This is a genomic window from Candidatus Eisenbacteria bacterium, assembly GCA_035577985.1.
Taxonomy (GTDB): Bacteria; Desulfobacterota; Binatia; order DP-6; family DP-6; genus DATJZY01.
The window spans coordinates 1-115,343 of the sequence record DATJZY010000061.1; the positions used below are offsets into that span (position 1 = coordinate 1).

Consider the following 115,343-nt stretch of genomic DNA (forward strand, 5'->3'; position numbering starts at 1 on the left):
CCGCGCGCGCGCGAGCGCCAGCCACGGTCGGGCGGTCAGCTCGACCAGGAGCACGAACAGAAGCGCCACCGACAGGGCCGCCAGCACCTTGGCCGCGATCGACGCGATCCACTGCGCACGCATCATGGGCGCTTCAGTCGCGGGCAGCAGCCGGTCCGCAGCCCACACGATGGGCAGGACCAGGAGAGAAGTGCCCACCGGGTAGCGATTGTACGGCCGGCCATCCAGCAGGACGACGCCGTAGAAGGTGGGATCGATCGCGGTGCCGAACTCGGAGAGATCGAGGTCGCCGTCGTGGAGGAGGCTCAAGCTCGTCGGCACGATCAGCAGCGGGTCGGACGCGTTGGAGAGCGCCGGCGCGCTCGCGAGCCGGTAGAGGGCGCCGGTCGACACGAAGAGCACGAGCGCGGCGAGCGCGACGCGCCACCGCGTGCGTGCTCGCCGATCGCTTCCCGTCTCGTCGGTCACGGCGCCGTTGTATCGCGGGAGCCGTCGCGACGGGTCAAGCGTCGCGACGCGGCTTGTCGAGGTATGGCAACGCGGATAGAAGACCACGGTCCGGATCCTGCTCGAAGCGAAGGGGTGATGAGGCACGACGTCTCGCGGCGCACGTTCCTGATCGACGCGTCGCGCGCGATGCTGGCGCTCTGCGGCGCCTCGTTGCTGGGTATCGACACGGCGCTGGGGGATCCCGGGTCCTCGGGGATCGACGCGTGGCTCTCCCGCGTCCAGCGGTTGAGCGCCGGTGTGAAGCAGGGTGCGATCACGTCGCGCGTCTGGCGGCGGCGCCTCCAGCGCGTCACGGGACGCGTGCCGCTGGCCGACGTCCTTCGGGCGACGCACTTCGACAGCGTCGTCAAGTCGGTCGATCTGTTCGAGGGTGACGAGCCGCAGGAGCATCTCTCGCTCGTCCCGTCTCCGGGGCTCGAGGGATTCGCCTTCTCCGCGATCGTCTCGCACATCCGGCAGGGCTACGCCGTCGTGCCGCACGGCCATCACAACATGGTGAGCATGCATCTGATCCTCCAGGGCAGCGTTCACCTCCGGCAGTACGACCGCCTGCACGACGAGCCGATGCACCTCGTGCTCCGGCCCACGGTCGATCGCCTCTGCTCCCCCGGCGACACCTCGGCCATCTCCGCCGATCGTGGCAACGTGCACTGGTTTCGCGGCCTGACCGACTCCTTCGCGCTCATCATCGCCGCCTACGATCTCGACCCGATGGCGGAAGCAGCGGGGCGCGACTACGTCGATCCGCTGGCCGGCGAGGAACAACCCGGCGGGTCGATCCGGGTCCCGCGCGTCACGGAAGGGGAAGCGCGCCGGCGCTACCTCGCCTTCTGACCGCCATGACGACCCTCGACGATTGGCGCGCGGCGGGGAGGTGCTTCTCGCACGGTGGTCACGCGATCTTCCATCGTGTGACCGGCGACCCGGCCGCGCGTCCCGCCCTCGTGTGCATCCACGGCTTCCCGACTGCGTCGTGGGACTGGCATCTCGTCTGGGACGCCCTCTGCGAGCGCTTCGCGTGCGTCGTCGCCCTCGACATGCTGGGCTTCGGGTTCTCGGCGAAGCCCCATCCGCACGCGTACTCGATGGCCGAGCAGGCGGACGTCCACGAGGCGCTGCTCGCGCGACTCGGCATCCGTCGCGTGCACATCCTCGCGCACGACTACGGGGACACCGTGACCCAGGAGCTACTGGCCCGACACGAGGAGCGCCGCGCGCGTGGTGACGATGCGCTGGTCGTCGAGTCGGCGTGTCTGCTGAACGGCGGCCTCTTTCCGGAGACACACCGCGCGACACGGGTGCAGAAGCTGCTCGCGGGCCCCCTCGGCGCGGCGCTCGCGCGCCTGTCGAGCGAGAGCTCGTTCGGACGCAATCTCGCCGGCGTCTTCGGCCCGCGAACGAAGCCCAGCGCGCAGGATCTGCACGACTTCTGGCGCCTCACGGCCGAGAACGACGGCGCGCGCATCGCCCACGAGCTCATCGGCTACATGGAGGAGCGGCGCCGGAATCGTGAACGCTGGGTCGGGGTGCTGCAGACGACGGGGGTTCCGCTGCGCGTGATCGACGGTCCCGAGGATCCCGTCTCCGGGGCGCACATGGTGGATCGCTATCGGGAGCTGGTCCCGAATCCCGACGTCGTCCTGTTGCCGGGGATCGGCCACTACCCGCAGGTCGAGGATCCGGCGGGGCTCACGCGGGCGTTCCTCGAGTTCCACGACCGGCTTGGAACGCCGGGCAGGACCGGCTCCTAGTTAGCGGCCGCGATGACCGTGGTAGCCGGCCGGACGAGCGCCCGCGTAGCCACCGTATGGCCGATAGCCCGCCCGCGGGTAATAGGGCCGCCCGCCATAGTGCCCGCCGTAGTGCCCGCCGTAGTACCGCGGGTACGACCGCCCATAGAAGTACGAGCCGTAGATGTAGGGTCCGCTGTAGCCGTATCCGTATCCGTAGTAGGGGGCCGGATAGTAGGCGGGACCGTAGTAGACCGGCGGCACGTAGGCGACAGGCGGCGGGTAGTACGCCGGAGCCGCATACGGGTAGGGGTTGCCGAAGAAGAACCCGAACCCCGGGAGCCCGATTGCCACGGAGACGTTGTTGGCGTGGGCCGGAGCCGGCGCGGCCAGCACCACCGCCGCCAGCATCCCGATTCCAATGAGTGCGCTGCGCATCACCGATTCCTCCAGTGCCCCAAACACCACAGACGAGCAATAGGTTGCGCGCGAAATCTTCGGGGGACCCCCCGCGCGCGATCCGTGGCGAATGCTTCGGCGCCGGTCCGGGAGGGGGGAGGGCCTGGACGATCGGGCGTCGACGGGACATTCTGGGGCATGTCGGGCGGGCAAGGGGGGCTGTGCTTGCGACTTGGTGCAGACCCTGTCGTGCTGGAGCGGATGGCAAAGCCCGCGATCGTGGCCGCCCTCCTGGTGATCGGCCTCGCGATCCCGGCAGCGGCGGCCAATCCGTGCAAGGTCGCGTGCAAAAGCACCAAGAAGACCTGCATCGCGGCCGCGAACGGGGCGTTCGCGACCGCCAGGACGACCTGCGCGGCCCTCCCGACACCGCCCGAGCGCAGCACCTGCATGAAGGCGGCTCGCACCGACAGGGCGGGGGCGAAGAAGTCGTGCAAGCAGGCGTTCAAGGCGTGCGCCGCCGCATGTGGCAGCGGGGGCGGCGGCGGGGGGTCGGGTAACTGCAACGCGTCCGGCGCGAGCGACTGGCTCGCAGCCGTGAACCTCTACCGCAGCAACGCCGGGCTGCCGGCGGTCACCGAAGACCCGGCCCTCTCCGACGGCGACATGAAGCATGCGCAGTACACCGTGCGGAACGACGTGCTCGCCCACACCGAGGACCCGTCCAAACCGGCCTACACGCCCGAGGGCGCGACCGCGGCGAGCAAGAGCAACGTCGCCGCGTCGTCGACGGGCACGCTGTCCGAAACGGGACCGATCGACCTGTGGATGCGCGGCCCGTACCACGCCATCGGCATTCTCGATCCGCGCCTCGCGACGGTCGGCTTCGGTATCGCGCACGATTCCTCAGGCAACATCCAGAGCGCGGCTGCGCTCGACGTGCTCTCGGGACGCACCGGCCCCGACTCGACACCGTATCCGATCGTTTTCCCGGGCGACGGCTCGCAAGTGACGCTCGATCGCTACGACGGCACCGAGCTGCCGGACCCGCTGGCCGGCTGCGCCGGCTACAGCGCGCCGACGGGGCTTCCCCTCATCGTCCAGCTCCCCCACGGCGTGACGCCGACCGTGACGGCGTCGTCGTTCATGCGCGACGGCGCCGCCGTCGACCACTGCATCCTCCTCCCCAGCCCGGGCGACTCCCTCGACAATCGAAACGCGGTCGTCCTGATTCCGAAGGACGTCCTGCGGAAGGGCTCGGCCTACCAGGCGTCGCTCACGGCCGGCGGGCAGACGATCACCTGGTCGTTCACGCTCGCCTGCAAGTAGATCGGGATCAGCGCAGGAGCTGCCCCGGGGCCGGCGCACCGACGACCCAGTCGCGCGGCCAGCCGGCGGGCGTGCCGCCGTACCAGTATCCGTCGATCTCCTTCCACTTCTCGTCGGACTTGGCGAGCTCCGGGTTCACCAGGATCGCGTGCTGGTAGCCCTGCTCGATGTAGCTGAGCAGCGAGGCCGGCATCCCGTTCGCGCGGAGATCCTTCTCTTGCTGGGTCGTCAGGCGATAGATCGTCCCCGACCCGTCGATCTTGCCGAAGATCACGCCGAGGGGCGTTCCCATCTGGAGGAGGTTGTTGAGCTGCGGGACGGTGAGGAACTGCGGCGTCGGGCCGCCGGCCGCCGTTTTCCCCGAGGGTCCAGCTGCGCATCCCGCGGCGAACGCCGTGACGGCGAGTAGCGCGATCAGGAGACGCCCAGTTCTCAGCGACGACGCGTGCGCCATGATCCCCCCTTTTGTGTGACCGATGCCGGGTCCATGTAGTCGACCGTATTCTTGCTGTCGAGGGGTCGGGTCGGCCGTTCGGCACGCCGCCCAGCCTTGACGGACCGAACGCGACCGTCCTAGACGTGCACGCCTCGTGGCCGGCGCGCAGATCACGTCCAGCGCTCGTGTCATCGGCCACTGGGCGGCATGAGCGAGGTCGTCGCCGACGCCGGTGCCGCGGAGCTCGGTCGCATGGGGTGGCTGCGCGCGGCCGTGCTGGGAGCCGACGACGGCATCGTCTCGACCGCATCGCTGCTCGTGGGCATGGCCGCTGCGGGCGCCTCGTCACGAGCGCTGCTGACGGCGGGATTCGCCGGGCTGGTTGCGGGCGCTGCGTCGATGGCGGCGGGGGAGTACGTCTCGGTCAGCTCGCAGCGCGACCTCGAGGACGCCTTGATCGCGCGCCAGCGCGAAGAGCTGCAGAACCATCCGCACGTGGAGCTCGTCGAGCTCGCGGCGACCATCCAGGATCACGGCGTCGACGCGACGCTGGCCCGCCGCGTCGCCGGCCAGCTGATCACCGCCGATCCCGTCGGGGCCGTCGCGCGCGTCCGCTACGGGCTCACCGAGACGAACCGGGCGAACCCGCTCCAGGCGGCGTTGGCATCGGCCGCGTCGTTCGCGGCGGGTGCGATCGTTCCGCTGGGCGCTGCCTTCGCGGACGACGGGTGGCGCATGACGCTCGTGGTCGGTCTCGCGATGCTCGCGCTCGTCGTCTGCGGCGCCCTCGGCGCGCAAGCGGGAGGGGCATCGCGCGTGCGTGCCGCGCTGCGCGTGGTCGTGGGCGGGGGGCTCGCGATGGCGATCTCGGCTGGCGCGGGCCGGCTCGTCGGCATCTCGCTCTGATCGACGAAGGTCGAGGATCCGACGCGCGGAGCGTAGGGATCTGCGGCGGCGTGAACGTCTTGCGTCATCGCGCGCGGTGGGTGGATAGTCCCCGCCGGGGTCTCCATCGTGAAGAGCCTGATCCTGGTCGCAGCCATCGTTCTCGCCGCGGTACCGGCGCGCGCCGTGGACCCGACGGTCGAGGTCAATTTCGACGACTCGTACTGCGCGGTCCGGCCTTATCCCTTCCAGCTGGAGGAGACGATCCCGGCGACGCTTCGATACCTCATCGACGTCGGCAACGGCCGCAAGGCGTACTACTACGGCTGCGCGCAGTGGGACGGGTTCCTCTTCGGTCCGGCAGGCTTCGAGCAGGGTTTCATCGGGTACGGCGGTGTCATCGGCTTCGGCGAGGTAGGGCCCGGCTACATTCGGGCGTATGGCGAGGCATTGGCCGGCATCTCGCCCCATGCCTATCGCCCGCCCGGGTTCATCATGGCCAACAACCCCTACTATGCGACGGCCGCCCACATCGGAGGTGCGGCATTCGTCGACATGGTGACTCCGCCGCCGACCACTGCGGCTACCAACGCCGGCGACGCCTCGACGCTGAACTTCCGGCTCCGCCTCCGCTGCAACGAGACCTCCAACTACTTGACCCTCTACACCGACACGACCATCGCCGCGTTCTTCTTCACACCCGACGGATACGCGCAGAACCCGAAGTTCGGCTACTTCGACTCGCAGGTGAACCACACGGACGTCGTGCACGGGACGCTCCACTATCCGTGCCCCTTCGACATCCCGAAGACGGTCAACGTCAAGGTCGGCGAACCCATCGTGGTCCGGATGTCCATCGGCATCCTCGCCTCGGGCGGCGTCGTCTCGTACCTCTACGGTGGCGACTGGGATCAGTGGTCGGATGCGCTCAACACGGCGACCATGGAGATCACCGACACCGATGGCCATGCGGTCACGGGTGCGAGCGGGCACGTCTACGAGGCGCTCACGCTGCCGACCTACACGACGACAAGCACGTCGACGTCGACGTCGACCACGCTTCCGCCCGGACCCGACACCTGTGGCGATGGCGAGGTCGACGCCGGCGAGGACTGCGACTGTCCCGTGACGGACGACGAGATGTTGAAGGGCCTGGGCTGCACCGGGTCGTCCGTCATCCCGCCGCAGCAGCCGGCCTGCGTCCTCTGCCGCCAGTGTCACCTCCTGAACGTGCTCTGCGTCGACGCCTCGGTGACGACGACGAGCACGACCACGATCGCCGGCACGACGCTCGCGCCCGGCGCGACCACCACGACCACGCTCGACCCGGGCGCGGCGTGCACGGGCCTCACCGGAATTCCCCGCGCCGCGTGTCTGCTCGAGACGGCACTCGCAGCGCCGCTCTGCGGCGCCGAGACGATCCCGCCGAAGGTGGACAAGCAGCTTCGCGGCAGGCTCGTCACGGCGAAGACGCTGTTCGGGAATGCGTCCGGGAAATCGGGCAAGGCGCTCACGAAGCTGATGAAGCGCGCGCGGCGCTCTCTCGATGCGAGCGCGGCGAAGGCGACGAAGGCGGCGGGCGCGAAGAGCCCGAAGAAGAAGATCTCGACCGCGTGCGCGGCGACGATCGGGTCGATCGTCGGGGACGTCAAGGCAGAATTGCCTCCTGCGTCGTGACGCACCGGTTGCCTACCACGGCTGCGCTTCGTTAGGAGTGGACGACCGTGGCACGCCTCGCTCGCGCGCTCGCCGCCGTCGTCCTCGTCTGGGCGCTCCTCGCCTACGTCGTCCTGCCGGCGCTCTGGGAGCACCACGAGCACAATCCCGCCCTGGCCACGGCGCCCTACGTCACGCGGACGGGCGACGACATCCCCGGCGATCCCATCAACGTGGCGCTGATCGGCACGCAGACCGAGCTGATCTCGGCCATGGGAGCGGCGGGGTGGCACCCCGCCGACCCGATCACGCTACGCTCGAGCGTCGGGATCATCGAGAGCGTGCTCCTCGATCGCCGCGATCCCGACGCGCCCGTCAGCAACCTCTATCTCTTCGGCCGGCGCCAGGACCTCGCCTTCGAGCTGCCCGTCGGCACGAGCGCCCGCGAGCGCCATCACGTGCGTTTCTGGCGCGACGACGACATCAAGAGCGAGCGCCCGGTCTGGCTCGGCTCCGCGACCTTCGATCGTAGCGTCGGCCTCTCCCACCTGACGGGGCAGGTGACGCACCACATCGGCCCCGACATCGACGCGGAACGCGACGGTCTCCTCGCCGGGCTCGCCGCCGCGGGAAGGTTGGTCACGACCTACGAGGTCAGCGGCATCGGTCCCACGCTGAACGGACGCAACGGCGAGGGCGACCGCTACGTCACCGACGGCGAGATCGGGGTAGGGGTCCTGCGAGCCGTCGGCGACGCGGCATCGGCGCCGCCCGAGCGCCTCCCGAGCCCGGCCGCGGTCCAGGTGAAGAACCGCCTATGGGCCTGGCTGCGGACGCTCTTCGCCCGCTGACGCGTCAGTCGCAGCCTTCGAACTCCTGGAGCGGACGACCGCTCGGGACCGACGCCGGGATCTGGCGGCAGAAGTCGTCGACGCGCTCGTCGAAGAGCGCGTCGCGCACGAAGTCGACGAGCTCGTGGACCTCGTCCTTCGTTAGGAGGAGCGTCCGCCGCAGGCGCGCATCGATGCCGGCCGCGAGCATCGGCTCGGTTGGCCCCAGGTGGAGATCGGAAGGCACGCTGTTGCGTGCCGGGTCGTAGCGGCGGAGCGAGGTCCTCACGTCGAGGTGATGGCGGATCGCCGCTTCCAGCGTGTGGAAGGCGCCGTTGTGGAAGAACGCGGGCGCCTTCCTCAGATTGCGCAGTGGCGCGGTACGGAACATGTAGCGCACGGCCGGATCGCCCTCGGTCTGCTCGAAGCCGAAGTCCTCGTTCTCGCCCGGGCCGTCGAAGATCGTGTCCCCGGTGCCGACGCCGAACACGGGCGCGAGCTGCGGTCCTCCGATCCGGTGCGCCTGGAAGTCGCTGAACATCTCGTTCGACGGTCCGGCGACGGCGTGGCACGCGACGCACTTGGCTTTGCCGAAGAAGAGGAGTGCGCCGCGCTTCTGCTTCGCCGTCATCGCGCCCGTCTCCCCTCGGGCGAAGCGATCGAGCGGTGCATCGGCGGCGGTGAGGCTCGTCTGGAACTCGGCGATCGCGCGGCGCCGCATGTCGATCGTGATCGCACCGGGCGCGAGCGGTGCGCCGCCGCCGAACACGTCGCCGAACTTCTCGAGGTACGTGGGGATCGCGTTGAGACGCGCGTCGACGGCGGCCTGGATGGGGAAGTTGTGGAAGCCGGTCGCGTCAGGGGCGGGCAGGGTCTCGCCGAGACCGTCGTCGAACTGGAAGTGGCGCGGACCGAATGGTCCGGGATTCGCGGCGATGCCGTGGAACCCAGCCATCTCGACCAGCTCGGTCGACGGGAGCGAGCCCTGCGCCGCGAGGAGCGTCGGGACGCCCGTGACGATTCCCTCCGGCGGTGGGAAGCGGAAGCCGAGCGACGGATCGAAGGGATCGCCGGAGAGGGCGACGAACCGCGGTGTCCACATGAGCGCCGGATAGAAGGCCGTGTTCGCGATCATCGGCGAGCGCCGCTGATTGCGCGGGCCCGTCCGATGCGGCCCCACGACGCCGTTGCTCTGGACGCCGATGGCCATGGGCTGCGAGTCGCCGAATCCGAAGGCGGGCGCGTGGCAGCCGGCGCACGAGTTGTCGTCGTGCAGGCCGAGGATCTTGTCGAAGAAGAGGAGCCGTCCCAGATCCGCCAGCTTCGGATCGATCGGCCGGCCGAGGCGCGTCTCGAGGCTTTCCTGGATGCGCCCCGTGAAGCCGGCACGCTCGAGAGTCGTGGCGAGCAAGCGGTCGAGGTCCAGATCGTCGATCGCACGTGCGCCGCTGGCGTGGCCCACCAGCGCGACGACGAGCGGCAGGAGCACGTATCGGATGAAGCGGAAACGACGTGACATGGCTGGGGCGCGGCGGTCCGGGGGACCGTCGCACGGCTACCCACCGCCGTCAACGAAAATGTCGCCGAGGGCCGCGGAAGATTTCCCCGGCGAACAGCCCGTCGCCGCTACTGCGGACCTTTGCAGGTGCCGCGCTGCACGAGCTCGACGGTGTAGCGCTGCACGACGTCGCTCTGCCGCTCGTAGTCCTTGGCGCCGTACTTCTTGGCCGTCTCGCGCACGGTGCAGTCGCACAGGCGCCGGAACGCGTCGATCTGCGGCTCGAGCTGCTTGCGGAGCTCGGGCGTCATCTGGCGCTTCGGATCGATGCCCTGGTCGCGCTTGGTGTTTTCCCACGCTCCGTCGACGAGCGCATCGGTGCAGGCGCCGACGGCGTCGCGGATCGTGTTCGGCGTCCAGCCGTCCTTGTAGGTGTCGGACGCGAGCGCCGCCGACGCCGCCGCGAGCAGAAGAAGGACAAGGGCGCGACGCATGTGCGGCGTCTATCACGCCGCTCGACGACGTTGCGAGGGGTGGTGTACGAGTGGGTCCGCATGCCAACGCGTCCCCGAACTGCGAAGCGGAAGCGGTCGGCGCCGAAAGTCTCCCGCCACCCGAGAAAGCTGCCGAAGAGCAAGGCGGAGGCGGCTGCGATCGAGCGCCTGCGCGCGATCTGCCTCGCGCTGCCGGAGGCGACCGAGAAGATCGCATGGGGCGAGGCGACGTGGCGCGCGGGCAAGATCTTCGCGCAGATGGATACGCACCACCACGGCGCCGATCACGTCGCGGTGTGGCTGCCGGCGCGCCCCGGTGTGCAGGAGGGCCTCGTCGAGGAGGACCCGGAGCAGTTCTTCCGGCCGCCCTACGTGGGGCATCTCGGCTGGATCGGTATTCGCATCGATCGCAAGCCGGACTGGCGCATCATCGCGGGGCTGGTCGCCGACGCGTATCGCGAGGTGGCACCACCGCGCCTGGTTGCGCTGCTCGATGCGGATCGAAGCAAGCAGCCGCGTGGCTGGCGCGCCGGGTGGCTCGACGGCCGATCGTGAAGCGCCCCCGCATGAAGACCCCGACCCTCGAGTGGTCGCGGCAGCGCGGCTCGCTGCTGTTGCTGCTGCTCGGGCTCGCGGCCATCGGTGCCGCCGTCGCGATCGTCCTCGGGCGGGCGCCGGGACCGCTCCCGTCGATCACGATCACGGCCGGATCGCTGGCGACGACGCGTGCCGCCATGGCGCGCACGCTCGTCGCCGCGCTCGCGGCGCGCGGGCTGCATGCGCGTCTCGTCGAGACGTCGACGGCCGTCGAGGCGCTCGAGAAGGTCGACGGGGGCATCATCGACTTCGCGCTGGTCGCCGACTTCAGCAGTACGACGGGTCTCGAACACGTCCGCGAGGTGGCGCCGCTGTACGTGGAGGCGCTCCACCTGCTCGTGAAGAGCGAGCTGGCCGACGCGGCGAGCCGGAGCCTCGCCGCCCTGCGCGGTCACACGGTGGACATCGGGCCCGTCGAGGCTGCGAACGCGAAGCTTTCTCTGGCCGTTCTCGCCTTCGCCGGCATCACCCCCACGGACGCCCCGGACGGGAAGGGGTACGTCGCCCGCCACCTCGACCGCGACGAACTGCTCGTGCTCGCCGAGCGCGGCGATCCCGCCGTGTTGCCCGACGCCGTCACGCATCTCGGAACCGTGCCGTCGAAGATCGCGATCGACCTCGTGCGCGACGGTGGATATCGACTGGTGGCACTGCCGTTCGCGGAGGCGTTCCGACTGAACTCGCTCATCGCCGACGATGGTGGCAAGGACGACCTCGGCGGCGTCCAGCGCCAGCATCTCGTCGACACGGTGATTCCTGCCTTCATGTACGAGATCGATCCACCCATTCCCGCCGAGCCGCTGCACACCCTCGGTGCGCGGCTCCTCCTCACCGCGAACGACGCCGTATCGCCCGCCGTCGTCGAGCTCGTCCTCGACACGCTCTTCGGAACGCGGATCGCCCGCGTGGCGTACCCGCCGCTCGACCGCTCGGTGTTCGCAGTGGCGCCGCTTCTCGACCGCCACGCGGGGACGCTCGCGTACATCCGGCGCGACCAGCCGTTCGTCACCCAGGAGACCGTGAACAGCCTCAGCAACTACGTGAGCGTCATCGGACCGCTGGCGGGTGGGACGCTCTTTTTCTGGCAATGGGTCCGGCAGCGCGCGCAGAGGTCGCGCGACCGCATGTTCGGGTCCTATCTCCTGCGGACGGCCGACATCGAACGCCGGGTGTCCTCGCTCGAGCTGGCGGCGACACTCGAGCTCGAGCCGCTCGCCGCCCTCCAGCGCGAGGTGCTCGAGCTGAAGGCCGACGCGCTCCAGCGCTTCGCCGCGGGCGACCTCGGCAGCCAGACCGCCCTCACCGATCTGCTCATGCCGCTGAACGCCGTCCGCGACCACATCGGCGAGCTCATCCTGCACGTCCGCGAGAACCTCGAGCAACAGGCCGAAGCCGAGGGACGCTCGGCGACGGCTCTCTGGAAGGACGCGATCAAGCCGGACGAGCCGACCTGAGGGGATCTAGCTCACGCGCCGCTGCGCCGCGGGCTCGATCCGCGTGACGCGCATCGCGACGCCGCCGCGCGGTCGCAATGTGAGATGTGGCTCGGGCTCGACGATCGCGGCTGGATCGGCGAGCGTCAGCCGATAGCGCTGGAGCGTCATCGCGGCGATGAGCTGCGCTTCCATCAGCGCGAAGGCCTCGCCGATGCAGAGGCGCGGCCCGCCGCTGAACGGAAAGTACGCGAAGCGCGGCCGATTGCGCTCGACGCCAGGGCGGAAGCGCTCAGGGTCGTATCGCTCGGGATCGGGCCAGAAGTCTGGATGGCGATGCGTGACCCACGGCGAGAGGTTCACGAGCGCGCCGGCCGGGATGTCGTAGCCGCCGATCTCGTCGGGGCCGATCGTCTGGCGGCCGATGCCCCACACGGGCGGGTAGAGACGCATCGCCTCCTCGACCACCATGCGCGCCATCGGAAGCCGCGGCAGATCCGCGAGCGTCGGCGCGCGATCGCCCAGCACGGAGAGCACCTCGGCGCGCGCCTGCTCGGCGATCTCGGGATGCCGGGCGAGGAGATACCAGGTCCAGGAGAGCGCGACGGCGGTCGTCTCGTGACCGGCGAGCAGGAACGTCATCACCTCGTCGCGGAGCTGGCGGCGGCTCATGGTCTCGCCGGTCTCCTCGTCGCGCGCCGCCATCAGCATGCCGAGGAGATCGGCGCCCTGGTGCCGCGCGCGGCGTCGACCGTCGATGATGTCGTAGACGACGGCGTCGAGCGTGGCGATCGCGCGACGGAACGCGCGATTGCGCGCCGACGGCCACCAGATGGGCGACACCACGTACGACATCGCCCGGTGCGCGGTGACTTCGAGAGCGACGGCCAGCGCGCGTCCCGCTTCGCGGGCCTCGCCCGAGAGGTCGCGTCCGAAGAGCGTCTCGCCCACGACGGTCAGCGTGAGCGCGTTCATCTCGGCGAGGATGTCGAGCGTCTCGCCGCGCCGAGCCGGCGTCACCCACCGTTCCAGGCGCTCGGCGGTGCAGCGCACCATGGTCGCGGCGAAGCCGGCGATGCGCTCGCGATGGAACGACGGCTGTGCGAGCCGCCGCTGGCGGCGCCAGAAGTCGCCCTCGCTCGTGAACAGCCCTTCGCCGATCAGCACCTTCACGCGGCCGATGACGGGCCCCTTCACGTAGTTCTGGTTGTTGTCCTGCAGGACGTGCTTCACCGCGTCGGGATGGTGCAGGAGGTAGATGCGGATGGGGCCCAGGCCGAGGCAGACGACGTCCCCGTACTCGCGCGCGAGCGCCGCGACGAAGGCGAGCGGGTCGCGGCGCATGACGCGCTCGGCGCCGAACGGCGTCCAGTACGACGGACCCGGCGGCCGGCGCTCGCTCCCCATCGCATCGAGTGTGTCAGCGGCCCGCTCGGCTCTCAAGCCGGGCGTCGTGCCCGAGGCATCGCGCCACCTGCATCGCGCTGAATCCGGCGTCCACGCGAGACGTCTCATCGACGGAGGGGAGAGAACGGAGACTGAAATGTCGAGGCGCATCGGGACGGTCGTGGTCGCAACCCTCGTCGCCGCCTGGATGGGTCTCGTCGCACCAGGAGCGGCGGGCGCCGCTGCGTCCGCGGGTCGGAGCGACCGGCATCACCGCGGGTCGTTCGACGACGGCCTCTCGGACTCCGACCTCTTCGCGCGACTCGACGCCAACCGCAACGGCAGCGTCAGCTGGGCGGAGTGGCGGCAGTTCGACACGGCCCCCGAGGCGCGGGCGGACTTCGAAGCGCTCGACACCGATCGTGACGAGCGGATCAATCGCGACGAATGGGCGTCGAACGTCGGTCGCACCCGCGTCGTCGTCCACCTGTTCACGTATCTCGACGCGCAGCGCGAGGAGCCCGCAGGGGCGAACGACGCCGACCGGACGCCGACGTCGGCGATCGTGTCGCTGACGTTCTGATGCGCCGGTGAGCCAGCGTCGGCGCGCGCGGACGAAGAGCAGTGGTCGCGGCCGTGGTGCAACCCGCCCCTCCTGTGTTACCGAACGCGGCGGTCCGCCATGTCGGAGCTCCGCATCGGACGCCCCACCGTCACCGCCGGCGGTGCCGGGCCGAGGACGACGACCGATGTCACCCTCGGGCCGTCGTCCCATCGCCTCTGGTACGAAGCCTCGACCGGCCCGATCGCGAGCGGATGCGAGCCGTTCGTCGCCGCGACGTTCGTGCCCGCACTCCGGGCCGCCACGAACGTGCGCCCCGCGCTGCCGATCTCGGGCCGCCTGCTGGCGAGCCTGCCGGACGTCGCGGACGTCCTGTGTGCGTGGGATCCCCTGTTCCGGCGCGTCGCGGTCGACGCCGAAGCCGCGCCCGTGGCGGCGACGGGCGACGATCGCGGCATCGGGTGCTTCTTCTCGTGCGGGGTCGATTCGTTCGACAGCGTACTGTCGCATCGCGACGAGATCACGGCGCTCGTCTTCGTGTACGCCTACGAGCCGCGGCTCCTCGATCCCGAGACCCGTGCGGCGCACATCCGGGTCGTCCGCAGCGCCGCCGCCGAGCTCGGGAAGCCCCTCATCGAGATCGACACCAACGTCTGGAGCTTCGCGGACTCCCACGTGTCGTTCCACCTGCACTACATCAGCTCGTTTCTCGCGAGCGTGGCGCTCCTGCTCGCGCCGCGGCTCCACAAGATCTACATCCCGTCGACCTGGAGCTACACGTCGCTCTTTCCGTGGGGGTCGCACCCGCTGCTCGACCCGCTCTGGAGCAGCGACGACATCGAGATCGTCCACGACGGCCTGGCGCGAATGCGGCCGCAGAAGGTGGCGCGCATTGCCGCGTCCGACACGGCGCTCCGCCACCTGCGCGTGTGCTACGCGAGCACCAAGCCCACCCTCAACTGCGGGCGCTGCGAGAAGTGCCTCCGCACCATGGCGGCGCTGCGCATGGCGGGCGCGCTCGGGCGGTGCACGACCTTCGACGTGCCGTTCGACGTCGACGCGCTTGCCGCGGTCTCCCCGGGGCCGGAGCTGCTGTACGCCTACCGCAACCTGCTGCGCCATCTGCACGCGACGGCCGACGACCCGCCGCTCGAGGCCGCGATCCGGCAGGTGATCGCCACGGGCGGCGAGGCGCCCGTCCTGGTCGAAGACCGCGCCCGCTACCTCGAGTATCAATGGAACCGCAACCGGGCCGCGCTCGCCGACGCGACCGCGCGGGCCGACGCCGCCGAAGCGCGCGCCGCCGAGCTCGAGCACCGCTTCGGCACGCTGCACCACCGCCTCGTCGAGCAGATCGACGCAGGTCTCCGGCGCTGGCCGCGCCTGCGGGCCGCCGTGCGCCGCATGGCGCTCCTCTTCGCGTCGCGCACGAAGCGGATCCAGTAGGGGTTCGCCGGCGCCCACGTGTGCCGTGTCGTGCGACGGCGCTGTGTCACTGTGTCAGCGTGCGTCGTGGCCCCTGCTGCGGCAGGTGCTCGCCCGCCCGCCAGGTCCCACGGAACCCGCACGTTTCCGCGTGGGGCGCACCGGTACGCAGCTTGCTCCCCGTCCTCTGCGCTCCGCACGCGCGGCGCGATCAGGAGCCGACGATGCGAAACCCACTCACCCACGCAGCCGCCATGCTGGCGATCGCCCTCGCCGTCGCCGGATCGTCACCGGCGAGCGCGGCCTACTGTGGGTGCGACAAACCGCCACCGGCCGCGAACGTCGCGGTGCGCCCGGACTTCAGCTACCCGGGCGCGGAGATCATCCTCTTCTCCCAGAGCTTCGAGCTCGGGAGCCGGTACACCGTCAACTTCTATCGGTTCCGCCGTCTGGGCGCGCTGCTGCGGCCGCGGCTCGACGCCAGCGCCTCCGCCACTGCCATCCGCGCCCGCGATCAGGGCGACTTCAATCCCCTCAACCCGGCGAATCCGCTCCCGCTCCGCACGCAGCTCCGCGTGAAGCTCCCGAAGAGGCTCCACTACGGGCCGTCGCGGATCGAGGTCGTGGATCCGCGCCGCCCCGGCGCGCCCGTCCTCACGATCAGCCAGGACGAGTTCACGGTCATCGGCAAGCCGATCGTGCTCTCGGAGACGATGTCGGACGTGGACGTCCCGTACACGACGGCCATGAGCCACGACGGCCACATCTTCTTCGCGTTCGACGTGCATCAGGTCCGCAACGAGACGCTCGTCGACGTACGCATGACCGAGGTGCTGCTGCCCCTCTTCGCGAGCGGCGTGACCGGCTGGAACATCCAGGGCTTCAACGTCGGCTCGCTCCGTGACGTTCCGGACGAGGCGAAGTTCGGCTGGCGCCTGTTCGACGCCAACGACGAGGACGCGTCGAACACCGGGAACGCGAGCCGCATCCGCTACTGGCGTCACGAGTTCAACACCTGGGAGAACGCCCACCACACCGGCGGCACGAAGGTGCAGGTCCCCGATGACGTCGACCACGACTACTGGCACGAGGACGGGACGCCGCACTTCGACCACGACCACATCGTGATCGCCGTCGACGTGAGCGAGCTCGATCCGGCACGCCTCCTGCGCGGCACGCGTCTCAACGCGATCCGCCTGCGCATCTCGACCATGCGCACGCCGAACCCGTACGCCACCGACCCGAACCCGACGAGCGGGAACTCGGGACCGGGCAGCCCGAACTCCGGACCCGGCAGCTCGAACTCGGGGCCGGGCTCGCCGAACAGCGGATCGCCCACCACGACCACGCCGACCGCCGGGACCGCAGACCGGTCGGACGGCGGGCTGATCCCGTCGATTCTCGATCCGATTCTCTGAAACCGGGGAGGGCAGGGGGGATGGCCCGCAAGCGCAGCACCGCCGCCGCCGACGCACGCACCGTCCTGGTCGTCGACGACCAGCCCGATACGCTCGATTCGGTCCGCCTGCTCCTCGAGCGTGAAGGCCACCGCGTTCTCACCGCCGCGAGCGGGCCCGAGTCGCTCGAGCTCCTCGGCGTCGAGCGCGTCCACGTGGCGCTCGTCGACTACCTGATGCCCCGCATGACGGGCGAGGAGCTGGTCGGCCACATCCGCGGGCTCGACCCGAGCATCCAGGTGATCCTGCAGACGGGCTACGCCGGCGAGAAGCCGCCGCGCGAGATGATGCGCCGGCTCGACATCCAGGGGTATCACGACAAGGCCGAGGGCCCCGAAAAGCTGCTCCTCTGGGTCGACGTCGCGATGAAGGCGCACGCGCAGCTGGAGAACGTGACGCGCGTCGAGCGCCTCAAGTCGGATCTTCTCACCAACGTCTCGCACGAGCTGCGCACCCCGCTCAACATCATGCTCGGCTACAGCGAGATGCTGATCGACGGAGCGTGCGGGCCGCAGACGCCGCAGTCGATCGAAGTGCTCGAGCGCATGCGCCGCAGCGCCGAGGCGCTGCGCGACATCGTGAACGACTGCCTCGACATGTCGCGGCTCGCGGCGGGCGAGATCGCCGTCCAGCTCGGGCGCGTGAGCCTGGAGAGCCTGCGCGAGGACGTCGAGCGCGCGGCGACCGGCCTTCTGCAAGATCGTCCAGTGTCGCTGCGCTGGGAGCTCGCCGGCGTGCCGGCGGTCGTGGCCGAGCGGTCGAAGCTCCGCATCGTCCTCTTCAACCTGCTCGTCACTGCGGCCAAGGCCACGTGCAACGAGGTCGCGATCCTGGCCGAGGAGTGCGGCGATCGCGTGCTCGTAGCGGTACAGGACGACGGTCCCGGCGCGGGCGAGCGGCCGCAGGACACCACCTTCGAGCCCTTCGTCCACGAGCCGACGACGGGCAAGGGTGGCTCGGGGCTCGGTCTCTCGATTGCGCGCGAGCTGGCGCTGCTCATGGGCGGCGACATCGAGGTCGCGAGCGCCCCGGGCGCCGGCCGCGTGTTCACCCTCAGCCTACAACGCGCGGCGCTCGCCGAGTCATGATCGTCTTCGCCGCGGCGGTGCTGTCCGCGGTCCTCTACGCGGCAGCCGTTCCTCCCTGGTCGCTGGATGTCCTGGCGCCGGTGGCGCTCGTGCCTCTGCTGCTCGCGCTCCGCGGCCGGCGCATGCTCGCCGGGTTCGGCGTCGGACTCGTGTTCGGGCTCACCTTCGCGGCCGCAACGACCTGGTGGGTGCCCGGCATGCTCGAGCGGTTCTTTCTCCTTTCGGAGACGTCGGCGGTGCTGGGAGCGGGCGGCATCTACCTCGCGGTGGCTGGACTGCCGTTCGCGCTCTTCGGCTACGGCGCGACGCGACTCCTCGTCGAGGGACGCCGCCCGCTCGCCTACGCCGGCATCCCGGCGCTCTGGGTCGCGGTCGAGCTGGCTCGCGCCAACGCCTTTACGGGCCTACCGTGGGAGCTGCTCGGTCACGCGTTCTATCGCCGGCTCGCGCTGATCCAGGTCGCGGAGCTGACGGGCGTCTATGGTTTGTCGTTTCTGTGCGCATGGACGGCGCTCGCCACGGCCGACTTGCTGCGACCGCTCGGTGCCGGCCGGCGTCCGGCGATCACCGCGCTCACCGTCGCGGGGCTCCTGTGGCTCGGGCTCGCGGGCTACGGCGCGTGGCGTCTCGCGGCGTTCTCGACGCCGCACGGGACGTCGATGCCGGTGGCGCTCGTGCAGGCGAACCGCGGCCCGGCGCGCCAGCCGTCGCGACTGCGGCGCACGGAGACGCTCGAGGCCTATCTGCGCCTGACGCGCAGCGGTCTCGCCGGACGCCGCCCCGAGCTGATCGTCTGGCCCGAGAACACTGCGAGCTTCTACCTCGACCGCGACGCGGAGCCGCTCGGCGCGCTGCGCTCGCTGTCCGACGAGACGGGTAGCGTCATCCTCGTCGGCGGCCCTCGCCAGGACGATGCGGCGGGCACGATGCACAACGCGGCCTACGCGATCGGTCGCGACGGCGTCCTCGGCAGCTACGACAAGATGCGCCTCGTGCCGTTCGCGGAGTACGCACCGGCGGGTCTCGATGCGCTCGCGGGTCCCACCGCGACGTTCGCGCCGGGGTTCGAAGCCATCCCGGTGCCCCACCCGCGGGGTCCGCTCGGCGTCCTCATCTGCTACGAAGTGCTCCACGCCGACGTGGCACGCGAGCTGGTCCGCCGCGGGGCGGAGCTCCTGGTCAACATCTCGAACGACGCCTGGGCCGATCCGGACGGCGCCGCCGAGGCGACGCAGACCTTTTCGATGGCCGTCTTCCGCGCGGTCGAGACGCGGCGGTGGGTGCTGCGCGCCGCCACCACCGGGATCTCGGGGTTCATCGCGCCGACCGGTCTCGTCGGCCCCGTGCTCGGCGCCGGCGTGGCGGACGTCCTGCCCGCCGACGTCACGCCGCTCTCCGGCGTCACGCCGTACGTCGTGGTCGGCGACCTCTTCGCCGAGGCGTGCGTGCTCGCGGCGCTGGTGGCCACACGCGCCGGACGGAGGCTCGCGTGACGCGACCCGACCGGCAAAGCGGGCGCCGCCCGTGGCACTGGGCGGTAGCGATGACCCTCGGGCTCGCGATCCTCGCCATCGCCGCCGCCGTGTCGATCGACGCCGTCGGCTGGTGGGGTCGGACGTTCCCCGGCTTCCTCGTCCTGCCGAACCGGCTGGTGCCGGTGGCGTCGCTTCCCGGATGGCCCACGCAGACGTCCGAGGCGCTCTTCCTGGCCGAGGTCGTCGCCGTCGACGGGCGCGCCGTGTCGGCCAACGGCGAGGTCTACGCCGACGTGGCTGCGCGACCGGCGGGCTCGCCCGTCGCGTACACGTTCCGTCGCGACGGCCGGACGTGGACCAGCACGATCGAGTCGCTCCCGTTCAGCGGCGGCGACGTGCTGCTGCTCTTCGGCGCCTTCGTCCTGAACGGGCTCGTCTTCGGGTTGATCGGCATCGCCGTGTGGCTCCTGCGACCCGATCTGCCGGCGTCTCGCGGTCTGCTCGCATTCGGGCTCACGACGGCGACCTTCATGCTCTCGGCGGCGGGCGTCTACGGCTCGACGCCCGGCATCCTGCGCATCCACATGGCCGCGGAGGCGTTCTTCCCGGCCGCGCTCGCGCATCTGGCGTTCGTCTTCCCTGCTCGTCGCGGCCAGGCGTGGCGGAGCTGGGCAATCGGGCTCGGCTGGGTGGTGTCGGCGGCCCTCGCGGTCGCGTCGCAGCTCGTGCTCTTCGACCTCCCGCAATCGCTGCGGCTCGGGAACCTCTGCTACCTGTACATCGGCCTCGTGGGCGTCGTGTTCGCCGCCCGCATGGCCGTCGCCTACCGCCGCGGCTCCGCGCTCGAGCGCAACAAGATCCGGGTCGTGATCCTGGCCGCCCTGCCGGGGGTCGTGTTTCCGGCCGTGCTGGTCGCGCTCTCCGGCGTCACGCGCGGCGCCCTGCCGGTGAACGCGGCCGCGTTCACGACCTTCCTCTTCCCGCTCGGCCTCGGCTACGCGACGCTCCGCCACGACCTGTTCGAGATCGACGCGGTGGTGCGGCGCCTGGTCCACTACACGATCCTCACGGCCCTCACGACCCTCCTCTGCCTGTTCATCATCGCCCTCACGACGGGCCTGCTGCGCGAGGCGGCGACGTCGCCGCTGCTTCCGCTCCACTTCGCGCTCGCCGTCGTGCTCCTGCTGATGCCGCTACGCGACCGCGTGCAGCGCGTGGTGGACCGCGTCTGTTTCCGGCCGACGTACAACGCGCGTCGCGTCCTGGAAGACACGAGCGCGGCGCTCGGCTCGGCGCTCGACGTCGAGGTGATCGCCGCGGTCGTGCTCGCGCGCACCGACGACGCCTTGAACGTCGAAGCCGCCGCCCTCTACCTCGCCGCCACCGACGGGAGCTATCGCGTCGCCGGCGGGCAGGGCGCACCGTGGGGCGAGGCGGCACCGGTCGCCCCCGAGGCGCCGATCGTGCGGCAGCTCGCGTCCGGCACCGTCGTGACCTGGTATGCCGATCCGGACGCCGTCGGCGGCGCGATTCCGCTCGGGACGCACGGTGCCGAGATCGTCGTCCCGATGCTGTTCGGGGACCGGCTGATCGGCTTCCTCGCCCTCGGCCCGCGGCGCTCGGGGAAGTACTACACCGCCGACGACGCGCAGTTCCTGCGCATGCTCGCGAACCAGACCGCGCTCTCGATCCGGCACGCCGAGGCGTACCAGGCGCTGCACGCGCTGACGCTGACGCTGGAGCAGAAGGTGGTCGAGCGAACCGCGGAGCTGGGACAGGCGAACACCGAGCTGCACGACTCGCTCGCGCGTCTCGGCGACGCCTACCGCGAGCTCGAGCAGAGCCAGGAGAACCTCGTGCGGGCGGAGAAGATGGCGACCCTCGGCCGCCTCGCCGCCGGCGTCGCGCACGAGGTCAGCACGCCGCTCGGCGCGACGCTGTCGAGCCTCAAGGTGGCGCGCGAGCTCATCGGCGAATATCGCGACGCGATCGGCGACACCTCGGTCACGCCGGCGGACCACCGCGAGATCGCGGGCGAGCTCGACGCCGTCGCGCAACGTGCGGAGCAATGGACGCAGAAGGCGGCGCAGTTCATCCTGGCCGTGAAGGCCCACACGCGCGGCTACGCCGCGGCCCCGACGTCGACGTTCGACGTCGGACAGGTGGTGCGCGACACCGAGGTTCTGCTGCGCCACGAGGTCCAGACCGCGGGCTGCGGCCTGCGCGTGTCGGGGGCGGCGAGCCTGCCACGCCTCCAGGGTGATCCGACCAAGCTCGGACAGGTGCTGACGAACCTCGTCAGCAACGGCGTCGACGCCTTCGAGGACGCGGGCCGGACGGGCGACATCGAGATCACGCTGGGCGTGGAAGCGAGCACGATCGTCGTCGCGGTGCGCGACCGTGGCTGTGGCATCGCACTCGAGCATCGCGCGCGCGTCTTCGAAGAGATGTTCACGACCAAGCCGCCCGGTCGCGGCACGGGTCTCGGGCTCGCCATCGTGCGCGACCTCGTGATGAACCACTTCGGCGGGACGGTCGAATTCGACTCCGTGCCCGGCGAGGGGACGACGTTCACGCTGCGCCTGCCGGCCGTGAGCGCCGAGGCGGACGCGGGCATCCGCCGCCCTGCGGCGTAGCGCGGCACCGGCGCCCCGATTGCGAGGGCCGCGACGGGCTGCCCACGCCGATCACCTCCGCACGGCGAAAGCCAGCACGACGAACGCGAGCGAGACCCACCCGACCCAGTCACCCCAGCGCGCGTAGACCGTCTCGCCCTCGAGCACCCGCACGGTGCCGCGCAACGTCGCCCGCGCGAGGAGATCGGTCCGGGCCACCGTACGGCCGTTCGGATCGACGATCGCGCTGACGCCGCTGTTCGTCGCCCGCACGAGGAAGCGCCGGTGCTCGACGGCGCGCAGGCGCGCCAGCGCCAGGTGGATCCACGGCTCCTGCGAATCGCCGAACCACGCGTCGTTCGCGAGCGCCACCAGGACGTGCGGCCGTGACGTGCGGACCATCCGGCGGACGAAGTCCGGCCGCGCGACCTCGTAGCAGATCGGCGTCGCGAGCCGCCACGATCCCAGGTGGAGCGCGGGCGTGTCGGTCGATGCGTCGAACGCCTGCACGTGCGGGAAGAGGCGCGCGAGGCCGGGCACGAGCCCCGCCATCGGCACGTACTCCGCGAACGGGATCAAGAGGTTCTTGTCGTAGACGTCGCGGATCATCCCGTCGGCGCCGACGAGCAGGGCCGAGTTGGTCGCGAGCCGCCGCCCGTCCTCCTCGCGAACCGAGCTGCCACCGAAGAGCAGCGGCACGGCGAGGTCCTGCAGCACGGGACGGCCCGACAGCGGCAGCGGCCGCCGCAGGCCGCGCACGTAGGCCGTCTCCGGCCACACGACGAGATCGACCGGACCCGCCGCGAGCAGCTCGCGCGTGAGGATCACGTGGGCCTCGTGCGTGCGCACGCTCTGCGTGCGCTTCTCCATGACGCCGAGGTTCGGCTGGACGAGCCCGACGGTGAAGGCGGGTGCCGCGGCCGCCGCGCGCTCGACGTCGGCGGTGCGCACGACTCCATAGCCGAAAACGGCGAACGCGGTCGCGACGGCGGCGAGCCACGTGCCGAGCGGCCGGGACCGGCGCCCGCGCCACCAGGCCCAGGTCTCGAAGCACGCCACGTTCGCGCCGCCCGCGAGCGCCGTCAGGAGAAGCGGCCCCCCGAGGTCGGCGGTCTGGACGAAGAGCGGCACGGGCATCAGCGCGGTGCCCGCGTTCACCGGAAAGAGCGCCGGTTGCAGCCACTCGAGCACGACGAGCGACGGCACGCCGGCCGTCGCGACCGACCACCCGCGCCGGCGGATCGCGCGGAACGCGGCCGCGTAGACGGCGAAGCCGGCCGCGAACCAGAGGCCGTACGCGAGCCAGAGCGCCGCGCCGGCCGTGCGGCTGCCTTCGAGGAAGGCGTCGACGAGGTACCATAGCCACGAGAAGCCGCCCGCGTACGCCGCGAGCCCGAAGACGAGGCCGAGGACGAGCGTGCGGCCGAGGCCCTCGTGCGCGACGGCGTCGAGCCCGCACCACAGCGGCACGAGGAAGACGAAGATACAGGGCCAGACGCCCCAGCCGATGTAGCCGAGGAAGTAGAGAACGCCACCCGCGACGGCGGCGACGATCGGCGTGGCGCGCATTCGGCGTCAGGGCGGCCCCGCGCGCAGACAGGGCTCGACGCCGGGCACGCTGCGCTCGCGCGCGGTACGGCCCTCCTGGTCGCGCAGCGTCGCGTCCGCGCCGTGCTCGAGGAGGAGCGTGGCCGTCGCCCCGAAGCCCTTCGCACACGCGACGATGAGCGGCGTGTCGCCGAACTGGTCGCGGACGTTCACGTCGGCCCCCGAGGCGAGGAGGAACGTCATCACGTCGGCGTGATCGCCGAGCACCGCATGGAAGAGGGGCGTGCGCTGCTGGCCGTCGCGGGCGTTCACGGCGGCGCCGCCCTCGACGAGGTAGCGGACCAGATCCAGCCGCCCGCCCTCGGCCGCGAAGCCGAGCGCCGTGCGACCGCCGACGTCGGGGTCGTCGAGGGGGGCACCCTTCTCGTGGAGCCATTGTACGAGCGCGAGGTCGCCGGCGTCCTTGGTGGCGAGCAGGACGCACCCGCGCTGCAGGTCGTCCTTCGCCTGGACGCTGGCGCCGAGCTCGAGGGCGCGCTCCAGCGTCGGGCGATCGCCGCGGCGGACGGCGTCGAGCAGGCGCTGGTCGATCGTGAAGGGCTGGGCCTTCCGGGGCTCGTCCATGCCCAGCGGACGGTGTGGCGCCGCCGGCGCCTGTAATGTCGTGGGCGGCGTGCGCGCCGGCGGCGCCACCGGCTCTCCGCCGCACGCGCCGGCGAGCGTGAGCGCGAGCAGCGCACGCGAGACGGACGCGGACGAGCGGATGCGCAATGATCTCATGCCGGCCGCGACGGGGGCATCGCCCCCGTTTCGGCCGGCGGCGCGTCGACTGGTCAGGCGCCGGCGAGCGCGTCGTTGATGAGCGGGCCGACGATCTGCATGCCCGGATCCTCGTCGTTGTAGTAGTTCTCGGGCTCGACGATCCGGCGCTGCTGGTTGCTGTTGATCCACCCGGCCAGGAACGTCTCGAACGGCGTGAAGCCGCTCGGGCACTTCCACGATTGCGTCCACGGCCACTCGAGCACCTCGTACCAGTACTTCTTGCGCACGGTCGGGCACGCGTGACTGCCGATGAAGGTGATGATCGAGACGCAGTGGCTGTCGTTGATCGGACGCTCCCACGGCACGTGGTAGCTCCAATTGGAGTACGCCTTGATCTGGTTGATGAGGTTCGTCTGGTCGGTGCGCCAGCGCGACAGCACCTGGGCCTTGGTGATGCCCGGGAAGAACCGCTCGTACGAGAAGCGCGAGAAGTTGTAGTCGCTCGAGTAGCCCGCGTACGCCATCTGGTCGCCCGGGAACTGCGTCGCCACGACGCCGTTGATGCTGCCGAAGTTGCTCTGGTTGAACGACGCCGGAAGCTGGTTGTAGAGCGACTGCAGGTTCCACGCGGTCTTGATGGTCTGGTGGAGCTGGTAGGAGCTGTAGCTCGAGTTCGGTGCCGGGAAGATCGGTCCGGAATCGTCGAGGAGATAGCCCTTGGTGGGATTGAGGGTTCGCCGCACCTGGTAGTAGCCCGCCGCGCTCGCGACGCCGCCGGCGCTGAAGCCGGTGACCAGGAGCTTGTTGATGGTCGGGAAGCGCGTGTGCAGGAAGTTCATCGCCGCCACCGTGTTGTTGTAGCCCACGTGGCGGAACACGATCGGCGGGTTCTGGCCCGTCGGATCGGTGTACGTGACGACGTTGTTGCCGACGTGCGTGTCGCCCGTGCAGTACGGCATGTAGACGACGTCCCAGCCGTTGGTGACGATCGGGTTCTTCGGCCGGCCCGGGATGCCCGGATCGGCGCCGTTCACGATCGGCGAGACGTACTGCGGCTCGAACGACGTGATGTAGTCGGCCGGGATGCCGTTCGGGTGCGCGGCCCCGAGGATGCCCGCCTGCCCGCTGCAGCTCGGGTAGTCCCAGCACGCTCCGCCGCCCTCGAACGAGATGACCATGTTGTTCGACGTCGGCGAGTCGTAGTACCAGAAGCGATACTGCGAGCCGTCGCTGCAGAACGTTCCCGGCAGCTCGACGCGCACCCAGGCGTAGGTGTTCCCGCCGTCGACCACGTCCTCGATGCCGATCGCCGCCGCGCCGCGCGGCAGCGTTGCCACGGCCAGGGCGATCGCCAGCAGCCCGGCCTTCCAACCTCGGACACCACGCCGATCGTTCATTCGTCGCACCCCCTCGAGGCTCACGCCTCGCGCGATGAATCGGTTTCGGGCCCGCTATCACGATCGCGTGCCGCTGATCAATGGAAATCTGCCGGGGGATCGGGCGGCACGGGCTGCCCGAACGCCTTCTGTTGCTCGAGCCAGTCGCGCCGCGCCGCCTCGTGGGCCTCCCGGCGCTCGTGCGCCTCCACGATCTGGCGCGGAATCTCCTCCAGGCGCGCCAGGTGCATCTCGATGGCGAGCTTGAGCAGTGCCACGTCGCGCTGCGGCAAGCGCTCGCCGTAGTCGTTCAACAGGAGGGTCGCCAGCTCGACGTAGTCGGACGAGAGCTTGTAGCGGTGGGCGTAGTAGGCATCGACCTCTCCCGCGGTCGCGGTGTTCGAGAGGACCTTCCCGTACTCGACGTTCCAGCGCTCGCGCTCGGCCTCGCGCGCCTCGAGGATGGCGGGATCCTTCGTGGGAACGGCCATTTTCCAGTAGATGTTGTCCGGCAGCTCGGCCTGTAGCGCGTTCAGGTCGACCGACGCCCACATGCGGGCCTGCGGATCGTCGAGCGGCGACGGCTCCTGCGGCTCGGCGGGTTCGTCCGGTCGCCGCGAAGGCGCATCGGCGCGGGCCGGGGGCTCCGCCGCCGCGGGCGCGTCGAATCGCGTGGGGCGCGTCGCCGTCCGCCCGCGAACGCGACTGCGAACCACGACGACGGCGATGAACGCCACCATCAACAGCGCCAGGCCGACGCCGAACCACGCCCGAGCGTGCATGGCGCGGGCTGTACCGCACGGCGGTCGCGCGGTTCAAGCGCTGACGAGCGTCCGGAAAGCGAACAGGCCGGCGGGAGTCCCCGCCGGCCTGCGTCTCGAATTTCGAAGCCGTCGGCTAGTGCGCCTGGCCCGGGTGGATCTGGAAGTCGGGGTAGCCGTGCGCGCCCATCTCTGGACCGTCGAGCCCCTCGAGCTCCGTCTCCGCGCTCACGCGAATCGGCGTGATCAAGTTGCTCACCTTGAACCAGACGTACGCCATGACGAAGCCGAACACGGCCAGCACGATGCAGTCGATGCTCTGCATGATGAACTGGGAGAAGTCGCCGTAGAGGAGCCCGCGCACCCCGTCCGAGCCGTACATCTTCACCATCTCCTCGCGCACGACACCGTTCCAACCCGCGCCGTACTCGCCGGTGGCGAAGATACCGACCGACAGCACACCCCAGAGGCCATTCGTGCCGTGTACGGAGATGGCGCCCACGACGTCGTCGACTCCGACCCTCTCGAAGAAAAACACACTGAAGACGACCAGAAGGCCGGCGATGAATCCGATGATGGCCGCACCCACCGGATTGACGAACGCGCACGGGGCCGTGATGGCGACCAGCCCTGCGAGCATGCCGTTGCAGAGCATCGACGGGTCCGGCTTCAGGCCCTTGAAGCTCAACGCGACATGCGCGCCGATCGCAGCGGTGATGCTCGCGAGCAACGTGTTCACGACGATGAAGCTGATGCGAAGATCCGTGCCGGCGAGCGTCGATCCAGGGTTGAAGCCGAACCACCCGAACGCGAGGATGAACGTGCCGAGGACCACCATCGGGACGTTGTGGCCTGGAAGAGCGTGCGGCTTGCCCTTCGAGTCGTACTTGCCGATGCGCGGGCCTAGGACCATTCCGCCGGCGAGCCCTATGATTCCGCCCATCCCGTGCACTACCCCCGATCCCGCGAAGTCCACCGCGCCGTGCCCGAGCCCCCAGTTGATGCCGCCCTGAGCGAGCCACCCGCCGCCCCACAGCCAGTTCGCGTAGATGCAGTATGGCAGCGCAACCCAGAGGCCGTAGATCAAGAAGTTCTTCCACGCCCAGCGCTCCGCCATGACACCGGTGGGGATCGTGGCGGTCGTGTCCATGAACACCATCATGAAGAAGAAGAGGACCATGACCGCCGTGTCGTTGACCGCGCTGGTGAGGAAGAAACCCTTCGTGCCGAAGAGACCGTACGTGAACACGCTGTTCGTGCCGTCCCCGCCGAGCCCCACGCCGCTGTTCAACACCGACAGGCCGGGGCCGAGCGAGGGATACCACCCTGGCGGTACGGGGCCGTTCCACCAGTTGCCCCAGCCGAGCGCGAAGCCGTAGGCCCAGAAGGCGATGCAACCGAGCGGGTAGATCATGAAGTTCATCGCCGAGGTGTGGGCTGCGTTCTTCGCGCGGCAGAGGCCCGTCTCGACGAACATGAAGCCGGCCTGCATGAACATGACGAGGAAGCCGGTGACCAGCGCCCAGACGTAGTTGATCGCGAAGAGGTTGTGCACGACGCGATCGTAGACGTCGCCGAGGGCGAGGCCGCTCGGCACGTCACCCTTGCCGTCGCCGGCAGGCGTCGCCCAGACACCTGATGCCGCCCCCGTCGGGTCGGGCCAGGTCGGCTTTTCGGCGTCGGCGTTCGTCGCCGTGAAGTACGCCGGCAGCGACGGGGCGTCCTCCGCCCGCGCCACGCTCGCCAGCGCCGGCGCGAGCACCGACGCGAGCAGCAACACTCCGCACGTTCGCTTTGCGAGTTCCATCATGATGAAGACACCCCCTAGTCTCTGCACGTGAGCTGGATTCAGACGGCGTTGCCGCCGCGTTCGCCGGTCCGGATGCGGAGCGCCTCGTCGATGGGAAGGACGAAGATCTTCCCGTCGCCGATGCTGCCCGTCCGTGCGGCCTTCTCGATCACCTCGGTCACCTGGGCGACCTTCGCTTCGTCGAGCACGATCTCGACCTTCACCTTGGGCAGGAAGTCGACGACGTACTCTGCGCCCCGGTAGAGCTCGGTGTGACCCTTCTGGCGGCCGAAGCCCTTCACCTCGGTCACGGTGAGACCCTGCACGCCGGCCTTGGCCAGCGCGTCCTTCACGTCGTCGAGCTTGAAGGGTTTGATGATCGCTTCGATCTTCTTCATCGCGTCACCTCTCCGCCGCCCGGGAGAGCAACGGGGGTGCCAACCTTCGCGGGGTGGAGCGCGATGCCCCCGGCGGTGGGATTCCCACGCCGGGCGGTCGTGGCCGCGCGCGATTTCGGTGCTTCACGCGCGGAGGGGTGCACAAGGAACGGGCGCCCGCGCCCATCCGCTAGGCACTCCGATCCCGGGCCAACCGGCTGGGCTGAGGCCGCGATCCGCTTGACCCGCTCGGCGCGTCGTCGGGGCGGCAGACGGCGCCGCGAAGCTTCTTCGTGTCGGCCAGGACTGAGTCTCCGGCCGCGACCGGGGTCGCGCGCAGGTTCCCGTCGAGCTTCCTTCGCGCCGCGAGGCCGGCGAGGTCGTGGGCGTACGCGATCAGCGCCCGGGTGCTCTGCACAAGACGTCGGCGTGTCTTGCGCAGATCGGAGGTTGCACGGAACGCGCCCGCCCCGTCGTGGTCGCTCAGCTCGACGGCGAGCGTTCGCTCATTTGGGCGAGCGTCGCGACGGCTTCTCCTGGCGAGAGCGGCCTCAACGGAGGTCGTAGTCGCCCGGCCCCGGCGTGCGGGTCCAGGCCCAGTAGTCGACGAGCCGCCAGGGCGAGGTCGTCAGCACGCGGCCACGGGCGTTCTTGTACCAGCTCCCGGTGCCTGCGTGGGACCACACCATCGTGTCGTGGCGTGCGTCGAAACGCGCGGCGTACGCGTCGTGGACGTCGCGCCGGCACTCCATGGCCGAGAACCCTCCGCGCAGCAGCGTCGCCAGGCAGCCGATCACGTAACGGACCTGGCACTCGGAGTGGAAGATGATGCTGCCGGCGTGCGCGAGATTGGTTCCGGGTCCGTACAGACAGAAGAGATTCGGGAAGTCCGGGACGGTGATGCCGAGGTAGGCGCGCGGCTCGTCGCCCCATACCTCGCGCAGCGTGGCACCGCTGCGCCCGGCGATCTCCATCGGCCACAGGAATCGGTTCGCGTGGAAGCCGGTCGCGTAGATGATCGCGTCGACGACGTGCTCCGCGCCGTCCGCGCAGCGCACGCCGCGGGACGTGATCTCCGCGATCGGCTCTACGACGAGGTCGACGTTGTCGCGCTTCAGCGTCGCGAGCCAGGTTCCGTCGTCCTGCAGCATGCGCTTCACGAACGGCGGGTAGCGCGGCACGACCTTGGCGAGCAGCTCCGGGTCGTCGCCGATCTGCTCGGCCATGTACTGCGTGAAGAACTCGCGCATGGCGTCGTTCATGGCGTTGACCGACCGCTCGGGGTGCGGCCACTCGGGGTCGACGACGAGCGACGGCATCAAACCGTCCGAGCCGGGCCAGAAGAGCAGGAAGCGATACCAGCGCGCATAGTACGGCACGTGCCGCAGGAGCCACTTCTTCGCATCGCCGATCTTCGCGTGGTAGCGCGGGTTCGGCACCATCCACGGCGGCGAGCGCTGGAAGACGATGAGGCGGCGCGCCGTCTTGGCGATCTCGGGCGCGAGCTGGAAGGCGCTCGCGCCCGTGCCGATCACCGCGACGCGCTTGCCGGCGAGGTCGTGCTGGTGCTGCCACTCGGCCGAATGGAACGCGGGACCGGCGAACGACTCGCGTCCGGGAATGTCGGGGAGGCGAGGGCGGTTGAGGGCCCCGACGGCGCTGACGATCGCGTTGGCGAGGAGCGTCTCCTCCCGGCCCCGGGATCGGATCCGCAGCTCCCACCGGGCCTCGGCGTCGTTCCAGCGCGCCGCGAGGACCTCGGTGCCGAAGCGGATGCGCGCCCGCACACCGTAGCGATCGGCGCACCGCTCGAAGTAGTCGCGCAGCTCGTTTCGCTGCGAGAAGAACTCCGGCCAGTCGTGGTTCGGCTCGAACGAGTAGCAATAGAAGTGGTTGGCGACGTCGACGCGGCACCCCGGATAGCTGTTCTCGAGCCAGGTGCCGCCGACTCCCTCGTTCTTCTCCAGCACGACGTATGGGATCCGGGCCTGCTCGAGCCGGATCGCGGCCAGCAGGCCCGACATGCCGGCGCCGATGACGACGACGCGCAAGCGCTCACGGCGCTCCGCCGGCACACCGTCCCAAGCGACGCCGCGGGCGTCGGCGCCATCGAGCGCCATCTCCTCCAGGAACATCGGGACGTACTCGTCGGGAACCTCTTCGCCGACCATGAAGCTCATCATGCTGCGAATGGTCGCCGGTGACGGAGGTGGCGGCAGCGTGCCGCCGCGATCGCGATGGGCGCGCAGCGCCGCGAGCGCCATCGACCGCACGGCGGCCCGGTCGGCGTCGGACAGCCCCCCGTCGACGTCGCCCGGCATCGTGCGTTGCGGCCGGATCGGTCCGTCCAGGATCGACGCGTCGCCGGTCAGGTGGACGATCGACATGAGCAGCGTCGGTACGCTCGCGTGCTCGAGCGCGGCGGCGAGGAACGCGTCGTCCTCGGTGATGGGGGCATCGGCGAGCGGTCGATTCATCCCAGGCGCGCCAGGGGCCTACCAAATCCGGCGGGAGAGAGGGAACGGGTGCCGCCCCGCAAGGGGTGTGCGCGTGACGGACCGACGCTTTTGCGACGGTCGGCCCTGCTTTCGCAAGCGTCGGAGCACACTTTTGATCGGCAAGTCCCTTGCAAGGCACGCCGCCATGCCTCGCAGCGGCCGTGCCGCCCGCATCGCGACCCTCGCGCTCGCCCTGGGGCTCTGGCTCCCGGGCGTGGTGTCCGCCGCGTCGACGTGTCTGCACGACTGCCGGGCCGATGCGAAGACCTGCCGGGCGGAGGAGCTGGGCGACGTGCGCGCGTGCGGGAAGCGCGCCCGCGAATGCCGGAAGGCCTGCCGCGTCCGCTTGAAGCGCGGCTTCGCGAACGCGACCGCCTCGGTGTGCGGCAACGGGATCGTCGAGGCCGGCGAGACGTGCGACGGCGGCGTCTGCTGCAGCTCGACCTGCCAGCTGATGCCGGTGGGGACGGTCTGCGGCGACAAGACCGGCAACGACTGCACGCTGCCCGACACCTGCAACGCGACGGGCGTTTGCGCGCCGAACGACATGGCTGCGGGCACGATCGCGCCGACCTTCTGCGCCGACAACAACCCGTGCACCGCCGACCAGTGCAACGGAACCGGCGGGTGCCAGCATCCGCTCCTGCCGTCCGGAACGCTCTGCGGCAGCATCGTCGGCAACGACTGCACGTTGCCCGACCGCTGCAACGCGACCGGCCAGTGCCTCACCAACGACATGGTCGCCGGCACGGTCGCTCCGACGCTCTGCAACGACGGCAACCCCTGCACGCGCGACCTCTGCAACGGCACCGGCGGATGCCAGAACCCGTTCTCGGCGCCCGGCACGCTGTGCGGCGACATGCGCTCGGACGACTGCAACGGGCCCGACCAATGCAGCGGCACGGGGACCTGCCTCGCCAACAACACCCCGCAGGGAACGATCGCGCCGACCCTGTGCGGGGACGCCAACCCCTGCACGGCCGACCAGTGCAACGGCGCCGGCGGCTGCCAGCATCCGCTGCAGCCCGTCGGCTTCTTCTGCGGCAGCACGGTCGGCAACGACTGCACGCTGCCCGACACCTGCAACAGCACGGGCGCGTGCCTGGCGAACAACATGCCGGCGGGCATGATCGCGCCGACGCTGTGCTACGACGGCAACGGTTGCACGCGCGACGTGTGCGACGGCAGCGGCGGCTGCATGCATCCGCCGGAGCCCACGACCATGCGGTGCGACGACGGCGACGCCTGCGGGCCCGACACCTGCAACGGCGCGGGCGGCTGCTCCGAGACCGTCACCACGTGCGGCGACGGCATCGCGAACTGCGGCGAGCAGTGCGATCGCAACGACCACGGGACGTGCGGTGCCACCTCCGGCTGCACGGCGAGCTGCACCTGCTGCCCGAATCTCACCCTGACGATGGTCTCGATGAGCGGCTCGTGCGGCCGCATCAACAACGACCAGAGCGGTACCGGTCGTGACCTGCGTCCCTTCGCGCTCACCGATGCGTTCCTGCACTGCAACACGATGTACCTGGGCGGCGGATCGTCGCGCGCCGATCTGATCCCGCTGCCGGCCGGCGTGTCGTCCGTCTTCCACGTGACGAGCTGCGGCACGCAGACCGCCATGCCACTCGGTGCGTCGACGGCGGCCGAGACCGGCGACGTGGGTCGCTGTACCGCGCCCGGCTGCAGCTTCGGCGCGCCGGTGCCGATGCAGAACACGCTGCGCTCGAACCTGAACGGCTGCTACGTGACGACGATCGCACCGTCGCCGGCGGTGTCCGGCACCCTCAACGCGACCACCGGTGCGCTCGACGTGACCCTGCCGCTTCGCGTCGCCGTGTACCTGAACGGCGACCTCGACTCCGGCACCCCCGGCGTCCAGGAATGCCCGATCTGCTCGAGCGGCGTGTGCCGAGGCGGCCCCAACAACGGCCACTCGTGCACGGTCGACAGCTCGACCGGGACGTCGGTCGACTGCCCGCCGCCCGGAACGCCGGCGGCCACGCTCAGCGTGACGCTCACGCACCAGACGACGAGCACCTCCACGGTGGCCGACTCGCGCGGCGCGTTCTGCCTGCCGTCGCCGGCCCAGGGTCTGCTGGGGCAAGCGACGCGCGGCGCCTTCCGCGGCCGCACGGGGACCGCCCGCTACATCGAGGTCCGTGGCTCGACCTTCGGCGATCTGCGCGACGGCCAGCCGCACACTGGCATCGCCGGCGGGACCGCCTGCGTGTCCGGAACGGGCAACTCGACGGTGGACTCGGGCATGAACCTGCCCGGGCCCGCGGGGCTGTCGATGGGCCTGCAGGCGCAGCTCCGGTGACGTCGCTCGCCGCGTTGAGCTGAACGCCGCGGGCCGGCACACTCCGCGTCGTCGTGGACCTGCGACGCACGATCGACGACGGCCCCATGAGCCCGTTCCAGATCGCGGCCATCGCGATCTGCCTGGTCGTCAACATGCTCGACGGGTTCGACGTGCTCGCGATCGCGTTCACGGCGCCCGCGATCGCACGCGACTGGTCGGTTCCGGACGATGCGCTGGGGCTCCTCTTCAGCGCGGGCCTGGCCGGCATGATGGCCGGCTCCCTCTTCATCGCCCCGTTCGCCGACCGCATCGGCCGGCGGCCCGTGATCGTCGTCTGCCTGGTCGTCCTCAGCGCGGGCATGTGCGCGTCGGCCGCCGCCGCCGACGTCAGGCAGCTCGCCGCGATGCGCGCGCTCACGGGCCTCGGCATCGGCGGCGCGCTCGCGAGCCTCAACACGATCGTCGCCGAATACTCCCCGCTGCGCTGGCGCGACTTCGCGGTGAGCCTCCTGCAGACCGGCTACCCGATCGGGGCCACCATCGGCGGATCGATCGCGGTGGGCCTCCTCGCGTCGTATGGCTGGCGGGCCGTATTCGTCGCAGGCGGGCTCGCGTCGACGATGCTCGTCCCGGTCGTGCTGTGGCGGTTGCCCGAGTCGTTCGACTACCTCGTCACCCGCCGTCCCGACGGCGCGCTCGAGCGCACCAACGCGCTGCTCGCTCGAATGGGCCGCCCCGCGCTCGACGCGCTGCCGGCCGCGGACGCGCGCACGACGCCGTCGTTGCGCGCGCAGGTGGAAGAGCTGTTCTCGCCGGAGCACCGCACGACGACGATCCTGCTCTGGGTGGCGTTCTTCATGGTGATGGCGAGCTTCTACTTCGCGCTCACCTGGACGCCGCAGATCCTGGTCGCCTCCGGCCTGTCGGTCGGGCGCGGCGTGTCGGGAGGCGTCCTCATGAACGTCGGCGGCATCGTCGGCGCCGGGCTCCTCGGCTGGGCGTCGGCGCAGCTCGGCTTGCGCCGCCTCGTCTCGATCTACATGGCCGCGTGCACGGTCGCGTTCGTGCTGTTCGCCGCGCTCGCGGGGAGCCTGCCGGCGCGGCTCGCCGCCGCCGCGATGATCGGATTCTTCATCTTCGGGTCGATGGTCGGGCTCTACGCCATGGCGCCGCGGCTCTACGCGCCGCAGGTTCGGACCACGGCGATCGGCTGGGCGATCGGGATCGGTCGCGGCGGCGCCGTGCTGGGTCCGTACGTGGCCGGGCTGCTGCTCGCGAGCGGCTGGGAGCGATCCGCGTGCTACGTCCTGTTCGCGGTGCCGCCGCTCCTCTCCCTGGCCGCGGTACGATCGCTGCCCGCCTGGCGGACGTGATATCGCGGTCGCGGTCAAATTCCCGACACCGAGTACCTTGGCACCGCATGCGCCGGACCTGGCCCGGGGTTTGCCCATTCCGCCCGCGACGCATGAACGCCACGGTGCAGCCGCTCGCGGAGGGTCTCCACCAGCTGAGGCTCGAGGGTCGCAGCGCAAACCCGCACTGGGTCCTGTCGCCGTTCTCGGGGCTCTCCCGCGAAGGGGTTTCGATCGTCGCGGGACGCGCGACGCGCGGCGACCAGCGTCACTGGCGTGCCGAGTTCGATCTCGATTTTGCCGGCACGGAGACGCCGCCGGCGCGCCTCGACTACGAGTCCATGACCCGGCAGCCCGTGGAGGCCACGGTGGCCGAGGCGCCGCAGCTCTCCCGCTGGGTGATCGCGCGCACGAGCGACGGCAGCCTCGAGCTCACCGTCGAAGGTTCCGACCAGATCGGCTTCCTGGGTCGCCTGCTGGCCAAGCTCTCCGGCGTCGGGCTCTTTCCGGTGGCGATCGAGATCAACACGGTCGCCGGCCGGATCCGGGATCGCTTCGTGCTGCGTGGCATCGGCGGCGCGTCGCCGAGCGCGACCGTCGAGCGCGTGCTCGCGACGATCCTCGATCGAGCGCTCCCGGCCTGAGCGTACTCACAGCGGGGCCAGCGCCCCCGGAAGGCGCGCGAGCCGCCGCAGGGCGCTGCGCGCCGCGAAGTAGCCGCACATGCCGTGGACGCCGCCGCCGGGCGGCGTCGAGGCCGAGCAGATGAAGACGCGCGGGTTCGGCGTCGAGTACGGGTCGAGCCGCGCCACCGGGCGCGTGAAGAACTGCGCCAGGTCGGCGACGCCTCCCGTGATCGCGCCGCCGACGTAGTTGGGGTTGTCGCGCTCGAGATCCGCGGTGCGCAGGACGTGGCGCGCGAGGATGCGATCGCGGAAGCCGGGTGCGAAGCGCTCGACCTGCCGCTCGACGACCGGGGTCAGATCCGCGGTGGATCCGGGCGGCACGTGACAGTAGGCGTACCCCGTGTGCTGGCCTGACGGAGCGCGCGAGGCGTCGAACTGGCTCTGCTGGACGACCAGGACGAAGGGCCGCTCCGGATGCTCGCCGCGCCACACGGCGGCCTCGGCGGCGGCGATCTCGCCGAGCGTGCCGCCGAGGTGCACCGTCGACGCGTCGAGGCAGCGCGGGTCCCGCCAGGGGATGGGGCCGTCGAGCGCCCAGTCGAGCTTGAAGACGCCCGGGCCATAGCGGTAGCGCCGCAGGCGCGCCACGTACGACGCCGGCAGGATCGGCTCGCACACGTCCGCCACCTGCGAAGGGCTCGTGTCGAAGAGGACGGCGCGCGCGGGTGGCAGATCGGCGCGCGATCGCACGCAGCGTCCGGTCTCTATCCGGCCGCCGAGCGCACGGAAGTACGACGCGAGCGCGGCGGCGATCGCCTGCGAGCCGCCGGCGGCGACCGGCCAGTCCTCGACGTGCCCGGTCAGCGCGAAGATCGTGCCGACCGCCGCGGTGAGCGGTCGCTCGAGCGGCAGGATCGAATGCGCCGCGCACCCGGCGAGCAGGGCGCGGGCCCGCTCGCCCCGGAAGCGGGCGCGGAACGCCGAGGTCGCGGGCAGCAGGCCCGGGAGCCCGAAGCGGGCGAGCCGGAGCGGATGTTGCGGGACGCGCAGCGGCGCGAGAAGATCGGCGAGCAGCTCGTGCGGCGCGCGCAGGAACGGCGCGAAGAACGTCTCGTAGGCGCGGGCGTCGGAGCCGAGGTCGCTCGCGGTCTCGCCGAGCGATCGCCGCAGCAGCACGGCCGGCTCGCCGTCGAGCGGATGCGCGACGGACGCGGGCGGATGGATCCACCGGAGGCCGTGCTCGGCGAGCGGCACGCCGCGGAACCACGGTGACAGCACCGCCATCGGATGACACCCGGAGCACACGTCGTGCGCGAACCCCGGCAGCGTCAGCGCCGCGGTCCGGGTGCCGCCACCGATCTCGTCGCGCGCCTCGAGGATCCGGACGGAGGCTCCCGCTCGCGCGAGCTCGATCGCGGCGGCGAACCCGTTCGGGCCCGAGCCGACGATGACGGCGTCGTCCACGGAGGTCAGCTCTCCCCGTAGTCCCAGGGCTTGCGCGTGGCGAGGTCCGACAGCTCCGCGTCGCCCTCCTCGAGGATGCCCCGCTTCGCGTCCACGATCCGCCAGTGCAGCGTCGAGCCGAGGATCGGCTGCGCCTCGACGCAGATGACGCGCAGGTCGCCGTCCTCGAAGCCGCACTGCGCCTGCACGGCGGCGACGAGGCGCTGGTCGGCGAGATGCCCCTCACCGAAGTTCCAGCCGACGACCGACGCCGCGACGACCTCGCCGTCGACGTAGGTGTAGTCGCGGAAGGGGCGTCCGCCGATCGCCTTCGGCAGCAGCATGCCGAGGATGCGGCCCTGCAGGTGCAGGGTGCGGAAGGCGAGCAGCGCGGAATCGGCGAGCACGGCCTGGTCGGCGCCGAGGAAGCGCTCCTGCTGCTCGCGCAGCAACGGCGCGGCGCGCTTGAGCCCCTGGAGTTTCTTGTAGCCGTGGTTGCGGAACAGCCACGCGTTCCACGCCCAGTTGCCGGCGTAGTAGCGCATCGACACCAGGAACGAGACGCGCGACGGCGCGAGGTTGCCGACCAGCGGCAGCACCAGCAGCGCGACCACGAGGTAGAGCGCGAGCGGCCCCGATCCGACCGAGAAGAGGCTCACCTCCGGGTGACCGACGAACAGGAAGAAGGCGGCGTAGATGCTGAGGACGTTCCACTCGAACACGGCCGCGATGGGCAGATTGCTGAGGATGAACCCGTGCAGCAGGAGCGCGAAGCCGATCCCGAGGTAGAGGAGCGGCCCCGCGTGCGTGACGAAGACGAGCGTCAGCGGCGTCGCGAACTCGAGGAACGTGCCCGCGTGCGCCATCGCCTTGGCGAGCCGCGATGGCCGGAGGTCGTCGGGGTACGAGACGAACAGGCGCCGGCGCAGCGCGCCGCTCTTCAGGAGCGGGTTGTTCGCGGTCATGATCGGGACGACGTACCCGAATGCCACCGTGAGCTTGGAGACGCCCGCCCAGAACCAGATCGCGAGCTGCACCCACTTGCACGCGGCGATCCAGGTGCCCGCGGCGAGGAAGCACACGATCATCGCGAAGTGGTGCTCGACGCGCGCGGCGAGGAAGATCGTCTTGTCGCCGAGGCCGCACAGCGGCAGCAGCACGACGATCGGAAGGAGGTGCGCGGCGGTGACCTCCGGCTGCACGAGCGAGCGGGCGAGCGCGGCGACGAGGGCGGCATAGAGGACCACGTCGAGCCCGGTGCGGGTCGTCCCGCCGAAGACGGGCAGATTCGGAAACGGCGCGAGCTTGGTCGTGCCGGGGCGCAGGAAGTGCAGCCATGCCGTGAACGGTGGCCAGATGCGGAGCCCGAGCGGCCCGCTCATGCAGCCGAAGCCCATCACCTCGACGAGGCTCGCCCAGAGGAACGCCTTCTGGAACGCGGTCGGTTCGAAGATCCACGTCGTGAAGCCGGACACGGTGCCGAGCCCCGGCGTGAAGCGGCAGAAGAACATCCACCCAGCGACGAAGAGCGCGAGCTTCACCGCGTGGAAGACGTAGACCGGCGGCGGATACCCGAGGCCCGTGAGCACGTAGGCGTTGGTGGCGATGCGGACGCGTTCGGTGAAGTCCTTCCGTTCCCATTCGGCGGGATCGAGCGGCGCGCCGGCCTCGGGGGCGCTCGCGACCTCGGGCATCAGCCCGCGCCTCCGAACTTCCGGAAGTCGGCGCTCCACCAGCGCTCCGGCCGAAGGCGGACGAGGACCTCGCTCGTGGTGCCGTCCGGATACACCGACGCGAGGTACGCCTCGCCCATCTTCGGGCCGAGGTAGCGCAGCGCCATCTCGCGCGTATCGCGCTCGAAATCGACGACGTCGATGGTGGTCGGCCCCTCGACGCTCACGTAGAGATATGGCGGCCTCTCGGTCTGCACGCAGAGGCTCGCCCGGCCGGCGCGCCTCACAAGCCGCTCCTTTCGGGAGTCGCATCCGGTCGCGAAGCGCACCTCGCCGCCCGGCGCGTAGCGATACCACACGGGGACCGTGAGCGGGCCGCGGCCCTCTTCGGCGATGCTGACGATGGCCACGTGCGTCCCGGCGAGGAACGCCTCGCGCTCGGCGCGGCTCATGGCAAGCGACATCGGAGACCCTCCCTGTGGCCGGCACATATAGCCGAGCGTCGCGCCGCGAAGAACCGGCCGTCGGCCCCGCGTCCAGCGCGACGGACACGACGTCCACCACGCTGGACGGTCCCGCGAGCCGTTGCTGGCCCGGTCGGGCAACGTCCGTGGCACACCCGTTGCTCGGCGAGCCCGCATGGCCACGACCACGTTTCGAGGGCAGGCGAAGAGGCTGGCGAAGGGCGACTTCGAGGCCGCGGCGGCGCGCCTGTTCTGCGACGTGGCGGCCGTCCGCTCCGTCGCCGAGGTCGAGTCCGGCGGGCGCTCGGGGTTCCTTCCCGACAAGCGACCGAAGATCCTCTTCGAGTCGCGGCTGTTCCACGAGCTGACGCGCGGCATCTACGACGCGAACGCGGACATCTCGACCCCGACCTGGGTGCGCAACTACAAAGGTGGCGGCGGGGAGTACACGCGGCTCGCCAAGGCCATCCGCCTCGACCGCACGGCCGCGTTGAAGGCGACCAGCTGGGGCATGTTCCAGATCCTCGGCACGAACCATCGGGCATGCGGCTTCCTCGACGTCGAGTCGTACGTCGACGCGCAGCTCGTCTCGGAGGGCGCGCACCTGCAGGCGTTCGTCGGCTTCGTGGTCACGAACAAGCTCGACGACGAGCTACGCGACCGGCGCTGGGCGGATTTCGCGCGCGGCTACAACGGACCCGGCTACCGGCAGAACCACTACGACGAGAAGATCGCGGCCGCGTACGCCAAGTACACCGCCGGCTGGATGGCCCCCTCGACCGAGGATCTGCAGCGTGCCCTCAACCGCAACGGCGCCTCGCTCGTCGTCGACGGCGTCACCGGTCCGGCGACGCGGGAGGCGATCCGCGACTTCCAGCGCCGCCACGGTCTCGCCGTCGACGGGCTCGCCGGACCCAAGACCCTCGCGGCGCTCGGGCTGTCGGAGACACACGACGCCGTCGAGGTCTCGCGGGTCGTGAACGCATGAACCTCTGCCCAGTGGCCCCCTGACCCGCGCGGTGCTCTTGACGGGCGCTGCAGCCTGGCCGTAAAGCCGGGCCGGCAGCGAGGCAGGGAGAACCGCGCGCGTGGCGTCCGACATCCCAGGCATCGATCCGCGCGGAACGTCGGGTCCGCGCCGCGTCATGGTCGGGACGGATCGCTCGGAGGCCGCCGAGCGGGCGGTCCGGTGGGCGGCCGACTTCGCCCAGCGCTACGGCGCCGCGCTGCACGTGGTCCAGGTGATCGTGCCGCATCATCCCGCCGACACCGACCCGGGAGCGGCCGAGCGCACGCAGGCCGTCGCCGACGACCTCGTCCGTCACGCGCGGCGGATTGCCGGCGATCGCGGGCGCGGTCGGGTGGTCGTCGACGAGGATCCGGCGATGGCGATCGTGCGTGCGGCCGCCGAGGACGCGATCGACGTCCTCGTGGTCGGCAATGCCGGGATGGTGGGGCGCAAGGAGTTCCTGCTCGGGAACGTGCCCAACCGGATCAGCCACAACGCCCGCTGCACGGTGATCATCGTCAACAGCTTTGCGTCGGGCGAGACCGCGCCGGCGCTGGCGACCATGCCGCTGGCGCCCGACGCAGAGCCGCAGCCGCATCTCGTCGCCCGGGGCGCGACCATCGCGGCGGTGTTCGCCAAGCACGGGTTGCGCGAGCTGTTCGGGCGTCCGGACGAGGAGGGCACCCTCGGGCGGCGCCGGCAGGCGAAGCGCCTGCGCACCGCGCTCGCGGAGCTCGGCCCCACCTTCGCAAAGCTCGGGCAGATCCTCTCGACGCGACCCGACCTGCTGCCGCCCGAGTTCGTCGACGAGCTCGCCCAGCTCCAGGATCACGTCCCGCCGCTCACCGAAGAGCAGGTGGTCCGCGTGATGGAGCAGGACCTCGGCGTGCCATGGGAAGACGTATTCGAGACGATCGAACCGAAGCCCCTCGCCGCGGGGACGATCGCCCAGGTGCACCGGGCGTCGCTCGCGAGCGGCGAGAAGGTGGTGGTGAAAGTCCAGCGTCCCGACGCGAAGGACCTGATCGAGCAGGATCTCGCGCTGCTCCAGGTCTTCGCGAACGCCGTCGGCACGCGGCAGGGAGTGCTCGACCTGCGCGTCGTCTTCGAGCACCTGTCGACGTCGCTCCATCGCGAGCTCGACTTCAAGCTGGAAGCGCGGAATGGGGAGCGGCTGCGCGCCGCCATCGCGGACTTCCCGCGCCTCGCCGTCCCGCGCATCCACGCCGACCTGTCGACGACGCGGCTCCTGGTGATGGGGGACGTCGGCGGCGCACCCGCGACGGCGGTTCCGTCCGGTCCGCTCCGCAAGGAGACGGCGAGGCAGCTCCTCGAGTCCTTCTACAAGCAGATCCTCGTCGACGGCTTCTTCCACGCCGACCCCCACCCCGGAAATCTCATGTGGCAACCCTCGGAGGAGCGACTCTACTTCCTCGACCTCGGCATGGTCGGCGAGGTCGACGCGGACATGCGGGAGCTGATGATGCTCCTCCTGCTGGCGCTCTGGCAGGGCGATGCCGCGTTCATCACGGATCTCAGCGTCATGCTCTCCGGCGTCGCCGGCCGCGGCGACCTCGACGCCGACGCGTTCACGCGCGAGATCCGGGCGCTGGTCGAGACGTGTCGCGGCGCGTCCCTCAAGGACATCCGGTTGGGGCCGCTGCTCCAGGGCATGGCGGAGGTCTCGTTCCGCCACGGCGTGCCGCTGCCCGCGTCGCTCACGCTCACGGCGAAGACCCTGGCGCAGATGCAGATGGTCGCGGCGCAGCTCGATCCCGACGCCGATCCGTTCGAGGTCGCGGGGCGTTACCTCATGCGATCGATGCTGCAGGGGATGGGCGCGACGACCGATCCCAAGGCCCTCTTCTACCAGGCCCAGAAGCTCCGCGTCCGCGCGCTCCGCCTCTTCGATGCGCTGGAACGCCTGGCGGGCGTGCGTCCCGGCCAGCGACTCGAGGTGGCCTTCCGCTCGGAGTCCCTCGAAGCGACCGTGCGGCGCATCGGGCGGCGTCTCGCCCTGGTCGTCGCGGCGGGCTTCGCGCTCCTCGCGAGTGGGCTCACGGCGACCGCGGAGCGCAGCCCCGCGTGGATTCCCGTCGCGTTCGGCGTCGCGGCCGGTGTCCTGCTGGCGGCGCTCGTCGTGGATCTCACCAGGAGGACCGGATGACCAGGGTGATCGTCGTCGGGGGAGGCGTGGGCGGGCTCACCGTGGCGCACGAGCTCGCCGAGCGCGGCTTCGAGGTGCACGTCTACGACGCGCGCGAGGCCTGGGGCGGCAAGGCACGCTCGCAGCCGGTCGCCGGCACGGGAACGCACGGTCGGCGCGACCTTCCGGGCGAGCACGGCTTCCGGTTCTATCCGCGCTTCTACCGCCACGTGATCGACACCATGGCGCGCACGCCGATCCCAGGCGCTGCCGGGCGCACCGTCGACAGCCGGCTGCGTCCGTGTGCCGAGGCGGCGGTCGCCATGGTCGACGACGACACGTTGTCGCGGTTTCGTCGCCGCAGCGTCGCGCGACCCTACGAGCTGCTGGAAGCGCTGCAGCTCTTCTTTCAGGACTTCGCCTTCGACACCCCCGACGTCGGGATGTTCGGCCTGAAGCTGATGCAATTCGCGACCTCGTGCGACGAGAGGCGGCTCGGCCAGTACGAGCAGATGTCGTGGTGGGACTACCTCGAGGGCGAGCGGTACTCCGACCGGTTCCGAAGCCTCTTGAAGGCGGGCCCGCGCCTGCTGGTCGCGATGGACAGCAAGCAGGGCAACGCGCGCGTGAACGGGACCATCACGATCCAGCTCGTGCTCGACTTCGCGAGCGGCGGCGCCGACAACGACCGCACCATGGGCGGGCCCACGACCGAGATGTGGATCGACCCGTGGACGGCGCACCTGCGCAGCCTCGGCGTCCAGTTCCATCCGGGCGAAACGTGCACCGGGCTCGGCGTCGCGGATGGGCGGATCGCCGGCGCCCGCTTCGCGAGCGGCGCCGTCGCGACGGGCGATCATTACGTGCTCGCCGTTCCGATCGAGGCGGCGCACGCGCTCATGTCGGCCGACCTCGCTGCCCTCGACCCCCAGTGCGAACGCCTGCGAACGGCCGACGTCGACCGGCTCGTCTCGTGGATGGTGGGGATGCAGTTCTACCTCTACGAGGACGTGCCGCTCGTGCGCGGCCACGTCGCCTTCCCGAATTCGCGCTGGTCGCTCACCGCCATCTCGCAGCCGCAGTTCTGGCGGGAGACGGTGGGGCTCTTCCGGCGCCACTACGGCGACGGCGAGGTCGGCGGGCTCCTGTCGGTCGACATCTCCGACTGGGGGACGGAGGGCATGTTCGTGGGCAAGACGGCGCGGGAGTGCACACCGGACGAGATCAAGACCGAGGTGTGGGGCCAGCTGAAGGCGGCACTCAACGGCCGCGGCCCGGATCAGCAGTTGCTGACCGACGATCTCCTGCACTCCTGGCACCTGGACTCGGATCTCGACTATTCGAACGGGGTGCCGCCGAGGAATTCGTCGCGCCTTCTGATCCATCCGCCCGGCGCGTGGGCGCTGCGTCCGGAGGCGGCGAGCGCGGTCCCGAACCTCTGCTTCGCGTCGGATTACGTGCGCACGCACACCGACCTCGCCTCGATGGAGGGTGCGTGCGAAGCCGGCCGGCGCGCTGCGAATGCCATCCTGGATCGCGCGGCATCGACGGCGTCGCGCGCCGGCGTCTGGCCGCTCGAGGAGCCGCGCGAGTTCGACGAGTGGAAGCGTCTCGACGCCCGGCTCTACGCCGAAGGGAAACCGCACTGCTTCGAGGCGGCCGGCCTGCGGCGCGCGTTCGACGCCGCCGACCTCTTCCGCCGCTTCACCGCGTCGACCGGGATCGCGCGCCTGGAGGACTTCCTCGGCGAGTTCAAGCTGACGCACGTCGTCGACGGCCTGCTGTCGCGGCTGGGGATCGGGAAGTAGGCCGGCTCTGGCGACGATCCGCGGCCTGGGCTAGGACTCGTGGGTCCGCCTCGGCCACGAACCGCTCTCGCGAAGGAGATTCCCATGAAGGACTGTCGCCAATTCTACATCGACGGCAAGTGGGTCGCGCCCACCAAGCCGCACGACGCCCAGGTGGTGAACCCGGCCACCGAGGAGCCCATTGCCACCATCTCGCTCGGCTCGGAGGCCGACGTCGACAAGGCCGTCACGGCCGCCCGGCGCGCGTTCGAGACCTACTCCGAGACGAGCGTCCAGGAGCGGCTCGAGCTCCTGCAGCGCATCATCGCCGTCTACCAGTCGAAGTACGACGAGATGGTCGAGACGATCTCGCAGGAGATGGGCGCCCCGCTGTGGCTGTCGCGTGCCGCACAGGCCGCGGCCGGCATGGGGCACTTCTTCGAGATGACGAAGGTGCTCTCCACCTTCCAGTTCGAGGAGCAGAAGGGTTCGACGCTGATGCGGAAGGAGCCGATCGGCGTCTGCGGTCTCATCACGCCGTGGAACTGGCCGGTGAACCAGATCGCGTGCAAGGTGGCCCCGGCCCTCGCGGCCGGCTGCACGATGGTGCTGAAGCCGAGCGAGATCGCGCCGCTCTCGGGTTACCTGTTCGCGCAGATCCTGGACGAGGCCGGCGTGCCCGCCGGCGTCTTCAACCTGGTGAACGGCGACGGCCCGACCGTCGGCCACGCCATCGCGTCGCACCCCGGCGTCGACATGGTGTCGTTCACCGGCTCGACGCGCGCGGGCGTGGCGGTCGCGACGGCGGCCGCGCCGACCGTGAAGCGCGTGACGCAGGAGCTCGGCGGCAAGTCCGCCAACATCATCCTCGACGACGCGGACATCGCGGCGGTGGTCGCGGCAGGCGTGCAGAGCTGCGTGCTGAACACGGGCCAGTCCTGCAACGCCCCGACGCGCATGCTGGTGCCGCGGGCGAAGATGGCCGCGGCGGTGGCGGCGGCCAAGGCCGCGGCCGAAGCGGTCAAGGTGGGCGATCCCTTCACCGAGGGAACCACCATCGGTCCGATCGCGAACAAGACCCAGTTCGCGAAGGTCCAGACGCTCATCAAGAAGGGCATCCAGGAGGGCGCGCAGCTCGTCGCCGGCGGGCCCGACCGGCCGGAAGGTCTCAGCAAGGGCTACTTCGTCCGGCCCACCGTGTTCGCCAACGTCCGCAACGACATGACGATCGCGCGCGAGGAGATCTTCGGACCGGTCCTGTCGATCATCCCGTACGACAGCGAGGACGAGGCTGTGCGCATCGCGAACGACACGCCGTACGGTCTCTCGGGCTACGTTCAGTCGGGCGACGTCGAGCGCGCGCGGCGCGTCGCCAAGCGCCTGCGCTCCGGCAACGTGCATGTGAACGGCGCGCAGCCGGACTTCGGCGCCGCGTTCGGCGGCTACAAGCAGTCCGGTAACGGCCGCGAATGGGGCGAGGCCGGGCTGCAGGAGTTCCTCGAGCTGAAGTCGGTCTTCGGCTACGCCGCCGGCTGATCGTGCGCGCGGGGGGGAGCGCCAGACGATGGTCGCGCCTGGCGCTCCTCGCCGGTCTCACGATCGCGTGCGGCCGCGATCCGCGTCCCGACGTCGTCCTCGTCATCCTCGACACCGTCCGCGCGGATCACCTGTCGCCCTACGGCTACGACCGCGAGACCTCGCCGCGCCTGGCGGAGCTCGCGCGCGACGCCGTCGTCTACCGCAACGCGATCGCACCCGGCACCTGGACCGCGCCGAGCCACGCCTCGCTGTTCACGGGTCTCATGCCCGCGGCGCACGGCGTGCACCACGGCAAGACGGCGGCGGGGCAGGGCGTCTACGCGCTCGATCCGGAAGCACCGACGCTGACGTCGCGCCTGCGCGAGGCGGGGTATCGCACGGCGGCCTTCGTCGGGAACGAGGGCTTCCTCGACCCCGCCTTCGGCTTCGCGCGCGACTTCGATCGCGTCCCGGCGCCGTCGCCGCGTTACCAGGGGCCGCTCGTCTTTCCCGAGGCGGAGCAGCGGCTCGCCGAGCGGCTGCGCGCGCTCGGCTACGCGCGCTAGCGCCGCCTCAGAAGAGCTCCTCGAACCACTTCTGCCGATCGCTGCCGCTGCAGGTGGCCTGATGCACGTCGCCGCCGCTGCCCGTGCTCTCGAGGCTCACGCACTTGCCGCTCTCGTCGTTCGTGATGACCCAGGGATCGGTCGGCCAGAAGCGATCGCGCGTGAAGGTCTGGTTCTTGCCGCCGTGGCAGGGGAACTGCTGGAGGTCCTTGCCGTTTGCGTGACTGCCGCCCGGGACGTCGACGCAGAGCGCGCTGCGCTCGTTGATGAGCATCTCGCGGCCCGTGCGCGGGTGGCGGTAGAAGTACCAGCGCTGCCGCGTGCTGCCCGTGCAGCCGCGGATCTCGATCTTGGCGCCCGACGACCGGCTGCCGTTGTCGACGGCCATGCACTTGTCGGCGAGCTTGTTGCGGAGCTTCGACTTCAGCGTGAACAGGCCCTCGTGGTTCGTGATGAGCATCGTCACTCCGGCGATGTCGCCCGTCGACAGCGCGGTGCGCTGCGCGGTGAACGTCGAGCCGTCGAGCTTGGTCATGACGGCCTCGCCATCGTCCGAGAAGTCGAACGAGCTGTAGAGCATGATCGAGTTGAAATCGAAGCCGTTCCGATCGACGCCGTCCCAGCCGTACTTCTCGAAGTTGTGCTCGTCGTCCTCGGCGACGTGCGAGAGGTGCACGTCGATGTGGTCGTCGCGATCGTTGCGCGTCTGCTCGTGGAAGAGGCCGGCCGCGTGGCCGATCTCGTGGATGACGTTGCCGCGGCTGCAGGCGCCGTCGTCGAGACGGATGTTCTGCTTGCCGCCCTGCTTGCCGACCTTCGAGTCGCACACGTTGCTCTTCGGGATGAAGCGCACGTAGTCGCTCTCGCCGTCGCGCGCACGCAGGCGCACGATGGTGTGGGTGTTCCAGTGATCGATGGCCGAGTTGATCCGGTCCTTCATGACGCTCGAGAAGTCGTCCGAAATCTCGAACGGGATCACGTTGTTCGACCAGCCGAACGATCCCCCGTGCTGCGTCCCGCTCCGCACGCCGAAGCGGCTGCGCAGCGCGTGGTCCTTGGCGATCACCTCCTCGACGGTGCCGAGCTGGATGTCGCCCTCGACGATCGCGACGCCGTCGACGACCTCGTAGGTCACCTCGCGCTGGCGGTCGCCCAGCTCCACGAGCGCAGTGCCGATCGTGCCACGCGGTCGCTTGAGCACCTCGGTGCCCGAACCGCCGCCGTCGTCGCAGCCGGTCTTTGCGAGCGAGGAGCCGTAGGTCGCGAGCGCCTTCGCCTCGCACGCCGCGAAGGTGTCGGGATCGCGCAGGCGGTCGGTTCGCCGCACGCACGCCTCGCGCGCCGCTCTGAGCTTCAGCTCGATTGCGGTCTCCTGCGCATCCGACGTGCACGCGCCGTGCGACGGCGTCGCAATCGCCAGCGCGCTCGCGAGGGCCGCTCCGAGCAGCAGGCACTCGTAGTACGGGATCACATAGGTCGTCGCCCTGGTCATGGTGGTCCTCCTGTCGTCGGAGCGCGGGGCTCCCGACGGCGACTACGCGCGACCAGGGGCGGCGGATGCAGCGGTCGTCAGACGACTTGGGCGCCGCGCGTTACGAGCAGCTGGTCGAGCCCGCGGAACGGGCCGCGCTGGTGCCAGCGCAGGACGGCGCCGGGGGCGAGCCCGAGGCCCGGCCATCGCCGCGTCACCGCGGCGAGCATGGCTCCGGCCTCGGCGCGTGCGAGCGATGCGCCCAGGCAGTAGTGTGCGCCGAATGCGAAGGACAGGGCGGGCTGCCCGCCTCGACCCGGGCGGAACTCGTTCGGTCGCTCGAAGGTGCCCGGGTCGCGGTTCGCCGCCGACAGGAAGACGAGCAGCGGCTCCCATGCACCAATGTCGACGCCCCCGATCGTGACGGGCTCGAGCGCGATGCGGACGACGAACAACGTCGGGGTCTCGTAGCGCAGGAACTCCTCGACGACGTCGGGCACGCTCCAGCGGCCGGCGACGACGTGCGCGAAGCGCGTTCTTTCGGAGAGGAGCACCGACATGCCGTTGGTGAAGAGATCGCGCGTCGTGCGATGGCCGGCCGAGTACAGCGTCGCCGCCAGGGAGAGCAGCTCGCGGCGATCGAGGCGCTGCCCATCCTCTTCGGCGGCGAGGAGCGCCGAGATGAGGTCGGCGCCCGGCCGGCGACGCCGTTCGTCGAGGAGCGCGGCCAGGTAGGCATGGAAGTCCTCGGCCGCGGCGATGGCGCGCTCACGGTCGGCGGGGGCGACCTGCAGGCCGAGAAGCGGCGCGACGGCGTCGCTCCAGGCGGTCAGCTTGTCGCGGTCGGTGGCGGGCACCCCCAGCAGCTCCGAGATGACGAGCGACGGGAGCTGGTGCGCGAAGGCGTGCAGCAGATCGAGACGTTCGCGGTCGGCGAGGGCGTCGAGCAGGCGCTCGGCCGTAGCCGCGATCCACGGGACCAGATCGGTGATGCGCCGGGGCGTGAACGCCTTCGAGACGAGGCTCCGTACGCGCTGGTGATCCGACGGCTCGAGGAAGTTGAGCCGCCGGCTCATCTCGTCGCGCGCCGCCCCTGGCGGAAGCCCGTCCATGTAGCGCTGGCCGATCGGCCCCGAGCCGCAGGCGCGATGCGAGAGGACCTCGAGCGCGGGGTCGTACCCGGTGACGGCCCAGAACCCGCTCTCGAGGCGGCAGACGGGACCGCTCTCGCGCAGGCGCTCGAGGAGCGGGTACGGGTCCTGGGCCTCGGCGAGCGCGCTCGGATCGAAGGCGACCGACACGCGCGCCATATAGGCGGGCGACGGTCGCGATGCCACCTTCACACCTTGCGTCGCGCGCGGTTCCGGGACTAGTCCCGCGGCATGGACATCACCGGTACCAAGGCGCTCGTCACCGGCGCGAACGGCGGGCTCGGCCAGGCCATCGCTCGCGCGCTGCGCGCCGCCGGCGCGGACGTCGTCCTGAGCGGACGGCGCGCCGACGCCCTGCGGCCGCTCGCCACGGCGATCGGCGCGCGGGTCGTGGTCGCCGACCTCGTCGACCGCGCGAGCGTCGTGCGGTGCATGGAGGAGGCCGGACCGATCGACGTGCTGGTCGCGAACGCCGGGCTGCCGGCGAGCGGGCCACTCCTCGGCTTCGATCCCGAGGAGATCGACCGCGCGCTCGACGTGAACCTGCGCGCGCCGATCATGATGGCGCGCCACGCCGCGGCGGGAATGCGCGCGCGGGGCCGCGGGCAGATCGTGTTCATCTCGTCGATCTCGGGCAAGGTCGCCGGACCCGGGACGAGCATCTACTCGGCGACCAAGTTCGGTCTGCGGGGATTCTCACTCGGCTTGCGCGAGGACCTCCACGGCACCGGCGTCGGGGTCACGACCATCTTCCCCGGGTTCATCCGCGACGCCGGGATGTTCGCGGACACCAAGGTCGTGCTGCCGCGCGGCGCCGGCACGCGCACGCCCGACGACGTCGCGCACGCCGTGCTGCGCGCGATCCGCGCCGATCCGGCGGAGATCACCGTCGCCGCCATCGAGCAGTCCTTCGGCGCGCTGCTCGCCGGCGTCAGCCAGCCGCTGGTGGCGTCGCTCCAGCGGATGCTCGGTGGAGAGAAGGTCGCGAAGGAGATCGCCGCCGCGCAGGCGCACAAACGCTAGCGCGGCGGCGTCTGCGGTCTGCTCTAGCCGATGAAGAACGCGTTCAGCTTGTTGCCGTCGAGGTCGCGGAAGTATCCGGCGTAGAACCCGGGTCCGCGCGGTCCCGGTGCGCCCTCGTCCTTGCCGCCGAGAGCGAGCGCCTTCTTGTGGATCGCGTCGACCTGCGCTTTGCTGCTCGCGGCGAGCGCGACCATCACGCCGTTGCCCACCGTGGCGGGTTTTCCGTCGAAGGGTTTGATGATGGCGACCATGGGAGTATTGGGCGCCGTCGCCCAGGCGATGAAGGTCTCCATCTCCATGGCGCGCTTCGCGCCCAGCTCGGCGAGGAGTGCATCGTAGAACCTCGCAGCACGTGCGAGGTCGTTCGTTCCGACGGTCGTGTAACCGATCATGGGTCCTCCGGGTTGTGGGATGGTGGGCTTCGTCGCTCGCGATAGATGCGGCCACCTGCCGACGCAAGGGCCCGCCCCCTCCGTGTGGAGGATCTGGATCGACGCAGCGTTTTCTTCTATGGCCGCTTCTGTGCTGGATCGACTCGCGACGAGCGAGCGAAGCCGATGAGGACCTGTCGCATGAGAACTCCTGGTTGGCAGCGTCTGGTAGCGCGAACCGTACTCGTGACCTTCACGACCTGTCTCGTCGCGTGTGGGGGTGGACAGGCCGAGGCGCCGGCAACCACCACGACGCTGGCACAGGCGCCCACCACGATCCCGCCGCCTCCGACGACGCTCCCCGCGCCGCCGCCTCCCCCTCCCCCAGCGCCGCCACCGACGTTGCCGGCGCAGGCGCCGGAGAAGCTCGGCAAGCAGGAGCTGCGCGACCTCGTCGCCCCGGTCGCCCTATACCCGGACGTGGTGCTCGCATCGTTGCTCCCGGCGACCACGAATCCCAACCAAGTGCACGAGGCGGCCCAGTGGGTGGGCCAGGCGCAGACCGTCGACAACGTTCCCGAGGACCGCGGCTGGGACGGCAGCGTCGTCGGACTGCTGCAGTTCCCCGACGTCGTTCGCTGGCTCGACAACAATCCGGCGTGGACCGACCAGATGGGTCAGGCCGTGACGTACCAGCAGGCGGACGTGCTGAATGCGATCCAGGACTATCGCCGCGAGGTGCAGAACGTCGGCAACCTGAAGTCGAACCAGTACCAGAGCGTCCGCACCGTCGGCGACGACATCCGGATCGAGCCGGCGCAGCCCACGGTCGTCTACGTGCCGTCGTACGATCCCGCGCTCGCCGTCCAGCCGCAGCCCGTTCAGCCGGCGTACGGCGTCAATCCGTGGATCGCGTTCGGCGGCGGCGTGCTCGTAGGCGCGCTCGGGGCGTGGGCGCTCTATTCGATCTTCGACGACGACGATCACGACCACTACTACTACGGTGGGCGCGGCATCCGGCGGTACAACAACTACTACTACAACCGCGGCCGGCGCCCCGGCACCGTCGACTGGCAGCCGCGGCCGTATCCCTACCGCGGGCGCCCGCAGGGCTGGCAGCACACGCAGCGCCTGCAGTACTCCCAGCAGCCCGGTCGCAAAGGCGGAGCGCTGCGTCCGCCGATGAACGCGCCGGGCACGCAGGCGCCGCGGCCCGCGGAGGTGCGGCGCGAGATGCGCCAGGAGCGGCAGCAGCAGCAGTTGGAGAACCGGCAGCAGCGGCAGCAACAGAAGCTCGAGAACCAGCAGCAGCGCCGCGAGCAGAAGCAGGAGAACCGGCAGCAGCGCCAGACGCAGCAACAGGAACGCCGGCAGCAGCAACAGCAACACCAGCAGGAGCAACAGCAGCGACGGCAGGAGCAGCGCCAGCAGCAGCAGGACCAGCGCCAGCAACGCCAGCAGCAGCAACAACAGTGGCGCCAGGAGCAGCGCCAGCAACAGCAGCAGCTCCAACAGCAGCGGCAGGAGCGCCGGCAAGAGCAACACCAGCAGGAGCAGCAGCAGCGCCAGCAACGCCAGCAGATGCAGCAGGAGCAGCGCCAGGAGCGCCAGCAGCAGGGGGGCGGCGGTGGTCAGGGTGGTGGCGGTCAGGGGCAGCAGCAGAACAAGAAGAAGAAGCAGCAGCAGCAGAACTGAGGGGAGGACGGTTCATGACTCCGCGATCGATCACGACGTCGTTCATCGCCGCGCTCGCCTGTTCCCTGGTGGTTGCGTGCGAGCCGGCGTACCAGCCGGCTCCCTACGTGCCGCCGCCCCCGAGGGCGCTCACCGTCACGGCGCAACGCAAGCAGAGCCAGGCGCAGCAGGACCGCGACACCGCGTCGTGCCAGTCGATGGCGTCCGCCCAGGCGACGTCGAGCGACACCTGGGCGCAGATCTTCACCGCCTGCATGGGCGGGCGCGGCTACTTGGTGCAGTGATCGCTAGCGGCCGAGCACGAAGCTGATCACGCCGCCCGGCCCCGCGGGCCCGAACAGCGTGAAGCCGTAGCCCCACAGGACACGGCCGTTCACGATCGACGGGCCGCATCCGGTCCGCGCCGGAGCGGTGTACGTCCACAGCCGCGCGCCGGTGCGCGTGTCGAGTGCCGCCATCGTCGCGGCGTCGGTGCCGACGAACGCCACGCCGCGCGCGGCGCCGACCGGCGCGAAGATCTTGCCGGGAAAATCCTCCGCCTCCCAGAGGACGGCACCCGTGGCCGGATCGAGAGCGAACACCTTGGCGACGTTGGTGGGCGCGTTCGTCGCCGGATTACCGACGTTCGAGACGACGACGAGCTTGCCGTCGACGAGGGCTCCCGAGCCGATCTCGCCGCCGAAGACGCTGCCGGGCGTCAGCACCGTCTCCCAGGCGATCTCCCCGGTGTCGCGGTCGAGCGCGTGATACACGCCGGCCTTGTCGCCCGCGCCGACCAGCGACCGTCCCTTGGTGCGCCACAGGTTCGGCGACGCGCCGACGTCGGCGTCCTTGCCCTGGGGATTACCCGCGCTGAAGACGTCCGGGCGGGTGAACTGTCGCGACCACGTGAGCTTGCCGGTCTTGTAGTCGATCGCGAGGATCGAATCGGCGAGCGGCGCCGTCGGCTCGGCATAGGTGTTGCCGCTGCCCACGTAGAGAAGGCCGCGCCTGCGATCGACGGCGGGCGTCGACCAGACCCCGACTCCGGCTCCGGCCGTCGGATCGGCGGGCGTCGTGTACAGGCGCCACATCTCGGCGCCCGTCTCGGCAACGTACGCCCCGATCGAGCCGCGGAAGGTGTACTCCGCCTTCGGGATCGTGACTTCGAAGCTGGCGACGCCCTGGAAGACGAGCCCGTCGACGACCACCGGTGATGCGTTGATCTGTGCGAACGGATGCTCGTTCGTCACCACCTTCCACTCGACGGCACCGGTCGCACGGTCGAGACGGTAGAGAGTCGCGCCGCTCGAGGCGTAGACGGCTGCGCCGTCGATCGCCGGCGCGCCGACGATGAACCCGCCGATCTGGGTGTGCCAGATCTCGCGTCCCGTCGCGGCGTCGGCTGCCCACACGGTGCCCTTCCAGTCACCGAAGTAGGCGGTACGCCCGGAGACGGTGGGCGTTCCCGACACGCCGACGAGCCCGTCCTTCGACCAGCTCGGCGTGAGGCGCGTGACCGTCTTGCGAGTGATCCGCTTCTCGCGCGCCGCGAAGCGCGTGTTCGACAGATCGTGGCCGTACACGGCCCAGTCCTTGGGCTTCGTCCCCGGAGCCGCTGCGCTGGGCGCCGCCATCACGCACGCGGCCACGAGCAGAACGGTGATCAGACGCGTCCGCATCGCGTCACTAGAGCAGAGGGCGCGCGGCGCCGTCCAGAGCGCTCTAGCGGCACGTCGTGGTCACGAGGAGGCCGAGATCGATCGCGTTCGCCATCGCCGCATAGCCGGCGGCGCTCGGGTGGAGGTGATCGCCGCTGTCGAACTCCGGTGCCAGGCGGTCGGGGTCCGTCGGATCGCGCAGCACGGCGTGGAAGTCGACCATGGCGTCGGCGGCGCCGCCGGTCCGGATCCAGTCGTTGATCTCGTTGCGCGCCGCGATCGCGCCGGGCGTGCCGTGCAAGGCGAGCGCGAAGCCCTTGCACGGCGGCAGCGTGCCCAGGATCACGCGGAGCCCGGCGCTACGCATGCGATCGATCACCGTGCGCAGGCCGTCGATCACCTGCGCGGCGCCGGGCGGCGGCGGGACCCCGATGTCGTTCGTGCCTTCCATGAGGAGCACGACGCTCGCCCCGGCTTGATCGAGCACGTCGCGGTCGAGACGATCGAGCAGCTTCGGTCCGAACGTGGGTGCCGCCGCGTCGCGCAACACCTGGTTCCCGCTGATGCCCTCGATCTGCACGCCGAGTCGCGTTCCGGCCGCCGCGAGGCGACGCGCCAGGACGTCGGGGTAGCGGAGGTTCTGGTCGGTCGGGCTTCGGAGCCCGTCCGTGATCGAATCGCCGAGCGCGACGAGCGCGCCCACGCGGCGCGGCGCACGCACCTCGACGTCGGTGAGGAACGGCCAGATCGCGAGCGTCTTGGTGAAGGCCGTGCCCACCTCGGCAGTCGTGTGGTCGCCGCCGCCCACGGGCGAGACGTACGACGTCTGGAGGGCCGTCGCGTGCTGGGTCGACGGTGCGCTCGCCCCCTGCACGTGGAGGCTCACGGCGAGGTCCTGGAACGCCTCGAACCGCAGCCGCACGGGGTCGCTCGTCACCTCGGTACCGGGTGCAATCGTGACCGATCGCTTGCGGCCGAAGCGCAACCTCCGTCGCGTCTGCGGCACGAGCTCCGCCCCGGAGGCGCGCCGCGCGATGGTGCCGCCGCCGAAGGTGACGGATTGCGATCCGAAGCGGTTCGAGAGCCGCACGCGCACACGCGTGCCGCCGAGCGTCGGGTTCACGACTAGGCGCAGCGTCTGGTCCATGAACGAGGGACCGAGCGCGTCCGACGGGCTCGTCGCCCACACGCCGACCCAATGCGCGCCGCGGCACGCGGCGCCGTGGACTCGGGAGGCGCCGCCGACGACGAGCGTCGTCGCGAGCGCGATGGCGTTCAGAGCACGTCGTGGACGCAAGCCGGACATCGTTCCCCCCGGGCGGTGTTCACGGTTCCTTCACCGCCGCACGGGGACGCGTCAAGGTCTAGCTCACAGCGACCCGCGGAGGGTATCGAGCTCGGAGCGGATGAGGGCCGATGCGCTTCGCAGGGTGTCGCGCGTCGCCTGCGGAATGATCTTGCGCGCGCTCCGCGACGCGAGCTTGTGCTCGAACGATCCGAGGGTCTTCGCGGTCTTCTTGGCCTGGGTCTTTGCCACCTTGCCGGCGCCGGCGGACGCCGCCTTCTGCGCCTGCTTCTTCGCCTTGGCGAGTGCATTCGCCAGGCCGTTCTTCAGGCGGCCGAGATCGCTCGCGCTCTGCACGTCGGCGGCGAGCTCGTCGATCAGGCAGAGGATCGACTCGAAGGTCGGCGCCTGGGGACATCCGGTCGGGAGCGTCGTGGTCGTCGGGGGCGCGGTCGTCGTCGTGGTCGAGATCGCGGGCACGTCGGCCGGGGCGCCCGTGCCGAAGCGCGTCGTCGTGACGTAGTCGACGTGCTCGCCCGGGCCGAGCGAGAACTGGTTCGCGAGCGCGATGCCCGCGTCGTAGTCGTGACCGGCGTCGACGAACTCGTCGGCGTCGGCGCCGTCGTCGAACACGACGTCGCCGAGCGACATGTCGGCCGCGATGCGGGCGGGGAACGCAGGCCAGACGTTCACCTCGTAGCGGCCGCTGGTCGGGATCGTTCCGCCGGTGGCGGTGATGCCAACGAAGTTGACGCTCGTCGCTGGATCGGATGCCGTGTCGGTCTCGAAGACGTACTCGGTCGGGCCGGCGAAGATGTGGCCGCCGCCGTCTGGCGTGCCGTTCGCGAACTTGAGGTCGCCTTCGTAGTAGCGAACGAGATCGAAGCTGACGGTGCCGGGACCCGGGTTCGTGATCGTGTAGGTCTGGATCAACACGCTGCCGGAGCGCACGCTCATGTCGATGGCGTCGACGAGCTGCTGCTCGAGGGTGAACTGGAGGCCCGCGTACGTGAAGCTGCTGCTCGCCGTCGTGGCGGTGCTGGCGGAGAACCCGGGATCGGTGAGGTGGCCCGACTCTCCCGTCGTTCCGACGAGGCCACTGGTGAGGAACTTGCTCATGCCGGACATCCGGAAATAGACGGCCGACTCCCAGCTCGTCGAGCTGGGTCCCGTCGCTCCGAGCGGATCGAAGACGGCGTCGTTGGTGCCCGTGCCGGCCACCTCGTAGCCGAAGGACCCGAACCCGTCGACGCCGACGCTCACCTGTCCGTCACCGGGCGCGGTCGCCAGCGTGAGCGCGGGCGCGGGTCGGGCGGCGAGAAGAAGGGCCGCGAGCGTGAGCGCGATCGTCGGGGCGTGCCGCATGCGACGACTGATACGGCCGCCCGGATCGCACCGTCAAGGCGTTTCCGCTCGGGTTCCGTGAGCACACGCTGCGGGCTATGGTCCGGCGCTCACGAGAGGAGGAGCCCATGACCCACGACGATGCGATCCGCCTGTTCGCCAAGACCTTGAAGAACGTCGAGCAGTGGATGGACAAGGCCACTGCATTCGCCAAGGCCAGGTCCTTCGACGTCGACGTCCTCGCGAACGCGCGGCTCGCGCCCGACGCGTTCTCGTTCGCGCGCCAGATCCAGGCGGGGTGCGATCAGGCGAAGTACGCCGCCGCGTACCTGGGCGGCAAGGAGGCGCCGTCCCACCCCGACACCGAGCAGACCTTCGCCGAGCTGCGCGAGCGGATCCGGAAGTGCGTTGCGTTCCTCGACACCGTCCAGGCGAAGGACCTCGCCGGCGCGGGGGATCGGAAGGTGGCGCCGCCGTGGCTCGGCGGGAAGTGGCTCCGCGGCGACGACTACCTCATGCACGTCGCGGTGCCGAACTTCTTCTTCCACGCCACCATGGCCTACGCGATCCTGCGCCACAACGGCGTCGAGCTCGGCAAGATGGACTACGTCGGCTCGCTCCCGGCGCGCGACGGCTGAGCCTCCGGTCCGCCGACGCGCACGAGGCGCGCGGTGAACGCGGGGCCGTATCGCCACACGAGGTGATCACCCTCGCGTCGCCGCGTGACCTCGATGCCCGGCATGCCGACAGGACGCAGCACGTGGACGCCGTCCTCGAACGTGGCGGCGACTTGGATGCGCATGCCGCCGCGCGCGGCCGAGACGTCGTTGACGCCGTGCTCGGGGGTGCCATCGCAGCGCATGTCGTGGATGACGCCGGCGGCGGTCACGACCACACGGTTGCCGCACTGCTCGATCCGCTCCACGTGCCGATACACGGGGTGATCGGCCGGCGCGGGCTCGCCGTTCACGTCGACGGCGACGACCTTCCAGAGGCCACGGAGGTCGGGCGCGCCGTCCGCGAGCGGCTCGTCGCATCCGGCGAGGATCGGGGGCGGAAACTCCGTCCACCCGCCGGGGGGCGTGTACGCGACCGCGATGTCGTCCGCGCGCATCAGCCGACCCCGTCAGAGGGGCAGATCCCCCGTCGCCCGTCGCGTGCTGCCGTCGCGCGTGTAGGCGGCGATGGTTCGCTGGGCGATGCGCATCTGGTGCACCTCGTCGGCGCCGTCGGCGAACCGCGCCCAACGTGCGTGCTGGTACATGTGCGCGAGCGGAGTGTCGGTCGAGTACCCCAGCGCGCCGTGCACCTGGATCGACCGGTCGATGATCCGCCCGAGCGCGTTCGCCACGAAGTGCTTCGCCATCGACACCTCGGAGACGAAGTCGAGCTTCTTGTCGATCCGGTAGGCGGCGTGCAGCACCATGAGCTTCGCCTGATAGAGGTCCATCGTCGAGTCGGCGATCATCCACTGGATGCCCTGCTTCTCGGCCAGGAGCGATCCGTGGGCGAAGCGCTTGAGCGAGCGGTCGACCATCATGTCGAGCGCCGTCTCCGCCTGCGCGATCCAGCGCATGCAGTGCGCGAGACGTGCCGGGCCCAGGCGATACTGGCCGAGGCGATGCCCCTGGCCGCGGCCGCCGAGCATGTTGCGGGCCGGCACGCGGAGATTCTCAATGCGGATCTCGGAGTGTCCGGTCGCGCCGTGCATGGTCTCGACCTCGCGCACGCGGTCCCATCCCTCGGACGGGATGTCGACGATGAACCCCGTGTTGGCCGCCTGCGGCGTTTCGGGATCGTCCTCGGTGCGCGCGATCAGGATCGCGAAGCTCGCGCGTCGCGCGTTGGAGATGAACCACTTGTGCCCGTTGATGACCCAGTCGTCGCCGTCCAGGCGCGCGCGCGTCTGGATGAGCGTCGGGTCGGAGCCCGCGACCTCGGGCTCGGTCATGGCGAAGCAGCTCATCACCGTGCCGTCGCAGAGCGGGCGGAGGTACTTCTCCTTCTGCTCGTCGGTCGCCCAGTGGAGCAGCGTGTGCATGTTCCCTTCGTCGGGCGCCTGGCAGTTCAGCACCCACGGGCCGTACGACGCCTTCGCCGCCTCGGCCTGGACCATCGCCAGCTCGACGTGCCCGAGCCCCATCCCGCCGTACTCGTGCGGCATGTGCGGCAGCCACAGGCCGGCGGCGTGCGCCTCCTTGCGCATGCCGATGAGGATGCGGAGGTAGTCGGCGCGCTCGATCTTGTCGGGGGTCGAGAGCTTCGCCTCGCCGGGCTTCACCACCTTCTCGATGAAGTCGCGGACGCGCAGGCGGATCTGCTCGAGCTCGGGTGTCAGCGTGAAGTCGATTGCCATGGGAATCAATTGACCAGAACCCGAAGGCGTCGAGCAAGCCCGGAGGAACCGCGGCCGCTCACGCGTTCGAGACGACGAACCCGATCGCCTCGCGCCCCTGGGTCATCGGGGCGCGATCGCGGGCGTTGAAGTAGAGGTACCAGCGGCCGGCGGCTTCATCGCGCCGGACGTCGCACGCGTAGACGAAGCGCGCGCGCCAGCCGTGCGTCGGCGCGACGATGGGGGTTTCGTGCGCGTAGCGCCAGCCGAGGCCATCGGCCGACGTCAGGATCGAGATTGCCGAGCTGCTCGCGCCGGACGCGCCCGACGCGATCGTGTTCTGGAGGCCGACGAACCCGTCGGCGAACCGGAGCACCTTCATGGCCCCGGCGCCGAGGTTGCAGCGCGGATCGTCGCCACGTGGCGAGAGCAGCGGCGTGGGATGCGGCAACCATGGGCCGGCGAGGCTGCCGGCGCGTGCGACGCCGATGTGGAGCGGCTCGTCGAATCCGCAGTCGGGAACGCGCACCAGGGACGCGCTGTAGTAGAGCGCCCAGCCGTCACCGTCGCGCAGGACACACGGATTGCCGACCGCCTCGCCGAGACCGGTCGCTCGATGCCAGGGGAGCGTGGGACGCAGCACGACGGTCGGACGGCTCCAGCGCACGAGGTCGTCCGAGCTGCGCTGTTCGATCCTGGAGCGCCAACCGACCCCGGGGACCCAGAGGAATGGCAGACGGAACGGCGGGTAGCGTTCGTAGAAGAGATGATACGCGCGCCCGTCGCGCAGCAGGAAGGGCCGCATCGCGTGGCGAACGACGAGGCGCGGGCGCGACCACCGGATGCCGTCGCTCGACGTGAAGGCATGCAGACCCCAGATGGAATGCGCGAGCAGGTGCCAGCGTCCGTCCGGGGTGTCCTGCGGCAGCAGGAACGTCGGGTCGGCGATGATCGGCGACGCGAACGGCGGACGAATCACGGGATCCTCGCGCGTCGCGGACCACGAGAGCCGTACGAAGTCGTCGACCGTCACCAGTTGTTCGCCGCCGGATGATTTCACTACCACCGGCGAGCGTCGAAGGCACCGGTGCGCCTCCCGTCTGGGCTAGCCTCATGGTGCCCAGAAAAATGTCTTGACGCATGCGTTTCACGGACAGTAGCTTCCGCACGCAGAACCGACTCTCAGCAGGAGGTGAGACGTCATGGGCGGTCGCGTATTCGTCGGGATCCTGTTGCTGCTCGCTTCGATCGTCGCCCGCAAGGCGGCGGCCGCTACGACCTGCGGCTTCGACGTCGTCGCCCGGACGATGCTCCTGCAGGCCGATTGCACGACCGACGCCACGATCGGCGTTCCGGACGGATTCACCCTCGACGGCCGCGGTCATACGATCACGGCCCTCGATCCGCCGGTCGATCACTATCGCGGCGCGATCCTGCAGAACGCCGCCGGGGCGACCCGTGTGAACGTCCGCAACGTCGTCCTCACCGCTTCGGGGATCGCGGACGTCTGCGACACCGGCGACGACAAGCTGCGGGGCATCGCACTGCTCGATTGCGGCGGGATGGTCTCCAACGTGCGCATCGTCGGTCTGAAGCAGACGTCCCCGACGGCGTGCAGCGAGGGGAGCGGCATCATCGTCAACACGGCGCCGTTCGACGGCACGCATCCGGCGACGAAGGTCGTGAAGATCTCGAACGTGCGCGTGAGCGACTTCCAGTTTGTCGGCCTGCAGGCGCAGGGCGACGTCTCGGTGCGTATCGAGGCCAATACGGTGGAGGGAACGAACGAGCCCGGCATCCCAGCGGCGGGCCAGTTCGGCATGCTCCTCGGTCGCGGTGCGATCACTACGGTGCGCGGCAACGTCGTCCGGCAGGACGCGAGCACCACGAACCTGAACACCCTCGGGATCTTCGCCTTCGAGGTGAACGACAACGTCATCGACCAGAACCGCATCGAGGGAGCGCCCGCGGGCGTGTTCGTGGAGTCGTATTGTCAGAACACGCCCTCGGCGAACCGCAACCGCATCTCCGCGAACACGATCCGGGTGACGAACGAGGGCATCATCCTGGTCGCGCGCGACGCCATCGGCATCAGCACGTGCGACGCGCACGTCGATCAGAATCTCGTAGCCCAGAATACGATCAAGGCCATCCCCGGCGGCGGCACGGCTCCCGACGGCGTCTTCGTCGGTGCGCAAGACTTCGGCGGGCCGTTCGTGCCCACGGCGGACGCGAACACGATCAAGCGGAACACGATCACGGGGTTCGGCGTCGGGATCTTCCAGAACGGCGACACCAACACCGTCATCCAGGGCAACGTGGTCCAGCCCTAACGCCGCTCGCTTCGACGCAGTGCCGGCGACGCCCTGAGCGCCGGCGGTCCCCGCGTCAGGTGATTCCACGCCGAACGGCGGCGTGAAGACCGTGGACACGCTGGCGCCCCCGGCGAACGCGGCGGTCGCCACCTCGAGCATGAGAACCGGGACGGTCGCGGTAGCGACCATCGCGGTTCTCGAGCCAACGGACGAGGCGCTTGCTCCCTGTGCGGCTAGCTGTCCACCGCTCATGGTTCCGCTGCATGACCCACGACGATCGTGCCGCTTCGCGCGCTTCGCAGAACTGTCGCGTGCGCCGAGCGTCACGGACTCCCGGGGAGCAGGGTGGATCCACGGTATGATGCGGAACTTCCTACTTCCCAGGACGCAATCGGACGACAACTGTCATGCCACATCTATATTGGCCTATTTCGTCTTGACAGGCGTCATGCTCGCGGGGTACGCAGCGCTAATCTGCGAGACGGACGGACCTTTTCCCGAGGAGGAAGTCACATGAGCCGCAGCACGTCCTTGTGGGCCATCCCCGTGTCTGTTCTGGCCGCGCGGAGACACGCCGTGGCGCGGTTCGTCCTCGGCCCCGCTCTGATCGCACTCGTGATCGGCCTCCCGTCTCGGGGCGGCGCGGCGACGCTCACCGACACCACGGTGGCCGACTTCACGACCCCACCCGCCTCGGGCTGCTACGTCGCCGAGACCACGAACGGCGAGGTGTTGCTGCCGCCCGCGGCGGGGACCGAGTTCTCGGGGACCGGTCTGGATGCGGGCTGGGCCAGCTTCCCGTGGTGCAACTGCTCCTTCCGCGGCAGCGGATGTCCGGCCGCGCCGACGGTGACTGGCGGTAGCCTCACACTCGACAGCACCGCCGTGGCGACGACTCCCGGGCCCGGCTTCGGACCGGGGCGCTCGCTCGAATTCGTCGCAACCTTCCGCGCGGAGCCCTTCCAGCACATAGGCTTCGGGGCGCCCGGCGATCCGGACTTCCCGAACTGTGGCTCCGGACTGTACAGCTCGCCGCCCTGGGCGATGTTCAGCACCAAGAACGACGGGGCGCAGGTTCGGGCCCGCATCGCCAACGGCAGCGGGACCGCCGACATCGACGTCGGCTTCGCGTGCGCGGGCGGGACCTGCCTAGGCGCTCCCCACCGCTACCGCATCGACTGGGCCGTGGGCGGCGACACGACGTTCTTCATCGACGGGATCCCAGTCCATCACGAGACTGCACTGACCCTGGCGGCGGCCATGCGGCCCGCCGCGAGCGATCTGAACAACGGCCTCGACCTGACGGTCGACTGGATGCGGCTCACGGAGAACGACGCGTCGTGTACCTTCGAGTCGCAGGTCCTGGATGGTGGTGCGAGCGGTGACGACTGGACGACACTGATCGGCACGACGGACCTTCCGACCACCTGCAATGCCGGCTCGCGGGCAGGATTCGTATGCTCGACCGACGACACGTTCAGCGGGAACGGGGACTGCACGGGCAGCGGCGCGCCGTATCTCTGTTGCACCGGCCTCGGGACTGGCACCTGCGGTCCGACCGGATGCCCGGGAGCCACGTGCCCGAACTGCTGTGTCACGGGAACGGACGTGAGCTTCGAGACGCGGACCGGGAACAGTCCGGCCGCGGTCGCGGCAGCGACGTACGCAGCGGTGTCGGGCGGGCTGATCGCGAGCCCGAACGGGCGCTACTTGCAGTACCGGGCATCGCTCAGCACCACCAGTCCACACGTGACGCCCGAGGTGCAGCAGGTCGACGTCGGCTACAACCCCTGCACGCCCACCGGGCCCGAGGTCTGTGACGGGATCGACAACGACTGCAACGGCCAGGTCGACGACGGCAATCCGGGTGGCGGCGTCTCGTGCAACACCGGCGTGCCCGGCGTGTGTGCGGCCGGCATCACGCAGTGCCAGAGTCCGACGCTCGTGTGCGTGCAGCAGAACTTCCCCACTGCCGAGACCTGCAACGGCCTCGACGACGACTGCGACGGCTCGACCGACGAAGGTGATCCGGGCTCGGGCGCGGCGTGCAGCACCGGGCAACCGGGCATCTGCTCGGCGGGCGTGGAGCACTGCGTGAGCGGCAGCCTCACGTGCGTGGCGAACAACTCCCCCACGGCCGAGACCTGCAACGGCCTCGACGACGACTGTGACGGCGCGACGGACGACGGAAATCCCGGCGGTGGCGGCGGCTGCAGCACCGGGCTGCCGGGCATCTGCGCGCCGGGCATCCTCATGTGTCAGAGCGGCAGCGTCCAATGCGTGGAGATCAATCCGCCCGGCGTCGAGACCTGCAACTTCCTCGACGACGACTGCGACGGCCAGGTCGACGAGCCCTACGTGGACCTCGGGAGTGCGTGCACGGTCGGCGTGGGCGCCTGCGCCAGCAACGGCGTGAAGGTATGCCGCGCCGATCACACGGGCACCGTGTGCAACGCCACACCGGGGAGCCCATCGGCGGAGGTCTGTGACGGCATCGACAACGACTGCGACGGCCAGACCGACGAGGGCGATCCCGGCTCGGGCGGCGCCTGCACGACCGGGCAACCGGGCATCTGCTCGGCCGGCACGCTCCACTGTCAGAGCGGCGCACTCGCCTGCGTCGCCAACAACTCGCCCACCGTCGAGAGCTGCAACGGCCTCGACGACAACTGCAACGGCCAGACCGACGAGGCGTTCGCCGATCTCGGGACCGCATGCTCGGTCGGCGTCGGCGCCTGCGCGCACACGGGCGTGAAGGTCTGTCGCGCCGACCACACCGGCACGACGTGCAACGCCGTCGCCGGCAGCCCGTCGACGGAGATCTGTGACGGGATCGACAACGACTGCGACGGCCAGACCGACGAAGGCGATCCCGGCTCGGGCGGCCCGTGCACGACCGGGCAGGCGGGGATCTGCGCGCCGGGCATCTTCCACTGCCAGGGCGGCAGTCTCACCTGCGTGGCGAACAACTCGCCGACGGTCGAGAGCTGCAACGGCCTCGACGACAACTGCAATGGTCCGGTGGACGAGCCGTTCACCGATCTCGGCAGCCCGTGCACGGTCGGCGTCGGCGCCTGTGCTCGCACGGGGAACAAGGTGTGCCGCCCAGACGGGACGGGAACCCAGTGCGACACCGTTCCGGGCAGCCCGTCGGCCGAGGTCTGCGACGGGGTCGACAATGACTGCGACGGGCAGATCGACGAGGGCAATCCGGGCTCGGGCGGCGCATGTACCACCGGACAGCAGGGCGTCTGCAGCCCGGGCACGTTCCAGTGCCAGGGCGGTGGCCTCGTGTGCGTGCGCAACAGCCAGCCGACCACGGAAGTCTGCAACGGCGTGGACGACGATTGCGACGGCGTCACCGACGACGGCGATCCGGGCGGTGGTGCGGCCTGCAGCACGGGGCTCCCCGGCGGATGCGATCCGGGCACGCGGCATTGCATCGGCGGCCAGATCGTCTGCCAGCCGAACATGTCCTCCATGCCGGAGCTCTGCAACAACGTCGACGACGACTGCGACGGCCAGGTCGACGAGGGCAATCCCGGCGGCGGCGGTGCGTGCAGCACGGGTCTGCTGGGCGCCTGCGCGGCGGGAACCCAGCAGTGCCAGAACGGCGGCTACGTCTGCGTCCCGAACGCGGCGCCCACGGCCGAGCTCTGCCTCGGGGGCGTCGACGAGGACTGCGACGGGCAGATCGACGAGATCGGCGACTGCGTGCTCTGCCCGGCGGGGGCCACCGTCTCGAGCTCGGTCATGACCAAGGTCACCAAGGTGCGCCTCAGCGCGAGCGCGGACCGCGACAAGGTGCAGACGACCGGCACCATGATTCTTCCGGTGCCGTTCTCGATCGCGCCGGACGTCCAGGACGTCACGGTGCGCATCACCGACGGTGTCGGCTACTACTATCAGACCACCATTCCCGCAGGGCACTTCCTGCGCTCCGGCAGCGGCCGGCGCTTCAGCTTCTCCGATCCGACCATGCAGTTCGGCGGCATCCGCAAGGCGAAGTTCACGCTGCGGGGCGACGGCGTGACGGTCAAATACTCGTTCAAGTCGCAGGGGCTGAACGAGCCGCCGTTCAACGCGGGCACGGGAGCGGCGACGATCCAGATCGGCCAGATCTGCTTCGGCGACCCGACCGACGCGTGTCTCGTCTACTCGACCGGCTCGGCGAGCTGCCGCTAGCGTAAGGAGGACGTCATGCGAGCGCGGGGGTGTGGCACGAAGGCTCGCGCGCTGGTCTGCGCCTCGTTTCTCACGATCGGCATCGCCCGAGCCGCGCAGGCGGCGCCCTGCGATTCCCCCGCGAACGCCATCGTCGCCGAGAACTGCCTGCCGGGGAATCCCTCCACCGAGTGGGACGTGTTCGGCGCCGGCGACTCCGACATCGTCGGCTTCGCGACCGACATCAGCGTCAACCGCGGCGGCACGGTCGTCTTCAAGATCGACACCGACGCCACCGACTACCGGATCGACATCTACCGGCTCGGCTACTACGGCGGCCTCGGCGCGCGCCACGTCGCGACGGTGCAGCCGTCGGTTGCACTGCCGCAGAACCAGCCGGCGTGTCTCGAGGACGTCGCCACGGGCCTCGTCGACTGCGGCAACTGGGCGCCGTCGGCGTCGTGGGCGGTGCCGGCGAACGCGACCTCGGGCATCTACCTCGCGAAGCTCGTGCGCGAGGACGCGACGGCCGGCGAGAGCCACATCGCGTTCGTCGTTCGCGACGACGCCGGCGGGTCGGCCATCCTGTTCCAGACCTCCGACACCACCTGGCAGGCCTACAACCAGTATGGCGGCAACAGCCTCTACGTCGGCTCGCCCGCCGGGCGCGCCTACAAAGTGAGCTACAACCGGCCCTTCACGACTCGCGGCCCGACGCCGGAGGATTGGATCTTCAACGCCGAGTACCCGATGATCCGCTGGCTCGAATCGAACGGGTACGACGTCAGCTACACGACCGGCGTCGACTCCGCCCGGCGCGGCGCCGAGATCCTCGAGCACGACGTCCTCATGACCGTCGGGCACGACGAGTACTGGTCGAACGACCAGCGGGCGAACGTCGAGGCGGCGCGCGACGCCGGCGTGCACCTCGCGTTCTTCACCGGCAACGAGACCTTCTGGAAGACGCGGTGGGAGAACAGCATCGACGGCTCGGGCACGTCCTACCGCACGCTCGTCACCTACAAGGAGACGCACGCGAACGCCAAGATCGATCCGCTGCCGAACGTCTGGACGGGGACGTGGCGCGATCCGCGCTTCAGCCCGCCGGCCGACGGCGGACGGCCGGAGAACGGGCTCACCGGCAACATCTTCACCGTCAACTGCTGCTCGTACGCGATGACCGTGCCCGCCGCCGACGGCAAGATGCGCTTCTGGCGCAGCACGACCGTCGCGACACTCGGTGTCGGCCAGACGGCGACGCTCGGTCCCGAGATGGTCGGCTACGAGTGGGACGAGGATCTCGACAACGGGTTCCGTCCGGCCGGGCTCGTGCGCATGTCGACCACGACCGTGAACGTGCCGCAGCGGATACTGGACTTCGGCTCGAACTACGGTCCCGGCATCGCGACCCATCACCTCGTCATGCGCCGAACGGCGGCCGGGGGCATCGTGTTCGGCGCAGGCACGGTGCAATGGTCGTGGGGCCTCGACGCGGAGCACGATCGCGGCAGCGATCCGGCCGACGTGCGCGTGCAGCAGGCGACGATGAACCTCTTCGCCGACATGGGCGTGCAGCCGGCGACACGACAGCCCGGGCTCGTGGCGGCGGTTGCCTCCACCGACACGACGCCGCCGTCGACGACGATCACGGCGCCCGCGAACGGCACGCTCGTCCCGGGCGGAACGACCGTCGCAGTGAACGGCACGGCAGTCGACGCCGGCGGCGGCGTCGTGGGCGGCGTCGAGGTATCCGTCGACGGGGGCGCCACGTGGCATCCGGCCGGGGGACGCGAGACGTGGAGCTATTCCTGGGTCGTGCCGATCCAGTCGGGACCGGCGACGCTGCTCGCGCGCGCCGTCGACGACAGCGGCAACCTCGGGGCGACGAGCGCGCCGATCGCCGTCACCATCGGCGGGCTCCCGGATCCGAACCAGGGCCCCGGCGGTCCGATCCTCGTCGTCACGCGCGCCGCCGATCCCTTCGGTCGCTACTACGCCGAGATCCTGCGTGCCGAGGGCCTGAACCAGTTCGCGGTCGCCGACATCACGACGGTGACGTCGACCACGCTCGCGGCGTACGACGTCGTGGTCCTCGCCTCGATGTCGCTCACCGCGGCCCAGGTGACGATGTTCACGAGCTGGGTCACGGCGGGCGGCAACCTGATCGCCATGCGTCCCGATGGGCAGCTCGCCTCGCTGCTCGGCTTGACGTCGTCCGGCACGACGCTCTCGGACGCCTATCTGCTCGTGAACACGGCGTCCGGTCCCGGAGTGGGGATCGTGAACCAGACGATCCAGTTCCACGGCGCGGCCGACCGCTACACGACGAGCGGCGCCACAGCGGTCGCAACGCTGTATTCGACGGTCTCGACCGCGACGACGAGCCCCGCCGTCTCGTTGCGTAGCGTCGGCACGATGGGCGGACAAGCGGCCGCCTTCACCTACGACCTCGCGCGCTCGGTCGTCTACACGCGGCAGGGCAATCCGGCGTGGGCCGGCCAGGAGCGCGACGGCGTCTCGCCGCGGCGCTCGGACGACATGTTCTTCGGCGCCGCTGCGGGCGATCCGCAGCCCGACTGGATCAATCTGAACAAGGTCGCGATCCCGCAGGCCGACGAGCAGCAGCGCCTGCTCGCGAACCTCGTCCTGCAGATGGCGCTCGATCGCAAGCCGCTCCCGCGGTTCTGGTACCTGCCGCGCGGACTCAATGCCGCCGTGCTCATGACCGGCGACGACCATGCCAACGGCGGGACGGCCGGCCGTTTCGACAACTACATCGCCGCGAGCCCGCCGGGCTGCTCGGTCGCCGACTGGGAGTGCGTCCGTAGCAGCTCCTACATTTATCCGGGCACGCCGCTCGACGACTCCGATGCGGCCACCTACACCGCGCAGGGCTTCGAGGTGGCTCTCCACGTCCTCACCAACTGCGCCGACTGGACGCCGGCGCAGCTCGAAGCGTTCTTCTCGAGCCAGCTGGACGCGCTCGCCGCACAGCTCCCGAGCAACCCCGCGCCGTCGACCAACCGCACGCACTGCATCGCTTGGAGCGACTGGGCGACGCAGCCGAAGACCGAGCTGGCACACGGCATCCGGCTCGACGCGAACTACTACTACTGGCCGCCGAGCTGGATCCTCGACCGGCCCGGCCTCTTCACCGGCTCGGGCATGCCGATGCGCTTCGCCGACACCGACGGCACGCTCATCGACATTTACCAGGCCGTGACGCAGATGACCGACGAGTCGGGTCAGAGCTTCCCGTTCACGATCGACTCCCTCCTCGATCGCGCGCTCGGCGCCGAGGGCTACTACGGCGTCTTCACGGCGAACATGCACACCGACCGCGCCTCCTCGAGCGGCTCCGATGCGATCGTCGACTCGGCGCAGGCGCGCGGGGTGCCGATCGTGTCGGCGCGTCAGATGCTCGAGTGGCTCGACGGCCGCAACGGCGCCGCCTTCGGCGGGATCACGTGGAGCGTCGATACGCTCGACTTCACGATCGGGCTCGCGACGGCCGCCAACGGCCTCACGGGCATGCTGCCGACGCATTCCGCCCGCGGCGTCCTCGCCACCATCAAGCGCAACGGCTCGACCGTCGCGTTCACGACCCGCACCGTGAAGGGGATCGAGTACGCATTCTTCCCGGCCAGCGCGGGCAGCTGGGAGGCGCGCTACCCCGTGCCCGGCGACACCGACGGCGACGGCTGGGCGCCGCCTGCCGACTGCAACAACAACAACGCGGCCGTGTTCCCCGGTGCGCCGGAGCTCTGCGACGGGCTCGACAACGACTGCAACGGGACGAATGACGATCCGTTCCCGGACCTCGGCACGAGCTGCAGCGTGGGGGTCGGGGCCTGCGCCGCGACCGGCGTGCGCGTGTGCGCCAGCGAGGGGACGAGCACGGTGTGCAACGCGCTCGCCGGCTCGCCGTCGACCGAGGTGTGCAACGGCATCGACGACGACTGCGACGGCTCGGTCGACGAGCCCTTCACGGACCTCGGCACGAGCTGCAGCGTCGGCGTCGGCGACTGCACGCGGACCGGCGTGCGGGTCTGCCTCGGCAACGGGACGGGCACGACCTGCGGCGCCACGCCCGGCACGCCCACGACCGAGGTCTGCGACAACCACGACAACGACTGCGACGGCCAGACCGACGAGGGCAATCCCGGCGGCGGCGGCGCGTGCAGCACGGGGCAGCTCGGTGTCTGTGCGGCCGGCACGCGGCAGTGCACCGGCGGGTCGCTCGTCTGCGTGCGCAACACGGCGCCGTCGGCCGAGACCTGCAATGGCCTCGACGACAACTGCGACGGATTCGTCGACGAGCAGTTCCCCGACCTCGGCGCGGCGTGCACCGTCGGGGTCGGCGCGTGCCTGCGCTCCGGCGTGCGGGTCTGCCTCGGCAACGGAACCGGAACGACGTGCAGCGCGGTCGCCGGCTCGCCGTCGATCGAGGTGTGCGACGGCATCGACAACGACTGCGACGGCCAGACCGACGAGGGCGACCCGGGTGGGGGCGTGGCGTGCAGCACCGGGCAGCTCGGGGTGTGCGCGGCCGGCACGCGGCATTGCCAGAGCGGCAGCCTCGCGTGCGTGCCGAACGCCGTGCCCACGATCGAACGCTGCAACGGCCTCGACGACGACTGCGACGGCCAGGCCGACGAGCCGTTCACGGACCTCGGGAGCGCCTGCACGGCGGGTGTCGGCGCCTGCGTTCGCTCCGGGACGAAGGTGTGCAGCGTCGACGGCACGTCGACCACGTGCAACGCGGTCCCCGGCAGCCCTTCGGCCGAGCTGTGCGACGGGATCGACAACGACTGCGACGGGCAGACCGACGAGGGCGATCCCGGCAGCGGCGGCGCGTGCAGCACGGGACAGCCGGGCGTGTGCGCGGCGGGGACGCAGCACTGCCAGGGCGGGAGCCTCGCGTGCGTTCCGACCAACGTGCCCACCGTCGAGCGGTGCAACGGCCTCGACGACAACTGCAACGGCGCCGTCGACGAGCCATTCACCGATCTGGGCTCGCCGTGCTCGGCCGGGACGGGTGCCTGCACCGCGACCGGCGTGAAGGTCTGTCGCGCCGACGGCACCGGGACCCAGTGCAACGCGACCCCGGGCAACAACACCCCGGAGGTGTGCGACGGCATCGACAACGATTGCAACGGGCAGATCGACGACGGCGACCCGGGTGGCGGCGCGACCTGCAGCACGGGCCAGCCGGGCGTGTGCGCCACCGGCAACGAGCACTGCCAGGGCGGAACCTTCGTCTGCGTGCCCAACACCGCGCCTACCGCCGAGACCTGCAACGGCATCGACGACGACTGCGACGGCAGCGTCGACGAAGGTACCGGCGGCACGAGCTGCACCACCGGGCTCGCGGGCGTGTGCGCCGCGGGCACCACGCAATGCTCCGGCGCCGTCCTCCTGTGCGTCGCGAACGCCGCGACGCCCGAGGTGTGCGACGGCGCCGACAACGACTGCGACGGCCAGACCGACGACGGCGATCCCGGCGGCGGCGTGCCATGCGATACGGGCGAGGACGGCGTGTGCGCCGCCGGAACGCAGCATTGCCAGAGCGGAGCGCTCGTGTGCGTCCGGGACAGCGACCCATCGACCGAGCTGTGCAGCACCGGGCTCGACGAGGATTGCAACGGCCAGACGGACGAGCCGGGGTGCGTCTACTGCCTCGCCGCCAACACGTCCACGGCGCTCACGCGCAAGACGGCGGTTCGGCTCATCACGACCGTGGCCCGCGACCGCACGCAGACCAAGGGCAGCTTCATCCTGCCCGTCGGCGTGACGATCGCGCCCGACGCCCAACCCGTCACGCTGCGGCTCACCGACGGCACCGGCGGCACGTACTACGAGGGCGTCATTCCGGCCGGCAAGTTCATCACGTCCGGCTCGCGCCGGCGCTTCAAGTTCAGCGACGCGACCCTGTCCGTGGCCCACGTCCGCGTCGCGAAGTTCTCGGTCGCGAGCGACGGGGTCACCGTCAAGTACTCGTTCAAGATGATGGGGCTCGATCAGCCCCCGTTCACGGCGGGCAACGGCACGGCGTTGATCAAGGTCGGCGCGCGCTGCTTCGTGGACGGCACGGATACCTGCACGGTCTCGACGTCGGGGTCTAGCGCGAGCTGCAAATAGGCCCAAAACTCGTCGTGGCGGCCGCGTGCCGATCGTCGCGCACCGGGAACGGCGCGTTGGCGGACGGCGGTACGGTCATGACCTCCGCCCCCTCGGACCTCCTGTTCCTGGCCGGCATGACGGGCACGACGTTCACCGCTCCCGGCCCCGGCTTCACCACCCGCGTGATCACCGCGCCCGACGGCGACGTCGTCGCGGATGCCGTCGCCGGGTCGGCCGGCAGCTATGGTGCCACGGCAACCCTCGGATCGGGTACGTGGCTCATGCAGATCGCGGCATTCGCGGTCGCGCCATAGGACCTGGCCGTTCCGACCGTGATCGCCCCGCCCCGGACGGGGTCGCATGCGGGACCCCGACTCCATCTGATATAGTCCGGGCGATCGTCGGCGGGTGGCCGCCGGCGGATCGAGGGGAGGGGAAGATGAGGGGCCCATTCGCGCCGGCGTTCGCCATCTTCAAGCGATCGACTCCGCAGCGGAGCTTTCTCGCCGTCGCCCTGGTCTTCGTCGCGGCGCTCGTTCCGAGCGCGGGGTTGCTCGCGGTGTCCGGCGAGCGCGCGCCCGCCGCGGTGGCGCTGCTGCTCGCGTCGGTGGCGTTCTACGGCCTCGCGGCATTGTCGCGCTGGACGACCAGCGACGCGGCGCTGGTCGACGAGATGACCCAGCGCATCGCGAGCGGCGATCTCACCGGCCGGCCGGGCGGCGCATCGGACGAGCGCGAGGCGAGCACGCTCGGTGGCTCACTCGGGACGTCGGTCGCGAGGATGAGCCGCAGCCTGCTCGACATCGTCCGGCAGGTCGGCGCGAGCGCCGACACCATCGTGGAGCTCGCACGCGAGATGGCGGCGGGGAGCACGTCGCTGTCCGACCGCACGCAGGAGCAGGCGACGGCGCTCGAGCAGACGGCGGCCGGCATGCAGCAGATCGCCGCCAACGTCCGCCAGAACGCCGACAGCTGCCGGCACGCCAGCGACCTCGCGACGTCGGCCCGCACCGTCGCCGGTCGTGCCGCCGAGCGCATGGGTGAGATCACGAGCACCATGACCGAGATCGCGGACAGCTCGCGACAGATGGCCGAGATCGTCGGCGCGATCGAGAGCATCGCCTTCCAGACGAACATCCTCGCGCTCAACGCCGCGGTCGAGGCGGCGCGCGCGGGCGAGCAGGGACGTGGCTTCGCGGTGGTGGCCAACGAGGTGCGGGATCTCGCGCAGCGCAGCGCCGCGGCGGCGCAGGAGGTGAAGGCGCTGATCGAGGGATCGGGTGTGCGCGTGACGCGGGGCGCGGCGCTGGTCGAAGACGCCGGCGGGACGATGACCGAGGTGGTCGCGAGCGTCGGACGGGTGACCGACCTGATCTCCCGGGTCGCATCGGCCTGCGCCGAGCAAATCATCGGCGTCGACGAGATCGGCCGGGCGCTCGCCCGGATGGACGGCGTCACGCAACTGAACGCCGCGCTCGTCGAACGCACCGCCGCCGGGGCGGTCGCATTCGAGCAGGAGGCCGATCGGCTGGTGGCGGCCGTCGGGACGTTCAAGGTCGACCGTGGCGAAGAGCGCGAGCGCGCGATCCAGCTCGTGAAGAAGGCCGTCGCGCACGTGCGCGAGCGGGGGTTGCGTCGCGCATGCGACGACTTCAACGATCCACGCGGCGCCTTCTGTCAGGGCAACGCCTACATCTGGGCGGCCGACTTCAACGGCGTCATCCTGGCCAACGGCACCGCGCCCGATGCGCGCGGCCAGAACAACTTCCACCTGAAGGCCGCGGATGGCCGCCTCTTCATCCAGGAGATCGTCGAGACGGCGAAGACGCGGGGGAAGGGCTGGTGCGACTATCCCTGGAAGAACCCCGCGACGAAGCGCACCGAGCAGAAGTCGACGTATTTCGAGGCGGTCGACGGCGCGTTCATCGCCTGCGGGATCTACCGTGGGAAGCGGCAGGATCGCGGCAGGCGACCCGAGGCGCCGCGCGCCGCAGCATCGCGCGAGCCCGTCCCGCGCGCCAAGGAGCGGCTCGTGGGCACGGCGGCGCAGCCAGGGCGCTGACGCGCGATCGCGGCTCAGCTCGACGTCGGACGTCGGAAGTCGCGCGCCATCACGGTCTTCCGCCCGTCCGAGCGTGCCCGCTCGACGGCGTCGTCGCACAGCAGCCGCAGGCGATCCGAGAGCACCCCGATGACGTCGTCGGACGTGTTCATGCCCGACGTGGCTCGAACGTAGGCCTTCAGCTTCGACGCCACGACCAGCACGTCACGCGCGACTGCGTCGGCGTCGCCGGGCGCGCTGGCGCCGGACCGCGGCGCGGCGCGCGCGGGTTCGTCCCGTTGCTCACGGACCCATTCGTCGATGGTCGGCGACGTCTTCTCGTCCGCCCAGGCGTCGCGGTGTCGGAGGACCGGCACGTGCGCGTCCCAGCAGTCGACCGAGCAGAAGACGAAGTCCGTGCCCTTGCGATTGCAGGTCGAGACGCTGCACGCGAAGTAGGGCGCCCGAAAGCCGATCGGCCGCTTGCAGGTGTTGCAGCGCTTCCAGACGGCATCGTCGATCGGCATGCCGACAACCTACGAGAATGACGGCGGGCGCGGTAGAGCCCACGCCGAAGGGCGATCAGGCCGGGAGGGGGGCGATCCGCATCCGCCCGTCGACGACGATCGCCCCCTCGCCGGGCGGGCGCACGTTCACCGGATTCAAGTCGAGCTCCAGGAGCTCCGGCACCGCCTCGACGAGCGCGGACACACGCTGGATCACCTCGACCAGCGCCGGGCGGTCGCCGGGCGGGGCGCCGCGATAGCCGTCCAGGAGCCGCCCCGTGCGCAGATGGGCGAGCATCTCCTCGGCGTCGCGGTCGCTCACGGGTACCAGGTGGTGGGCCACGTCGCGCAGGAGCTCGACCAGCGTGCCACCGAGCCCGCACACGAGCAGCGGCCCGAACGTGGGATCGGTCGTGACGCCGACGAACGATTCGATCCCGCCCGGCACGTAGCGCTGCAGCAGGACCGCGTCGAGGTGATAGCCGGCTGCGGCGACCCGCGAGCGCAGGTCCGTCAGCGCGGACTCGAGCTCGGCGCGGGACGTGATGTCGAGCACGACGGCGCCCGCCTCCGTCTTGTGCAGGAGCCCCTTCGCAATGCCCTTCGCCACCAGCGGGTAGCCGAGGCGTTCCCCGGCCTCGAGCGCCTCGTCGAGCGGGACTTCGACTGCGGCCGCCTGCCGAATGCCCGCAGCGAGCAGCACGCTCGCGAGGTCCGACGGCGAGAGCCAGACCGCGCCGGTCGCGCTCTCGAGCACGCGATCGACGACGGCACGAACGGCGTCGCGTGCGAACGGCCCGAGACGCACCACCGCCCCCTCGGGGCGGGCGCGCCATCGACCGTATCGGACGGCGGCCGCGAGCGCCGCCGCCGCATTCTCCGGAAAGGCATAGGTGGGAAGCGGCCCGCGCGGTCCCCCGGCGAGCACGGCCGGTGCGCCGCGCGCCGAGAGGAAGACCGTGAGCACCGGCTTGTCGGCCGGCACCTCGCCCGCCCCGCGGCCGATCGCGGTTGCGATGCTCTCGGGGTCCGTCACCATGGGCGGTACGTAGATCACCACCACCGCATCGACGCCGGGATCGCGCCCGACCACTTCGATCGTCCTCGCATACGCGTCGGGGGTGGCCGACGCGATCATGTCGATCGGATTCGACAACCCCGCCGCCGGGGGCAGGAAGGTCCGCAGGGAGGCGAGCGTCTCGGGAGCGAGCGACGGCAGGGCGAGGCCGTGCGCTTCGCACGCGTCGGCGAACAGGATGCCGGGGCCGCCGGCGTTGGTGACGACGCCGACCCGCGGCCCGGCGGGCACCGGCTGCGTCGACAGCAGAGCCGCCACGTCGAAGAGACCTTCGAGCGTGTCGGTGCGGATGACGCCGGCCTGCTCGAACAGCGCTTCGACCGCGACGTCGAGGCTCGCCAGCGACGCCGAGTGGCTCTGCGCCGCCCGCGTGCCGGCCGCGGAGCGGCCGGACTTGACCGCCACGATCGGCTTCACGCGCGCCACCTGCGGCGCGAGCCGCGCGAAGCGCCGCGGATTCCCGAAGCTCTCGAGGTAGAGCAGGATCACGCTCGTGCGAGGATCCTCGCCCCAATAGGCGAGAAGATCGTTGCCCGAGACGTCGGCCTTGTTGCCGACCGACACGAAGCTCGCCATCCCGATGTTGAGCTCGCGCACGTGGTCGAGGATGGCGATGCCGAGCGCGCCGCTCTGCGAGAGCATGGCGACGTTGCCCGCGGGCGGCCACCCCGGCGCGAAGGTGGCGTCGAGCCGCACCTGGGGATCGGTGTTGAGGACCCCGAGGCAGTTCGGACCCACGAGCCGCATGCCCGCCCCCCGGACGAACTCGACCAGCCGCTTCTGCGCCGCACGCCCGTCTGCCGAGGCCTCCGCGAAGCCCGCGCTGATGACCACGAGCCCCCGCACGCCGGCGCGCGCGCAATCGCGCGCGACCGCATCCACCATGGGGGCGGGGACCGCGACGACGGCGAGGTCGACGGGCGCGCCGATGTCGGCGATGCTGCGGTAGGTGCGGATCCCGGCGATTTCCTCGCCGCTCGGATGCACGACGTAGAGCGGGCCGGTGAACCCCGCGCCGCGCAGGTTGGCGAGCAGCGCGGCGCCGATCGTGCCGGGACGTCGCGAGGCGCCGATCAGCACGACCGAGCGCGGCGCCAGGATCGGCCGCACGCTCTCGGCGGCGGCGCGGTGCTCGCGCCGGTCGTGCGCCTCGCGCAGCGCAGGCGTGTCGTCGGTCGGAAAGCGCACGTGGAAGATCCCGCCCTCGATCGACCGCTTCACCCGAAAGCCGCTCTCCCCGAACACCTGGAGCATGCGGTTGTTCTCGCCGAGGACGTCGGCCTCGAACTCCGTGACGCCGTTGGCGCGGGCCCATGCGGCGAGATGTTCGAGCAGGAGCGTGCCGACGCCCTTGCCCTGCCACGCGTCCTCGACGGTGAACGCGACGTCGCCGCGCGTCCTCGTCGCCCCGACGGCGTAGCGCGCGACGCCGATGATCTGCTCGTCGCCGTCGCGCCGCAGCGTCGCCACGACCGCGGCTCGCTCGACTCCATCGAGCTCGGTGAACCGGCGGAGCTCGTCGTCCGAGAGCCGCTTCTTGGCGCCGAAGAACCGATAGTAGACGGACTGCGCCGAGAGCCGGCCGAAGAGCGCGGCCAGGCGCTCCCGGTCGTCGGGTCGGATCGACCGGACGCGGACGGAGGTGCCGTCCCGCAGGAGGCCCTGCGTGGCATGGTGGGGGGTGTCGATCCAGCGAGGATAGCGGACCGGCGGACCCGTACCAGGGGCGACGCCACGGGCGGCCGGGACGAGGCGCGTTCGGGCCGGAGATTCCCACCGCCGGGGACGCTGCACGCGTTCGTTCCGAGGGTTGCCAACCGGGTCGTGTTCGAGGGGGCGGCCGGGCGGCGTGGCGGGCGGCATCGGTCCTGCTAACGCGGCGTGGAGGACGGCACTCGCTGGACGACCATCGACGGCAACGAGGCCGTCGCGCGCATCGCCTACCTCGCGAGCGAGGTCATCGCGATCTATCCGATCACGCCGTCGTCCACGATGGGCGAGCTGGCCGACCAGTGGGCGAGCGAGGGACGGCCGAACCTGTGGGGCGTCGCGCCGCGCGTCGTCGAGCTGCAGAGCGAGGCCGGCGCCGCCGGCACGCTGCACGGCGCGCTGCTGGGTGGCGCGCTCGGTACCACGTTCACCGCCTCGCAGGGCCTGCTCCTCATGATCCCCAACATGTACAAGATCGCCGGCGAGCTCACGCCGACGGTCCTCCACGTCGCCGCGCGCGCCGTCGCGACGCAGGCGCTCTCCATCTTCGGGGATCACAGCGACGTGATGGCGACGCGCGCGACCGGATTCGCGATGCTCGCCTCGAGCTCGGTGCAGGAGGCGATGGACCTGGCGCTGGTCGCCCACGCGGCGACGCTCGCCGCCCGAGTGCCGTTCGTCCACTTCTTCGACGGCTTCCGCACCTCGCACGAGGTCGCGAAGATCGCACCCCTCGACGTGGAGGACGTCCGCGCGCTCGTCGACGACGCGCTCGTGCGGGCCCACCGGGCGCGGGCGCTGTCGCCCGCCCACCCCACGATCCGTGGCACCGCGCAGAACCCCGACGTCTTCTTCCAGGGGCGCGAGGCCGTGAACCCCTACTACCTCGCCTGTCCGGCCCTGGTCGAGGACGCGATGGCGGCGCTCGCCGCGCGCACGGGCCGCCGCTACGGGCTCTTCGACTACGCGGGCGCACCCGACGCCGAGCGCGTGGTCGTGCTCATGGGATCGGGCGCCGAAACCGCGTCGGAGACCGTGCACGGCCTCGCTCAGCGCGGCGAGAAGGTGGGCGCGGTCACGGTCCGTCTCTACCGGCCGTTCTCGGTCCGGCACTTCCTCGACGTGTTGCCGCCGACGGTGCGGCGGATCGCCGTCCTCGACCGGACCAAGGAGCCGGGATCCATCGGCGAGCCGCTCTACCTCGACGTGTGCGCTGCGGTCGCCGAGGACGACCGGCCCATCCGCGTGGTCGGCGGGCGCTACGGCCTCGGCTCGAAGGAGTTCACGCCGGCGATGGTGAAGGCGGTCCTCGACGAGCTCGACACGGCGCAGCCGAAGCGCGGCTTCACGGTGGGCATCACCGACGACGTGACCCACACGAGCCTCGCGTTCGACCCGGCGTTCGATCTCGAGACCCCCGACACGGTGCGCGCCGTCTTCTACGGCCTCGGATCCGACGGCACCGTCAGCGCGAACAAGAGCACGATCAAGATCATCGGCGAAGAAACCGACCGCTTCGCGCAGGGCTACTTCGTATACGACTCCAAGAAGTCGGGCTCGACGACCGTGTCGCACCTGCGTTTCGGCCCGCGTCCCATTCGTGCCCCCTATCTCGTCTCGCAGGCGAACTTCATCGGCGTCCATCAGTTCTCGTTCCTCGAGCGGCTCGACGTGCTCGCGACCGCCCTGCCGGACGCCACCGTGCTGCTGAACAGCCCGTATGGTCCCACCGCCGTGTGGGATCGCCTCCCACGGGAGGTCCAGCACACGATTCTCGAGCGGCATCTGCGTCTGTTCGTCATCGACGGCGACCGCGTCGCCGCCGACGCCGGGATGGGCGGCCGGGTCAACACCGTGATGCAGACTTGCTTCCTCGCGCTGGCGGGCGTGCTGCCGCAGGACGAGGCCGTCGCCGCCATCAAGCGTTCCATCGAGAAGACCTACGGGCGGCGCGGCGAGGGGATCGTGCGGAAGAACTGGGCTGCCGTCGACAGCGCGCTCGCCGCCCTGCACGAGGTGAGCATCCCTGCGGCCGTGACGAGCGAGGTACAGCGCCGTCCGCCGGTCGCGTCAGATGCGCCGGCCTTCGTGCGCGACGTGACCGCGACGCTGCTCGCCGGCGACGGCGATCGGCTCCCAGTGAGCGCGCTGCCCACCGACGGCACCTGGCCGACCGGCACGGCACAGTGGGAGCGGCGTCAGATCGCCGATGCGGTCCCGGTGTGGGACACCGAGCTGTGCATCCAGTGCGGCAAGTGCGTGCTCGTCTGTCCGCATGCCGTGATCCGCGCCAACGTCTACGGCGATGGCGCGCTCGCGACCTCGCCGGCCGGCTGGAAGTCGGCGCCCGCGCGCTGGCGCGAGCGCGCGGGCGAGCACTACACGCTCCAGGTCTCGCCGGACGACTGCACCGGCTGCGCCCTGTGCGTCGAGGCGTGCCCGGTGAAGGACAAGACCCAGACGCGCCGCCGGGCGATCAACATGACGCCGGTCGCCGAGGTGCGCGAAGACGAACAGCGGCGCTGGGAGTTCTTCCGGACGATCGCCGAGGTCGACCGCCGCCCCCTGCTGCTCCACCAGGTGAAGGACGTTCAGCTCCTGCAGCCGCTCTTCGAGTTCTCGGGCGCGTGCGCGGGATGCGGCGAGACGCCGTACCTGAAGCTGGTCTCGCAGCTCGTCGGCGATCATGCGCTGATCGCGAACGCCACGGGATGCTCGTCGATCTACGGCGGCAACCTGCCGACGACGCCCTGGACGGTGAATGCCGAAGGGCGCGGGCCGGCCTGGGCGAACTCGCTGTTCGAGGACAATGCCGAATTCGGCTTCGGGCTGCGGCTCGCCGTGGACCAACAAGCGGCGCTCGCGCGCACCCTGCTGGTCGGCCTCGCGCCGCGCCTCGGCGACACGCTCGTCACGCCGCTCCTCGACGCCGACCAGACGAGCGACGAGGGCCGCCGCGCGCAGCGCGCGCGCGTGGCGGCGCTGCGCGAACGGCTGCGGGCGATCGACGACCCCGCCGCCCGGGCGCTCGACGCGGTGGCCGAGGCGCTCGTGCGTACGACCGTGTGGATCGTCGGGGGCGACGGATGGGCGTACGACATCGGCTTCGGTGGGCTCGACCACGTGCTCGCCTCGGGGGCCGACGTGAACGTCCTGGTGCTCGACACCGAGGTCTACTCGAACACCGGCGGGCAGATGTCGAAGGCGACGCCGCGCGGAGCGGTCGCGAAGTTCGCCGCCGCCGGCAAGGCGGCGCCGAAGAAGGACCTGGCGCTGCTCATGACGACCTACGGCACCATCTACGTGGCCACGGTCGCGATGGGAGCGGACGACAATCACACGCTGCGCGCCATCCGCGAAGCCGAGTCGTATCGCGGTCCTTCGCTCGTCGTCGCGTACAGCCACTGCATCGCGCACGGCTACGACCTCGTCCACGGCCTCGCGCAGCAGGCCGCGGCGGTGCGCTCGGGCGCCTGGTCGCTGTTCCGCTACGACCCCCGCCGTCGGGCCGCCGGGGAGAATCCCTTCCAGCTCGACGCGAAGGCGCCGTCGATCCCGCTGCGGCAGTTCGCCTACAACGAGACCCGCTACACCATGCTCGCCCACACGAATCCCGAGGCGGCGCGGGCCGCCCTCGCGGAGGCCGAGGCGGAGGCGAAGCGACGCTGGCGGCTCTACGAACGTCTGGCGACCGCCCCGGAGGGTGGCGCATGATCGACCTCTCGACCTCCTACCTGGGCTTCGAGCTGCGCTCGCCGCTCGTCCTGTCGGCGTCGCCGCTCTCGGAGGACCTCGACAGCATTCGCCGCGCCGAGGACGCGGGCGTCGCGGCCGTCGTCCTCCACTCGCTGTTCGAGGAGCAGCTCGCGATCGAGAGCCACGACTTCGACCACCACCTCTCGCACCACGCCTACAGCGTCGCCGAGGCGCTCACGTACTTCCCGGAGCCGGGCGCGTTCGCCCGCGGCCCGGACGCCTACCTGGAGCACATCCGGCGCGTGAAGGCGGCGGTCGACGTTCCGGTCGTGGCGAGCCTGAACGGCGTCTCCTCCGGCGGATGGGTCGAGTTCTCGCGCGCCATCGAGCAGGCCGGAGCCGATGCGCTCGAGCTCAACTGCTACTTCGTCCCGACGGACCCACTCCTCGCCGGCGGCGAGGTCGAGCGGATGTACCTGGATCTCGTGCGCGACGTGCGCGTTCACGTCGGCATCCCGCTCGCCGTGAAGCTCCCGCACTTCTTCAGCGCCATCGCGAACGTCGCGCACCAGCTCGATCTCGCGGGCGCCGACGGCCTGGTGCTGTTCAATCGCTTCTACCAGCCCGACATCGACCTCGAGCAGCTCGAGGTGGTGCCGAACCTGACCCTGTCGAATCCGGGTGAGCTGCGCCTGCGGCTGCGCTGGGTCGCGATCCTCTACGGCCACGTGAAGGCCGACCTCGCGGTCACGGGTGGCGTGCACGAAGCGACGGACGTATTGAAGGCCATGATGGCCGGCGCGTCGATCGCCATGATGGCCTCCGCCCTGCTCCGGCACGGGGTCGAGCACCTGCGGATCGTCGAGCGCGATCTGCGGGCGTGGATGGAGGCGCACGAGTACGTGTCGATCCGGCAGATGCGCGGCAGCATGAGCCATCAGCACTGTGCCGAGCCCGCGGCCTTCGAGCGGGCGAACTACCTGAAGGTGTTGCGCTCGTACGCCATGCACCCGGGCCGTACGCACTAGGGGGATCCGGTGGCGTGGCTGCAAGGCTTTCGAGACAAGGTCGTTCTGGTGACAGGGGCGTCGAGCGGCATCGGCCGCGCGACGGCGGTGGCGTTCGCCGCAGCGGGAGCCCGGGTGGGGCTCGTCGCCAGGCGGCGCGCGTTGCTCGACGACGTCGCCGCGGACGTCGCGCGAAACGGCGGCACCGCCCTCGCGGCCCCCGCCGACGTCACGCAGCCCGCCGCGGTCGCCGCCGCGTTCGACACGGTGGCGCGCGCCTGGGGACCGATCGACGTGGTCGTGAACAACGCCGGCATCCTGATCCCGTCGCTGGTGACCGACCTCGCGCCCGCCGATCTCGACGCGATGCTGCGCGTGAACCTCTTCGGTGCCCTCTTCGTCATGCAGGAGGCCGTGCGCCGCATGCGGGAGGGGCGCGGCGGCACGATCGTCAACGTGGCGTCGCTGGCGGGCCGGCGCGGCTACTCGCCACTCGGCGGCTACTGCGCGACGAAGTTCGCGCTGGTCGGCATCACCGAAGCGCTGCGCGGCGAGCTGCACGGCGAGCCGATCCACGTGGCGCTCGTCCTCCCAGGCGTGGTCGAGACGCCGATGGTCGAGCAGGTGTCGCACGACCAGGAGTTCCTCGACCTCTGGCCGAGCGCGCTCAACATGCCGCCGTCGTGGGTCGTGTGGGCGGTGTTCGCCGCCGCGCGCTTCGGGCTGGTAGAGGTGTCCGTTCCACCGGGCGCCGCGACGCTCGAGAAGCTCGCCGCGCTCGCGCCCGGCGTTGGTGATACGATCGTGGAGTGGGCCAAGACCGCGGCCCATTGGATGGCGGGCCAGACCCGCGGAGCATGACCATGGCCTACGTACATGCCGAACGGCTGACGGCTCTCGACCAGAGCTTTCTCGCCATCGAGGACGCGACCTCCCACATGCACATCGGTGCAGTCGCGATCTTCGAGGCGGCGCCGCTGCGGAACGCGGCCGGCGGGATCGACGTCGATCGGATCCGCACGCTCATGGAGGCCGGCATCCATCGCATCCCGCGCTACCGCCAGCGCCTCGTCTACAGCCCCGTCTTCCGCCATCCCGTCTGGGTCGACGACACCCGCTTCAACCTCGCCTACCACCTCCGGCACACGCATCTGCCGCGCCCGGGCGACGAGCGGCTCCTGAAGCGCCTCGCCGGTCGGCTGATGTCGCAGCAGCTCGATCGCGGAAAACCCCTCTGGGAGATGTGGGTCGTCGAGGGGCTCGAGGGCGATCGCTTCGCGATCGTGACCAAGGTGCATCACTGCATGATCGACGGCGTCGGCAGCGTCGAGCTGACGGGATCGGTGATGCGTCCCACGCCGGACGAGGATCCGCGCCTCGCCGAGCCGCCGCCGCGCTGGATCCCGCGCCCCGCGCCCGGACCGGCGCAGCTGTTCTTCAACGAGCTCTGCCACCGTGCCGCGGCCCCTTCCGCCATCGCGCGCACCATCCGCGAGGCGGCGCAGGCGCCGGGTGCCCTGCTGCGGCGGGCGAGCGCGGGTGCGAGCGGCGTCTTCGAAGCCGTCAGCGCGGGCTTCCGCGCCTCGTCCCCGACGCCGCTCAACGTCGAGATCGGACCGCATCGGCGCTTCGACTGGGCCGCGACCGACCTCGGCGCGATCCGCGAGGTGAAGGGGCGGCTGGGCGGCACCGTCAACGACGTCGTGCTGGCGGTGCTGTCGGGGGCGCTGGCGCGGTTCCTGTACCGCCGCGGCGTCGACCCGGCCTCGCTCGACTTCCGCGCCATGCTGCCGGTGAACGTTCGCGCCGCGGGCGAGCACATGGGCAACCGTGTCGCGATGATCGTCGCGCGGCTTCCACTCGCCGCCCGCGATCCGCGCGAGCGGCTCGCACGCGTCGTCGCCGAGACGACGCGTGCCAAGGGTTCGCATCAGGCGCTCGGCATGCAGGTGCTGGAGGAGCTGTCCGACCGCACGTTCACGACGCTCTTCACCGAGTTCGCGCGGCTCGCCGCGATGGCGCAGCCCTACAACATCGTCGTGACGAACGTGCCCGGACCGTCCTTCCCGGTCTACGTGTGCGGCGCGCGGATGCTGGCCTGCTATCCGGTGGTGCCGTTGTTCCAGGGGCAGGGGCTCGGCGTCGCGCTCTTCAGCTACGACGGCCGCGTGCACTGGGGCTTCAACGCGGATTGGGACGTCTTGCCCGATCTGCACGACGTCGTGGATGCCGTCGAGCAGGAGGTCGCAGCCTTGTGCGACGCCGCAGCCGTGGTTCGCGCCGCGACCGGATAGTTCACCACCGGGACCGAGCGGACGAGGTCCACGCCGCCGCTCCAGCCGGAGCAGTAGCCGTCGCGATCCTTGACGTGACCGGGTCGGACCGGTCTAACTGCCGCCTCGTGAGCTACGACCCGTTCGATCGCGGCCCCTCGCCCGTGGGCGTGCGCACCCTCCATTTCAGCGACCCCGCGCGAGGAGGGCGGCCGCTGCCCCTCGAGGTGTGGTACCCCGCGACCGACGCGCACCGCGGTGCGGATCTCGAGGTCTCGTCGCAGGACAGCTACGAGGTGCTTCCCGGTTTCCCCGCCGTCACGCAGGAGGCCGTGCGTGACGCAGCGCCGCGTCCGGGGTCGTACCCGCTCGTCATGTTCTCGCACGGGTTCGGCGGGCACCGGCGCCAGAGCACGTTCCTCTGCACGCACCTCGCCAGCCACGGCTATGTCGTCGCCGCCTGCGATCACACCGGCAACACGCTCCTCGATGTCGCGCAGCTGACGCTGATGACGCGATCGGGTACGCCGATCCCCGACACCGACGAGATAGTCGGCGAGTTCATCGCGGCGCGCCCCGCCGACGTCGTGACCGTGATCGATCAGCTCGTGGACGGCGCCGCGCCGGAGCTCCGCGCGCTCATCGACGCCCAGCGCATCGGCATGATGGGCCACAGCTTCGGCGGCTGGACGACGCTCGCCGTCACCTCGCGGGACCATCGCATCCGCGCCGCGCTGCCGCTCGCGCCCGCGGGCGGGGCGAGCTGGATGCCGGTGGAGCTGCTGCGCGCCGCGCTCGACTTCGAGTGGGGCCGCGAGGTGCCGACGCTCTTCCTGGTCGCCGACCGCGACACGCTCCTGCCGCTGGACGGCATGCACGAGCTGCTCGCGCGTACGCCCTCGCAGCGCAAGCGCATGGTCGTCATCGAGAACACCGACCACATGCACTTCTGCGATCGGGCGGCCGAGGTGCACGAGATGTTCCGCATGATGCCCCCACCCGGCGCCTTCGAAGAGGCCGCCCGCCGCGTGCCGCCGATCAGCGAGCTCTCCCCGCCCGAGCACTCCTACCTGTGCATCCGCGGTCTCGGCCTCGCGCACATGGACGCGACGCTGAAGGCGCACGAGGGCGCCGCCCAGCTCCTCGAAGGCGACGTCCCCGGCGCGCTCGCCCGGCGCGGCGTCCGCGTCGCCGTGCACTGACGCCGGGCTCGCTCGCGATCCTTGGACGCGCCCGGGCGTCGCGACGCCCGATGCGCTATTGCACGTCGCCCCTCGCGGGTGGGAGTCTCCCCGCCAGGGGGTGTGCGATGCGTTCATTGGGCGTGACGCTCGTCGTCCTGGGGCTGGCCGCGACGGCCCGAGCGGACCTCGCGATCCACAACACCGACCACAATCTGTACTGGGGCGACAGCTCGGTCGTGCCGTACGAGGTGACGGTCACGAACCTCGACTTCGTCGGACCGGTGTCGAGCGTCGTCGTCACGGAGTACGTCCCGGTGAACACCACCTTCGAGCCGGCGCAGAGCACGCCCGGCTGGACGTGCACGGGGTCGGGCGACGACACGACCTGCACGTTCGCGCTCGGCGACCTGGGTCCGGGGGAGGTGCGCACGCTGATGTTCGCCGTGCGCGTGAACGCCGGCACCGATCCCAAGTGGGACCTCTATACGGACGCGCGCGTGACGGGTGCGGTGACGGCCGTGATCAGCCGCGGCGAGACCCCCTTCGACCTCACCGACGACGACTGCACGATCTTCGACGCCGCGTTCGAATGCCTGGGGTTGGGCGGAACCATTCCCTTCGCGGTGTCGAGGGGCATCGAGTCCACCGTCACCACCACCACCATGCCGCTGAGCGGCGTCGACTGCTGTGCGTTGACCGCCTTCTGCGTCCTGCTGCCGGGAATCTGCGATGACGCATGCTTCAACATGTACGACGCCTTCTCCCCCAAGTTCCCGCGCGGTGTGCCGGCAGAGCTCGACTTCTTCCTCTTCTACCGCCTGCGCGATCTCTTCTTCCGAAAGCTCGAAGGCGGCCGCAAGGGTATCGCGCTCTACTATCAGCACACCGGCGAGATCACGCGGGCGATCGTGAGCGACACGAACCTCCGCGATCTCGGCAAGGCGGCGATCCTCGCCTGGCAGCCGAGCCTGCAGATGCTGGACGAAGGCCAGCCCGCCACCGTGTCGAGCGCGCAGATCCAGGCGCTGGCGGCGTTCCTCGATGCGCTCCGCCCGCTGGCGGGCAAGCCGCTCGCCGGCGCGATCGACCGCGGCCGCGCGCGCCTCCGGGTAGAGGCGTGGGAGGGCATCACGATGGACGATGCACTCGCACGCCTCGACCAGCTCGTCTGCGCGCGCGAGGCGACCGGCGCGTCGGTCGTCTGCCGCATCGACGACATCGGCGAGGTGTTCGAGGGCGCTCCGGCAGGCCCGCTCACCGACAAGCTTGTCGCGAGCCTCGCGAAGGCACGCACCACGGCGGTCGCAGCCGATCAGCTTCCGGCGGGGCGCCAGCGCCGCGCCGGCTTCAAGAAGACGGGCAAGCTGCTCGGGAAGCTCGCCAAGCGCGTGAAGTCGCGCAAGGGACAGAAGGCCTTCCCCGATGCCGCCTTCCGGGCGAAGATCACCGACCCGATCGGTCTTCTGCGCGCCGATCTGAAGCAGATCAGGTAGACCGCAGGCGCGTGCGGACGTCCGCGACCCGATCGCCGGCGGCGTCCAGGCGCCGCGACACCCGCACCACGGCTCCGCCGATCGAAGCGAGCTTCACGCCGACGAAGAGACCGATCGCGCGGGCGCCGGAGATCGGCCAGTCGGCCCACAGGGCGGCTCCCATGAGGATCGAGACGACGCCCGAGGCCAGCATCGAGGTCCAGTCGTCGTCCGAGCGCAGCCCCCACGCCGCCGCGACCTCGGCCGCGCCGCTCAGCACGAGCCAGGCGACGAGCAGCAGGCGTACCAGCGACAGGCCCGCCGTCGGCTGGAAGACCAGCACGAGGCCCGCGATCGCGGCCAGCACGGCGACTACGAGCCCCGCGTTGCCGCGACCCGCTTCCCGGGCGCGCATGCCCCACAGCCCCATCAACGCCGCGGCCACGAGCAGCACGAGCCCGATCACGACGATCACCGCGGCGCCGGCGGCGATCGGCGCCAGCGCGGCGACGAGGCCGAGGATCACGAGCGCCCATCCGACGCGATTCGTTCCCGTGACGAGACCGCCCAACAACGACGATGCTTGGTCGCTCATGACGTCATTCCTCCTTGGACTATACGCGTGCGCGGCGCAGCACCCAGGGACGCACGCGACCGATGCCGTGCAGGCCGACCGGCCGCAGATGGCGCAGCTCGAAGCGGGGATCGTCTTGCAACCCTTCGCCCAGATCGTCGGACAGGAGCACGGTGCCGGGGCGCGCCAGGTTCACGAGGCGACTCGCCAGATTCACCGTCGGTCCGAAGAGATCGCCCTCCCACGCGAGCGTGGGCCCGGTGGCGAGCCCGACGCGGCACTCGGGCAGCGTCGCGTCGCGCGCGTGTGCTTCGACCAGGGCGATCCCGATGTCGGCTGCGAACGGGCCCTCGTCGACGGCGAACATCACCTCGTCGCCGATCATCTTCACGATCCGGCCGCCGCGTGAGGGAATGTGCTCGTAGGCGACCGCCTCGAAGCGATCGACCATCGCCGCCAGCTCGCCGGCGTCGAGCGCCTGGCTCATGGCCGTGAAGCCGACCAGATCGGCGAAGCCCACCGTGAGCGTCCGATCGGCCGCGGACGGCTGCGCCGACAGGCGCCGCAGCGCCGCCACCAGGTGCCGTCGCCACACGTAGCCGAGGAACTGCTCGAGGCTCGGCGCCAGCGCCTCGATGCGGTCGACGAGCTCGGCGACGGTGCCATCGCTCGACGTCGGCGCGCTGCGCAGCCGCGCGAGTCGCTCGGCGCTCGCCGTCACCTGGGCGTCGGCGACGCGGGCGAGCGACTGCCCGATGACGCGCGTCAACTGGATCAGCTCGACCGGATCGGTTCCCTGCATCGCGACGAGCGCATGGGCGGCGCGCAGGACCTCGACGTCCGAGCGCGTGAACACGCGCTCGTCGTCGTCCGCCGGCGGAAAGCCGAGCGCGCGCCACAGGCGCTCGGCCCGCGCCCGGTCGACGCCGGCCTCCTGGGCGACCTCCGCCACAGTGAACGCCGGCGCGCCGAGCAGCGCCTCGGCGAGCCGTCCCCACTTCTCGGAGGGCTTCACGCGGAGGTCATACACCGAACGACGGCGACGGCGGTAGGGCGGACACACGCGGTGGCAGTGCCCCTGGCGCGAAACGTACCGCGACGGTAGGCCTGTCCCGATGTGCCGCCTCGCCCTGATCCTCGTCCTGCTAGCCGGGACCGCCCTCGCACGCTCGCGCCCCGCTCCGTGTGGGCTCGGCCGCTTCCTCACGCCCGACGGGAAGCATCTGCTTGCCGACGTCGCCGCGCCCGCGACCGAAGCCGTCGTGATCGGCGACGACGGCACGGTCGCCATCACGACCGGATGCGCGCCGGTGCCGGCCAAGGTGCGCCCCACGCGCGCCGGGACCGTCGTCCGCGCCTCGTGGAAGTCGTGCGACGGCGCGCCGCGCGCCGTGAAGCTGCGTGCGCTCCTGTCCGCCCGCGGGTGTCGCACGTTGCGGGGCATCGTCACGATCCCGGGATCGAAGCCGCGCATCCGCAAGCTGCGCGCCACGCGTGCGCCCTTCCAGTACGACGTCGCGCTCGATCCGACGAGCCCGTGGCCGAAGTTCCGGCGCACGGCGCGTCAGGACGGGGCCAGCCCGATCACCATCCCGACCGACACCGGCAGGGACGGCTGGACCTTCCAGACGGGGAAGGGGATCTTCAGCTCGCCGGTCATCGACGGCGACGGCACGATCTACGTCGGCTCCGCGGATCGCACCTTCTACGCCATCCGGAAGGACGGCACGCTCAAATGGTCGCGCCTCACGGGCGAGATCGTCGACTCGTCGGCGCTGCTCGACGACCGCGGCCGCGTCTACTTCGGGTCCGGGGACGGGACGCTGTACGCGCTCGATCGCGAGACGGGCGACGTGGTGTGGACGTTCGACGCCGACGCGCCGTCGGCCGGGGCGTTCATCGACTGGTTCGAGGGCAACGTCGCCCTCGGCGCCGACGGGCGACTGATCGTCCCCAACGACAACTTCTTCACCTACGCGCTCTCGCGCGACGACGCGGCGGTCGCGTGGCGTTTTCGCACCGCCGACCAGACGTGGTCGCTGCCCGCCGTCGACGCCGCCACGGGGCGCGCCTTCCTCGGCAACAACAACCTGCTCGCGGCCCTGGGCGACAACACCTTCGCGCTCGACGGCGCGACCGGCGCGAAGCTCTGGAGCCACGGGACCGACGGCACCATCGCCGCGAGCCCGCTCCTGACCCGCGACGGACACGTCGTCGTGGGCGGCTTCGACGGTTTCGTGCGCGCCTACGACGGCACGACCGGGGCAGAGGTGTGGCCCGCGCCGTTCGGCGCGCGTGACCACATCTACGCGAGCCCGGGCGAGCTGCCCGACGGTACGATCGTCCAGGCGTCCGCCGACGGCAGCGTGTACGGTCTCGATCCCGCCACCGGCACCGTGCGCTGGCAGTTCGACACGCGTGACGCCATTCGCTCGTCGCCGGCGATCGATGGCGCGGGCAACGTGTACGTCGGGGCCGGCGACGGCCGGCTCTACGTCCTCAATCCCGACGGGACGCTGCGCTGGTCGATCCGTCTCATCGACGCCGACCGCGACGACTTGAACGCCTCACCGGCGCTCGGCGCCGACGCGATCGTCATCGCGGGCGAGAGCGGACAGGTCTTCGACCTACCGTACGACTTCTGCCTGCTGCCACGGAACGAGCTCGACCCTCGCTGCCGCGCGGGTGGAGCCGAGGATCTGCCGAGCGACGGCGCCGCGCTCTACTATACGAGCCGCTTCGGCCGACAGATCGACGGCCCGACCTTCGACCCGATCGACGCGAACCAGCCGCTCGCCTTCTCGCTCTTCGTGCGCGAGCACGGCGACACGGTGATCGCCCACATCGACGCCATGCACACCACGGTCACCGTCGACCCACCGGTTACGGTTCGCACCGAGATCTCCGGCGACCGCAAGTTCCTCACCGTCGTGCCGCTGGCGCCGTGGACGGGCCCGCTCTCCGTCACGATCGACGGCCAGTACCTCGTACGCCCGATGCGCGAAGGCTTGCGCTTCTCCGGCGGTGACGTCGGCGGGACCTTCTCGCAGACGTTCACGTTCCAGGTGGGCACGCCGAATGCCGGCGACCTCGTGCTCCCGCTTCCGGTTCCGTCGATGCCGGGCGATCCGGCCGGGGTGCTCGAGCTGTCGCGCGTCGCCGCGCCGCTGCCGACCATCCTGCCGAGCTACAACCAGATCGGCTTCGACTCGATCCACTATCTGCTCGGCTTCGTCGAGAGCACCGCGCCCGGGACGTCGCTCGCGTGGGTCGTGGGCGCGAAGCTCGCCGAGGGCGAGAACCGGACGGTGATCGAGCCGGCGACCAAGGTGCTCTTCCCCCTGGAGGTCGACTACCGCGACGGCGCCCTCACGTTCGTGAACGAGTCCGGCTTCGCGATCGCCTTCAACGCGTTCCGGATCCCGTTCCAGTTCTTCCGTATCGCGACGCGCGCCGACGTCGGGTCCGGCGGCCCCACCTTCACCAGCCCGGCGATCAACGTTTCGGGGATCTGCTCGGGGATCTTCTTCTACGGCCAGTTCCTGCGCCAGCTCGGGTTCTGCAACCCCGACACGGACGTCCTCACGGTCTTCGGCGGCGCCGATCTGCACACCTTCGAGGGCGGTACGCAGCAGGCCCCCGCCGGCGTCGGAACCGTCGACATCACCGGCGACGCCACCGCCGTCACCGCCACGCTCACGGGAACGACGCTGCGCGCGGACGAGCACGCCGTGAGCCTGCTGCTGCTCGACGCGGTGACCGGCAAGCCCGTCGCCGTCGACTACGGCTTCGTCACCACCCGGCAGACGGACGCGGGAGGTCTCGTCCGGAGCGTCAGCGTGCCGCTCGCCGGCGTGACGGTGCCCGCGAGCGTGCGGGCCTACCTCATGGTCGACACGTATCCGGCGTACCGCACGACGCTCGCGATCCCGTAGGTCACCCGGCGGCGAGCGCGGCCCGCGCGATCAGCCACCCGGAGCCGAGGTAGCCGCTGGTCGTGAGCACGAAGCTCACCGAGACGATGCCACCGAACAGCGCCGGAGGCTTCTTGCCGAGCTGCGGCGCGATCGCCATGGCCAGGAACGCCCCGGGGTTGATGATCGATCCCGCGCAGGCCGCTGCGACCAGGACGCCGGGCGGGACGATGCCGAACTGCCGGAACATCAAGTACGAGACGAAGAGCAGCCCGGTCATCATCAGATAGTCGATGTGCGACCGCAGGAGCTGCTGCGAGTCGGGGAAGATGCGTTTCAGCGCCGCGACGTGGAGGTTCCGCACCGCCGTCAGGCACCACGCTTCGATGAGCGCCACGCCGAGACAAAAGCATCCCGTGACCACCAGCCATTCAGCACGCATCAGGTCCCTCCCGCGTCTCTGTCGATCATGCGGCGCGAGGCGATGCCATGCATCCCGATCGGGAACCGTGTAGAGGAGGGAAGGGGGTGGGGGCATGACGGGGACCGGACGCGCGCTGGCGATGATCGCGGTGCTGGGAGGCGCGGTGGGCTGTGCGTCGCACGCGCCCGACCGGGCCGCTGCGGCCGATGCCGGCACAACGCCCTCGGGGAATCCGTATCTCGAGTGCTGCGCCTCGTGTCACGGCGCGGATGCGCGCGGGCGTGGTCCGGTCGCCGCGTCGTTGAAGATGCCCCCACCGGACCTCACCCAGCTCGCGCGCACGCACGGCGGGCAGTTCCCGCGCGCCGAGGTCGCCGCCGTCGTCACCGGCGCGCATCCGGTCGCGTCCCACGGGACGCGCGAGATGCCGGTCTGGGCGCTTCACTTCGAGCCAGCGGGCCAGGCGGCAACCGGCATCGCCGCCGCCTACGCGCAGCGACGGCTCGATGCGATCCTCGATCACCTGGAGTCGGTGCAGGCGAAGTAGGACACTAGAGTCCGTATCGCTTGAGCTTGTACCAGAGCGTCCGTTCGCTGACCCCGAGCAGGCGCGCGGCCTGGGACTTGTTGTCGCCGGCCGCGGCGAGGGCGCGCAGGATGTGCTTGCGCTCGAACTGCTCCACCGCCGCCTCGAGCGCGAAGCTCTCGGGCGAGGGCTCGGGGGCGGGACCGGTGCCCGCGGGGCCGAGCTGCCGGAAGACCGCGGGATCGATCTCACGACCGGTCGCGAGCACCGCGGCGCGCTCCATGACGTTCTGGAGCTCGCGGACGTTGCCCGGCCACTCGTAGCGTTCGAGCGCCGCCAGCGCCTCGGCCGTGAGGGTCGGCATCTCGCGTCCCAGCTCCCGGGCGAAGCGGGTGAGGAGGAAGGTGGCGAGGTGCCCGATGTCCTCGCGGCGATCCCGCAGCGGGGGCAGGGCGACGTTGAACACGTTCAGGCGATAGTACAGATCCTCGCGGAACGTGCCCTCGCGGATCCGCGCCGGCAGATCGCGGTGGGTCGACGAGATCATCCGGACGTCGAGCGCGATCGGCTTGTTGCTGCCGACGCGCTCGATCACGCCCTCCTGCAGGACGCGCAGAAGCTTCGCTTGCAGCGCGATCGGCATGTCGCCGATCTCGTCGAGGAAGAGCGTCCCGCCATGGGCCACCTCGAACTTGCCCGCGCGATCCGCGTGCGCCCCGGTGAACGCGCCCCGCGTGTGCCCGAAGAGCTCGCTCTCGAGCAGCTCACCCGGGATCGCGGCGCAGTTGAGCGGCACGAAGAGGCGCTCGCGTCGCGGGCTGAGGGCGTGGATGGCGCGCGCGACGAGCTCCTTCCCGGTTCCGGTCTCGCCGGTGACGAGGACGGTGCTCCGGGTCGGTCCCAGGCGACGGACCAGCTCGTAGACCTGCTGCATCGCCGGCGAGGCGCCGACCAGGTTCTCGAACGCCGGGATCCGATCCTCGCGCTCGCGGAGGTAGCGATTCTCGGTCCGGTAGCGGCTGAGGTCGAGGGCCTTGCGGATGGTGATCTCGATCGCGTCGAGATCGAACGGCTTCAGCACGTAGTCGCACGCGCCGGCCTTCATCGCTTCGACCGCCGTCTGCACGGTACCGAACGCGGTGAGGACGATGACCGGCAGGTCGGGGTCGCGGACGCGGAGCTCGGACAGGAGCTCGATCCCCGTCATCCCGGGCATCTTCAGATCGGTGAGCACGAGATCGACCTGCTCGCGATCGAAGCGCTCGAGCGCTTCGGCTCCCGTTTCGGCGACGACCGAATCGATGCTCATGCGCTCGAGCACCATCTGGAGGATGCGGCGCATCTTCCGTTCGTCGTCGACCACGAGTGCTTTCGTCATGCGCCGGCCTCCGCGGCCGGCAGCTCGACCCGGAAGGTCGTGCCGCGCCCGACGGTGCTATCGACGGATACCGTGCCCTGGTGCTCGTGCGCCACACGCTGGACGAGGGCCAGGCCGAGTCCCGTTCCCCCGGCCCGCAGCGAGAAGAAGGGTGTAAAGATCCGATCCCGCACCTCGGGCGCGATGCCGGGACCGTCGTCGCTCACCTCGAACCCCACCCGATTGCCCCGTCGGGGCAGCGTCCGCACTGCGATGTGGCCGCCGGCGGGCAGGATCTGGAGGGCGTTCACGATCAGGTTGAGGGCGACCTGATAGATCTGCTCGGGATCGCACTGCGCCATGCCGGGCCCGGCGCCGAACTCGCGAACCAGCGCGATGCGCTTCTCGCGCGCCTGCGCCTCGACGAACTCGAGCGCGCGCTCGAGCACCGTCTGGAGCGACGTCGGTTCGACGAGCGGTTCGTGGGGGCGCGCGAGCTCGAGCAGCCCGTCGACCACGCGGTCGAGACGGTCGACCTCCTCGATCATCATGCTCGCCAGCTCGACGGTCTGCGGCTGGTCCTTCGGGACCGAGCGCTCGAGCATCTGCGCCGAGCTGCGCAGGATGCCGAGGGGCGTGCGCACCTCGTGGGCGACGCCCGCCGCTACCTCCCCGACGAACGCGAACTTGGCGGCCGTGAGGAGGTCCTCCTGTGCCCGCTGCAGCTCGGCTGCCATGCCGTTGAAGGTGGCCGCGAGCTGGCCGATCTCGTCGCGCGATCGCGCGACGACGCGCGCGTGCGGTGACCGGCCGTGTGCGATCTCGGCGGCGGCCTGCGTGAGCTCGCGCAGCGGACGGGTCATCCGGCCGGCCAGATACGTCGCCACGCCGAGGGCGCCGAGCAGCACGGCGGCGAGGCCGAGGACGAGCCGGTGCTCCATCTCGCGGATCGGCCGGAACGCCTCGTCGAGCGGCTCCATCACGAGCGCGAGCCAGTCGAACTTCAGGTAGTCGCCCCGCTCGTACCCGACGAGCACGGCCGCGTCCTCCGGGGAGAGAAACCCGCGAACGCGCTCGGCGGGGATCTGCCCGGCGAGACGCTGCCCCGCGGCGCGTCGCAGGTCGCGCTCGCGGGCATCGATCCCGTCGTGCCACGTCGCGCCCAGCATCGTGCCGTGGCGGTCGAGCAGGAGGAGGTCGACCGTCAGCCCGTGCGGGACGAGGGTGCGCCGGATGCGGTCGGCGACGCTCATCGCGTCTCCCCAGTCGTACCGCGCCAGCAGCGCGCCGATGGGCGCCCCCGAGCCAGCGACGTCACGGATCGGGACGGCGATCTCGACCGTCTGGTCGGATCCGTCGTCGAGCGGGCCCGGCCCCGCCAAGAACTCCTCCCCCGCGAGCGCCGCGCGGACCCACGCCTGGTCGGCCAGCATCCCGCCGATCTCGCTCGGGTCGGTCGCCGCGACCACGCGCCCGGTGCGGTCGGTGCACACGAGCGCCCGGTAGGGCGACGCCTCGTGCTGCAGCGCCAGGAAGAAGCGGGTCACCCGCTTGTCGACGTCGCCGACGAGCACGTCGCGCATGACGTCCTGGCGGGCCCACCCGCGCACGCTGGCGCGCGCGTCGGCGAGCACCGTCGCGATCTCCTCGAGCGCGTCGTGCGCCACCTCCGCGAGCTGCCGGCCGGTCGCACGCCCGAGCGCGTCGCGCGCGCGATCGAGCGTGATGAGCGCGATGAGCGCACCGGGCACGAGGACGAGCAGGAGCGAGAAGAGCTGCAGCTTCCCGCGCAGCGAACGCAGCGAGAACCACGGCGTCAACGGTTGCGGGTCGTTCGCCCGTCGCGTAGGGTGCGCCACCTCGCCGCTCGACCGTCTGATGCTGGAGTCCATCGAGGCAGTCAAGGGACGCCGCCGCGTCAGCGGGCGCGCTCTAGCCGGCACGGTGCTGCTCGTCGCCCTGCTGGCGTCGTCGGTATACGCGGCCGATCCGCCCGCCGCGGCCTCCGGAGCCGACGTCGCGCTCGTCAGCTGGCCGACGCCGATCGGAGACGTGCGTTACCTGCCGGGACAGGGCCTGCACCTCGGCGACACGCACCTGACGCTCGGCGGCTATTCGAACGTGAACCTCGTGCGCGACGAGGGGTCTCCGGCGCTGCTGAAGCTCGACGATCTCAGCCTCTTCGTCATCTGGGATCCGCTCGCGCGCCTGCACATCTTCTCGGAGCTCGAGTTCGAGGACCTGGTCCAGGTCGACGGTGACGGGCAGTGGGGAAACCCCGATTATCAATTCACCGCCGAGCGGCTCTACGGCGACCTCGCCGTGTCGGACGCGGTCAGCATCCGCGTCGGCAAGTTCCTCACGCCGGTCGGGCGCTGGAACGTCATCCACGCGCAGCCGCTCGTGTGGACGACGTCGCGTCCACTCGTCACCGAGGTGCCGTTCGATCCGCACACGACCGGCGCGATGGTGTTCGGCACGCTGTTCCCGGGCGCGAACACGCTCACCTACGAGCTTTACGGCCAAGCCACCAACCAGCTCGATCCGACGCCGACGTCGCACCCCGCCGATCGCAGCGGCGGGGGGCGCCTCGAATACAGTGCATGGCCCGGCTGGAGCATCGGGGCGTCGTACCTGGCGGCGGAGGACCACGGCGCGTGGCGCTATCTCGGCGGCGTCGACGGGCTCTACCAGCGCGATCGCTTCGAGGTCATGGGGGAAGCCGTCGTCCAGGACGGCGAGCAGCGTACCGACGCGGTGTGGGGCCTCTACCTCCAGGGCGTCGTCGAGACGCTGCCGAATCTGTACGTCGTCGGACGCTACGAGCATTGGGATCCGTGGGACAGCGGACGAGCGAGCGACCTCTTCGTCGGCGGCCTCGCCTACAAGCCCTATCCGTGGCTCGTCCTGAAGGCCGAGTACCTGGCCGCCGACCATCCCGTCGACGAGTCGCCACCCGGCTTCAAGTCGTCGATTGCGATCCTGTTCTGACATGCGGCGGCTGGTTGCACTCCTCGTGGTGGGACTGGCGCTCGCGAGCATCGCGGCGGGACGCTCGGGGGACCCCGCGTTGGTCGTGGTCGTCCATCCGGACCGCACGGACACGCTCGCGATCGAGGACGTCCGGCGCATCTATCTCGGCCAGCGGCGCTTCTGGGACGACGGATCCGCGATCGTCGCGCTGAACCTTCCGTCGGGAAGCGCGCTCCGGGAGCGGTTCTCGCAGCGCGTGCTCCACGCCGACAGCGCCGAGCTCACCGCCTACTGGAACGAGCAGTATTTCCACGGCGTCTTTCCGCCGACCGTCCTGTCGTCGAGCGACGCGATCAAGCGCTACGTGGCGTCGGACCCGAAGGCGATCGGCTATCTGGAGGCGTCGGACGTCGACGCAACCGTGCGCGTCGTGCTGCCGCTCGAGTGAACGGGGAGCCCGGCCGGCACCAGGGGGTGGTGCCGGCCGGTGAGCCGCCGGGGGGTTGGCGCGACGGCTCGGGGGGTACTCGGCGCAACGGAGTCTTCAGTCGCCGCCACCTCCGCCGAGTGAGCAGAGGCTGCTCAGATATCGGCCGAGCTTGGTGAGCTGCGAGCCCGCGAGCGACGGGAACGCCGGCATCCCTTCGGCGCCGCCGCGCACGGCCTCGCCGAGATCGCCTCCCTCGCTGCAGCGGACGTTCGGACCGAAGACGCCGTCGGCGTTGCGTCCGCCGCCCGCGGTCGGGCCGTGGCAGCTCGCGCAGTTGGAGGCGTAGAGGTCCGCGCCGCTGCCGCTGCACAGGCTGCGGAGGTAGTCGGCGATCGTCGTGAGCTGGTCCTGTGGAAGGTCGGTAGTCGAGAACGCGGGCATCGCGCTCGGCCCCGAGCCCCGGCCGTTGCGGACGGCGTCGGTGAGCAGGCTGCGCACGGTGCAGCGGACGTCGGTCGCGCCCGCCAGTCCGGCTCCATCCGCACCGTGACAGCCGGCGCAGCGCGCGGCGTAGAGGTCGGCTCCCGTCCCGCCCCCCGTGGGCGTCGTCGAGCAATTCGCCTGCGCGACGAGATCGACCCACTGCGCGAGGATCTGCGCCTGGGTGCTGCCCGCGGTGAGCTGACGGCCACCGCCGTGCGGGACGGCGTCGAGCGGCTTGGTGAGGAGCAGCGAGGACGTCGGAGCGGACTGATCGATCACCAGCACCGTGGCTCGCGCGGTCGCGGCGGGATCGCCGCGCACCACGCGCAGGCGGGTCGCCTGCGCCTGTCCACCCGCCGCGTGGCATGCGGAGCAGACGGGGACGAGGACCTGGTCCATCACCTGCGAGGTGAAGAACTGCTGATTCTGCGTGAAGACGGCATCGCAGGCCGAACCGTCGCCGGTCGCCACCCGGCGCGTCAGCGTGAGCCGGCCCTTCGCGCGCGTTCCGGCGACACGCACCCGGGCCCTGCCGGCGACGCCGCTCGCGTTGAGGGTGCCGCGTACGACGAGCCGGGCGCCGGTCGAGCTGCTCCCGATGAGACGAATGCGCGTGCCGCGAAGCTTGCCCTGCACGAGGTAGGTACCGGCGAGCGTCGGGTCCGTCGCGCCGAGCACCACGGTGCCACTCAGCACCCCGGCCGCGTCGGTGAGCGCGGCGGCTACGTCGAACGTCTGCGACGGCCGCGCCACCCGGAGCTGGCCCGCGTACGAGCCGGTGAGGCTCGTCGCCGCGACTGCCGGAGCGACCAGCGCCACCGCGAGAACCAGCGACCGTGCGACGCGGACCGCAAGAGCACTCCGTACCGACATGCCGGCAATGACGAGCAAGGACGATGCCGCGCCGATTCGCCGGGACTGGCCAACCGCATCGGGCTGGCGCGTTCCGATCACTGCAACCGTTTGCAGTCGCGCTGCAACGGACTGCGTGAACCGTCGTGCCCGTGCGGGACGAAATGCAACGATTACCCGCGCGACGTGAAGCCCGCATGAAGGCATACCCCTTGCTCGATTCCTCCCGTGCAAGCAGGTTGCAGCGTCATCGGTGTGCTCACGGAAGAGGTGGGATGAGTCTTCGACGCTTCGTGATTTCGATCTGCATCAGCGCGATGGGTGTGGCGGCGCTCGCTCGTCACGCGCACGCGGACGACGCCGCCGGCAGTCTCGGCGGCGGAGGGACGGCGCACGGCGACATCTCCAAGACTGCGGGCGAGACGGATCGCATCTCGCTCGATCTCGACGAGGGCGCGACGTTGCAGCTCACGTTCCACGCCGCCTTCGTCGCGAGCCTCGCGCTCACCGATCCCGACGGCACACCCCTCGATCTCGCATTCCCGGGCGGTTCCCGACTGCGGACGAACCTTCCCGTGCAGAAGACGGGAACCTACGAGCTCGCGATCGCGTCGACGGACGGATCGCAGGGACTCTATACCGTGATCGCGAAGCAGAAATGGGCGCGCGCGCTCGCCATCCAGGGGACGGGCGAGCAGATCGTCGGCGTTCCGATGCCGGCGAATTCGCGCCTCGGCTGCGTGGTCGGCGCCTCCCAGGGAGCGTCCGGCCTGCCGCAGGTGGCGCAGCTCGAGGATCCGGACGGCGCTTCGATTCTCGCGGCGGCGATCGAGCCCCGCGGACGCGTCGCGCGGCTCGCACCGACGGCCACGGCCGCCGCCGGCGTCTACCACCTCACGATCGCGCCGACCGACGGGTCGAGCGGCTGGTCGGGAAGAGTCACCCGCTTCGTGCCGCGCGTCGCGCCGACGTCGCTGCGGATCACGAACGGGCTCGACGAGATCTCCTTCCGCGCCGACGGCGTGGGGAGCTTCTTCGCGCATCGGTGCGCGTCCTGCCACGGCTGGGCGGCGTCGTACGGCGGCGTGCGGCGGTACGCGCGCGTCGCGCTCGGGAGGATGGCGGGCGGCAGCATGCCGCCCGGCGGCGGTCTCGCGCCCAGCGACCTCGGCCTCGTGAAAGGCTGGATCTCGACCGGAATGAAACCATAGGAGGACATCGGGAGATGACGACCACGGAACGGATTGCAGCGGCCACCTTCTTTTTGCTCGCGGTGCTGCCGCTGCGTCCGACGCAGGCCCAGATCGCCGGCTCGTTCGACGGCACCTTGTCGGGAAAGAAGATTCCCCAGACGCTCGCCGCGTCGGCGACGTTCTCGCAGGTGGGCAGCCAGGTCACGGGGACGATCGCCCTGCCGATCGATCTCGCGAAGTTCGGCGGCGCCTACCTCTTGCAGGGCAAGGCGACGCCGAAGCGCATCAAGGTCTCCGGCGGCGGTGGAACGGGCGGCTTCCTGCGCTGGACCGCGAAGATCTCGGGCACGACGCTCAAGGGTAACGTCAAGATCAAGGCGCCGGGTGGAAAGCTCGTGGGCAGCCTCGCCTTCACGCAGAACCCGCCCTTCGCGACCGACGGCTCGAGCTGCGACGCCGTCTACGATCAGAACAAGACGCTCTTCGACGATCAACTGATGACGAGCGTCTTCAGCCTCTGCGGGACCTGCCATGCGCCCGGCTTCCAGGCGGCCGCGACACGTTTGCACATCGATGCGGTCGACCCGCGCGCGACGGCCCGCCTGGTCGCGCTATTCGTCGACAGTGCCAACCCGACGGCGTCGCGAATCGTCCAGAAGCCGCTCGACCTGGTGCCGCACGGCGGCGGCGCACAGTTCGCGCCGGGCGGCACGGAGGACATGCTGCTCGAGCAGTGGGTGGGGCTCGTCGCGGCGGCGCACTGCAACTGACGCTCGTGGCGCCACCGGCGCGCTTGGACACTCGGCGGAAAATGGAGTAACCGGGACGAACCGCGCGTCATGCGGTGGTGGGGTGGAGCATGCGGAGTGGTGGGGCGGCGCTGTTCGCGGTCTGCGTGTTCGCTTGGTCGACCCAAGCGGCCAATTTCGTCGTCACGACCACGGGTGACAGCGGCGTCGGTTCACTTCGAGATGCCATCACCAGCGCCAACGGTGCGCCGGGCGCGGATACGATCTCGTTCAACCTGGCCGGTTGTCCCTGCGTCGTCTCGCTCGCCACGCCGCTCGGCATCACCGATCCGCTGACCATCGTTGGTCCGGGCCAGACGAGCCTCGCCATCGATGGCGGGACCACCGTGCAGGCGATCCAGACGGGCGCCGTGGCGGTCGCCATTTCGGACCTGACGATCCGGAACGCCCACAGCGCCGGGTCCGGCGGCGGCATCGACGCCGCGGGTCCGCTCACGCTGACGCGGGTGACGCTGCAGGGCAATACGGCGGCCCAGAGCGGGGGCGGCGTGTTCGCCGCCCAGGACGTCACGATCGTCGACAGCGTCTTCGACGGAAACACGGCCACCGCCATGTTCGGCGGCGGTCTGTATGCAGCCGGGTCACTCTCGATCACGGGGAGCAGGTTCGCGAACAACACCACCGCGACGATGCAGGGCTACCGCGGGGGCGGGGGCCTGATAGCGCTTGGTGTCACTGCGATTTCCACGACCGAGTTCATCCACAACACGACGGCCGACTGGGGCGGGGGCGCGTACATCGCCGATTTCGTGAGCGTGCAGCCGACCTCGACGGTGCTCACCGACGTGCGGTTCACGAACAACACCGCGCAGTCGGGCGGTGGAGGCGGGCTCTTCATGTGGTATCAGGCTGTCCTCGATTCGGTCGAAGTGACCGACAACTACGCTGGGTACCGCGGGGGCGGCGTATACAGCGGATTCGCCGGGAACAACCGAGTCACAATGAACGGCGGTCGGCTGCTCCGGAACTCGGGCGCCGGCGGCGGTGGCCTCTACAGCGACGGCGACATCACGATCGACGGCACGCAGATCGTCGGCAACACGTCGCGCAGCAACAACGGCGGCGGGGCCTGGACGCCGCTGAACGCGACCGTCTCGAACGCGTTCGTCAGCTTCAACGTCGTCCTGATGGGCGGCAACAGCGGTGGGATCGATACGGGGACCAGTCTCACGATCACCGATTCCATCGTGTCGGACAATCAAACGATGACCGGCAGCGGGGGAGGTACCGGCGCGGGTGCCGATGCGACCGTGACGGGCTGCCAGTATCTCCGCAACACCGCCTCGAACCTGGCCGGCGGCGTGCTGGCGTTCGGCGATGCGCACCTCACCGGCAGCACGTTCGACGGCAACACGGCCGAGAACAACTGGGGCGGCGCTTCGTTCGGCGGACTGGCGGTGGTCGCGACCGACACCATGTTCCTGCGCAACACGAGCCGCTACGCCGGTGGGGCGCTCGCCTCGCAGAGCGGCACCATCCAGGTGATGGGTGGTCGGTTCGAGAGCAACCGCGCCGTGCTCGGCGGTTGGGGTGGTGCCATCTACTGCGGTGGCCCCACGGTCACCGTCGACGACGCCCTGTTCATCACCAACTCCGCCGACGTCAACGGCGGCGCCATCGCCGCAAACGCCACCGCCATCTCCGGCGCGACGTTCGTCGGCAACCAGGCGAACACGGGTGGCGGGTTGCTCCAATTCGCCGGTGGGACGATCGACAACACCCTCTTCGCCCGCAACCACGCCGTCGGCGGCCAGGGCGAGCAACTGTGGCTCGGGAACGGCGGCAGCATCCGGCACTCGACGTTCGCGTCGAGCCTCGCCCTGCCGGGGTCGGCGATCTACGTGAGCAGCGGCGCCGTCACGCTGCTCGACAGCATCCTCACCTCGCACGGCGTCGGTCTCAACAACGACACGGGCACCGTGACGGCGGACTACAACCTCTTCGACGGCAACACGTCCGACACGCAGGGTGGCGGCATCACGAACGGCCACCCCGTCGCAGGCACCCCGCTCTTCGTCGATCCGATGAGCGACGACTATCATCTGCAGCCGGGCTCCGCGGCGATCGACGCCGGCCCCGGCGTCGGTGTCACGACCGACATCGACGGCGATTCGCGCCCGCTGGGCGCCGGGTTCGATCTGGGATGCGACGAGGCCATCCCGCCGCCGACCACGACGACGACCTCGACCACGAGCAGCACCTCGACGACCTCGTCGACCACGAGCTCGACCAGCACGACCACGCTCGTCCCGACGACGACGAGCAGCACCAGTACGACGACGACGAGCAGCAGCACCAGCACGTCCACGTCGACGAGCACCACGACGAGCGCGCCGACGTCGACCACCACGACGGCGACCGTCCCCGCGAGCACCACCACGACGCTGCCGGCGCAGCTTCTCTCGGGCAAGAAGCTACTGTTGAAGGCGACCCTCTTGAACCTGCTCTCGAAGGACAGCTCGGTCACGCTGGGAGCCGGCCCGAGCAGCGCCGACGACCCCACGGAGGAGGGGGGCCAGTTGCGCGTCGTTGCCTCCGGTGATGGCGGCTTCGACGAGACCTACCCCCTGGCGACCTCGGGGTGGCGCTACATCTCGAAGAAGAAGCCGGCCAACGGCTACACCTTCGCCAAGGGCAACCCCATCAAGAGCATCTCGATCAAGCCCGGCAAGGGGATCAAGATCGTCGGCAAGGGTTCTGCACTCGGGATCGGGCTTGCGTCGGATCCGCGGCCCGTACTGATCGAGCTTCGCCTGGGTGGTGCGCGGTACTGCATGGGATTCGGCGGCAGCATCGAGTTCACCGCCGGGAAGAAGTACCTGGCGAAGAATTCGACCGCCGCCGACGCCGCCTGCCCGCCGTGAGCCCTGGACGGCGAAGGCTCGCATGATCGACCGTCAACGGGCGCTGCACTTCGCTGGCGAATGGATCGCGGCGTGGAACGTCTTCCACCCTCCGCGCATCGCCGTCGTGTTCGGCGACGATGGGTTGGTCGCCAAGAGCGCCGCGACGTATGCCTGACCGCCCAGCGAGACGGCGGGTACGACGTCAGCGCGCGAAGAGCTTCCGGTCGTGCTCGAGCTGGGTGCCCGGCTTGTAGAACCGCTCGAACCACGCCGGGAAACCGCTGATCGTCCTCGGCTTGCGCAGCTTGAGCGGCGGCGGCTTCTTCTTGTCCTTCGCCGCCTTCTTCGCGTCCTTCATGGTCGTGCGGAAGTGGAGGTGGTCGAACACGCGCACCGCCTCGATCGCGTAGCCGGTCGCCACGCGACAATCCTCGATCATCACCAGATTGTCGCCGTTCTTGGTCTCGGCCGTCTTCGAGAGATTCGAGGAACCGGTGTAGACCTTGGCGGTCGGCAGGCTGAAGTCGGTCACCACGAACTTGTGATGGATGTTGATGCCCTTGCCGCCCGACCACTCGCCCTTGAACGGCTCGGGTGCGTGGTCGGCGAGGTACTCGAAGTCGACGGTGCCGATCGAGCCGTCGGGTTTGTGGACGTTCAGCTTCCCGGTGGTGTTGACGACGCCGTAGCTGAAGAGCGGCTTCGTCGCGAGGGCGTCGATCGCGGTTCGCACCGGGCCGGAGGTCTGCGAGAGGAAGGCGATCGAGAAGAAGACCGATGAGGTCGCCTGCTCGATCGCGGCGCCGAGCGGCGTCAGTGTGAGGTCGTCGCTCGGATGCGGAGAGAGGCCGAACGTGAGCGGCGGCTTGCCGTCGACCTTCGCCAGATTCCACTTCGCGGCGAGGGCGGTCTTCGAATAGCCGGCGGGGTTCGCGAAGGCGAGGTCGAAGAGCTGACCGAACAGCGCGGCGGCCGGCGCGGCCCGGCAGACGAGCACGTTGTTGGCCTGGATGTAGAGGCCGCGGAAGCTGAAATTGGTCGAGCCGAAGAGCACGCGGTCCGGCGTCCCGTTCTTGCGCACGAGGAAGACCTTGTTGTGCTGCAGGCTCGAGAAGTGCGTGCGGTGGACGTGGTCGGCGCCGGCCGACGCCTTGAGGCGCTTGGCCGCCTTCGACTCCGCGCTCGTCGCGGGACGGTGCTCGCCCGAGTCGTCGATGATGGCGCGGAGCCGCGACCCGAACTGCTCCAAGCGGACCAGGATGTCGGGCTCGTTCAGATCGTACGCGAACACGTCGATCGTCACCGTCGGATCGGCGAGCGCCTCGTCGAGGAACCCGAAGAGCAGGTCGTACGCCTCGAAGCCCAGCCACCGATAGACGTCCTTCATCTTGGGATCCGAGAGCTTCTGGAACTCGAGGCCCTTCGAGACCGTGGCCGGGATGACGTTCGGATTGTTGCCGAAACGCTCGGCGTAGGCCTGCGAGGACGCGAAGTTGCGGGTGAAGCCGACGTCCAGGAAGCCGTCGTACGTCACCGGGTCGAGCGAGATGTCGAGCTCGATCGCCGTGCCCTTCTTCAAGACGTCGTCCTGCGGCATGTGCATCTTGGTGACGCGGTAGCGGTAGGTGCCGGCCTTCGGATCGTGCGGGAAGTGCACCCAGCGGAACTTCTGGAAGGGCGCATCGAGCGAGGAGAACAGCCTGGCGCCCGTCACCGCCACGGCGGTCGGCTTGTCGTAGGAGAAGGCGATGCGGTTGGGGAGCGGCTGGAAGTCGGCCGCGCCCGGCGCCTTCGACTCGATGGCGAAACCCACGAGGTCGGCCTCGGGCTGGTCGACGTCCATGCCGACCAGACACATCCGCTCGCCGCGCCAGAGCTTCACGGAGTAGCCGTCCTTGCTGTCCTGGTTGGTGAAATCGTTCGCGCTCATGACGCCGCCACGGAGCAAACGGCGGACCGCGTCCCGTCCTTCGGAATCGGTCGCTCGCGGGGACCCCTCTGACCACCGCAGTGGACGTGGTGTCCGGCCGAGGCGACACACCCGGCAGAGGCCGACCCCCGCGCGAGGTCGAAACCTACGCTCGCGGGTACGGAAACCCCGGCAGAGGCTGGGTCGGCTCGATGTCGTGGAACTTCGAGAGATCGATCGTGGTGACGTCGCCCTGCTCGCTCATGACGTCGGTCAGGCGGTAGCCCCAGACGACCTGGCGGGCCGAGTAGCGATGCATCGCGTGGATCGTCTGCATCCAGGTGTCGTCCGTGCCGCTCACCGCGACGAGGAGCTCGGCCCCGGCGCTCTCCAGCGACTCGGGCGTGTCCCGGAAGAGTGGGCTCGTCTCGTCGACCACGTGGAGGACGTTCCACGAGCGCGTGAGATCGAGACGATCACGCGTGAGCGTGAGGTCGGTCGTGCGATAGAAGTCGCGGCCTTCGGTCGTCCGCTCGGTGCGCATGATCGAGACCCGGACGTGCGCTTCGAAGATGTGGTTCGTCCGGCGATTGCCGATGCGAAACGCCAACGTCGGCACGCCGTTCATCGGCGAGAGCACGACGTTGCGCGAGAACATCAGGCGCGCCGTCGGGCGCGAGAACTTGGCGAACACGAGGCCGGTGGCCAGCGCCGTCAGCACGAGCCCCACCGTCGACTCGACCACGACGAGCAGGTTCGCCCCGTCGGTCGCGGGGTACATCGAGCCGTAGCCGATCGTGCCCATGGTCTGGACGCTGAAGTAGAAGGCGTCGCGGAGCGAGCCTGGCCGTGCATGCTCGACTCCGCCGATCGCGAGGTAGGCGCACGCGAAGAGGAGGTTCGCCGCGCAGTAGCCGGCCGCGATGAAGCCGATGGTCGCCGGCCAGGAGAGCCGGAGCAGCGCGTGGTAGAAGTCGCGCAGCGGCGTCGCGGCGCCCCGACGACGCGGACCTCGTAGTCGACGGGATCGTAGGGTTCTTTGGGTCTCGGCACGCGGGTCGAGTTTCGCCGAGTCGGGGCGGTAGTGCCACCCGTCGGTCAGCGGATCGAGCACCCGATACGTACCGCCACGGCGGGCGCACGACCGCTGGCGTGCGCCTCGACGACATGACAAGACGCGGTCGCTGCGATGCCACCCGACGCAATCGTGAAGGCGGTGATCGGCGGGGCGCTCATCGGTGCGGCCGCGACCGGGCTGCTCCTGTTCAACGGTCGGATCGCCGGCATCTTCAGCGGCCTTCTTCCTCCCTGGGGAAAGGATACGCCCTGGCGGCTGGCGTTCGTCGCGGGGCTCTTGTCCGGCGGCGCGCTCGTCCTGTCGATCGATCCCGGCGCGTTCGGCCCGACGATCCCGCGCTCCGTCGGCCGCCTCGCTGCGGCCGGGCTCCTGGTCGGGGTTGGAACCCGGATCGGCAACGGCTGCACCAGCGGTCACGGCGTGTGCGGACTTGCCCGCCGCTCACGACGCTCGCTCGCAGCCACTCTGACCTTCATGACCACCGGGGCTCTCACGGTCTACGTCGTGAGGCACGTCGTCGGAGCGTCCCTCCCATGACCTTCGTCAGCGCGTTCGCGTTCGGGATGCTGTTCGCGGTCGGACTCGGTCTGTCGGGCATGACGAATCCGGCGAAGGTCGTGGGCTTCCTCGACGTCACCGGAGCATGGGATCCCACGCTGGCATTCGTCATGACGACCGCGGTGACGGTGACCTTCGTCTCGTTCCGGCTGGTTCTGGCACGTCCCGCGCCGATCCTTGCGCCCGGGTTCTCGCTGCCGAAGCACCAGCGCGTCACCGGGAGCCTCGTGGGCGGCGCCGCGCTGTTCGGGATCGGCTGGGGGCTCTCGGGCTACTGTCCTGGGCCCTCGCTGGTCGCGCTGGTGACGGGATGGCCGGCCGTCCTGGTGTTCGTCGCGTCGATGGCCGTCGGGCTCGAGCTCGGCTCGCTCGTACCGGGCACGCCGTCTCCACCCGAGCGCGAGATCGGGGCGCCCGCCGCGGCGTCGGTCGCGACCGCCCCATGACTTCAGCCCTCGCGTTCCGGCGGCGCCGTCTCGACCACCGAGGCGGCGCCATCGTTCATCGCCGCCGCCGCGCACGACATCCGCGCCACCCGGCGGAGTCGACACACGTGCCCGTGACGGTCCGCCTTCTTTTGCCGATTCTCGCCACACTCGCCGCGTCGGTGCCCGCTGCGGCCGCCGCCGTCGTCGCGCCGCTCGTGGTTCGCGCCGTCGCACCGGTCGACCCGGTGCAGGGAGCGGACGCCCGCCTGCACCTCGCCTACGAGCTGCTGATCATGAACTTCGCCAGCTCGCAGGTGAGCCTCGACACGGTCGAGGCGCTGGACGCCGCCACGGAGACGGTCGTCGCACGCATGCAGGGTCCGGATCTCGGAGGCATGCTCCGGCTCGCGGGGGGCGCCGGCGGCACCGCGATCGGCGCCGGCGCGTCGGCGACCCTGTTCATGGACGTGTCGTTGCCGGCGGGCGCTCGCGCGCCGCGCGCGCTCTCGCACCGCTTTGCCATCACCGTGGCCCCGGGAGCGACGCCGCCGCCAGAGCCGGGCGACCGCGATCCGTCGCCGCCGGCCGCGAAGGCGATCACGTTCGTCGGTGCGCCGGTCGGCGTCGCGCAACGACGTGCGGTCGTGCTGTCTTCCCCGCTCCGCGGCCCGCGTTGGCTGGTCGCGAACGGCTGCTGCACGCCCATCACCGCCCATCGCGGCGCGACCCTGCCCATCGACGGCACGATCCGCGTCGCGGAGCGCTTCGCCATCGACTTCGTGCAGCTCGCCGGCGACGGCCGGCTGTTCACGGGCGACAAGTCTCAGCTCTCGAGCTACGCGTTCTACGGCGTGGAAGTCCTCTCGGTCGCGCGCGGCATCGTGGTCGAGACGGAGAACGCGCTGCCCGAGCAGGTACCGGCCACGCGCCCGCCCGATGCGACCATCTCGAACGCCGCGGGGAATCACGTCATCGTCGACATCGGCGACGGCCGCTTCGCCCTCTACGCACACCTCCAGCCCGGAAGCGTTCGCGTCCGCAAGGGGGATCACGTTCGTCGCGGCCAGCCCCTCGGGCTGCTCGGAAACTCCGGCAACACCGACGCACCACACCTCCATTTCCACGTCATGGACGCACCGTCGCCGCTCGTGGCCAACGGGCTTCCGTACGTCTTGGCGTCCTTCACCGGCGAGGGTCGGCTGACGAACGAGGACGCGCTGTGGAACGGCGAACCGGCTACGATCGATCGGGGCGCGCTGGCGGGCGCCCATGCGGATCAGCTGCCGCTCGACGACGAGATCGTCGCGTTCCCCTAGCAGGCGCTTCGCGGCTCCGCCGCGCGCCATTTCGCGTGCAGGTCCCGCACCACCGCGATCGCCTCGTCGGCCGTCTCGAGGCAGCGCGGAATGTCGAAGTCCTGGGCATTGGCCATCGGCAGGCGTGGATCGAGCATGCTCGTCCTCGCCCACTCGACCAGGCCAGCCCACATCCGGCCGACGAGAATCAACGGGACGTCCTGCACGTGGCGCACCTGCAGGAGCTGCCAGATCATCATCGTCTCCAGGACCGTGCCGATCCCGCCGGGCACGACGACGAACGCGTCGGAGGCGAGCACGAAGTGGTGGAGGCGCGTGAAGAAGGTGCGGTGCTCGAAGACCTGTTCGACGAACGGATTCACCTCCTGCTCGAAGGGTAGCTCGACACGGATCCCCGTGGAGCGCTCTGGCATCCCGGCCGCGACGGCACCCTCGTTGGCCGCCTGCATCAGCCCCGGCCCGCCGCCGGTGACGATGTCGCAACCCATCGCGGTGAGCGCGGTGGCGACCCGCTTCACCTCGTCGTAGACGAACGTCCCCGGCTGCGCGCGCGCGGAGCCGAAGATGGCGACGCGATAGCGATCACGCCGCGTCGGACGCAGGCGCGTGAGGTTGTTGACGATGTCCCAGAGGCCCAGGATGGTCGTCGACAGGACGCGCTTGACGCCCTCCTCGTCGGAGAGGTCGACCATCCTCGGCTCCGCGGTACCACTGCGATCGTGCGACATGCGCGGCTTCTTCCAGAGGGCGGGCCGTGGCGCAACGCTCGCGCCCCCGGCCGGGCGGTTCGTGGCGCCACCGCCACTTGACGAGTCGCGCACCTCCCGACTACACAGTCGACCCGTAGCGGCAGTCGACGTCGCGACGAAGTGGCGTCGACAAAGGGGGGACCATGGGGATGCGATCGGCACGACGGACCGCAACCGCAGCTCTGCTGGCAACCGCACTGCTATGGGTGGGCCCTGCGCTGGCGGAAACTGACACGCTCTCGCGCGCCGGGATGGACCTCGTCGGGACGCCCCTCGACCTCGCCCTCTCACCGTACACCGCGGGCTCGACCTTCGTACGGAAGTACTACATCAACGGCAAGCAATCAGTGCTGGAAAAGGCGCTCATGACGCCGGTCATGGGCGTCGCCTACGTGCCGTCCTGCGTGCTGCTCAACACGGTCGCTGCGGTGATGCGCTTCACCGACGGCCTGCTGAACGTCCCGGTGGGGCTCGCCTCGCTGGGCCGCGAGAAGGCGCCCGACACGGCGATCTACGAGCCCATTCATGGAGAGAGGGGCGCGCTGGTCGACACGCACGGGGTCTACTTCGGCGCCTACTACTGCGAAGGGTACTTCCAGTAGCCGCGAGCGGTCGCTCGCAGGCTGCGAAGGCGCTGGACGTCGAGACCCGATGGACGTCCTGAGGGCAATTGCGCGACGCGAAGACCCTCGGGCAGAGCCGACGTGAGCAGCTCGGAGCGGCTGCATCGGCAACGCGCCGGAGGCCGTCTCGGGGCTTGCGTGGGCGGGGTCGCCCGGGGCAAGGGAGCCCCAGAGGATCAGGACGGGTGAGGACCCTCAGCCGGCTGTGTCTGGGTGCCTTCGGGATGGGGGTGCTACTCGTGGCGGCGCGGGCTGCGGCCGACACGTACGCGGTCAACAGCCCCATCGACGCAATCGACGTCGTTCCGGGCGACGGGAGCTGCGCGACGGCGACCGGGGCCTGCACGCTGCGCGCCGCCGTCCAGGAGGCGAACGCACACGCCGGCCCCGACGTCGTCACGCTGCCGGAGGGGCTGTTCCTCCTCACGCTCGCGGGCGCCGGCGAGGACGCTGCGGCGACGGGCGATCTCGACGTCATCGACCCGCTCGAGATCGACGGCGCGGGACGGGAGACCACGCTCGTCGACGGGCTCGGTGTGGATCGCGTTCTGCACTCGTTCGCCTCCGCGCTGACCCTGCGCGACATGACCGTGCGTAGCGGGTTCGTTACGGGTCCCGGCGGGGGCCTCTACGAGACGACAGGCACGGTCGCGATCGAGCGCGTGCGCTTCGAGCGCAATGTGGCCACCACGGGAGGGGCGCTCTGGCACGACGACGGGGCGCTCACCATCTCCGACGGCGTCTTCCACGCGAACGTCGCCTCGGGCGGCGACGGCGGGGCGCTCGGCTTCAATGGGACGGGCAATCTCGTCGTCACCAACACGGAATTCACGACCAACGGAAGCCTCGGTGGAGGCGCTGGTGCGCTCGCGAGCGCGTCCACCGGCGCGGTGACCCTGACGAGCTGCACCTTCTCGTCGAATTTCGCGACCCTCACCGGGGCCGTCGCCGCAGTAGGAAGCACCACGTTCTCGCTCGACGGGTGCCTGTTCGACCGGAATCGGTCGACGGCCGGTGGCGGGGCGCTCCTGGGTACGGGCCCAGGCAGCGTCACCGTCTCCAGGACCCAGGTGCTCGCCAACCTGGGAGGCGCATACGGCGGCGCCTACCTGAAGGCGATCGGTACGGTGCAGGTGACCGGAAGCGAGTTCTCCGACAACGTGGGCCTCACCGGCTTCGGCGGCCTTTCCGTGAGCGCCGGCGCCGCCGGCGCGACGGTCATGGACACCGTGTTGCGCCGCAACGACGGCGGCTCCGGGTTCGGGGGAGGGCTCTCTGCCGGCGCCGCCGGCGGAACCGTCACGTTGACCGACGTCGAGGCGAGCGACAACTCGAGCGGGATGGGGGGCGGCTTGTTCCTCGGTGGAACGAACGCGACGCTCACGCGCGTCCGGCTCCTGCGCAACGGCAGCGGCACCGGGCCCGGCGGCGGGGCATACATCACCGGCACGATGGTCGGCATGACCGACTCGACCATCGAGGGCAATATCGCCGCGAATCGGGGCGGGGGCATCTCCGCAATCGGCGCGGGTCTCACGATCACCATCGCAAATTCGACGATTTCGACCAACCGTGCCGCCAGCTCTTCCGGCCAGGGTGGCGGCGTGTTTCTCGGGCCGGGGTTTGCGTCGACGCTGAGCAACGTCACGTTCTCCGGCAACGTCGCCGACTTCTCGGGAGGCGGCGCGTACCTCGTTGGCACCTTCACCTTTCGCAACGTCACTCTCGCCGACAACTCCGCTCCCCACGGAAGCGCGATCTTGAACGACAATAGCCCCATCACCCTTGCGAGCTCGATCATCTCGGGCGCCGCCGCGAACCACTGCACGGGGGACCCGATCATGTCGGGCGACTTCAACGTCGATTCGAACGGCACCTGTGGTCTCAGCGGCGCGCACGATCGCAACGACGTCGACCCGCAGCTCGGTCCCCTGGCCGACAACGGCGGGCCGACCCTCACGCACCTGCCGGCGGCGGCGAGCGCCGCGATCGACGGCGGGGATCCGAACGATTGTCCCGCCACCGACCAGCGTGGCCAGGTCCGGCCCACCGACGGCAACGGGGACGGCGTCCCGGTCTGCGACGTCGGCGCGGTCGAGTTCCTGGACCTGTGCCCGAGCGATCCCAGCAAGACCGCGCCGGGCACCTGTGGCTGCGGGGTTCCGGATACCGACGCGGCGCTCCCCAACGGGGTGGCCGACTGCCTCGTCAACGCAGAGCTGAAGGCCCGGATCGCGCGAGCGAGGGCGATCGTGGCCGCGCTGACCGGTGATGCATCCGAGGAGGCGCTCGAGAGCGAGCTCACCTCGATTGCAGAAGGGCTCGGCGCCTACCTGAAGCAGTTCAAGGCGCAGCTGGTGCTCGCCGACCCGAAGGCGAAAGTCGACAAGCTCGCCAAGAAGGTGAGGAAAGCCGCGAAGAAGGCGACGAAAGCCAAGGGTGGGCGGAAGCTCGCCAAGGCGAAGGCGAAGGCGACGACAGCACTCGACCGACTGGATCGAGCGATCGCTCCACAGTAGGTCCTCTTACCGCGGAGCCTCCGCGGTTCGGGGTCCGTTCGGGGCTACGGCGTCGCCGCGCGAGCGGTGCGAGCCGCGGCGTCGTCGAGGGCGGCGCCCAGCTCCGTGATGCAGTCCGGCGACAGCGCTTTGCCGACCGGCGGTTTGCTCAATGCGCCGCCCGCCGCGTGCCAACCACGCGCGGCCTTCTGCACGAGCTTGCGTCGCTGCTTCGTCTTGGTCGCGCCCTCCGCGCGCTCGAGCGCGTGACACGCGGCGGCGATCTTCTTCGTGAGGCGCGGCGGCAGCGTCTGGCCGGCGCACGCGGCCGACGCAGGACGATCGCACGCGCAGCGAGCGCCCGGGACGCCGTCGAGGTCCGACCGCCGGCAAGCGCCCTCGACGCACTGCTCGGCCGTGCACGGATCGCCGTCGTCGGTGCACGCGTCGTCTCTGGTACACGACGGCGGCAGCGTCGTGGTCGTCGTGCTCGGCTCGGGGCCGGTGGTCGTCGTCGGCTCGGGAAGGGTGTCCGTGCTCGTCGTGGTCGCGCCCGGCGTGGTCGTGCTCGTCGTCGAGCACGGCGTGAGGTCGATCTGGCAGCCGACGCAGCGCGCGCATGACGGGTCGAGCATGGGCACCGAAGTCGCGGCGTCGCACGCGAGCACGGCTGCTCCCTGCGCCGTCGTCGGGCAGTCGCACGCCTCGCCGCATGCGGGCTGATGCATGCCGTCGCCGCAGTAGGCCTCGGCCGCGCAGCCCGGAAGCGTCGTCGGCGGCACGAACGTCGTCGTGGTCGTGGTGACGGTCGTGGTCGTGATCGTCTCCTCGACGGGCGGCACCCCGTAGTCGTGGCCGTCCTGCCCGACGACGCCGTGGCCCTCCTCGTCGGTCACGAGCACATAGCCCGTGTTGAGGGCGACGCCGAAGATGCGGAACTCCGTCGTCGATCCGATGATGGGCAGGTTGTTGCCGGCGATCGACACCGCCGAGAGCGCCGCGCTGTAGGTGACGACGACGGGCGTCCCGGCCGTGACGCCGATGACCATCGGCGGCACCGAGGCGCCACAGCCGAAGTTGGCCGTTCCGGTTTCGCCGAGGATCTCGTCGTCCGTCGTCCGGAGCGAGGCCCCGATCTGGGTGTGGAGCCCCATGTACGCGCCGAGCACGTTTCCGATGAAGAGCTCCAGGACGTCGCTGCATTCGAGGACCGGCCGGATCGCCATCGTGGTCGGATCCCCCGGGGACTTCCCCTGCGGGGTAGGCGGGGTCAGCGTGAGCTGAAAGTTTCCGGCCATCGCGATGCCGGCCGCCGCCTGAAACGGGTTCTTGCCGAGCGGCTCGGAGAGCTTGTCGACCGCGGCCAGCGTCGCCACGTGGAGCCGGACCACACCGACCTTCACGCGCGCGAAGCCGTGCATTGCCGCCCCGGAGCTGAAGAGGCTCGACCAGCCGGGGCCGAAGTGGATCGCCTGGTGGTCGCCCGCGTCGACGACGAGATCCTCCGAGCCGTCCGCGTTCTGATGCCGCATCTCCGTGGCGTCGACGAGGCCCCCAAGGTCCGGCAGGCCGTTGGTGGTGACGAGGCCGAAGGCCCAGCCGCGAGCCGGGCCGGTCGGGAAGTCGACGGCGCCGAACGACCTCCCGGCGCCGAGGAGGAGAAGCGCGAGCAGGACGACGGCGACGCCCCGCGACCTCACGGTGACCCGAATGCGACGCACGCCTGTATCGCCGGCTCCCAAGGTATCGAACGCCCCCCCTTGTTCCGCCGGGCGACGCTACGCCGGGAGCGAAGGGCCCGTCAAGGAAGGCCGGACCCGCGCCGGCCCATGTGCGCTGCGCGGAACATCGGGCCTTCTTCTTGCGACGCTTGCAGAGGTCGGGCTTCTGTCACGCTGAATCCGGCTGCCCGTCGCCCGGACGTTCGCCACCGCTCACCCCTCCTCGCGCCTTGTGGCTCCCGGCGATCCGTCGTAGATAGGTAGCAGGCGACCGCGAACTCGGAGGTAGGCGCATGAGGACGGCTCGGTCAGCTGTTCCGATGGCTCTCTCGCTCCTGACGCTCGTCGCCACCGGCGCCAGCGCCAAAGAGACCTGCAGCGTCGCGAAGAAGCTTACCTGCATTCGCCATTGTCCGACGGTGGACTCTTGCATGGCCAAGGCCACCTCGGTGTGTCCCACGGGGGACTGTTCGGCGAAGGACATCCGCAAGGGCTGCAGGAAGGAGGTGGGGAGGTGCAGGACGAGGTGCCGGACCCCCTGCATGCGGAGCTGCGAAGGACTGATCCATGACTGCGTCGAAGGCGCCGACCCCGGGTGCGTGAGCGAGCTAGCCCCGTTGACCTGCGGCTCCGTGTGGAAGAACTGCCAGTCGGAAGCCGTATTCGAGTGCCGTAGGAAGGCATGTTGTCCGCTCCCGGTTCACGTCACGATGCAGGTGTCCTGCCAGGAAGAGCCGTGCTCGTGCATCGACGGCGCCGCCGGCAGGACGTGGACGTACGCGGCCAGCGGCACGGCGAGCGGCTCGGTCGGCACGACGCTCGAACTGGATGATCACATGTGGCAGGTCCAGTGTCGCGAGTGGACGCCCGGTGTCAGCTCCGCGTCTCTGGCGACGTGCACGCGCTCGACGGCCCAGCCCGTCGAGATCTCGTGGACGGCGACGGCGCCCGGCCGAAGCGACTGCTACTGCGCGGACGCCCCCGCAGTGAGCACGTTCGCTGCGAACGCGAGCGACGGGGAGAGCATAGACGCCACTACCATGGTCGTGACCTGTCCGTAGGCGCTACCGTCCCTTGAACACCGGCTTCCGCTTCTCCTTGAACGCCTTCGTGCCCTCGCGGCAGTCCTCGGACATCGAGACCGGCACGCCGATCTCCATTTCCTTTTCGAGGGCGGCGGTGTGCAGCAGGTCGCGCCCGGCGAGGACGGACTTCTTGAAACCACCTTCACGCGGCTCAAGGCGCGCGCGGGGCGTGCAGCGCCGGGATCGTGTCCCACAGCCAGTCGGCGAGCCGCGTCGCGATGATCGCGTTTCCCTCGGCGTTCGGATGCGGGTCTGTGCGGCTCAGCCTGAACCGTGAGCGATCGGTGCCGTCGAACCAGTGGTAGGTCGACACGACCGGCACCTCGATCCCGGCGACGAAGCGCTCGACCTCCGTGCAGCCCTTCTCTTCGATCGCCTGGCCGTAGACGTTGAAGCAGAAGACCGCGAACGAAATGCCACGCGCCCGCGTGAGCGTCGCCATGCGCTGGAGCGCCGCGCGGCTGCGGAGCCAGCCGCGATCGCCGTCGCTGAAGGGCTCGGGCCGCGCCGGCGGGGCGGGCGCGACTGGCCCGGGCGTGGCCGTGGGCGGCGGGCCCGCGGCAGGCGGCGCGGGCGGCGGTGGCGTCACCGTCGGAGCGGTCAGCTTCGCGTAGGTGACCGCCGCCAGCTCGGCCAGCCGGCTGTTCGTGACCAGGGTCACCGCGAGGCGATCGCGCAGCGAGCGATGATCGGCAGCGATGAGCGGGGTTCCGCTGTCGTTGACGACGTAGCCGACCACGACCACGTCCGGCTCGTAGCCGAACCCCTGCTGCGCCAGAAAGGCGAGCTCCTGGACGGTGTTCCAGCCCGCGACGGCGGCGGTGACGACCTCGACCGGCGCGCCACGACGGGCGCTCAGGATGCCCTCGAGCCGCTTCGTGAACATCGCGTCCTCGGGCACGCCCCAGCCGAGCGTGACCGAATCGCCGAGCGCCAGGATGCGGAGGGTCCCCGGCGGCTTCGGCACCGCGAAGTCGCGATCGCGCAGCCCATCGCGGTTCGTGCGGAAGCGAACGCCGAGAATCGTACCGCTGAAGTTCGCCAGGTGCACCGGATAGGAATGCCCGGCGTAGGTCACCGTCTGCATGTACTTCTCGAGCTCGTCGAAGAAGTTCGGCGGCGGGCTCCCGCGCCGCATGAGGGCTTCGAGCAGCCCGAGCGCGAAGCCGGTCGACACGAGCACGAGGACGGCGTGGACGGCGAGCGACCGGAGACGTCCCATGCCTTGGAGAGGAGACGCAGCCCGCCGGGCACCTGTCAAGGATGCGACGCGACGCTTGCGGTTCGGTCAACTCGCAGCTTTGA

Annotated in this window: 88 protein-coding genes; 50 read left to right on the forward strand and 38 right to left on the reverse strand. The window is 70.5% G+C overall.

Translation table 11 applies throughout. The features are described from left to right. A partial coding sequence (locus VMS22_09715) for a hypothetical protein (protein HXJ34298.1) occupies positions 1–468 on the reverse strand: 468 nt, incomplete at its 3' end. A 117-nt stretch (positions 469–585) separates the two neighbouring features. On the opposite strand from VMS22_09715, the gene VMS22_09720 reads away from it, so the two are divergent. Both VMS22_09720 and VMS22_09725 read left to right on the forward strand, forming a co-directional pair. Beyond that, positions 586–1,344, forward strand: coding sequence for a hypothetical protein (locus tag VMS22_09720; GenBank protein HXJ34299.1), 759 nt, complete (start codon positions 586–588; stop codon positions 1,342–1,344). A gap of 5 nt (positions 1,345–1,349) precedes the next feature. Continuing rightward, positions 1,350–2,261, forward strand: a complete 912-nt coding sequence (locus tag VMS22_09725; GenBank protein ID HXJ34300.1) for an alpha/beta hydrolase — start codon at positions 1,350–1,352, stop codon at positions 2,259–2,261. Here the strand turns inward: VMS22_09725 and VMS22_09730 are convergent, their stop codons facing one another. Then, a complete protein-coding gene (locus tag VMS22_09730; protein HXJ34301.1) occupies positions 2,262–2,678 on the reverse strand; it encodes a hypothetical protein in 417 nt (138 codons plus the stop codon). Between the two features lie 222 nt (positions 2,679–2,900). Here VMS22_09730 and VMS22_09735 point away from each other — a divergent pair, with 222 nt between their 5' ends. Beyond that, complete coding sequence (locus tag VMS22_09735; GenBank protein ID HXJ34302.1) at positions 2,901–3,968, forward strand: CAP domain-containing protein; 1,068 nt, start codon at positions 2,901–2,903, stop codon at positions 3,966–3,968. 7 nt (positions 3,969–3,975) lie between these two features. Here VMS22_09735 and VMS22_09740 read toward each other — a convergent pair whose 3' ends face one another. After that, entirely contained in the window at positions 3,976–4,422 is a 447-nt protein-coding gene (locus VMS22_09740) for a hypothetical protein (GenBank protein ID HXJ34303.1), read from the reverse strand. A gap of 189 nt (positions 4,423–4,611) precedes the next feature. On the opposite strand from VMS22_09740, the gene VMS22_09745 reads away from it, so the two are divergent. From VMS22_09745 to VMS22_09755, 3 genes are all read left to right on the forward strand, one after another. After that, positions 4,612–5,310 carry a VIT1/CCC1 transporter family protein gene (locus VMS22_09745; protein ID HXJ34304.1) on the forward strand — a complete coding sequence of 233 codons (699 nt, stop codon included), beginning with the start codon at positions 4,612–4,614 and terminating at the stop codon, positions 5,308–5,310. Between the two features lie 108 nt (positions 5,311–5,418). Then, positions 5,419–6,966: a hypothetical protein gene (locus tag VMS22_09750; protein HXJ34305.1), complete on the forward strand. Its 1,548-nt coding sequence runs from the start codon at positions 5,419–5,421 to the stop codon at positions 6,964–6,966. A 47-nt stretch (positions 6,967–7,013) separates the two neighbouring features. After that, positions 7,014–7,796, forward strand: coding sequence for an LssY C-terminal domain-containing protein (locus VMS22_09755; protein HXJ34306.1), 783 nt, complete (start codon positions 7,014–7,016; stop codon positions 7,794–7,796). A gap of 4 nt (positions 7,797–7,800) precedes the next feature. On the opposite strand, the gene VMS22_09760 is transcribed toward VMS22_09755, so the two are convergent. Continuing rightward, entirely contained in the window at positions 7,801–9,294 is a 1,494-nt protein-coding gene (locus tag VMS22_09760; GenBank protein ID HXJ34307.1) for a cytochrome c peroxidase, read from the reverse strand. A gap of 107 nt (positions 9,295–9,401) precedes the next feature. After that, on the reverse strand, positions 9,402–9,767 hold the full coding sequence (locus VMS22_09765; protein ID HXJ34308.1) for a hypothetical protein: 366 nt from the start codon (positions 9,765–9,767) through the stop codon (positions 9,402–9,404). A 60-nt stretch (positions 9,768–9,827) separates the two neighbouring features. Here VMS22_09765 and VMS22_09770 point away from each other — a divergent pair, with 60 nt between their 5' ends. Then, positions 9,828–10,322, forward strand: coding sequence for an MmcQ/YjbR family DNA-binding protein (locus tag VMS22_09770; GenBank protein HXJ34309.1), 495 nt, complete (start codon positions 9,828–9,830; stop codon positions 10,320–10,322). Positions 10,323–10,333: 11 nt separating this feature from the next. Then, the gene (locus tag VMS22_09775) at positions 10,334–11,818 is read left to right on the forward strand and encodes a hypothetical protein (protein HXJ34310.1); all 1,485 of its coding nucleotides are present in this window, start codon (positions 10,334–10,336) and stop codon (positions 11,816–11,818) included. A gap of 6 nt (positions 11,819–11,824) precedes the next feature. On the opposite strand, the gene VMS22_09780 is transcribed toward VMS22_09775, so the two are convergent. Next, positions 11,825–13,204 carry a cytochrome P450 gene (locus VMS22_09780; protein ID HXJ34311.1) on the reverse strand — a complete coding sequence of 460 codons (1,380 nt, stop codon included), beginning with the start codon at positions 13,202–13,204 and terminating at the stop codon, positions 11,825–11,827. A gap of 136 nt (positions 13,205–13,340) precedes the next feature. Here VMS22_09780 and VMS22_09785 point away from each other — a divergent pair, with 136 nt between their 5' ends. The 6 genes from VMS22_09785 to VMS22_09810 all read left to right on the forward strand — a co-directional run bounded on the left by VMS22_09785 (position 13,341) and on the right by VMS22_09810 (position 21,826). After that, positions 13,341–13,766 carry a hypothetical protein gene (locus tag VMS22_09785; protein HXJ34312.1) on the forward strand — a complete coding sequence of 142 codons (426 nt, stop codon included), beginning with the start codon at positions 13,341–13,343 and terminating at the stop codon, positions 13,764–13,766. A 99-nt stretch (positions 13,767–13,865) separates the two neighbouring features. Then, positions 13,866–15,191 carry a hypothetical protein gene (locus tag VMS22_09790; GenBank protein HXJ34313.1) on the forward strand — a complete coding sequence of 442 codons (1,326 nt, stop codon included), beginning with the start codon at positions 13,866–13,868 and terminating at the stop codon, positions 15,189–15,191. A 203-nt stretch (positions 15,192–15,394) separates the two neighbouring features. After that, positions 15,395–16,588 (forward strand): hypothetical protein, encoded by a 1,194-nt coding sequence (locus VMS22_09795; GenBank protein HXJ34314.1) that lies wholly within the window; start codon positions 15,395–15,397, stop codon positions 16,586–16,588. A gap of 20 nt (positions 16,589–16,608) precedes the next feature. Continuing rightward, positions 16,609–17,715: a hybrid sensor histidine kinase/response regulator gene (locus tag VMS22_09800; GenBank protein ID HXJ34315.1), complete on the forward strand. Its 1,107-nt coding sequence runs from the start codon at positions 16,609–16,611 to the stop codon at positions 17,713–17,715. Continuing rightward, the gene (lnt, locus tag VMS22_09805) at positions 17,712–19,208 is read left to right on the forward strand and encodes an apolipoprotein N-acyltransferase (GenBank protein ID HXJ34316.1); all 1,497 of its coding nucleotides are present in this window, start codon (positions 17,712–17,714) and stop codon (positions 19,206–19,208) included. The genes VMS22_09800 and lnt (VMS22_09805) overlap by 4 nt, the downstream gene beginning before the upstream one ends. A 50-nt stretch (positions 19,209–19,258) precedes the next feature. Next, positions 19,259–21,826 (forward strand): ATP-binding protein, encoded by a 2,568-nt coding sequence (locus tag VMS22_09810; protein HXJ34317.1) that lies wholly within the window; start codon positions 19,259–19,261, stop codon positions 21,824–21,826. Between the two features lie 51 nt (positions 21,827–21,877). Here VMS22_09810 and lnt (VMS22_09815) read toward each other — a convergent pair whose 3' ends face one another. The 7 genes from lnt (VMS22_09815) to VMS22_09845 all read right to left on the reverse strand — a co-directional run bounded on the left by lnt (VMS22_09815) (position 21,878) and on the right by VMS22_09845 (position 30,895). Beyond that, complete coding sequence (lnt, locus tag VMS22_09815; protein ID HXJ34318.1) at positions 21,878–23,374, reverse strand: apolipoprotein N-acyltransferase; 1,497 nt, start codon at positions 23,372–23,374, stop codon at positions 21,878–21,880. 6 nt (positions 23,375–23,380) lie between these two features. After that, positions 23,381–24,133 carry an ankyrin repeat domain-containing protein gene (locus tag VMS22_09820; protein HXJ34319.1) on the reverse strand — a complete coding sequence of 251 codons (753 nt, stop codon included), beginning with the start codon at positions 24,131–24,133 and terminating at the stop codon, positions 23,381–23,383. Between the two features lie 53 nt (positions 24,134–24,186). Next, positions 24,187–25,512: a pectin acetylesterase-family hydrolase gene (locus VMS22_09825; protein ID HXJ34320.1), complete on the reverse strand. Its 1,326-nt coding sequence runs from the start codon at positions 25,510–25,512 to the stop codon at positions 24,187–24,189. 77 nt (positions 25,513–25,589) lie between these two features. Then, positions 25,590–26,273 (reverse strand): hypothetical protein, encoded by a 684-nt coding sequence (locus tag VMS22_09830; GenBank protein ID HXJ34321.1) that lies wholly within the window; start codon positions 26,271–26,273, stop codon positions 25,590–25,592. A 115-nt stretch (positions 26,274–26,388) separates the two neighbouring features. Continuing rightward, complete coding sequence (locus VMS22_09835; protein HXJ34322.1) at positions 26,389–28,062, reverse strand: ammonium transporter; 1,674 nt, start codon at positions 28,060–28,062, stop codon at positions 26,389–26,391. 38 nt (positions 28,063–28,100) lie between these two features. After that, positions 28,101–28,439, reverse strand: a complete 339-nt coding sequence (locus tag VMS22_09840) for a P-II family nitrogen regulator (GenBank protein HXJ34323.1) — start codon at positions 28,437–28,439, stop codon at positions 28,101–28,103. A 530-nt stretch (positions 28,440–28,969) separates the two neighbouring features. Next, complete coding sequence (locus VMS22_09845; protein ID HXJ34324.1) at positions 28,970–30,895, reverse strand: NAD(P)/FAD-dependent oxidoreductase; 1,926 nt, start codon at positions 30,893–30,895, stop codon at positions 28,970–28,972. A 166-nt stretch (positions 30,896–31,061) separates the two neighbouring features. Between VMS22_09845 and VMS22_09850 the strand changes: the two genes are divergently transcribed. From VMS22_09850 to VMS22_09860, 3 genes are all read left to right on the forward strand, one after another. Beyond that, positions 31,062–33,242, forward strand: a complete 2,181-nt coding sequence (locus tag VMS22_09850; protein HXJ34325.1) for a hypothetical protein — start codon at positions 31,062–31,064, stop codon at positions 33,240–33,242. Between the two features lie 86 nt (positions 33,243–33,328). Beyond that, a complete protein-coding gene (locus tag VMS22_09855) occupies positions 33,329–34,597 on the forward strand; it encodes an MFS transporter (GenBank protein HXJ34326.1) in 1,269 nt (422 codons plus the stop codon). A gap of 92 nt (positions 34,598–34,689) precedes the next feature. Further along, positions 34,690–35,220, forward strand: a complete 531-nt coding sequence (locus VMS22_09860) for a hypothetical protein (GenBank protein HXJ34327.1) — start codon at positions 34,690–34,692, stop codon at positions 35,218–35,220. Positions 35,221–35,226: 6 nt separating this feature from the next. On the opposite strand, the gene VMS22_09865 is transcribed toward VMS22_09860, so the two are convergent. From VMS22_09865 to VMS22_09875, 3 genes are read right to left on the reverse strand one after another with little or no spacing between them, the layout of a single operon-like run. Continuing rightward, the gene (locus VMS22_09865) at positions 35,227–36,666 is read right to left on the reverse strand and encodes an NAD(P)/FAD-dependent oxidoreductase (GenBank protein ID HXJ34328.1); all 1,440 of its coding nucleotides are present in this window, start codon (positions 36,664–36,666) and stop codon (positions 35,227–35,229) included. Positions 36,667–36,671: 5 nt separating this feature from the next. Then, positions 36,672–38,339 (reverse strand): DUF3556 domain-containing protein, encoded by a 1,668-nt coding sequence (locus VMS22_09870; protein HXJ34329.1) that lies wholly within the window; start codon positions 38,337–38,339, stop codon positions 36,672–36,674. Then, the gene (locus tag VMS22_09875; GenBank protein ID HXJ34330.1) at positions 38,339–38,782 is read right to left on the reverse strand and encodes a pyridoxamine 5'-phosphate oxidase family protein; all 444 of its coding nucleotides are present in this window, start codon (positions 38,780–38,782) and stop codon (positions 38,339–38,341) included. The genes VMS22_09870 and VMS22_09875 overlap by 1 nt, the downstream gene beginning before the upstream one ends. 175 nt (positions 38,783–38,957) lie before the next feature. Between VMS22_09875 and VMS22_09880 the strand changes: the two genes are divergently transcribed. From VMS22_09880 to VMS22_09900, 5 genes are all read left to right on the forward strand, one after another. Beyond that, on the forward strand, positions 38,958–39,770 hold the full coding sequence (locus VMS22_09880; GenBank protein HXJ34331.1) for an N-acetylmuramidase domain-containing protein: 813 nt from the start codon (positions 38,958–38,960) through the stop codon (positions 39,768–39,770). A gap of 100 nt (positions 39,771–39,870) precedes the next feature. Further along, positions 39,871–41,958: an AarF/UbiB family protein gene (locus tag VMS22_09885; GenBank protein ID HXJ34332.1), complete on the forward strand. Its 2,088-nt coding sequence runs from the start codon at positions 39,871–39,873 to the stop codon at positions 41,956–41,958. Continuing rightward, positions 41,955–43,745, forward strand: a complete 1,791-nt coding sequence (locus VMS22_09890; GenBank protein HXJ34333.1) for an FAD-dependent oxidoreductase — start codon at positions 41,955–41,957, stop codon at positions 43,743–43,745. Before VMS22_09885 ends, VMS22_09890 begins: the two co-directional genes overlap by 4 nt. An 84-nt stretch (positions 43,746–43,829) precedes the next feature. Beyond that, positions 43,830–45,260: an aldehyde dehydrogenase family protein gene (locus VMS22_09895; GenBank protein ID HXJ34334.1), complete on the forward strand. Its 1,431-nt coding sequence runs from the start codon at positions 43,830–43,832 to the stop codon at positions 45,258–45,260. A gap of 2 nt (positions 45,261–45,262) precedes the next feature. Further along, on the forward strand, positions 45,263–45,808 hold the full coding sequence (locus tag VMS22_09900) for a sulfatase-like hydrolase/transferase (protein ID HXJ34335.1): 546 nt from the start codon (positions 45,263–45,265) through the stop codon (positions 45,806–45,808). Positions 45,809–45,815: 7 nt separating this feature from the next. On the opposite strand, the gene VMS22_09905 is transcribed toward VMS22_09900, so the two are convergent. Together VMS22_09905 and VMS22_09910 are read right to left on the reverse strand one after the other, a co-directional pair. After that, a complete protein-coding gene (locus tag VMS22_09905) occupies positions 45,816–47,300 on the reverse strand; it encodes a M12 family metallopeptidase (GenBank protein HXJ34336.1) in 1,485 nt (494 codons plus the stop codon). A 77-nt stretch (positions 47,301–47,377) separates the two neighbouring features. Next, on the reverse strand, positions 47,378–48,616 hold the full coding sequence (locus VMS22_09910; GenBank protein HXJ34337.1) for a cytochrome P450: 1,239 nt from the start codon (positions 48,614–48,616) through the stop codon (positions 47,378–47,380). Between the two features lie 45 nt (positions 48,617–48,661). Here VMS22_09910 and VMS22_09915 point away from each other — a divergent pair, with 45 nt between their 5' ends. Beyond that, positions 48,662–49,453 carry an SDR family oxidoreductase gene (locus VMS22_09915; GenBank protein HXJ34338.1) on the forward strand — a complete coding sequence of 264 codons (792 nt, stop codon included), beginning with the start codon at positions 48,662–48,664 and terminating at the stop codon, positions 49,451–49,453. 23 nt (positions 49,454–49,476) lie between these two features. Here VMS22_09915 and VMS22_09920 read toward each other — a convergent pair whose 3' ends face one another. Then, positions 49,477–49,845, reverse strand: coding sequence for a VOC family protein (locus tag VMS22_09920; protein HXJ34339.1), 369 nt, complete (start codon positions 49,843–49,845; stop codon positions 49,477–49,479). A gap of 180 nt (positions 49,846–50,025) precedes the next feature. Between VMS22_09920 and VMS22_09925 the strand changes: the two genes are divergently transcribed. Both VMS22_09925 and VMS22_09930 read left to right on the forward strand, forming a co-directional pair. Further along, entirely contained in the window at positions 50,026–51,519 is a 1,494-nt protein-coding gene (locus VMS22_09925; protein ID HXJ34340.1) for a DUF3300 domain-containing protein, read from the forward strand. Positions 51,520–51,533: 14 nt separating this feature from the next. Beyond that, complete coding sequence (locus VMS22_09930) at positions 51,534–51,803, forward strand: hypothetical protein (GenBank protein ID HXJ34341.1); 270 nt, start codon at positions 51,534–51,536, stop codon at positions 51,801–51,803. Positions 51,804–51,806: 3 nt separating this feature from the next. Here VMS22_09930 and VMS22_09935 read toward each other — a convergent pair whose 3' ends face one another. The 3 genes from VMS22_09935 to VMS22_09945 all read right to left on the reverse strand — a co-directional run bounded on the left by VMS22_09935 (position 51,807) and on the right by VMS22_09945 (position 55,809). Further along, entirely contained in the window at positions 51,807–53,180 is a 1,374-nt protein-coding gene (locus VMS22_09935) for a PQQ-binding-like beta-propeller repeat protein (protein HXJ34342.1), read from the reverse strand. Between the two features lie 43 nt (positions 53,181–53,223). After that, complete coding sequence (locus VMS22_09940) at positions 53,224–54,456, reverse strand: GDSL-type esterase/lipase family protein (GenBank protein HXJ34343.1); 1,233 nt, start codon at positions 54,454–54,456, stop codon at positions 53,224–53,226. Between the two features lie 72 nt (positions 54,457–54,528). Beyond that, the gene (locus VMS22_09945) at positions 54,529–55,809 is read right to left on the reverse strand and encodes a hypothetical protein (GenBank protein HXJ34344.1); all 1,281 of its coding nucleotides are present in this window, start codon (positions 55,807–55,809) and stop codon (positions 54,529–54,531) included. 107 nt (positions 55,810–55,916) lie between these two features. Here VMS22_09945 and VMS22_09950 point away from each other — a divergent pair, with 107 nt between their 5' ends. Beyond that, positions 55,917–56,426, forward strand: a complete 510-nt coding sequence (locus tag VMS22_09950; GenBank protein ID HXJ34345.1) for a DUF1993 domain-containing protein — start codon at positions 55,917–55,919, stop codon at positions 56,424–56,426. Here the strand turns inward: VMS22_09950 and VMS22_09955 are convergent. The 3 genes from VMS22_09955 to VMS22_09965 are packed head-to-tail and all read right to left on the reverse strand — an operon-like array spanning position 56,393 to position 59,156. Further along, positions 56,393–56,902 (reverse strand): hypothetical protein, encoded by a 510-nt coding sequence (locus VMS22_09955; GenBank protein ID HXJ34346.1) that lies wholly within the window; start codon positions 56,900–56,902, stop codon positions 56,393–56,395. The genes VMS22_09950 and VMS22_09955 overlap by 34 nt on opposite strands. Before the next feature lie 12 nt (positions 56,903–56,914). Continuing rightward, positions 56,915–58,144 (reverse strand): acyl-CoA dehydrogenase family protein, encoded by a 1,230-nt coding sequence (locus VMS22_09960; protein ID HXJ34347.1) that lies wholly within the window; start codon positions 58,142–58,144, stop codon positions 56,915–56,917. Between the two features lie 58 nt (positions 58,145–58,202). Then, positions 58,203–59,156 (reverse strand): exo-alpha-sialidase, encoded by a 954-nt coding sequence (locus VMS22_09965; protein ID HXJ34348.1) that lies wholly within the window; start codon positions 59,154–59,156, stop codon positions 58,203–58,205. Between the two features lie 169 nt (positions 59,157–59,325). Between VMS22_09965 and VMS22_09970 the strand changes: the two genes are divergently transcribed. The 5 genes from VMS22_09970 to VMS22_09990 all read left to right on the forward strand — a co-directional run bounded on the left by VMS22_09970 (position 59,326) and on the right by VMS22_09990 (position 72,787). Beyond that, positions 59,326–60,456: a right-handed parallel beta-helix repeat-containing protein gene (locus tag VMS22_09970; GenBank protein HXJ34349.1), complete on the forward strand. Its 1,131-nt coding sequence runs from the start codon at positions 59,326–59,328 to the stop codon at positions 60,454–60,456. 558 nt (positions 60,457–61,014) lie between these two features. Beyond that, positions 61,015–64,623 carry a MopE-related protein gene (locus tag VMS22_09975; protein HXJ34350.1) on the forward strand — a complete coding sequence of 1,203 codons (3,609 nt, stop codon included), beginning with the start codon at positions 61,015–61,017 and terminating at the stop codon, positions 64,621–64,623. Positions 64,624–64,638: 15 nt separating this feature from the next. Beyond that, positions 64,639–70,743 carry a putative metal-binding motif-containing protein gene (locus VMS22_09980; protein ID HXJ34351.1) on the forward strand — a complete coding sequence of 2,035 codons (6,105 nt, stop codon included), beginning with the start codon at positions 64,639–64,641 and terminating at the stop codon, positions 70,741–70,743. A 77-nt stretch (positions 70,744–70,820) separates the two neighbouring features. Next, complete coding sequence (locus VMS22_09985) at positions 70,821–71,039, forward strand: hypothetical protein (GenBank protein HXJ34352.1); 219 nt, start codon at positions 70,821–70,823, stop codon at positions 71,037–71,039. Between the two features lie 125 nt (positions 71,040–71,164). Continuing rightward, a complete protein-coding gene (locus tag VMS22_09990) occupies positions 71,165–72,787 on the forward strand; it encodes a methyl-accepting chemotaxis protein (protein HXJ34353.1) in 1,623 nt (540 codons plus the stop codon). Between the two features lie 14 nt (positions 72,788–72,801). Here the strand turns inward: VMS22_09990 and VMS22_09995 are convergent, their stop codons facing one another. Both VMS22_09995 and VMS22_10000 read right to left on the reverse strand, forming a co-directional pair. Next, entirely contained in the window at positions 72,802–73,293 is a 492-nt protein-coding gene (locus VMS22_09995; GenBank protein ID HXJ34354.1) for a hypothetical protein, read from the reverse strand. Positions 73,294–73,348: 55 nt separating this feature from the next. Then, positions 73,349–76,144 (reverse strand): GNAT family N-acetyltransferase, encoded by a 2,796-nt coding sequence (locus VMS22_10000; GenBank protein HXJ34355.1) that lies wholly within the window; start codon positions 76,142–76,144, stop codon positions 73,349–73,351. 87 nt (positions 76,145–76,231) lie between these two features. On the opposite strand from VMS22_10000, the gene nifJ reads away from it, so the two are divergent. The 6 genes from nifJ (at position 76,232) to VMS22_10030 (ending at position 85,713) form a co-directional block, all read left to right on the forward strand. Beyond that, positions 76,232–79,774 carry a pyruvate:ferredoxin (flavodoxin) oxidoreductase gene (gene nifJ / locus VMS22_10005; protein ID HXJ34356.1) on the forward strand — a complete coding sequence of 1,181 codons (3,543 nt, stop codon included), beginning with the start codon at positions 76,232–76,234 and terminating at the stop codon, positions 79,772–79,774. Continuing rightward, positions 79,771–80,784, forward strand: coding sequence for a dihydroorotate dehydrogenase-like protein (locus VMS22_10010; protein ID HXJ34357.1), 1,014 nt, complete (start codon positions 79,771–79,773; stop codon positions 80,782–80,784). The genes nifJ and VMS22_10010 overlap by 4 nt, the downstream gene beginning before the upstream one ends. A gap of 9 nt (positions 80,785–80,793) precedes the next feature. After that, positions 80,794–81,624, forward strand: coding sequence for an SDR family oxidoreductase (locus VMS22_10015; protein HXJ34358.1), 831 nt, complete (start codon positions 80,794–80,796; stop codon positions 81,622–81,624). A gap of 2 nt (positions 81,625–81,626) precedes the next feature. After that, complete coding sequence (locus VMS22_10020) at positions 81,627–83,057, forward strand: wax ester/triacylglycerol synthase family O-acyltransferase (protein ID HXJ34359.1); 1,431 nt, start codon at positions 81,627–81,629, stop codon at positions 83,055–83,057. Positions 83,058–83,164: 107 nt separating this feature from the next. Further along, complete coding sequence (locus tag VMS22_10025) at positions 83,165–84,238, forward strand: dienelactone hydrolase family protein (GenBank protein HXJ34360.1); 1,074 nt, start codon at positions 83,165–83,167, stop codon at positions 84,236–84,238. Between the two features lie 122 nt (positions 84,239–84,360). Then, positions 84,361–85,713: a hypothetical protein gene (locus VMS22_10030; protein HXJ34361.1), complete on the forward strand. Its 1,353-nt coding sequence runs from the start codon at positions 84,361–84,363 to the stop codon at positions 85,711–85,713. Here VMS22_10030 and VMS22_10035 read toward each other — a convergent pair. Both VMS22_10035 and VMS22_10040 read right to left on the reverse strand, forming a co-directional pair. Further along, positions 85,706–86,287 (reverse strand): DUF308 domain-containing protein, encoded by a 582-nt coding sequence (locus tag VMS22_10035; protein ID HXJ34362.1) that lies wholly within the window; start codon positions 86,285–86,287, stop codon positions 85,706–85,708. The genes VMS22_10030 and VMS22_10035 overlap by 8 nt on opposite strands. Positions 86,288–86,306: 19 nt before the next feature. Further along, positions 86,307–87,281 (reverse strand): adenylate cyclase regulatory domain-containing protein, encoded by a 975-nt coding sequence (locus tag VMS22_10040; protein ID HXJ34363.1) that lies wholly within the window; start codon positions 87,279–87,281, stop codon positions 86,307–86,309. A gap of 100 nt (positions 87,282–87,381) precedes the next feature. Between VMS22_10040 and VMS22_10045 the strand changes: the two genes are divergently transcribed. Beyond that, a complete protein-coding gene (locus VMS22_10045) occupies positions 87,382–90,201 on the forward strand; it encodes a PQQ-binding-like beta-propeller repeat protein (protein HXJ34364.1) in 2,820 nt (939 codons plus the stop codon). A gap of 1 nt (position 90,202) precedes the next feature. On the opposite strand, the gene VMS22_10050 is transcribed toward VMS22_10045, so the two are convergent. Then, complete coding sequence (locus VMS22_10050; protein HXJ34365.1) at positions 90,203–90,622, reverse strand: hypothetical protein; 420 nt, start codon at positions 90,620–90,622, stop codon at positions 90,203–90,205. A gap of 94 nt (positions 90,623–90,716) precedes the next feature. On the opposite strand from VMS22_10050, the gene VMS22_10055 reads away from it, so the two are divergent. Continuing rightward, positions 90,717–91,151 (forward strand): cytochrome C, encoded by a 435-nt coding sequence (locus tag VMS22_10055; GenBank protein HXJ34366.1) that lies wholly within the window; start codon positions 90,717–90,719, stop codon positions 91,149–91,151. Positions 91,152–91,155: 4 nt separating this feature from the next. Here the strand turns inward: VMS22_10055 and VMS22_10060 are convergent, their stop codons facing one another. Both VMS22_10060 and VMS22_10065 read right to left on the reverse strand, forming a co-directional pair. Continuing rightward, a complete protein-coding gene (locus VMS22_10060) occupies positions 91,156–92,508 on the reverse strand; it encodes a sigma-54 dependent transcriptional regulator (protein HXJ34367.1) in 1,353 nt (450 codons plus the stop codon). Further along, the gene (locus tag VMS22_10065; GenBank protein HXJ34368.1) at positions 92,505–94,307 is read right to left on the reverse strand and encodes an ATP-binding protein; all 1,803 of its coding nucleotides are present in this window, start codon (positions 94,305–94,307) and stop codon (positions 92,505–92,507) included. The genes VMS22_10060 and VMS22_10065 overlap by 4 nt, the downstream gene beginning before the upstream one ends. Positions 94,308–94,365: 58 nt before the next feature. Between VMS22_10065 and VMS22_10070 the strand changes: the two genes are divergently transcribed. Beyond that, positions 94,366–95,478: a hypothetical protein gene (locus VMS22_10070; GenBank protein ID HXJ34369.1), complete on the forward strand. Its 1,113-nt coding sequence runs from the start codon at positions 94,366–94,368 to the stop codon at positions 95,476–95,478. A gap of 1 nt (position 95,479) precedes the next feature. Further along, the gene (locus tag VMS22_10075) at positions 95,480–95,908 is read left to right on the forward strand and encodes a hypothetical protein (GenBank protein ID HXJ34370.1); all 429 of its coding nucleotides are present in this window, start codon (positions 95,480–95,482) and stop codon (positions 95,906–95,908) included. A 96-nt stretch (positions 95,909–96,004) separates the two neighbouring features. Here VMS22_10075 and VMS22_10080 read toward each other — a convergent pair whose 3' ends face one another. Beyond that, positions 96,005–97,192: a c-type cytochrome gene (locus VMS22_10080; protein ID HXJ34371.1), complete on the reverse strand. Its 1,188-nt coding sequence runs from the start codon at positions 97,190–97,192 to the stop codon at positions 96,005–96,007. Between the two features lie 308 nt (positions 97,193–97,500). Here VMS22_10080 and VMS22_10085 point away from each other — a divergent pair, with 308 nt between their 5' ends. The 4 genes from VMS22_10085 (at position 97,501) to VMS22_10100 (ending at position 102,248) form a co-directional block, all read left to right on the forward strand. Next, on the forward strand, positions 97,501–98,436 hold the full coding sequence (locus VMS22_10085) for a hypothetical protein (GenBank protein HXJ34372.1): 936 nt from the start codon (positions 97,501–97,503) through the stop codon (positions 98,434–98,436). A 14-nt stretch (positions 98,437–98,450) separates the two neighbouring features. Beyond that, positions 98,451–99,188, forward strand: a complete 738-nt coding sequence (locus VMS22_10090) for a hypothetical protein (GenBank protein HXJ34373.1) — start codon at positions 98,451–98,453, stop codon at positions 99,186–99,188. 89 nt (positions 99,189–99,277) lie between these two features. Further along, complete coding sequence (locus VMS22_10095; GenBank protein HXJ34374.1) at positions 99,278–102,091, forward strand: choice-of-anchor Q domain-containing protein; 2,814 nt, start codon at positions 99,278–99,280, stop codon at positions 102,089–102,091. A 22-nt stretch (positions 102,092–102,113) separates the two neighbouring features. Further along, the gene (locus VMS22_10100; GenBank protein ID HXJ34375.1) at positions 102,114–102,248 is read left to right on the forward strand and encodes a hypothetical protein; all 135 of its coding nucleotides are present in this window, start codon (positions 102,114–102,116) and stop codon (positions 102,246–102,248) included. A gap of 27 nt (positions 102,249–102,275) precedes the next feature. Here the strand turns inward: VMS22_10100 and VMS22_10105 are convergent, their stop codons facing one another. Continuing rightward, positions 102,276–104,003 (reverse strand): phospholipase D-like domain-containing protein, encoded by a 1,728-nt coding sequence (locus tag VMS22_10105; protein ID HXJ34376.1) that lies wholly within the window; start codon positions 104,001–104,003, stop codon positions 102,276–102,278. Between the two features lie 145 nt (positions 104,004–104,148). After that, positions 104,149–105,096 (reverse strand): ion channel, encoded by a 948-nt coding sequence (locus tag VMS22_10110; protein ID HXJ34377.1) that lies wholly within the window; start codon positions 105,094–105,096, stop codon positions 104,149–104,151. Positions 105,097–105,171: 75 nt separating this feature from the next. Between VMS22_10110 and VMS22_10115 the strand changes: the two genes are divergently transcribed. From VMS22_10115 to VMS22_10125, 3 genes are all read left to right on the forward strand, one after another. Continuing rightward, the gene (locus tag VMS22_10115) at positions 105,172–105,597 is read left to right on the forward strand and encodes a YeeE/YedE family protein (GenBank protein ID HXJ34378.1); all 426 of its coding nucleotides are present in this window, start codon (positions 105,172–105,174) and stop codon (positions 105,595–105,597) included. Further along, positions 105,594–106,064 (forward strand): DUF6691 family protein, encoded by a 471-nt coding sequence (locus VMS22_10120; protein HXJ34379.1) that lies wholly within the window; start codon positions 105,594–105,596, stop codon positions 106,062–106,064. The genes VMS22_10115 and VMS22_10120 overlap by 4 nt, the downstream gene beginning before the upstream one ends. Before the next feature lie 107 nt (positions 106,065–106,171). Further along, positions 106,172–107,362 carry a M23 family metallopeptidase gene (locus VMS22_10125; GenBank protein HXJ34380.1) on the forward strand — a complete coding sequence of 397 codons (1,191 nt, stop codon included), beginning with the start codon at positions 106,172–106,174 and terminating at the stop codon, positions 107,360–107,362. Here VMS22_10125 and VMS22_10130 read toward each other — a convergent pair. Beyond that, positions 107,359–108,090: an LOG family protein gene (locus tag VMS22_10130; protein ID HXJ34381.1), complete on the reverse strand. Its 732-nt coding sequence runs from the start codon at positions 108,088–108,090 to the stop codon at positions 107,359–107,361. The genes VMS22_10125 and VMS22_10130 overlap by 4 nt on opposite strands. Before the next feature lie 272 nt (positions 108,091–108,362). Between VMS22_10130 and VMS22_10135 the strand changes: the two genes are divergently transcribed. Continuing rightward, positions 108,363–108,713 (forward strand): hypothetical protein, encoded by a 351-nt coding sequence (locus VMS22_10135; GenBank protein HXJ34382.1) that lies wholly within the window; start codon positions 108,363–108,365, stop codon positions 108,711–108,713. A gap of 206 nt (positions 108,714–108,919) precedes the next feature. Next, a complete protein-coding gene (locus VMS22_10140; protein ID HXJ34383.1) occupies positions 108,920–111,253 on the forward strand; it encodes a choice-of-anchor Q domain-containing protein in 2,334 nt (777 codons plus the stop codon). 44 nt (positions 111,254–111,297) lie between these two features. Here the strand turns inward: VMS22_10140 and VMS22_10145 are convergent, their stop codons facing one another. Both VMS22_10145 and VMS22_10150 read right to left on the reverse strand, forming a co-directional pair. Beyond that, the gene (locus VMS22_10145; GenBank protein ID HXJ34384.1) at positions 111,298–112,932 is read right to left on the reverse strand and encodes a hypothetical protein; all 1,635 of its coding nucleotides are present in this window, start codon (positions 112,930–112,932) and stop codon (positions 111,298–111,300) included. A 1,257-nt stretch (positions 112,933–114,189) separates the two neighbouring features. Next, positions 114,190–115,260 (reverse strand): GDSL-type esterase/lipase family protein, encoded by a 1,071-nt coding sequence (locus VMS22_10150; protein ID HXJ34385.1) that lies wholly within the window; start codon positions 115,258–115,260, stop codon positions 114,190–114,192. Between the last annotated feature and the right edge of the window lie 83 nt (positions 115,261–115,343).

What these genes read in the sequence shown, in the direction of transcription:
- VMS22_09720 (HXJ34299.1), top strand. Translation starts at nt 586, where the DNA reads ATGAGGCACGACGTCTCGCGGCGCACGTTCCTGATCGACGCGTCGCGC.
- VMS22_09725 (HXJ34300.1), top strand. Translation starts at nt 1,350, where the DNA reads ATGACGACCCTCGACGATTGGCGCGCGGCGGGGAGGTGCTTCTCGCAC.
- VMS22_09730 (HXJ34301.1), bottom strand. Translation starts at nt 2,678, where the DNA reads ATGCGCAGCGCACTCATTGGAATCGGGATGCTGGCGGCGGTGGTGCTG.
- VMS22_09735 (HXJ34302.1), top strand. Translation starts at nt 2,901, where the DNA reads ATGGCAAAGCCCGCGATCGTGGCCGCCCTCCTGGTGATCGGCCTCGCG.
- VMS22_09740 (HXJ34303.1), bottom strand. Translation starts at nt 4,422, where the DNA reads ATGGCGCACGCGTCGTCGCTGAGAACTGGGCGTCTCCTGATCGCGCTA.
- VMS22_09745 (HXJ34304.1), top strand. Translation starts at nt 4,612, where the DNA reads ATGAGCGAGGTCGTCGCCGACGCCGGTGCCGCGGAGCTCGGTCGCATG.
- VMS22_09760 (HXJ34307.1), bottom strand. Translation starts at nt 9,294, where the DNA reads ATGTCACGTCGTTTCCGCTTCATCCGATACGTGCTCCTGCCGCTCGTC.
- VMS22_09765 (HXJ34308.1), bottom strand. Translation starts at nt 9,767, where the DNA reads ATGCGTCGCGCCCTTGTCCTTCTTCTGCTCGCGGCGGCGTCGGCGGCG.
- VMS22_09770 (HXJ34309.1), top strand. Translation starts at nt 9,828, where the DNA reads ATGCCAACGCGTCCCCGAACTGCGAAGCGGAAGCGGTCGGCGCCGAAA.
- VMS22_09775 (HXJ34310.1), top strand. Translation starts at nt 10,334, where the DNA reads ATGAAGACCCCGACCCTCGAGTGGTCGCGGCAGCGCGGCTCGCTGCTG.
- VMS22_09780 (HXJ34311.1), bottom strand. Translation starts at nt 13,204, where the DNA reads ATGGGGAGCGAGCGCCGGCCGCCGGGTCCGTCGTACTGGACGCCGTTC.
- VMS22_09785 (HXJ34312.1), top strand. Translation starts at nt 13,341, where the DNA reads ATGTCGAGGCGCATCGGGACGGTCGTGGTCGCAACCCTCGTCGCCGCC.
- VMS22_09790 (HXJ34313.1), top strand. Translation starts at nt 13,866, where the DNA reads ATGTCGGAGCTCCGCATCGGACGCCCCACCGTCACCGCCGGCGGTGCC.
- VMS22_09795 (HXJ34314.1), top strand. Translation starts at nt 15,395, where the DNA reads ATGCGAAACCCACTCACCCACGCAGCCGCCATGCTGGCGATCGCCCTC.
- VMS22_09800 (HXJ34315.1), top strand. Translation starts at nt 16,609, where the DNA reads ATGGCCCGCAAGCGCAGCACCGCCGCCGCCGACGCACGCACCGTCCTG.
- lnt (HXJ34316.1), top strand. Translation starts at nt 17,712, where the DNA reads ATGATCGTCTTCGCCGCGGCGGTGCTGTCCGCGGTCCTCTACGCGGCA.
- VMS22_09810 (HXJ34317.1), top strand. Translation starts at nt 19,259, where the DNA reads ATGACCCTCGGGCTCGCGATCCTCGCCATCGCCGCCGCCGTGTCGATC.
- lnt (HXJ34318.1), bottom strand. Translation starts at nt 23,374, where the DNA reads ATGCGCGCCACGCCGATCGTCGCCGCCGTCGCGGGTGGCGTTCTCTAC.
- VMS22_09820 (HXJ34319.1), bottom strand. Translation starts at nt 24,133, where the DNA reads ATGAGATCATTGCGCATCCGCTCGTCCGCGTCCGTCTCGCGTGCGCTG.
- VMS22_09825 (HXJ34320.1), bottom strand. Translation starts at nt 25,512, where the DNA reads ATGAACGATCGGCGTGGTGTCCGAGGTTGGAAGGCCGGGCTGCTGGCG.
- VMS22_09830 (HXJ34321.1), bottom strand. Translation starts at nt 26,273, where the DNA reads ATGCACGCTCGGGCGTGGTTCGGCGTCGGCCTGGCGCTGTTGATGGTG.
- VMS22_09835 (HXJ34322.1), bottom strand. Translation starts at nt 28,062, where the DNA reads ATGATGGAACTCGCAAAGCGAACGTGCGGAGTGTTGCTGCTCGCGTCG.
- VMS22_09840 (HXJ34323.1), bottom strand. Translation starts at nt 28,439, where the DNA reads ATGAAGAAGATCGAAGCGATCATCAAACCCTTCAAGCTCGACGACGTG.
- VMS22_09845 (HXJ34324.1), bottom strand. Translation starts at nt 30,895, where the DNA reads ATGAATCGACCGCTCGCCGATGCCCCCATCACCGAGGACGACGCGTTC.
- VMS22_09850 (HXJ34325.1), top strand. Translation starts at nt 31,062, where the DNA reads ATGCCTCGCAGCGGCCGTGCCGCCCGCATCGCGACCCTCGCGCTCGCC.
- VMS22_09855 (HXJ34326.1), top strand. Translation starts at nt 33,329, where the DNA reads ATGAGCCCGTTCCAGATCGCGGCCATCGCGATCTGCCTGGTCGTCAAC.
- VMS22_09860 (HXJ34327.1), top strand. Translation starts at nt 34,690, where the DNA reads ATGAACGCCACGGTGCAGCCGCTCGCGGAGGGTCTCCACCAGCTGAGG.
- VMS22_09870 (HXJ34329.1), bottom strand. Translation starts at nt 38,339, where the DNA reads ATGCCCGAGGTCGCGAGCGCCCCCGAGGCCGGCGCGCCGCTCGATCCC.
- VMS22_09875 (HXJ34330.1), bottom strand. Translation starts at nt 38,782, where the DNA reads ATGTCGCTTGCCATGAGCCGCGCCGAGCGCGAGGCGTTCCTCGCCGGG.
- VMS22_09880 (HXJ34331.1), top strand. Translation starts at nt 38,958, where the DNA reads ATGGCCACGACCACGTTTCGAGGGCAGGCGAAGAGGCTGGCGAAGGGC.
- VMS22_09890 (HXJ34333.1), top strand. Translation starts at nt 41,955, where the DNA reads ATGACCAGGGTGATCGTCGTCGGGGGAGGCGTGGGCGGGCTCACCGTG.
- VMS22_09895 (HXJ34334.1), top strand. Translation starts at nt 43,830, where the DNA reads ATGAAGGACTGTCGCCAATTCTACATCGACGGCAAGTGGGTCGCGCCC.
- VMS22_09905 (HXJ34336.1), bottom strand. Translation starts at nt 47,300, where the DNA reads ATGACCAGGGCGACGACCTATGTGATCCCGTACTACGAGTGCCTGCTG.
- VMS22_09915 (HXJ34338.1), top strand. Translation starts at nt 48,662, where the DNA reads ATGGACATCACCGGTACCAAGGCGCTCGTCACCGGCGCGAACGGCGGG.
- VMS22_09920 (HXJ34339.1), bottom strand. Translation starts at nt 49,845, where the DNA reads ATGATCGGTTACACGACCGTCGGAACGAACGACCTCGCACGTGCTGCG.
- VMS22_09925 (HXJ34340.1), top strand. Translation starts at nt 50,026, where the DNA reads ATGAGAACTCCTGGTTGGCAGCGTCTGGTAGCGCGAACCGTACTCGTG.
- VMS22_09930 (HXJ34341.1), top strand. Translation starts at nt 51,534, where the DNA reads ATGACTCCGCGATCGATCACGACGTCGTTCATCGCCGCGCTCGCCTGT.
- VMS22_09935 (HXJ34342.1), bottom strand. Translation starts at nt 53,180, where the DNA reads ATGCGGACGCGTCTGATCACCGTTCTGCTCGTGGCCGCGTGCGTGATG.
- VMS22_09945 (HXJ34344.1), bottom strand. Translation starts at nt 55,809, where the DNA reads ATGCGGCACGCCCCGACGATCGCGCTCACGCTCGCGGCCCTTCTTCTC.
- VMS22_09950 (HXJ34345.1), top strand. Translation starts at nt 55,917, where the DNA reads ATGACCCACGACGATGCGATCCGCCTGTTCGCCAAGACCTTGAAGAAC.
- VMS22_09955 (HXJ34346.1), bottom strand. Translation starts at nt 56,902, where the DNA reads ATGCGCGCGGACGACATCGCGGTCGCGTACACGCCCCCCGGCGGGTGG.
- VMS22_09960 (HXJ34347.1), bottom strand. Translation starts at nt 58,144, where the DNA reads ATGGCAATCGACTTCACGCTGACACCCGAGCTCGAGCAGATCCGCCTG.
- VMS22_09970 (HXJ34349.1), top strand. Translation starts at nt 59,326, where the DNA reads ATGGGCGGTCGCGTATTCGTCGGGATCCTGTTGCTGCTCGCTTCGATC.
- VMS22_09980 (HXJ34351.1), top strand. Translation starts at nt 64,639, where the DNA reads ATGCGAGCGCGGGGGTGTGGCACGAAGGCTCGCGCGCTGGTCTGCGCC.
- VMS22_09985 (HXJ34352.1), top strand. Translation starts at nt 70,821, where the DNA reads ATGACCTCCGCCCCCTCGGACCTCCTGTTCCTGGCCGGCATGACGGGC.
- VMS22_09990 (HXJ34353.1), top strand. Translation starts at nt 71,165, where the DNA reads ATGAGGGGCCCATTCGCGCCGGCGTTCGCCATCTTCAAGCGATCGACT.
- VMS22_09995 (HXJ34354.1), bottom strand. Translation starts at nt 73,293, where the DNA reads ATGCCGATCGACGATGCCGTCTGGAAGCGCTGCAACACCTGCAAGCGG.
- VMS22_10010 (HXJ34357.1), top strand. Translation starts at nt 79,771, where the DNA reads ATGATCGACCTCTCGACCTCCTACCTGGGCTTCGAGCTGCGCTCGCCG.
- VMS22_10020 (HXJ34359.1), top strand. Translation starts at nt 81,627, where the DNA reads ATGGCCTACGTACATGCCGAACGGCTGACGGCTCTCGACCAGAGCTTT.
- VMS22_10035 (HXJ34362.1), bottom strand. Translation starts at nt 86,287, where the DNA reads ATGAGCGACCAAGCATCGTCGTTGTTGGGCGGTCTCGTCACGGGAACG.
- VMS22_10045 (HXJ34364.1), top strand. Translation starts at nt 87,382, where the DNA reads ATGTGCCGCCTCGCCCTGATCCTCGTCCTGCTAGCCGGGACCGCCCTC.
- VMS22_10050 (HXJ34365.1), bottom strand. Translation starts at nt 90,622, where the DNA reads ATGCGTGCTGAATGGCTGGTGGTCACGGGATGCTTTTGTCTCGGCGTG.
- VMS22_10055 (HXJ34366.1), top strand. Translation starts at nt 90,717, where the DNA reads ATGACGGGGACCGGACGCGCGCTGGCGATGATCGCGGTGCTGGGAGGC.
- VMS22_10060 (HXJ34367.1), bottom strand. Translation starts at nt 92,508, where the DNA reads ATGACGAAAGCACTCGTGGTCGACGACGAACGGAAGATGCGCCGCATC.
- VMS22_10070 (HXJ34369.1), top strand. Translation starts at nt 94,366, where the DNA reads ATGCTGGAGTCCATCGAGGCAGTCAAGGGACGCCGCCGCGTCAGCGGG.
- VMS22_10075 (HXJ34370.1), top strand. Translation starts at nt 95,480, where the DNA reads ATGCGGCGGCTGGTTGCACTCCTCGTGGTGGGACTGGCGCTCGCGAGC.
- VMS22_10085 (HXJ34372.1), top strand. Translation starts at nt 97,501, where the DNA reads ATGAGTCTTCGACGCTTCGTGATTTCGATCTGCATCAGCGCGATGGGT.
- VMS22_10090 (HXJ34373.1), top strand. Translation starts at nt 98,451, where the DNA reads ATGACGACCACGGAACGGATTGCAGCGGCCACCTTCTTTTTGCTCGCG.
- VMS22_10095 (HXJ34374.1), top strand. Translation starts at nt 99,278, where the DNA reads ATGCGGAGTGGTGGGGCGGCGCTGTTCGCGGTCTGCGTGTTCGCTTGG.
- VMS22_10100 (HXJ34375.1), top strand. Translation starts at nt 102,114, where the DNA reads ATGATCGACCGTCAACGGGCGCTGCACTTCGCTGGCGAATGGATCGCG.
- VMS22_10105 (HXJ34376.1), bottom strand. Translation starts at nt 104,003, where the DNA reads ATGAGCGCGAACGATTTCACCAACCAGGACAGCAAGGACGGCTACTCC.
- VMS22_10115 (HXJ34378.1), top strand. Translation starts at nt 105,172, where the DNA reads ATGCCACCCGACGCAATCGTGAAGGCGGTGATCGGCGGGGCGCTCATC.
- VMS22_10120 (HXJ34379.1), top strand. Translation starts at nt 105,594, where the DNA reads ATGACCTTCGTCAGCGCGTTCGCGTTCGGGATGCTGTTCGCGGTCGGA.
- VMS22_10130 (HXJ34381.1), bottom strand. Translation starts at nt 108,090, where the DNA reads ATGTCGCACGATCGCAGTGGTACCGCGGAGCCGAGGATGGTCGACCTC.
- VMS22_10135 (HXJ34382.1), top strand. Translation starts at nt 108,363, where the DNA reads ATGGACCTCGTCGGGACGCCCCTCGACCTCGCCCTCTCACCGTACACC.
- VMS22_10150 (HXJ34385.1), bottom strand. Translation starts at nt 115,260, where the DNA reads ATGGGACGTCTCCGGTCGCTCGCCGTCCACGCCGTCCTCGTGCTCGTG.